At 66.6% G+C, this 112,513-nt stretch carries 106 protein-coding genes, 2 tRNA genes, 1 rRNA gene and 2 pseudogenes (1 of these 111 cut by a window edge); 42 read left to right on the top strand and 69 right to left on the bottom strand.

Annotation, left to right across the window (positions count from 1 at the left end):
- Positions 1–125, top strand: the final stretch of a protein-coding gene (locus ACTCB7_RS08785; RefSeq protein ID WP_463006357.1) for an S-ribosylhomocysteine lyase. It extends 343 nt beyond the left edge of the window; only the last 125 of its 468 coding nucleotides appear in the window; its start codon lies beyond the left edge, outside the window; it ends in the stop codon at positions 123–125.
- A gap of 25 nt (positions 126–150) precedes the next feature.
- A complete protein-coding gene (gene mtnN, locus ACTCB7_RS08780) occupies positions 151–876 on the top strand; it encodes a 5'-methylthioadenosine/S-adenosylhomocysteine nucleosidase (protein WP_224415069.1) in 726 nt (241 codons plus the stop codon).
- A gap of 104 nt (positions 877–980) precedes the next feature.
- Here the strand turns inward: mtnN and cysS are convergent, their stop codons facing one another.
- The gene (cysS, locus tag ACTCB7_RS08775; protein ID WP_463006356.1) at positions 981–2,360 is read right to left on the bottom strand and encodes a cysteine--tRNA ligase; all 1,380 of its coding nucleotides are present in this window, start codon (positions 2,358–2,360) and stop codon (positions 981–983) included.
- 2 nt (positions 2,361–2,362) lie between these two features.
- Positions 2,363–4,042: a glutamine--tRNA ligase/YqeY domain fusion protein gene (locus ACTCB7_RS08770; RefSeq protein ID WP_463006355.1), complete on the bottom strand. Its 1,680-nt coding sequence runs from the start codon at positions 4,040–4,042 to the stop codon at positions 2,363–2,365.
- A gap of 144 nt (positions 4,043–4,186) precedes the next feature.
- Between ACTCB7_RS08770 and ACTCB7_RS08765 the strand changes: the two genes are divergently transcribed.
- Together ACTCB7_RS08765 and ACTCB7_RS08760 are read left to right on the top strand one after the other, a co-directional pair.
- Entirely contained in the window at positions 4,187–4,681 is a 495-nt protein-coding gene (locus tag ACTCB7_RS08765) for a peptidylprolyl isomerase (protein ID WP_463006354.1), read from the top strand.
- A gap of 76 nt (positions 4,682–4,757) precedes the next feature.
- Positions 4,758–5,492 (top strand): UDP-2,3-diacylglucosamine diphosphatase, encoded by a 735-nt coding sequence (locus ACTCB7_RS08760; protein ID WP_463006353.1) that lies wholly within the window; start codon positions 4,758–4,760, stop codon positions 5,490–5,492.
- A gap of 24 nt (positions 5,493–5,516) precedes the next feature.
- On the opposite strand, the pseudogene ACTCB7_RS08755 reads toward ACTCB7_RS08760, so the two are convergent.
- The 3 genes and pseudogenes from ACTCB7_RS08755 to ACTCB7_RS08745 all read right to left on the bottom strand — a co-directional run bounded on the left by ACTCB7_RS08755 (position 5,517) and on the right by ACTCB7_RS08745 (position 10,569).
- Positions 5,517–9,418: pseudogene (locus tag ACTCB7_RS08755) on the bottom strand (AAA family ATPase).
- A 65-nt stretch (positions 9,419–9,483) separates the two neighbouring features.
- Positions 9,484–10,110 (bottom strand): MiaE family protein, encoded by a 627-nt coding sequence (locus ACTCB7_RS08750; RefSeq protein ID WP_463006352.1) that lies wholly within the window; start codon positions 10,108–10,110, stop codon positions 9,484–9,486.
- Between the two features lie 6 nt (positions 10,111–10,116).
- Positions 10,117–10,569, bottom strand: coding sequence for a DUF1289 domain-containing protein (locus ACTCB7_RS08745; RefSeq protein ID WP_463006351.1), 453 nt, complete (start codon positions 10,567–10,569; stop codon positions 10,117–10,119).
- 267 nt (positions 10,570–10,836) lie between these two features.
- Here ACTCB7_RS08745 and acnB point away from each other — a divergent pair, with 267 nt between their 5' ends.
- The 4 genes from acnB (at position 10,837) to ACTCB7_RS08725 (ending at position 16,573) form a co-directional block, all read left to right on the top strand.
- Positions 10,837–13,440 (top strand): bifunctional aconitate hydratase 2/2-methylisocitrate dehydratase, encoded by a 2,604-nt coding sequence (gene acnB / locus ACTCB7_RS08740; protein ID WP_463006401.1) that lies wholly within the window; start codon positions 10,837–10,839, stop codon positions 13,438–13,440.
- A gap of 279 nt (positions 13,441–13,719) precedes the next feature.
- Positions 13,720–14,322: a porin family protein gene (locus tag ACTCB7_RS08735; RefSeq protein ID WP_463006350.1), complete on the top strand. Its 603-nt coding sequence runs from the start codon at positions 13,720–13,722 to the stop codon at positions 14,320–14,322.
- Positions 14,323–14,459: 137 nt separating this feature from the next.
- Positions 14,460–14,948, top strand: a complete 489-nt coding sequence (gene rraA / locus ACTCB7_RS08730) for a ribonuclease E activity regulator RraA (RefSeq protein ID WP_463006349.1) — start codon at positions 14,460–14,462, stop codon at positions 14,946–14,948.
- 53 nt (positions 14,949–15,001) lie between these two features.
- The gene (locus ACTCB7_RS08725; RefSeq protein ID WP_463006348.1) at positions 15,002–16,573 is read left to right on the top strand and encodes a glycerophosphodiester phosphodiesterase; all 1,572 of its coding nucleotides are present in this window, start codon (positions 15,002–15,004) and stop codon (positions 16,571–16,573) included.
- 205 nt (positions 16,574–16,778) lie between these two features.
- On the opposite strand, the gene ppsA is transcribed toward ACTCB7_RS08725, so the two are convergent.
- Positions 16,779–19,151, bottom strand: coding sequence for a phosphoenolpyruvate synthase (gene ppsA / locus ACTCB7_RS08720; protein WP_224415079.1), 2,373 nt, complete (start codon positions 19,149–19,151; stop codon positions 16,779–16,781).
- A gap of 240 nt (positions 19,152–19,391) precedes the next feature.
- Between ppsA and ppsR the strand changes: the two genes are divergently transcribed.
- On the top strand, positions 19,392–20,225 hold the full coding sequence (gene ppsR / locus ACTCB7_RS08715; protein WP_163649386.1) for a posphoenolpyruvate synthetase regulatory kinase/phosphorylase PpsR: 834 nt from the start codon (positions 19,392–19,394) through the stop codon (positions 20,223–20,225).
- On the opposite strand, the gene ACTCB7_RS08710 is transcribed toward ppsR, so the two are convergent.
- The 6 genes from ACTCB7_RS08710 to ACTCB7_RS08685 form a co-directional block, all read right to left on the bottom strand.
- The gene (locus ACTCB7_RS08710) at positions 20,212–21,594 is read right to left on the bottom strand and encodes an MATE family efflux transporter (protein ID WP_463006347.1); all 1,383 of its coding nucleotides are present in this window, start codon (positions 21,592–21,594) and stop codon (positions 20,212–20,214) included. The two genes, ppsR and ACTCB7_RS08710, sit on opposite strands and share 14 nt — an antisense overlap.
- Positions 21,595–21,666: 72 nt before the next feature.
- Entirely contained in the window at positions 21,667–22,239 is a 573-nt protein-coding gene (locus ACTCB7_RS08705; protein WP_463006346.1) for a DJ-1 family glyoxalase III, read from the bottom strand.
- A 60-nt stretch (positions 22,240–22,299) separates the two neighbouring features.
- Positions 22,300–22,695, bottom strand: coding sequence for a rhodanese-like domain-containing protein (locus ACTCB7_RS08700; protein ID WP_463006345.1), 396 nt, complete (start codon positions 22,693–22,695; stop codon positions 22,300–22,302).
- Positions 22,692–23,594, bottom strand: a complete 903-nt coding sequence (mmsB, locus tag ACTCB7_RS08695) for a 3-hydroxyisobutyrate dehydrogenase (protein WP_463006344.1) — start codon at positions 23,592–23,594, stop codon at positions 22,692–22,694. The genes ACTCB7_RS08700 and mmsB overlap by 4 nt, the downstream gene beginning before the upstream one ends.
- 186 nt (positions 23,595–23,780) lie before the next feature.
- Positions 23,781–24,881 carry an enoyl-CoA hydratase/isomerase family protein gene (locus ACTCB7_RS08690; protein ID WP_463006343.1) on the bottom strand — a complete coding sequence of 367 codons (1,101 nt, stop codon included), beginning with the start codon at positions 24,879–24,881 and terminating at the stop codon, positions 23,781–23,783.
- A gap of 39 nt (positions 24,882–24,920) precedes the next feature.
- Entirely contained in the window at positions 24,921–26,087 is a 1,167-nt protein-coding gene (locus ACTCB7_RS08685) for an acyl-CoA dehydrogenase family protein (protein WP_463006342.1), read from the bottom strand.
- Positions 26,088–26,248: 161 nt separating this feature from the next.
- Here ACTCB7_RS08685 and ACTCB7_RS08680 point away from each other — a divergent pair, with 161 nt between their 5' ends.
- Together ACTCB7_RS08680 and ACTCB7_RS08675 are read left to right on the top strand one after the other, a co-directional pair.
- A complete protein-coding gene (locus ACTCB7_RS08680; protein WP_463006341.1) occupies positions 26,249–26,683 on the top strand; it encodes a MerR family transcriptional regulator in 435 nt (144 codons plus the stop codon).
- A 43-nt stretch (positions 26,684–26,726) separates the two neighbouring features.
- On the top strand, positions 26,727–28,439 hold the full coding sequence (locus ACTCB7_RS08675) for an AMP-binding protein (RefSeq protein WP_463006340.1): 1,713 nt from the start codon (positions 26,727–26,729) through the stop codon (positions 28,437–28,439).
- A 42-nt stretch (positions 28,440–28,481) separates the two neighbouring features.
- Here ACTCB7_RS08675 and ACTCB7_RS08670 read toward each other — a convergent pair whose 3' ends face one another.
- From ACTCB7_RS08670 to ACTCB7_RS08650, 5 genes are all read right to left on the bottom strand, one after another.
- On the bottom strand, positions 28,482–29,060 hold the full coding sequence (locus ACTCB7_RS08670) for a hypoxanthine-guanine phosphoribosyltransferase (protein ID WP_163649377.1): 579 nt from the start codon (positions 29,058–29,060) through the stop codon (positions 28,482–28,484).
- Positions 29,053–30,288, bottom strand: coding sequence for a mechanosensitive ion channel family protein (locus ACTCB7_RS08665; protein WP_224421013.1), 1,236 nt, complete (start codon positions 30,286–30,288; stop codon positions 29,053–29,055). The genes ACTCB7_RS08670 and ACTCB7_RS08665 overlap by 8 nt, the downstream gene beginning before the upstream one ends.
- 1 nt (position 30,289) lies before the next feature.
- Entirely contained in the window at positions 30,290–31,324 is a 1,035-nt protein-coding gene (gene nagZ / locus ACTCB7_RS08660) for a beta-N-acetylhexosaminidase (protein WP_463006339.1), read from the bottom strand.
- 71 nt (positions 31,325–31,395) lie between these two features.
- On the bottom strand, positions 31,396–31,914 hold the full coding sequence (locus ACTCB7_RS08655) for a L,D-transpeptidase family protein (protein WP_463006400.1): 519 nt from the start codon (positions 31,912–31,914) through the stop codon (positions 31,396–31,398).
- 2 nt (positions 31,915–31,916) lie between these two features.
- The gene (locus tag ACTCB7_RS08650) at positions 31,917–32,576 is read right to left on the bottom strand and encodes a TetR/AcrR family transcriptional regulator (RefSeq protein WP_463006338.1); all 660 of its coding nucleotides are present in this window, start codon (positions 32,574–32,576) and stop codon (positions 31,917–31,919) included.
- Positions 32,577–32,772: 196 nt separating this feature from the next.
- On the opposite strand from ACTCB7_RS08650, the gene lexA reads away from it, so the two are divergent.
- Both lexA and dinB read left to right on the top strand, forming a co-directional pair.
- Positions 32,773–33,414: a transcriptional repressor LexA gene (gene lexA / locus ACTCB7_RS08645; RefSeq protein WP_463006337.1), complete on the top strand. Its 642-nt coding sequence runs from the start codon at positions 32,773–32,775 to the stop codon at positions 33,412–33,414.
- A gap of 16 nt (positions 33,415–33,430) precedes the next feature.
- On the top strand, positions 33,431–34,477 hold the full coding sequence (gene dinB / locus ACTCB7_RS08640; RefSeq protein WP_463006336.1) for a DNA polymerase IV: 1,047 nt from the start codon (positions 33,431–33,433) through the stop codon (positions 34,475–34,477).
- Positions 34,478–34,482: 5 nt separating this feature from the next.
- Here the strand turns inward: dinB and purU are convergent, their stop codons facing one another.
- On the bottom strand, positions 34,483–35,334 hold the full coding sequence (gene purU / locus ACTCB7_RS08635) for a formyltetrahydrofolate deformylase (RefSeq protein ID WP_463006335.1): 852 nt from the start codon (positions 35,332–35,334) through the stop codon (positions 34,483–34,485).
- Between the two features lie 222 nt (positions 35,335–35,556).
- Here purU and ACTCB7_RS08630 point away from each other — a divergent pair, with 222 nt between their 5' ends.
- Entirely contained in the window at positions 35,557–37,140 is a 1,584-nt protein-coding gene (locus ACTCB7_RS08630; RefSeq protein ID WP_463006399.1) for a ribonuclease J, read from the top strand.
- Positions 37,141–37,297: 157 nt separating this feature from the next.
- Here ACTCB7_RS08630 and ACTCB7_RS08625 read toward each other — a convergent pair whose 3' ends face one another.
- From ACTCB7_RS08625 to ACTCB7_RS08575, 11 genes are all read right to left on the bottom strand, one after another.
- Entirely contained in the window at positions 37,298–37,591 is a 294-nt protein-coding gene (locus ACTCB7_RS08625; RefSeq protein ID WP_463006334.1) for an H-NS family histone-like protein, read from the bottom strand.
- 165 nt (positions 37,592–37,756) lie between these two features.
- Complete coding sequence (gene moaA, locus ACTCB7_RS08620) at positions 37,757–38,749, bottom strand: GTP 3',8-cyclase MoaA (RefSeq protein ID WP_463006333.1); 993 nt, start codon at positions 38,747–38,749, stop codon at positions 37,757–37,759.
- Positions 38,746–39,198, bottom strand: a complete 453-nt coding sequence (moaE, locus tag ACTCB7_RS08615) for a molybdopterin synthase catalytic subunit MoaE (RefSeq protein ID WP_463006332.1) — start codon at positions 39,196–39,198, stop codon at positions 38,746–38,748. The genes moaA and moaE overlap by 4 nt, the downstream gene beginning before the upstream one ends.
- 2 nt (positions 39,199–39,200) lie before the next feature.
- A complete protein-coding gene (moaC, locus tag ACTCB7_RS08610) occupies positions 39,201–40,007 on the bottom strand; it encodes a cyclic pyranopterin monophosphate synthase MoaC (RefSeq protein WP_463006331.1) in 807 nt (268 codons plus the stop codon).
- A 161-nt stretch (positions 40,008–40,168) separates the two neighbouring features.
- Positions 40,169–41,413 carry a uracil-xanthine permease family protein gene (locus ACTCB7_RS08605; RefSeq protein WP_463006330.1) on the bottom strand — a complete coding sequence of 415 codons (1,245 nt, stop codon included), beginning with the start codon at positions 41,411–41,413 and terminating at the stop codon, positions 40,169–40,171.
- Positions 41,414–41,555: 142 nt separating this feature from the next.
- Positions 41,556–42,185 (bottom strand): uracil phosphoribosyltransferase, encoded by a 630-nt coding sequence (gene upp / locus ACTCB7_RS08600; protein WP_463006329.1) that lies wholly within the window; start codon positions 42,183–42,185, stop codon positions 41,556–41,558.
- Between the two features lie 122 nt (positions 42,186–42,307).
- Positions 42,308–43,000: a uracil-DNA glycosylase gene (gene ung, locus ACTCB7_RS08595; protein WP_463006328.1), complete on the bottom strand. Its 693-nt coding sequence runs from the start codon at positions 42,998–43,000 to the stop codon at positions 42,308–42,310.
- A 28-nt stretch (positions 43,001–43,028) separates the two neighbouring features.
- Complete coding sequence (gene gpt, locus ACTCB7_RS08590; protein ID WP_463006327.1) at positions 43,029–43,529, bottom strand: xanthine phosphoribosyltransferase; 501 nt, start codon at positions 43,527–43,529, stop codon at positions 43,029–43,031.
- Between the two features lie 86 nt (positions 43,530–43,615).
- Complete coding sequence (locus ACTCB7_RS08585; RefSeq protein ID WP_163649361.1) at positions 43,616–44,164, bottom strand: adenine phosphoribosyltransferase; 549 nt, start codon at positions 44,162–44,164, stop codon at positions 43,616–43,618.
- Entirely contained in the window at positions 44,164–45,477 is a 1,314-nt protein-coding gene (locus ACTCB7_RS08580; protein ID WP_463006326.1) for an NCS2 family permease, read from the bottom strand. Before ACTCB7_RS08580 ends, ACTCB7_RS08585 begins: the two co-directional genes overlap by 1 nt.
- 190 nt (positions 45,478–45,667) lie before the next feature.
- Complete coding sequence (locus ACTCB7_RS08575; RefSeq protein WP_463006325.1) at positions 45,668–46,282, bottom strand: riboflavin synthase subunit alpha; 615 nt, start codon at positions 46,280–46,282, stop codon at positions 45,668–45,670.
- Between the two features lie 403 nt (positions 46,283–46,685).
- Here ACTCB7_RS08575 and ACTCB7_RS08570 point away from each other — a divergent pair, with 403 nt between their 5' ends.
- From ACTCB7_RS08570 to ACTCB7_RS08550, 5 genes are all read left to right on the top strand, one after another.
- On the top strand, positions 46,686–47,729 hold the full coding sequence (locus tag ACTCB7_RS08570; RefSeq protein WP_463006324.1) for a methionine ABC transporter ATP-binding protein: 1,044 nt from the start codon (positions 46,686–46,688) through the stop codon (positions 47,727–47,729).
- Positions 47,710–48,363, top strand: coding sequence for a methionine ABC transporter permease (locus ACTCB7_RS08565; protein ID WP_463006323.1), 654 nt, complete (start codon positions 47,710–47,712; stop codon positions 48,361–48,363). Before ACTCB7_RS08570 ends, ACTCB7_RS08565 begins: the two co-directional genes overlap by 20 nt.
- Positions 48,364–48,521: 158 nt before the next feature.
- Positions 48,522–49,268, top strand: coding sequence for a MetQ/NlpA family ABC transporter substrate-binding protein (locus tag ACTCB7_RS08560; RefSeq protein ID WP_463006398.1), 747 nt, complete (start codon positions 48,522–48,524; stop codon positions 49,266–49,268).
- 75 nt (positions 49,269–49,343) lie between these two features.
- The gene (locus ACTCB7_RS08555) at positions 49,344–49,808 is read left to right on the top strand and encodes a GAF domain-containing protein (RefSeq protein WP_463006322.1); all 465 of its coding nucleotides are present in this window, start codon (positions 49,344–49,346) and stop codon (positions 49,806–49,808) included.
- Between the two features lie 256 nt (positions 49,809–50,064).
- A complete protein-coding gene (locus ACTCB7_RS08550) occupies positions 50,065–51,018 on the top strand; it encodes an alpha/beta hydrolase (protein WP_463006321.1) in 954 nt (317 codons plus the stop codon).
- A 53-nt stretch (positions 51,019–51,071) separates the two neighbouring features.
- Here the strand turns inward: ACTCB7_RS08550 and ACTCB7_RS08545 are convergent.
- The 3 genes from ACTCB7_RS08545 to glpK form a co-directional block, all read right to left on the bottom strand.
- A tRNA-Val gene (locus ACTCB7_RS08545) sits at positions 51,072–51,148 on the bottom strand.
- Between the two features lie 41 nt (positions 51,149–51,189).
- Positions 51,190–51,266, bottom strand: a tRNA-Val gene (locus tag ACTCB7_RS08540).
- Positions 51,267–51,390: 124 nt separating this feature from the next.
- A complete protein-coding gene (glpK, locus tag ACTCB7_RS08535) occupies positions 51,391–52,884 on the bottom strand; it encodes a glycerol kinase GlpK (RefSeq protein WP_463006320.1) in 1,494 nt (497 codons plus the stop codon).
- Positions 52,885–53,092: 208 nt separating this feature from the next.
- Between glpK and ACTCB7_RS08530 the strand changes: the two genes are divergently transcribed.
- The 3 genes from ACTCB7_RS08530 (at position 53,093) to ACTCB7_RS08520 (ending at position 56,705) form a co-directional block, all read left to right on the top strand.
- Positions 53,093–53,899, top strand: a complete 807-nt coding sequence (locus ACTCB7_RS08530; protein WP_463006319.1) for a DeoR/GlpR family transcriptional regulator — start codon at positions 53,093–53,095, stop codon at positions 53,897–53,899.
- Positions 53,900–54,035: 136 nt separating this feature from the next.
- On the top strand, positions 54,036–55,547 hold the full coding sequence (gene glpD, locus ACTCB7_RS08525) for a glycerol-3-phosphate dehydrogenase (protein WP_463006318.1): 1,512 nt from the start codon (positions 54,036–54,038) through the stop codon (positions 55,545–55,547).
- Positions 55,548–55,634: 87 nt separating this feature from the next.
- Entirely contained in the window at positions 55,635–56,705 is a 1,071-nt protein-coding gene (locus tag ACTCB7_RS08520; protein WP_463006317.1) for an endonuclease/exonuclease/phosphatase family protein, read from the top strand.
- 70 nt (positions 56,706–56,775) lie between these two features.
- Here the strand turns inward: ACTCB7_RS08520 and ACTCB7_RS08515 are convergent, their stop codons facing one another.
- Positions 56,776–58,155, bottom strand: coding sequence for a class II fumarate hydratase (locus tag ACTCB7_RS08515; protein ID WP_463006316.1), 1,380 nt, complete (start codon positions 58,153–58,155; stop codon positions 56,776–56,778).
- Between the two features lie 186 nt (positions 58,156–58,341).
- On the opposite strand from ACTCB7_RS08515, the gene ACTCB7_RS08510 reads away from it, so the two are divergent.
- Entirely contained in the window at positions 58,342–58,761 is a 420-nt protein-coding gene (locus ACTCB7_RS08510; protein WP_163649349.1) for a secondary thiamine-phosphate synthase enzyme YjbQ, read from the top strand.
- 3 nt (positions 58,762–58,764) lie between these two features.
- On the opposite strand, the gene hda is transcribed toward ACTCB7_RS08510, so the two are convergent.
- Both hda and ACTCB7_RS08500 read right to left on the bottom strand, forming a co-directional pair.
- Entirely contained in the window at positions 58,765–59,466 is a 702-nt protein-coding gene (gene hda / locus ACTCB7_RS08505; RefSeq protein WP_463006315.1) for a DnaA regulatory inactivator Hda, read from the bottom strand.
- Positions 59,463–60,542: an AI-2E family transporter gene (locus ACTCB7_RS08500; RefSeq protein ID WP_163649347.1), complete on the bottom strand. Its 1,080-nt coding sequence runs from the start codon at positions 60,540–60,542 to the stop codon at positions 59,463–59,465. Before ACTCB7_RS08500 ends, hda begins: the two co-directional genes overlap by 4 nt.
- A gap of 111 nt (positions 60,543–60,653) precedes the next feature.
- Between ACTCB7_RS08500 and purM the strand changes: the two genes are divergently transcribed.
- The gene (gene purM / locus ACTCB7_RS08495; RefSeq protein WP_224420993.1) at positions 60,654–61,730 is read left to right on the top strand and encodes a phosphoribosylformylglycinamidine cyclo-ligase; all 1,077 of its coding nucleotides are present in this window, start codon (positions 60,654–60,656) and stop codon (positions 61,728–61,730) included.
- A complete protein-coding gene (gene purN / locus ACTCB7_RS08490; RefSeq protein ID WP_463006314.1) occupies positions 61,727–62,464 on the top strand; it encodes a phosphoribosylglycinamide formyltransferase in 738 nt (245 codons plus the stop codon). The genes purM and purN overlap by 4 nt, the downstream gene beginning before the upstream one ends.
- A gap of 235 nt (positions 62,465–62,699) precedes the next feature.
- Here purN and dcd read toward each other — a convergent pair whose 3' ends face one another.
- From dcd to ACTCB7_RS08460, 6 genes are all read right to left on the bottom strand, one after another.
- Complete coding sequence (gene dcd, locus ACTCB7_RS08485; RefSeq protein ID WP_463006313.1) at positions 62,700–63,266, bottom strand: dCTP deaminase; 567 nt, start codon at positions 63,264–63,266, stop codon at positions 62,700–62,702.
- 285 nt (positions 63,267–63,551) lie between these two features.
- Positions 63,552–64,355 (bottom strand): iron-sulfur cluster carrier protein ApbC, encoded by an 804-nt coding sequence (gene apbC / locus ACTCB7_RS08480; protein ID WP_463006312.1) that lies wholly within the window; start codon positions 64,353–64,355, stop codon positions 63,552–63,554.
- A 103-nt stretch (positions 64,356–64,458) separates the two neighbouring features.
- The gene (locus tag ACTCB7_RS08475) at positions 64,459–65,646 is read right to left on the bottom strand and encodes a M24 family metallopeptidase (RefSeq protein ID WP_463006311.1); all 1,188 of its coding nucleotides are present in this window, start codon (positions 65,644–65,646) and stop codon (positions 64,459–64,461) included.
- 162 nt (positions 65,647–65,808) lie between these two features.
- Entirely contained in the window at positions 65,809–67,122 is a 1,314-nt protein-coding gene (locus ACTCB7_RS08470) for a hypothetical protein (protein ID WP_463006310.1), read from the bottom strand.
- Positions 67,123–67,290: 168 nt separating this feature from the next.
- Positions 67,291–67,704: an alternative ribosome rescue aminoacyl-tRNA hydrolase ArfB gene (arfB, locus tag ACTCB7_RS08465; RefSeq protein WP_463006309.1), complete on the bottom strand. Its 414-nt coding sequence runs from the start codon at positions 67,702–67,704 to the stop codon at positions 67,291–67,293.
- A 69-nt stretch (positions 67,705–67,773) separates the two neighbouring features.
- Positions 67,774–68,136 (bottom strand): HopJ type III effector protein, encoded by a 363-nt coding sequence (locus ACTCB7_RS08460; RefSeq protein ID WP_463006308.1) that lies wholly within the window; start codon positions 68,134–68,136, stop codon positions 67,774–67,776.
- Between the two features lie 178 nt (positions 68,137–68,314).
- Between ACTCB7_RS08460 and ACTCB7_RS08455 the strand changes: the two genes are divergently transcribed.
- Positions 68,315–69,187: a YihY/virulence factor BrkB family protein gene (locus ACTCB7_RS08455; protein ID WP_463006307.1), complete on the top strand. Its 873-nt coding sequence runs from the start codon at positions 68,315–68,317 to the stop codon at positions 69,185–69,187.
- A gap of 6 nt (positions 69,188–69,193) precedes the next feature.
- Here the strand turns inward: ACTCB7_RS08455 and ACTCB7_RS08450 are convergent, their stop codons facing one another.
- Positions 69,194–69,667 carry a tellurite resistance TerB family protein gene (locus ACTCB7_RS08450; protein WP_224415113.1) on the bottom strand — a complete coding sequence of 158 codons (474 nt, stop codon included), beginning with the start codon at positions 69,665–69,667 and terminating at the stop codon, positions 69,194–69,196.
- Between the two features lie 157 nt (positions 69,668–69,824).
- Here ACTCB7_RS08450 and ACTCB7_RS08445 point away from each other — a divergent pair, with 157 nt between their 5' ends.
- The 7 genes from ACTCB7_RS08445 to nth all read left to right on the top strand — a co-directional run bounded on the left by ACTCB7_RS08445 (position 69,825) and on the right by nth (position 77,489).
- Entirely contained in the window at positions 69,825–70,445 is a 621-nt protein-coding gene (locus tag ACTCB7_RS08445; RefSeq protein WP_163649337.1) for a rhomboid family intramembrane serine protease, read from the top strand.
- A 135-nt stretch (positions 70,446–70,580) separates the two neighbouring features.
- Positions 70,581–71,477 carry a CHASE4 domain-containing protein gene (locus tag ACTCB7_RS08440; RefSeq protein WP_463006306.1) on the top strand — a complete coding sequence of 299 codons (897 nt, stop codon included), beginning with the start codon at positions 70,581–70,583 and terminating at the stop codon, positions 71,475–71,477.
- Positions 71,438–72,166 carry a GGDEF domain-containing protein gene (locus ACTCB7_RS08435; RefSeq protein WP_463006305.1) on the top strand — a complete coding sequence of 243 codons (729 nt, stop codon included), beginning with the start codon at positions 71,438–71,440 and terminating at the stop codon, positions 72,164–72,166. The genes ACTCB7_RS08440 and ACTCB7_RS08435 overlap by 40 nt, the downstream gene beginning before the upstream one ends.
- Positions 72,167–72,267: 101 nt before the next feature.
- Entirely contained in the window at positions 72,268–73,740 is a 1,473-nt protein-coding gene (gene thiI / locus ACTCB7_RS08430; protein ID WP_463006304.1) for a tRNA uracil 4-sulfurtransferase ThiI, read from the top strand.
- A gap of 110 nt (positions 73,741–73,850) precedes the next feature.
- Positions 73,851–75,893 (top strand): methionine--tRNA ligase, encoded by a 2,043-nt coding sequence (gene metG / locus ACTCB7_RS08425; protein WP_463006303.1) that lies wholly within the window; start codon positions 73,851–73,853, stop codon positions 75,891–75,893.
- 7 nt (positions 75,894–75,900) lie between these two features.
- The gene (locus tag ACTCB7_RS08420) at positions 75,901–76,854 is read left to right on the top strand and encodes an RnfABCDGE type electron transport complex subunit B (protein ID WP_463006302.1); all 954 of its coding nucleotides are present in this window, start codon (positions 75,901–75,903) and stop codon (positions 76,852–76,854) included.
- Positions 76,851–77,489: an endonuclease III gene (gene nth / locus ACTCB7_RS08415; RefSeq protein ID WP_463006301.1), complete on the top strand. Its 639-nt coding sequence runs from the start codon at positions 76,851–76,853 to the stop codon at positions 77,487–77,489. Before ACTCB7_RS08420 ends, nth begins: the two co-directional genes overlap by 4 nt.
- Positions 77,490–77,517: 28 nt before the next feature.
- On the opposite strand, the gene ACTCB7_RS08410 is transcribed toward nth, so the two are convergent.
- The 6 genes from ACTCB7_RS08410 to ACTCB7_RS08385 form a co-directional block, all read right to left on the bottom strand.
- Positions 77,518–77,811 carry a chaperone modulator CbpM gene (locus ACTCB7_RS08410; RefSeq protein WP_224415116.1) on the bottom strand — a complete coding sequence of 98 codons (294 nt, stop codon included), beginning with the start codon at positions 77,809–77,811 and terminating at the stop codon, positions 77,518–77,520.
- Positions 77,812–77,813: 2 nt separating this feature from the next.
- A complete protein-coding gene (locus ACTCB7_RS08405; RefSeq protein ID WP_463006300.1) occupies positions 77,814–78,758 on the bottom strand; it encodes a DnaJ C-terminal domain-containing protein in 945 nt (314 codons plus the stop codon).
- A gap of 85 nt (positions 78,759–78,843) precedes the next feature.
- Entirely contained in the window at positions 78,844–79,914 is a 1,071-nt protein-coding gene (locus ACTCB7_RS08400; RefSeq protein WP_463006299.1) for a tRNA-queuosine alpha-mannosyltransferase domain-containing protein, read from the bottom strand.
- Positions 79,915–79,992: 78 nt separating this feature from the next.
- Positions 79,993–80,658, bottom strand: coding sequence for a glutathione S-transferase family protein (locus ACTCB7_RS08395; protein ID WP_163649328.1), 666 nt, complete (start codon positions 80,656–80,658; stop codon positions 79,993–79,995).
- A 137-nt stretch (positions 80,659–80,795) separates the two neighbouring features.
- Positions 80,796–81,089, bottom strand: a complete 294-nt coding sequence (locus tag ACTCB7_RS08390; protein ID WP_224415118.1) for an HlyU family transcriptional regulator — start codon at positions 81,087–81,089, stop codon at positions 80,796–80,798.
- Between the two features lie 51 nt (positions 81,090–81,140).
- Positions 81,141–82,361, bottom strand: a complete 1,221-nt coding sequence (locus ACTCB7_RS08385) for an argininosuccinate synthase (RefSeq protein WP_163649326.1) — start codon at positions 82,359–82,361, stop codon at positions 81,141–81,143.
- A 200-nt stretch (positions 82,362–82,561) separates the two neighbouring features.
- On the opposite strand from ACTCB7_RS08385, the gene rnt reads away from it, so the two are divergent.
- Positions 82,562–83,224 carry a ribonuclease T gene (gene rnt / locus ACTCB7_RS08380; protein WP_163649325.1) on the top strand — a complete coding sequence of 221 codons (663 nt, stop codon included), beginning with the start codon at positions 82,562–82,564 and terminating at the stop codon, positions 83,222–83,224.
- 88 nt (positions 83,225–83,312) lie between these two features.
- Here rnt and ACTCB7_RS08375 read toward each other — a convergent pair whose 3' ends face one another.
- Positions 83,313–83,657, bottom strand: a complete 345-nt coding sequence (locus tag ACTCB7_RS08375; RefSeq protein ID WP_163649324.1) for a Grx4 family monothiol glutaredoxin — start codon at positions 83,655–83,657, stop codon at positions 83,313–83,315.
- 428 nt (positions 83,658–84,085) lie between these two features.
- On the opposite strand from ACTCB7_RS08375, the gene argF reads away from it, so the two are divergent.
- The 4 genes from argF (at position 84,086) to ACTCB7_RS08355 (ending at position 87,387) form a co-directional block, all read left to right on the top strand.
- Positions 84,086–85,003: an ornithine carbamoyltransferase gene (argF, locus tag ACTCB7_RS08370; protein ID WP_463006298.1), complete on the top strand. Its 918-nt coding sequence runs from the start codon at positions 84,086–84,088 to the stop codon at positions 85,001–85,003.
- A gap of 187 nt (positions 85,004–85,190) precedes the next feature.
- Positions 85,191–85,406, top strand: coding sequence for a DUF2188 domain-containing protein (locus ACTCB7_RS08365; protein ID WP_463006297.1), 216 nt, complete (start codon positions 85,191–85,193; stop codon positions 85,404–85,406).
- A 738-nt stretch (positions 85,407–86,144) separates the two neighbouring features.
- Positions 86,145–86,528: a hypothetical protein gene (locus ACTCB7_RS08360; protein ID WP_463006296.1), complete on the top strand. Its 384-nt coding sequence runs from the start codon at positions 86,145–86,147 to the stop codon at positions 86,526–86,528.
- Positions 86,529–86,583: 55 nt separating this feature from the next.
- Complete coding sequence (locus tag ACTCB7_RS08355) at positions 86,584–87,387, top strand: DUF1206 domain-containing protein (protein ID WP_463006295.1); 804 nt, start codon at positions 86,584–86,586, stop codon at positions 87,385–87,387.
- A gap of 51 nt (positions 87,388–87,438) precedes the next feature.
- Here the strand turns inward: ACTCB7_RS08355 and ACTCB7_RS08350 are convergent, their stop codons facing one another.
- From ACTCB7_RS08350 to ACTCB7_RS08285, 14 genes are all read right to left on the bottom strand, one after another.
- Complete coding sequence (locus ACTCB7_RS08350) at positions 87,439–88,044, bottom strand: HupE/UreJ family protein (protein WP_463006294.1); 606 nt, start codon at positions 88,042–88,044, stop codon at positions 87,439–87,441.
- 28 nt (positions 88,045–88,072) lie between these two features.
- A complete protein-coding gene (ureG, locus tag ACTCB7_RS08345) occupies positions 88,073–88,762 on the bottom strand; it encodes an urease accessory protein UreG (RefSeq protein ID WP_463006293.1) in 690 nt (229 codons plus the stop codon).
- Between the two features lie 27 nt (positions 88,763–88,789).
- Positions 88,790–89,476, bottom strand: coding sequence for an urease accessory protein UreF (locus ACTCB7_RS08340; RefSeq protein ID WP_463006397.1), 687 nt, complete (start codon positions 89,474–89,476; stop codon positions 88,790–88,792).
- Positions 89,466–89,993, bottom strand: a complete 528-nt coding sequence (ureE, locus tag ACTCB7_RS08335) for an urease accessory protein UreE (RefSeq protein WP_463006292.1) — start codon at positions 89,991–89,993, stop codon at positions 89,466–89,468. The genes ACTCB7_RS08340 and ureE overlap by 11 nt, the downstream gene beginning before the upstream one ends.
- Before the next feature lie 52 nt (positions 89,994–90,045).
- A complete protein-coding gene (ureC, locus tag ACTCB7_RS08330; protein ID WP_463006291.1) occupies positions 90,046–91,749 on the bottom strand; it encodes an urease subunit alpha in 1,704 nt (567 codons plus the stop codon).
- Complete coding sequence (locus ACTCB7_RS08325; protein ID WP_463006290.1) at positions 91,746–92,069, bottom strand: urease subunit beta; 324 nt, start codon at positions 92,067–92,069, stop codon at positions 91,746–91,748. The genes ureC and ACTCB7_RS08325 overlap by 4 nt, the downstream gene beginning before the upstream one ends.
- Before the next feature lie 10 nt (positions 92,070–92,079).
- Positions 92,080–92,382 carry an urease subunit gamma gene (locus tag ACTCB7_RS08320; RefSeq protein WP_463006289.1) on the bottom strand — a complete coding sequence of 101 codons (303 nt, stop codon included), beginning with the start codon at positions 92,380–92,382 and terminating at the stop codon, positions 92,080–92,082.
- Positions 92,383–92,433: 51 nt separating this feature from the next.
- A complete protein-coding gene (locus ACTCB7_RS08315) occupies positions 92,434–93,342 on the bottom strand; it encodes an urease accessory protein UreD (protein ID WP_463006288.1) in 909 nt (302 codons plus the stop codon).
- The gene (gene urtE / locus ACTCB7_RS08310; RefSeq protein WP_463006287.1) at positions 93,339–94,037 is read right to left on the bottom strand and encodes an urea ABC transporter ATP-binding subunit UrtE; all 699 of its coding nucleotides are present in this window, start codon (positions 94,035–94,037) and stop codon (positions 93,339–93,341) included. Before urtE ends, ACTCB7_RS08315 begins: the two co-directional genes overlap by 4 nt.
- The gene (urtD, locus tag ACTCB7_RS08305) at positions 94,037–94,861 is read right to left on the bottom strand and encodes an urea ABC transporter ATP-binding protein UrtD (protein ID WP_463006286.1); all 825 of its coding nucleotides are present in this window, start codon (positions 94,859–94,861) and stop codon (positions 94,037–94,039) included. Before urtD ends, urtE begins: the two co-directional genes overlap by 1 nt.
- Entirely contained in the window at positions 94,858–95,985 is a 1,128-nt protein-coding gene (gene urtC / locus ACTCB7_RS08300) for an urea ABC transporter permease subunit UrtC (RefSeq protein ID WP_463006285.1), read from the bottom strand. The genes urtD and urtC overlap by 4 nt, the downstream gene beginning before the upstream one ends.
- A 3-nt stretch (positions 95,986–95,988) precedes the next feature.
- The gene (gene urtB / locus ACTCB7_RS08295; protein ID WP_463006396.1) at positions 95,989–97,602 is read right to left on the bottom strand and encodes an urea ABC transporter permease subunit UrtB; all 1,614 of its coding nucleotides are present in this window, start codon (positions 97,600–97,602) and stop codon (positions 95,989–95,991) included.
- Positions 97,603–97,732: 130 nt separating this feature from the next.
- A complete protein-coding gene (urtA, locus tag ACTCB7_RS08290) occupies positions 97,733–99,025 on the bottom strand; it encodes an urea ABC transporter substrate-binding protein (RefSeq protein ID WP_463006284.1) in 1,293 nt (430 codons plus the stop codon).
- A 299-nt stretch (positions 99,026–99,324) separates the two neighbouring features.
- Positions 99,325–101,148, bottom strand: a complete 1,824-nt coding sequence (locus ACTCB7_RS08285; protein ID WP_463006283.1) for an acyl-CoA dehydrogenase C-terminal domain-containing protein — start codon at positions 101,146–101,148, stop codon at positions 99,325–99,327.
- Positions 101,149–101,480: 332 nt separating this feature from the next.
- On the opposite strand from ACTCB7_RS08285, the pseudogene ACTCB7_RS08280 reads away from it, so the two are divergent.
- Positions 101,481–103,146 (top strand): annotated as a pseudogene (locus ACTCB7_RS08280) (BCCT family transporter).
- A 109-nt stretch (positions 103,147–103,255) separates the two neighbouring features.
- On the opposite strand, the gene ACTCB7_RS08275 reads toward ACTCB7_RS08280, so the two are convergent.
- The 5 genes from ACTCB7_RS08275 to maiA form a co-directional block, all read right to left on the bottom strand.
- A complete protein-coding gene (locus ACTCB7_RS08275; RefSeq protein WP_463006282.1) occupies positions 103,256–103,990 on the bottom strand; it encodes a 3'-5' exonuclease in 735 nt (244 codons plus the stop codon).
- Positions 103,987–105,897 (bottom strand): DUF294 nucleotidyltransferase-like domain-containing protein, encoded by a 1,911-nt coding sequence (locus ACTCB7_RS08270; RefSeq protein WP_463006281.1) that lies wholly within the window; start codon positions 105,895–105,897, stop codon positions 103,987–103,989. Before ACTCB7_RS08270 ends, ACTCB7_RS08275 begins: the two co-directional genes overlap by 4 nt.
- Before the next feature lie 72 nt (positions 105,898–105,969).
- Positions 105,970–106,839, bottom strand: a complete 870-nt coding sequence (cobA, locus tag ACTCB7_RS08265) for a uroporphyrinogen-III C-methyltransferase (RefSeq protein ID WP_463006280.1) — start codon at positions 106,837–106,839, stop codon at positions 105,970–105,972.
- 182 nt (positions 106,840–107,021) lie between these two features.
- Complete coding sequence (locus tag ACTCB7_RS08260; protein WP_463006279.1) at positions 107,022–108,482, bottom strand: sodium-dependent transporter; 1,461 nt, start codon at positions 108,480–108,482, stop codon at positions 107,022–107,024.
- A 166-nt stretch (positions 108,483–108,648) separates the two neighbouring features.
- Positions 108,649–109,311, bottom strand: a complete 663-nt coding sequence (gene maiA / locus ACTCB7_RS08255) for a maleylacetoacetate isomerase (protein WP_463006278.1) — start codon at positions 109,309–109,311, stop codon at positions 108,649–108,651.
- A 236-nt stretch (positions 109,312–109,547) separates the two neighbouring features.
- Between maiA and ACTCB7_RS08250 the strand changes: the two genes are divergently transcribed.
- From ACTCB7_RS08250 to ACTCB7_RS08240, 3 genes are read left to right on the top strand one after another with little or no spacing between them, the layout of a single operon-like run.
- The gene (locus ACTCB7_RS08250) at positions 109,548–110,021 is read left to right on the top strand and encodes a MarR family winged helix-turn-helix transcriptional regulator (protein ID WP_463006277.1); all 474 of its coding nucleotides are present in this window, start codon (positions 109,548–109,550) and stop codon (positions 110,019–110,021) included.
- Positions 110,022–110,054: 33 nt separating this feature from the next.
- Positions 110,055–110,711 (top strand): potassium channel family protein, encoded by a 657-nt coding sequence (locus ACTCB7_RS08245; protein ID WP_463006276.1) that lies wholly within the window; start codon positions 110,055–110,057, stop codon positions 110,709–110,711.
- A gap of 10 nt (positions 110,712–110,721) precedes the next feature.
- On the top strand, positions 110,722–112,086 hold the full coding sequence (locus tag ACTCB7_RS08240) for a TrkH family potassium uptake protein (RefSeq protein ID WP_463006275.1): 1,365 nt from the start codon (positions 110,722–110,724) through the stop codon (positions 112,084–112,086).
- A gap of 334 nt (positions 112,087–112,420) precedes the next feature.
- Here ACTCB7_RS08240 and rrf read toward each other — a convergent pair.
- A 5S ribosomal RNA gene (gene rrf, locus ACTCB7_RS08235) occupies positions 112,421–112,513 on the bottom strand; the annotation flags it as partial.

The raw sequence follows: 112,513 nt of genomic DNA, 5'->3' as shown, positions 1-112,513 counted from the left end.
AGGAAGTGCCGGCCTGCACCGAGATGCAGTGCGGCTGGGCCGCCAGTCACAGCCTGGAAGGCGCCCAGGCGCTGGCCCGGGATTTTCTCGCCAAGCGCGATGAATGGCACCAGGTCTTCGCCTGAGCCCACACGGAGGACGATTCGCCCCATGCGCAAGATCGGCATCATCGGTGCCATGGAGGAAGAGGTCGCCCTGCTGGCCTCCCGCCTGGAGAACCGCCGGACCCGCCACCACGTCGGTTCGACCTTCCACACCGGGCGCCTGAACGGCGTCGAGGTGGTCATCCTGCAGTCCGGCATCGGCAAGGTGAACGCGGCCATCGGCACGACGCTCATGCTCGACATGTATCACCCCGAGGCCATCATCAACACCGGTTCCGCCGGCGGCTTCGGCACCGGGCTGGACGTAGGCGACGTGGTGATCTCGACCGAGGTGCGCCACCACGACGTGGATGCCGTGGTCTTCGGCTACGAGCACGGCCAGGTGCCGCAGATGCCGGCCGCCTACCTGCCCGACGACCGCCTGGTGTGCGTGGCCCGCGAGTGCATCGAGAGCCTCGGCCACCTGCGCGTCCACGAGGGCCTGATCGCCACCGGCGATGCCTTCATGGCCTGCCCCGATGCCGTCCAGCGCACTCGCGAGCGGTTCCCGACGATGCTCGCCGCCGAGATGGAAGCCGCCGCGATCGCCCAGACCTGCCATCTCTACGGCTGCCCCTTCGTGGTGATCCGCGCCCTCTCGGACATCGCCGGCAAGGACTCCAACCTGTCCTTCACGGCCTTCATCGACCAGGCGGCCCGCCACTCCGCCGAGATGGTCGAGGCCATGGTGACGCGGCTGGGCACACCGCAGGCGACGCCTCAGGAAGCCTGACCTCCCGCCCCGCCGAGCGGCGGGCTGAAAACCGGCCATGAAAACGCCGCACCCAGGAGGTGCGGCGTTTTCGTTTCCACCATGCTGACGAACGTCGTGCCGAATCAGCGCTCCAGTACCCAGGAGGTGCCTTCCCGGGAATCCTTGAGCACGATACCCAGCGCGGCCAGTTCATCGCGGATGCGATCGGCCTCGGCAAAATCCCGGGCCTTCTTGGCGGCCGCCCGCGCGGCAATCCGCGCCTCGATCTCCGCCTCGGCCAGCGGCAGCGCGCGCCCGCCCTGGAGAAACGCCGCCGGCGCCTGCTCGAGCAGACCCAGCACCTGGCCCAGGCGCTTGAGCTCGAAGGCCAGCGCCGCGGCGCGCCCGGCATCCTCGGCCTTGGCCCGATTGAGTGCGCGGGCCAGCTCGAAGAGCACCGACAGCGCCTCGGGGGTGTTGAAGTCGTCGTCCATCGCCGCGGTGAAACGCTCGGCGTAACCGGCATCGACCTCGCCGGCCACCGGCTCGACGCCGTCGAGCGCATTGTAGAAGCGCTCCAGCGAGCGCCGCGCGTCGTCGAGCGCATCCGGGGCATAGTTGATCGGGCTGCGATAGTGGCTCGACACCAGCAGGTAGCGCACCACCTCGGGGTCATGCTCGGCCAGCACATCGCGGATGGTGAAGAAGTTGCCCAGCGACTTGGACATCTTCTGCTGATCGACCCGCACCGCGCCGGCATGCATCCAGGTGTTCACGTAGCGCTGCCCCGTGGCCGCCTCGCTCTGGGCGATCTCGTTCTCGTGGTGCGGGAACGTCAGGTCCGGACCGCCGCCGTGAATGTCGAACGTCTCGCCCAGGCAGCAGGTGGACATCGCCGAGCACTCGATGTGCCAGCCCGGACGCCCCTCGCCCCACGGCGATGGCCAGCTCGTCTCGCCCGGCTTGGCCGCCTTCCACAGCACGAAGTCGAGCGGGTCCTCCTTGTGGGTGTCGACTTCCACCCGCGCCCCGGAGCGCATCTCGTCCAGGTCGCGGTTGTTGAGCCTGCCGTAATCGGCGAAGCGCCGCACCCGGTAGTAGACATCGCCGTTGTCGGCCCGATAGGCGTAGCCCTTGTCGATCAGCGTGGCGATCATCGCCTGGATGTCGTCGATGTGCGCCGTGGCACGCGGCTCGAGGTCCGGGCGCAGCACGCCGAGCCGCGCCTCGTCCTCGTGCATCGCCGCGATCATCCGCTCGGTCAGCGCGGCAATGGGCTCGCCGTTTTCCTCGGCGCGCCGGAGGATCTTGTCGTCGATGTCGGTGATGTTGCGGACATAGGTCACCTCGAAGCCGCGCGAGCGCAGGTAGCGGGTGATCACGTCGAACGCCACCATGACCCGGGCATGGCCGATGTGACAGTAGTCGTAGACGGTAATCCCGCAGACATACATGCGGATCCTGCCCGGCTCGATCGGAACGAAGGTTTCCTTGGTGCGAGTCAGGGTATTGTAGATCTGCATGCTCAGCCCTTCTTCTGGATCTTGGCCCAGGTATCCTTGAGACCGACGATGCGGTTGAAGACGCGCTGCCCCTCGGCGGCGGCATGGCGATCCGCACAGAAATAGCCCACCCGTTCGAACTGATAGCGGGCCTCCGGCTCCACCTCGGCCAGGCTCGGCTCGGCGTAGCCCTGCACCACCGTCAGCGAATCGCGGTTGAGGTGCTCGAGGAAATCGACGTCCCGATCACGGTCGGGTGCCTCGACCTGGAACAGGTTGTCGTAGAGGCGCACCTCGACCGGCACGGCGTGCGCCGCGCTGACCCAGTGGATCACACCCTTGACCTTGCGCCCTTCCGGATTCCTGCCGAGGGTATCGAAATCCACCGAACAGCGCAGCTCCTCGATCTCGCCGGCCGCGTTCTTGATCACCTCGTCGCAACGGATCACGTAGGCGTTGCGCAGGCGCACCTCCTTGCCCGGCGCCAGGCGGAAGAACTTCTTGGGCGGCTCCTCCATGAAGTCGTCGGCGTCGATCCAGATCTCGCGGGTGAACGGCAGGCGACGCACGCCCATGTCGTCACGTGCCGGATGGCCCGCCACCTCGAAGGCTTCGTCATGGTCCTCGGGGACGTTGGTCAGCACCACCTTGAGCGGCTTGAGCACGCACATCGCCCGCGGCGCGTTGTCCTCGAGATCGGAACGAATCGCGTGGTAGAGCATGGCGATGTCGACCATGCCGCCCTCGGCCCGGGTGACGCCGATCATCTCGCAGAACTTGCGGATCGAGGCCGGCGTGTAACCGCGCCGACGCATGCCGGAGATCGTCGGCATGCGCGGGTCGTCCCAGCCGTCGACCACGCCCTCGTCGACCAGCAGCTTGAGCTTGCGCTTGGAAGTCACGGTGTAGTTCAGGTTGAGGCGCGCAAACTCGATCTGGCGCGGCCGCGCCGGAACCGGCAGGTTGTTCAGGAACCACTCGTAGAGCGGGCGATGGTCCTCGAACTCCAGGGTGCAGATCGAGTGGGTGACTCCCTCGATAGCATCGGACTGGCCGTGGGTGAAGTCGTAGGACGGATAGATCTTCCACTTGTCGCCGGTCTGGTGGTGGGACGCATGGCGAATCCGGTAGAGGATCGGGTCGCGCAGATTGATGTTCGGCGAGGCCATGTCGATCCTGGCGCGCAACACCTTCTCACCCTCCGCGAACTCGCCCCGGCGCATGCGCTCGAGTAGGTCGAGGTTCTCTTCCGGCGCACGGTCGCGATACGGGCTCGGCCGGCCCGGCTCGGTCAGCGTGCCGCGATACTCGCGGATCTCGTCCGGCGAGAGGTCATCGACGTAGGCCTTGCCCTCGCGCACCAGGTGCTGCGCCCAGGCATACAGCTGATCGAAGTAGTCGGAGGCATAGCGCACCTTGCCCGCCCAGTGAAAGCCCAGCCATTCCACGTCGGCCTTGATGGCGTCGATGTAGGCCTGCTCCTCCTTGGCCGGGTTGGTATCGTCGAAACGCAGGTGACAGTCCCCGCCAAACTGCTCGGCCAGCCCGAAGTTCAGGCAGATCGACTTGGCATGGCCGATGTGCAGAAAGCCATTGGGCTCCGGCGGAAACCGGGTGACCACGGTATCGACCTTGCCCGCTTCGACCTCCTCGCGAATCTGGTTGCGGATGAAGTTCGGGGCGCTGCTGCTCTCGTTGGTCATGGGACGTCGGGGAACCTCTTGATGATCGGGTATCGCAGACGGCCAAGCCTAGCGGCTTCGCCTGTCGCTGGAAAGCGGCTATTATAGCGTGACGCTCGCGCGCTACGCCAAGGCGCCCCCACCCAGACAGTCCGGAAGGATTCCATGATCGTTCTGCATACCAACTACGGCGAAATCCACCTGCAACTCGACCATGAAAAGGCCCCCGCGACGGCGGCCAATTTCGAGCAGTACGTGCGTGACGGCCATTACGATGACACCCTGTTCCACCGCGTAATCGACGGCTTCATGGTCCAGGGCGGCGGCTTCGATACCCAGTTCGAACAGAAGCCGACCCGCGCGCCGATCGACAACGAGGCCGACAACGGCCTGAAGAACCGCAAGGGCACCGTGGCCATGGCCCGCACCCAGGACCCGCACTCCGCCACCGCGCAGTTCTTCATCAACGTCGCCGACAACGACTTCCTCGACCACCGCGGCAAGTCTCTGCAGGGCTGGGGCTACTGCGTGTTCGGCGAAGTGATCGCCGGCATGGACGTGGTCGAGAAGATCAAGGGCGTGCCCACCACGCGCCGCGGCATGCACGCCGACGTGCCGGCCGAGGACGTGGTTCTCGAGCGCGCCGAGATCCGCGACTGACACCATCCCCTCGACGCCCGCCGGCCGTCGCCGGCGGGCGTCGCCGTTTCACTCACCCACCGATGCGCCCCCTGCCATGACCACGCTGCTGATTTCCGATTTGCACCTGCACCCCGGCGCTCCCGAGATTGCCGACGGCTTCCTGCGCTATCTGGACGGACCGGCCCGCCAGGCCGAGCACCTGTACCTGCTGGGCGACATCTTCGAAGCCTGGATCGGTGACGACTACCGGGGCGAATTCGAGACGGGCATTCTCGACGCCCTGCGCCGCCTGAGCGACGCCGGCACGGCCCTGTACTTCATGCACGGCAACCGGGATTTCCTGATCGGCAACGGCTTCGCCGAGGCGACCGGCGCCACCCTGCTGAGCGACCCGAGCGTCGTCGAGCTGGGTGGCGAGCGCGTATTGCTGATGCACGGCGACAGCCTCTGTACCCGCGACGAAGCCTATATGGCGTTTCGCGCCAAGGCACGCGACCCGCAGTGGCAGGCCCAGATCCTGGCGCTGCCGGTCGAGCAGCGCCTCGCCCTGGCCCGCGACCTGCGCCGCCAGTCCGGCGAAGCCAACTCCAACAAGGCCGAGGACATCATGGATGTCACCCCGAGCGAGGTGGAACGCGTAATGGCCGAGCATGGCGTGCGCACCTTGATTCACGGCCACACTCACCGCCCTGCCGTGCATGAACTCAGCGTCGACGGCCAGCCGGCACGCCGCATCGTGCTGGGTGACTGGCAGCCGAACCGCGGCTGGGACGTTCGTGTCGACGCCGACTCGGAGCCCCGACTGCGCGACTTCCCGCTCACCGATTGACGACACCCGGGCGACGAGTGCGCTTCAGGGAGCGCAGGTCGCCGAACTGGACAGCGACTGATCGAGCAGCGTTCGCCAGCGCAGCAGCACCGGTGCATCGGTCTGGGTCACCTCGCCCAGCAACTGGCGCAGCGCATCTTCGGCCTGCTCGTCCCCCGGTGCCACCACATCGAGCCACAGCTCCAGCGCATAGAGCTGATGATGGGGGTTCTCGTGCTCCCGCGCCTGTTCGATCGCCTGCTCCACCAGACCGCGAACCATCTCGGGCGAGCGCCCCAGCCGGTGATGGACCCGTGCCAGATGCACGCAGAGCTCCGGCACGAAGAGCGAGCCGCGCTCGCGGGCCATCATCAGGCACTGATCCAGGTAATCCTCGGCGCGCGCCAGCTCGCCGAGGGCCATGCAGGCATCGATGTACCACAGCATGGGGCGCTGGTGGCGGTCGCGCCCGACCAGTTCGGTGAACTCGTCCAGCCCGGCCTCGATCATTGCCAGCCCCGCGCGGTCTCCGGTCAGCGCGCGGTGCCAGCCCAGTGCACACTGCGCCGTCATGTGCCAGAGGTGCAGGTCGGGGGTACGGGTCAGCTCGAAGGCTCGCTCGGCACGCGCCCCGGCAAGGTGCACATGCCCCAGCTGCCGATACAACGCCGCCGCGCTCATCAGCGCCAGCGCCAGCGAGCCGGGATGGTTGAGCGTCTCGGCCAGACGCACCGCCGCTTCGACCTGCTGCTCGGCACGCCGGTAATCACCGCGCAGGCACAGTGCCCAGCCCTGATAGCAGGCCGCCGCCACTTGCGGATGATCCGAGAACGGCAGCCACTCCAGCATCATCGGCTGATGAAGCGGGTCGATCTCCTCGAGATGATCCAGCGCCTGACGCACACGTCCCGCCCAGTATTCACAATGAGCCCGCGCATAGGCTGCCAGGCGCCGATAACGCGGGTCGGGCAACTGCTCGGCCAGCGCCGCCATTCCCGAGGCCAGGGAAAAGGCATCCGCCTGCGCGAAACGCTGACTACAGCCCACCCACAGCCCCCACTTGACCAGAAACCGCTGCACCAGCTCGGTTTCCTCGTCGGCCCCCTGGGTGCATTCGAGCAGCTCGCGTGCCTTGACGAAGCTCTCGTGCGCCGTGGGCGAACCGTGCCCTTCCAACGCAAAGGCGGCCTGACCGCGTACCGTCAGCAGGCTGATCTCCCGCTCCACCTGCCCCTCGATCTGGCGCAGGCTCGCCAGACCGAGATCGGCCATGTGAAGCGCCGTGCGATTGGCGCTGACTCGCAGCGCCTCGCGGGCGGCCAGCTCGAAGTAACGGGCACCTCGGGCGTAGTGGCCGCTGCGCCGCAGATGCGTGGCGAAATCCCCCGGGTGACGGCTGATCCACATCGGGAAGCGCTCCTCGATCAGGCCGACCACCTGCTGGTGAATGCGCGTGCGGATATCCCGCGGGCAGGACAGATAGGCCGCTTCCTGCAGCAAGGGATGGGTGAACTGATATTCATATTCGCTGTGAGCGTCACAGCGCTCGATAATCTCGAGACGCTGCATGTGAACGAGCGCCTGTTTCAGGCGTTCCGGATCGAGCTCGCTGCATTCGCGCAGGAAATCGAGCCGGAACTGGCGACCGAGCACCGCCGCCACATGCGTCACATGGCGGTCGTTGTCGAGCTGGTCGATGCGGCTGGCCAGCAGCCCGAGCAGGCCATGGGGCAGCTCGTCGACCTGGATACTGCGCCCTTCGCGTCGGTCCATGTCGAGACGCCGGCAGATTTCCTGAAGGTAGAGCGGCACGCCGTCGCAGCGTTCGATCAACTGGCCGCGCAGGCGCGGACTGAGATGCAGGCGGTAGCGCCGGGCCAGCTGCGAGAGCAGCCGCGATGACTGCATGGCGTCGAGCTTGTCGAGCAGCAGTTGCTGGTCCCAGTGCAGGCGCACCGGCAACGGATCGCGCCCGTGATGGCTGGCTACCAGCAGAAAGGCCGTGTTGATCGGTAACCGCGCCTGCAGACCGGCCAGCAGCTTGAGGGACGGCTCGTCGATCCACTGCAAATCGTCGACCAGCAGCACCAGCGGCTTGCGAGCGGCGGTACGCTCGATCATGCGATGCAGCACACCGACCAGCAGGTCGACCGCTTCACCGCTCTGGGCGGCAGCCAGCGAGTCATCGGCTTCGGCCAGCCCCAGGGCCTGCTGCAGCAGTTGCCAGGATGCCGACGACTGCAGCAGCGCCTCGTCGCCCTGCTCGCTCAGCAGCTCGGCCAGGCCGGCCTCGTCGAGGTGCTCGCCGCAATGCCAGCGCAGCATCAGCCGCGCCAGCCCGAACGGTTCCTGCATCGACATGCGCGTGGTCGATTGCCAGCACAGCGCCACGTCCTCGCTTTGCACCAGCTGCCGAAAGCTCACCATCAACGCCGACTTGCCCATGCCCGACGCGCCCTGCACCAGCAGGCTCTGGCGCAACCCCAGCCCGGCTCGAGCCAGGGCATCGCGCAGCTTGCGCAGGGCACTCTCGCGACCGATCAGGCTCGGCGGCACCGCGCTGCGCCCCCCCTCGTTGACACCCAGCACCAGGGCACGCAACCGCACCTTGCCGTCGCTGGCCAGCAGGCGGGTCGACAATCGCGGCTGAAGATCCAGCGCCGGGGGCATGTGCTGGCTGGCCTCCTGGGAGATCACCAGTTCGCTGCCCTCGGCGGCACTCATCAGCTCCAGGGAACGCGCTGCGTCACCTGCCCCAGCGGGTCGACCAGCTGGCGCTCCGGCAGATAGAGCACCCGGCCGCTGTCCAGTCCGGCAGCCAGATCGAAGCGCGGCATGTCGCCACGCCCGCTCCAGAGTCTCGCCGCCTCTTCCGGCAGGGCCCGGCGGCAGTGCTCATAGAGCGCCACCAGCTCCGCCAGCTGATGGGCCGGCCCGTGGGTACCGAAGCAGGCCAGACCGAGCCCGCCGGTGGCTCCCGGCAGCCAGAACCCGCCGAGATGGTGACACTGGCGCTCCAGCCAGCGCAGCAGCTCGATCTGCAGCGACAGGCAGGCCCGAGCCTCGCCACGCTCGTCCCACTCGCCCCGCAGACGCAGGCGAATGGCCATCACGGAGAGCTGGCGGTGCTCGATCTCGTCATCGCTCAGTGGCTGGCTGTCCGCCGCCAGGGTTCGCGAGTAGGCACCGCGCGGGGTTACCGGCAGGGTTTCGCCACGGCCGTCCGACCAGTAGCGCGCCAGCTGAAGGATGCTCGGTTCGGGCTGCTGACCGGACAGGGCCAGCAACTGGAGGTAGGCGTTGTACTCCTCGTGGGCGGCGGCGGACTGGCGCTGGTCGATCAGCTGGCGGATCAGGCGCTCGTGAAACGGCGCATAGCCGGAAAAGCGACTGACCAGGGTGCGCAGCAGGGCATCGGGCAGCGCCTCGCCGCCCTCCAGCACCTGCTCGGCATAGCTCAACACCCGTTGACGCCACTCGCCACGCATGCGCACCAGCCAGCGTTGATATTCCGCACATTGAGCGAGTTGCAGATCCTCGACGAGGTCGCCACGATAGACGGCCAGTACCTGCTCAAGGCCCGCCACGTCCGGCACGCGTTCGAGCAGCGTCTCGAGCTGCTTGAGGTCGAAGCACCAGTTGTCGGGCAGCGCGAAGGCGATGGTCTGGCGCGACACCTCGAGCGTGCGCTCGGCCTCCTCGCCCAGGCTCTGGCGCAGGCAATGCAGCGCGTGGCGCAGGTTGGTACGACCGGAGGACAGCCCCTGGTCGGGCCACAGCAACTCGGCCAGCGCTGCCCGGTTGACCGGCTGTTCCATCAGCAGCAGATAGACCAGCAGCGCCTTGACCTTGTCGTAACTGAACTGGGTGAGCGTATCCTCGCCCAGGGTGAGCGAGAAGTGACCGAACAGCGTCAACTGCGTGTTGCCGGAAGAAGACCGTGCCATTGTTATCAGTTCCTGCGTTGTTCGTCAGCGAGGGCGAGTACGCCACCCGGACCGCGGCACGCGTGTCAGGCCGCCGCCGGCAGGCCGCTGTGAAAGCGGAAGGTGGCATCGGGCGATTCGATCAGTTCCCGCTCGCGTTCGGCGAAGAAGGCGATGCGCGTATCGATGGACGATGCCGAGAAGCGCCTGGCCAACATCAGGTAGTCCTCATAATGCCGCCCTTCCGACTTAACCAGAGTGCGATAGAACTTGGCAAGCTCCGCGTCCAGATGCGGAATGAGCGCGGCGAAGCGCTCGCAGGAGCGTGCCTCGATGAAGGCCCCCACAATGAGTATATCGACCAGCCGTTCGGGATCTTCAGCGCATACATGCCGGCGCAGTCCCTCGGCGTAGCGTGATGCCGCGATATGCCGGTACTCGACGCCGCGCGATTCCATCAGCCTGACCACCTGTTCGAAGTGCAGCAACTCCTCGCGGGCCAGTTGCGACATCTTGGTCAGCAGCAACGGCCGGTCGACGTAGCGATACATCAGGCTCATCGCGGTGGACGCCGCCTTCTTCTCGCACTGGGCGTGATCGATCAGCAGCAGCGCCTGATTGGCCAGCGCGGCCTCGATCCAGGCATCGGGCGTGGTACACGGCAAAAAGGCCAGCAGTTCGGGGGACAGCAGGGTTTCACGAGTATCGGGCATGGGGGTTCACGTCATGGATTCATCGGAGTCACCGGCGTCCCGGCAGGCTTCGGCACGCGCCAGCAGCATCGTCGCGATCGCCTCGTGAAGCTGCACCGGCGACATGCCGGCACCCGCCTCCCGGGGCTCGAGCCCATAGCGGCGAATATCGCGCATGCGCTCGCGGCCCACTCGCAGCAGTTCCACCGCTCGCGACAGCGCCGGCTGATCGGCACGAAAGCGGATACCGTGCCGCTCGAGCTGGGCCTGCAGCCGATCGGCATCCGTAACCCGCAGGTAGTGGCCGGCCACCGCCACGCGCCAGCCGTCCAGACGCTGCATCACCGCTTCGCGGGTGGCGTGATCGTAGCCGAACCAGTCACGGATCTCATGATCGCTGCGCTGACAGCCGCGGCAGACACTGTCGCCGACGGTGGTGGAACACAGCCCCACACAAGGGGAAACGATTCGTCGACTCATGGGACCTCCCGGTGAAGCGCCCATGGTAACGCGCCGGGCGCCGGCCGACGAGACGGCCACGCCAGTTGCCTCGCGTTGAAGCCCACGGCGTACGACCAAAATCGTGCGCCCCCGTCACACCCTTGCCTTAACATTGTCGACAGTTTCGCGTAGAATGCGCTCGGCTCTGAACAGAGCATCAGAAGGCAGGATTTGTGCGATTTTCAGCGATGTTCGCTGCCATTTTCTGCACCTACTGGATTCCGAAAATCGATGAGGGTCCCCAACGTGCTTGAAGCCTACCGTCAACATGTCGAGGAACGCGCTGCCGAGGGCGTACCGCCGAAGCCGCTGACCGCCGAGCAGACCGCCGAACTGGTCGAACTGCTCAAGAACCCGCCGGCCGGCGAGGAGCAGTTTCTGCTCGAGTTGATCACCGACCGCGTTCCGCCCGGTGTCGACGAAGCCGCCTACGTCAAGGCCGGCTTCCTGACCGCCATCGCCAAGGGCGACGCCGAATCACCGCTGATCGACAAGGTGCACGCGGTCAAGCTGCTGGGGACCATGCAGGGCGGCTACAACATCGCCACCCTGGTCGAGCTGCTCGACGACGAGAGCCTCGCCAGGGAGGCCGGCGAACAGCTCAAGCACACCCTGCTGATGTTCGATGCCTTCCATGACGTCGCCGAACGCGCCAAGGCCGGCAACAGCGTCGCCCAGGGCGTGCTGCAGTCCTGGGCCGACGCCGAGTGGTTCCTGGCCAAGCCGGCACTGGCCGAGAAGATCACCCTGGCGGTGTTCAAGGTGCCCGGCGAGACCAACACCGACGACCTCTCTCCGGCACCGGATGCCTGGTCGCGCCCGGATATCCCGCTGCACGCCAACGCCATGCTCAAGAACCCGCGCGACGGCATCGAGCCGGAAGTGCCGGGCAACAAGGGCCCGCTGGCACAGATCAATGAGGTCAAGAGCCAGGGCTACCCGGTCGCCTACGTCGGCGACGTGGTGGGCACCGGCTCCTCGCGCAAGTCCGCCACCAATTCGGTACTGTGGTTCTTCGGCGACGACATCCCCCACGTACCCAACAAGCGCGCCGGCGGTTTCGTCTTCGGCGGCAAGATCGCGCCGATCTTCTTCAACACCATGGAAGACGCCGGCGCCCTGCCCATCGAGATGGACGTCGAGAAGCTCGACATGGGCGACCTCATCGACGTCTACCCCTACGAGGGCAAGGTCTGCAAGCACGGCACCGACGAGGTGCTGAGCACCTTCGAGCTCAAGACCCGGGTGATCCTCGATGAAGTCCGCGCCGGCGGCCGCATCCCGCTGATCATCGGTCGCGGCCTGACCGAGAAGGCCCGCAACGAGCTGGGCCTGGAGCCCTCCGACGTCTTCAAGAAGCCGGAACAGCCGGCCGACAACGGCAAGGGCTTCACCCTGGCGCAGAAGATGGTCGGCAAGGCCTGCGGCATGGATGGCGTGCGCCCGGGCATGTACTGCGAGCCGAAGATGACCACCGTGGGCTCCCAGGACACCACCGGCCCGATGACCCGCGACGAGCTCAAGGATCTGGCCTGCCTGGGCTTCCAGGCCGACCTGGTGATGCAGTCCTTCTGCCACACCAGCGCCTACCCGAAGCCGGTCGACGTGGAGACCCACCACACCCTCCCCGACTTCATCATGAACCGCGGCGGCGTCTCGCTGCGCCCGGGCGACGGCATCATCCACAGCTGGCTGAACCGCATGCTGCTGCCCGACACCGTGGGTACCGGCGGCGATTCGCACACCCGCTTCCCGATGGGCATATCCTTCCCCGCGGGCTCCGGCCTGGTGGCCTTTGCCGCCGCGACCGGCGTGATGCCGCTGGACATGCCGGAATCCGTGCTGGTGCGCTTCAAGGGCAAGCGTCAGCCCGGCGTCACCCTGCGTGACCTGGTCCACGCCATCCCCTACTACGCCATCCAGCAGGGCCTGTTGACCGTCGAGAAGTCCGGCAAGAAGAACGCCTTCTCCGGTCGCGTGCTGGAGATCGAAGGTCTCGAGGACCTCACCGTCGAGCAGGCCTTCGAGCTATCCGACGCGTCCGCCGAACGCTCCGCGGCCGGCTGCACCATCACGCTCTCCGAGGACAGTGTCAGCGAGTACCTGACGTCCAACATCACCCTGCTCAAGTGGATGATCGATCAGGGCTACGGTGACCGCCGCACGCTGGAACGCCGCATCGAGGGCATGGAGGAATGGCTCGCCAACCCCAGCCTGATGCGCGCCGACAAGGACGCCGAGTACGCCGAGGTGATCGAAATCGACCTCGACCAGCTCGACCAGCCGGTGCTGTGCGCGCCGAACGATCCGGACGATGCCCGCCTGCTTTCCGACGTGGCGGGTGAGTCCATCGACGAGGTGTTCATCGGCTCGTGCATGACCAACATCGGTCACTTCCGCGCCGCCGGCAAGCTGCTCGAGAAGCAGCCCGCGGGCAGCCTGAAGACCAAGCTGTGGCTGGCCCCGCCGACCAAGATGGACCAGCACCAGCTGACCGAAGAAGGCTACTACGGCATCTACGGTCGCGCCGGCGCGCGCATGGAGATGCCGGGCTGCTCGCTGTGCATGGGTAACCAGGCCCGGGTGGCCGCCAAGAGCACGGTGGTCTCCACCTCGACCCGCAACTTCCCCAATCGCCTTGGCGACGGCGCCGATGTCTACCTGGCCTCCGCCGAGCTGGCCGCCGTGGCCGCTGTGGAAGGTCGCCTGCCGAGTGTCGATGAATATCGTCGCTACATGAGCGAGTTCGATGCCATGGCCGGCGAGATCTACCGCTACATGAACTTCCATGAGATCGAGGAGTTCCAGAAGGCCGCCTCCAACGTGATTCCCCTCGCCGAGGAAGCCTGACCCTTCGATTCCGATGCTCGCAACATCGTCAATCGATGACCGAAGCGCCCCGCCCCAGGCGGGGCGCTTTTTATTACAAAAAACAACACACATTTACCTCCACCGCCTTGAGGGGCGAACACTGTTCGACCTAGATTCAAGACGTCGCGAGCCCCCGCAACAACGCGTTCGCGATTCGGCAGGACGCCGACATGCACCCAATGAGAGGCCGATGCCACGGCCCTTGTGCATGCCGACTTTCATTCGCTTCGGCGAAGGAACCATTCAAGGAGAACCCTCATGAACATCAAGACACTGCTGTCTGCTTCCGTCGCCACTGCGACTCTGGTTGCCACCGCGCCCTCCGCCTGGGCCATCGACGGTGCCAAGGGCCTGTATCTGGGTGTCGGAACCGGTTTCAGCTCCCTCAAGAACGACGAAAGCGAGGTCGGCGACTTCATCGAGTCGGGCAGCGAGAGTTTCGATCTCGACAATGACGACAACGTCTTCAAGGGGTTTGTCGGCTACGAGTTCACCCCCTATTTCGCCACCGAAATCTTCTATGCGGACCTGGGCCGAACACGCCTGGAAGGCAATTCCGGTGCCAATACCGACCTGGAATCGGATGCCTACGGCGTAAGTGCCGTCGGCCAGCTGCCGATCACCCCCTGGTTCACGGCCTTCGCCAAGGCCGGGCTGGCCAAGTGGGAAACCGACGTCGACGGCAACCTCGGCAATGCCAGCGTCAACCTGAAGGATCAGGACGGCACCGATCCGGTCTATGGGGTGGGCGCCCAGTTCAATTTCGCGCCGTTCCTGATCCGTGCCGAATACGAACGATACGATTTCGACAGCGACTACCAGATCGACACCTTCACGGCCTCCGCCGGCTGGCGTTTCTGATCCGAGGCTCGCCTCGGACACCACCGTTTGCAACGACGCCGGGCCCGAGCCCGGCGTTTTCCTCTCGACTCTACCGCCCCGGCCGCGTCGATTCTGTGGCACCCTGTCGATTCAACACTTCGACATGGAGACGCGCCATGCCCCCTATCGTCACCCCCGATATCTGCGACGCTCATCCCGACGTCCGGGTGCTCGATCCCATATTCGTCAATCTCGGCGGACGCGAAGCCTTCTCGGGGCCGGTGCGCACCGTCAAGTGCTTCGAGGACAATTCGCGCGTCAAGGAAGCCGTCGCCGAGCCCGGCGAGGGCAGCGTTCTCGTCGTCGATGCCGGTGGCTCGCTGCGCTGCGCGCTGCTCGGCGACCGGCTGGCCGACCAGGCGGCGCGCAACGGCTGGGCGGGCGTCGTTCTCTACGGCTGCATCCGCGATGTCGACGTGCTGGCCGATGTCGACCTGGGGGTTCAGGCGCTGGGCGTCCATCCCCGACGCAGCAACAAGCACGGCGAAGGCCAGCGCGACCTGCCCGTCACCTTCGCGGGCGTCACCCTGAACCCGGGCGACTGGCTCTACGCCGACAACAACGGCATCGTGGTGGCCGACGCCCGCCTGCCGGTCGACGGCTGACGCGCAATCGCCGGCCCTGTCGGGCACTGCGACCGACATGCTAGCGTGGGGGCATGCCTGACTCACCGGCCACGACACTCGCTCCGCATGCCCTCGGCGTTGCGGCATTGCGCTCGCTGCGCGAGCACTGGCGGCCGCTGGTCGCCTATCAGTTGTTCTTCACCCTGCTCTCGGCCACGCTGCTGCTGCCTGCCAGCGCCAGCACCCTGGCCGCTCTGCTTCGCGAGCTCGGCCGTCCACCGCTGACCGGGGCCCAGCTGCTCGACGTCGCCTTCACGCCATGGGGCGCACTCTGGCTGCTGGCCGTCATCGCCTTGAGCGGCCTGCTGCTGGCCCTGCAACAGGCCGGCATGCTGCTGGTGGTGACCCGGCCGGGGGGGCATCGCTATCGACAGGCGCTCGAAGCGCTCTGGAGCGTCTGCCGACGCCTGCCCGGCATTGCCGGGCTGACCCTGCTGCAGACCTCGGCACAGCTGGCGATCGCCGTGGCCCCGCTGCTGCTTCTGGAAGCCCTGTATGGCTGGTTATTGGGCGGCATGGAAAGCTATGTGGTGCTGCAGACTCGCCCCGCTGCACTGGGCTGGCTGCCCGAGCGAACCACCTGGCTGATCCCGGCCATGCTCGCCTACCTGACGCTCTACGGCCTGCTGACCCTGGCGGCGACGTTCATCGGGGTAGCCGTCAACAGTCTGGTGACAGGATGTCTTTACCTGCGCCTGGCCCACCGCCAACCCCGGCCACCCTCGCCCACCCGCCGCGACCATCCGGCCTGGGTGGCCTGGGGCGCCGAGGCACTGGTCCTGCTGGTCGCAGCCGGACAGGCCTTCACCGAGCTCAACCGCTTCACCCTGCAGGACACGGTCACCATCACCGCCCATCGGGGAAGCTCGATCGAGGCGCCGGAGAACACCCTGGCCGCCTTCGAACGCGCCATCGCTGACGGCGCCGACTACATCGAGTTCGATGCTCGCCTATCCGCGGACGGCCAGGTGGTGATCTCGCACGACGACAGCCTACGGCGCCTGCTCGGCCGTGACGAGCGCATCAGCGAACTCGCCTGGCCGGCGCTGCGGGAGATCGACGTGGGCAGCTGGTTCGGCCCGGCCTACCGCGGGGAGCACATTCCCCGGCTCGAGTCGGTCCTGCGCCTGACCCGCAACCGAATCCGGCTGTATATCGAGCTCAAGCCCACCGGCGACAACGCCGCCGCACTGGTGGACGCCGTCCTCGCCCGGCTGCCCCGCGAACGTCGCGACCAGGTGGTGATCGCCTCGCTGTCGCCGGCGGTCATCCGCGAGGTGGAGCGCCGCGCCCCGCAGCTGCACACCACCCTGTTCGCCCAGTTCATGGTCCGCGGCGGGCTGGCTCTGGGCGATATCGACGCCCTGGGGCTACGCCATGCGCGTATCGACGCCGCCACCGTCGCCGCCACCCACGGTCGGGGCTATGCCCTGCACGCCTGGACGGTCAACGACCGCCGGCAGATGGCGCGGCTGATCGACCTGGGCGTGGACAACATCATCACCGACCGACCGGCGCAGCTGGCCGAGTTGCTGGCCGAGCGTGCCACCCTGAGCGACGGGGAGCTGCTGCTGCTAAAGCTGCGCAGCTGGCTGCACGCCTGATCGGGCATTTTCAAAAAGTCTGCGCTCGGCAATACTGCGTTGAAATTAAACTCAAAATGCTCATTTACATCTGTAAACTGCGCTTTTTCGCTCAATTTCGCCTTGTCTTGCCTTCGCTCGCCATTTTTGAAAAACACCCTCTACTCTCGATAAAAAGCCCGGCCTCTCGCGAGACCGGGCAGGGGGAAGTATTCCGTTGAGAGACTCAGCCGAGGGTTTCGCCCGCCAGCATGAACCAGGTCTCGAGCACCGCGTCCGGGTTCAGCGACACCGAGTCGATGCCCTGCTCCATCAGCCACTTGGCCAGTTCGGGATGGTCCGACGGTCCCTGGCCGCAGATACCCACGTACTTGCCCTGGGCCTTGCAGGCCTGGATGGCCATGCTGAGCAGCTTCTTGACGGCCGGATTCCGCTCGTCAAACAGGTGGGCGACGATGCCGGAGTCGCGATCCAGCCCCAGCGTCAGCTGCGTGAGGTCGTTGGAACCGATCGAGAAGCCGTCGAAATGCTCGAGGAATTCGTCGGCCAGCAGGGCGTTGGCCGGCAGCTCGCACATCATGATGACCTTGAGGCCGTTGTCACCGCGCTTGAGGCCATTGGCGCTCATCAGCTCGACCACTTCTCGGCCTTCGTCCGGCGTGCGCACGAACGGCACCATGACCTCGACGTTGTCCAGCCCCATCTCGTCGCGTACGCGCTTGAGCGCCCGACACTCCAGCTCGAAGCAGGGCCGGAAGGCCTCGGAAATGTAGCGCGAGGCGCCGCGGAAGCCGAGCATCGGGTTTTCCTCGCCCGGCTCATAGAGCTTGCCGCCGATCAGGTTCTCGTACTCGTTGGACTTGAAGTCCGACATGCGCACGATCACCCGCTTGGGATAGAACGACGCCGCCAGGGTCGAGATGCCCTCGACCAGCTTGTCGACGTAGAAGGACACGGGATCATCGTAACCGGCGGTGCGCACGTCGATGATCTGCTGGAGATCCGTGGGCAGCTTGGCATAGTCGAGCAGTGCCTTGGGGTGCACGCCGATCATGCGGTTGATGATGAACTCCAGGCGCGCCAGGCCGACACCGGCGTTGGGCAGCCCGGCGAAGGCGAAGGCACGGTCGGGGTTGCCGACGTTCATCATGATCTTGAACGGCAGGTCCGGCATGCTGTCGACGCTGGTGGTCTGGCAGTCGAACTCCAGCAGCCCGTCATAGACGTGACCGGTATCGCCCTCGGCGCAGGACACGGTGACTTCACGGCCGTCCTCGAGCACCTCGGTGGCATCGCCGCAGCCGACCACTGCCGGGATGCCCAGCTCACGGGCGATGATCGCCGCGTGGCAGGTACGCCCGCCACGGTTGGTGACGATCGCCGAGGCCCGCTTCATCACCGGCTCCCAGTCGGGGTCGGTCATGTCGGTGACCAGCACGTCGCCGGGGTGAATCTTGTCCATCTGCTCGGTGGATTCGACCACCTTCACCGCGCCGCGGCCGATACGCTGGCCGATGGCACGCCCGTTGACCAGTTGGCGCCCCTTCTCCTTGAGCTGGAAGCGCTCGAGCTTGCCGCCCTCCTGGTTGGAGACCACCGTCTCGGGACGTGCCTGGACGATGTAGAGCTTGCCGTCGTCGCCGTCGCGGGCCCACTCGATGTCCATCGGGCGGCCGTAGTGCTGCTCGATGATCACCGCCTGACGGGCCAGCGCCATGACGTCGTCATCGTCGATGCAGAAGCGCGCGCGATCCGTCGGCGAGACGTCGACGGTCTGCACCGACTTGCCCGCCGAGGCCTCGTCGGTGTAGGTCATCTTGATCAGCTTGGAGCCCAGGGTGCGGCGCAGCACGGCCGGGCGGCCCGCGGCCAGGGTCGGCTTGTGGACGTAGAACTCGTCGGGGTTCACCGCGCCCTGCACCACGGTCTCGCCCAGGCCCCAGGAACCGGTGACGAACACCGCGTCGCGATAGCCCGACTCGGTGTCGAGGGTGAACATCACGCCCGCCGCCCCGGTCTCGGAACGCACCATCTTCTGGATGCCCGCGGACAGCGCGACCTGGGCATGATCGAAACCGCGATGCACGCGGTAGGAGATGGCCCGGTCGTTGAACAGCGAGGCGAACACCTCGTGCACGGCACGCTTGACGTTGTCGAAGCCTTCGATGTTGAGGAAGGTCTCCTGCTGGCCGGCAAACGAGGCGTCCGGCAGGTCCTCGGCGGTCGCCGAGGAGCGCACTGCGACCTTGAGATTGGCGTGGCGCGATTCCAGCTCGCGATAGGCTTCACGCAACGCGGCCTCGAACTCCGGGGGCAGCGGTGTGTCGATGACCCACTGGCGGATCTCGCGTCCCACTCGGGTCAGCTCGGCCACGTCATCGACGTCCAGCCGCGCCAGCGCGGTGTTGATGCGCTCGTTGAGCCCCTCGTGAGCGAGGAACTGACGGTAGGCATGTGCCGTGGTGGCGAAGCCGCCCGGCACGGTGACGCCGGCATCGGCCAGATTGGAGATCATTTCGCCCAACGACGCATTCTTGCCGCCGACACGATCGACGTCATCCATGCCCAGGCGATCGAACCATTCGATGTACTGTTCCAAGGGGTCCCCCTTTTATCCAATGCGGTGTCGGCGCCGGACACGCCTGCTGGCAATCGGGGAACAAGGTAACAAGCCACCGCCCTATTAGCCATTAGTCTAATAGCGAAGTCACTGGAGTATTTTTACAACATTCGTCGATTGTCGGCATTTCCTGTAGTCGGCTGCCGGACACCCTCGCCATGGCTTGTCGCTGCCACCCCGAACCGGGACAATGCGACAAACCCTCGCGAGAGTTCCCGCATGTCCCGCACCGCGTTCTTCATCTCCGACGGCACCGGCATCACCGCCGAGACCCTGGGCCGCAGCCTGCTGGCGCAGTTCGAAAGCCTGGAGATCCGGATGGTCACCAAGCCGTACATCGACTCCACGGAAAAGGCCCAGCAACTGGCCGACGTGATTCAGGCCACCGCGGCACGCGACGGCGAAACGCCGATCATCATCGACACCATCGTCGACCAGACGATCCGCGAGATCATCAGTCAGGCGCCGGGCTTCAAGGTAGACGTCTTCACCACCTTCCTCGCCCCCCTCGAGGAGGAGCTGAAGGTGCACTCGTCCTACTCGGTGGGACGCACGCACTCCATCGGCCAGGACGAGGTCTACATGCATCGCATCGACTCGGTGCACTTCGCCCTGGACAACGACGATGGCGCCCGGGTCAGCCAGTACGATACCGCCGACGTCATCCTGGTGGGCGTGTCACGCTGCGGCAAGACGCCCACCTCGCTCTACCTGGCGCTGCAGTTCGGCATCCGCGCGGCCAACTATCCGCTGACCGAGGACGACCTCGACGAGGACGGCAACCTGAAGATGCCCCGCGCCCTGGCGCCGCACCGCCACAAGCTGTTCGGCCTGACCATCGATCCGCGCCGCCTGGCGGCCATCCGCACCGAACGGCGCCCCAACAGCCGCTACTGCTCCATCGACCAGTGCCTGCAGGAAGTCCAGCAGGCCGAGGCGCTCTATCGGCGCTTCCACATCCCCTACATCGACACCACCCGCTTCTCGATCGAGGAAATCTCCACCCGGCTGATCGCCGAGACCGGCCTGCAGCGCCGCTTCAGCCCGCGCTGAGGCGACCGGTCCGTGCCCCGAAGCGCCGGGCGAGATGCCGGCGCATTCGCCAGGCCGAGAGCATCGCCATCAGCAGGTTCGCCCCCAGCATGCCGGCGAAGATGCCCACCGGCCCGGCGAGGCGTCCCCCCAGCCAGGCCAGCGGCACGGTCAGCACGAACAGCCGCACGACCGACAGCACCAGGGCGTGGCGCGGGCGATGCAGGGCATTGAACGAGGAATTGGTGAGGATCACCACGCCCTGGGCGCCCAGCCCCAGCGGCACGAGCCAGAGATACCAGCGCAGCGTCTCCGCCACCTCGGGGCCCTCGGCGTAACCGGCGATCAGCCAGGGCGCCAGCCCCTGCAGCACGCCCCACACGAGCAGCTGCCAGGCCAGCACGAAGCCGAAGCAGCCGAAGATCGCCCGCCGGACCCGATCAGGCCGATCGGCACCGTGATTCTGGCTGACGAACGGCGACAGGGTCATCGACAGCGTCAGCACCACCAGCTGGGCGATGGCCTCGACCCGGGAGCCCACGCCGAAGGCCGCGACCGCCGTGTTGCCCTGCCCGGCCACGATGCGTGTCAGAAGCCCCATGGCGATCGGCGTGAACACGCTGGTCACCGCCGCCGGCAGCGCGATCTTGCCCAGCTCCCGCCAGGAGTCGAGCAGCCCGGCGAGCCGCCAGCCCTTCCAGTCCAGGCTGGTGCGCAATACCGGCAGAAACAATAGCCCCAGGGTCATCACGCCCCAGCTGATCAGTGTCGCCAGGGCCGCGCCTCGCACGCCCATCGCCGGCAGGGGGCCGGCGCCGAAGATCAGCAGCGGGTCCAGCAGGGCATTGAGCAGCGCCGCCGCGGCCATCATCAGCCCCGGCACCAGGGTGTTGCCCTGCGCCCGGAGCACGCTGTTCAGTACCCGCGGGGCGATCAGCAGCCCCGCGCCCCAGTACCAGACACCCATGTAGGCGTCGATGAACGGCATCAGCCCACGATCAGCCCCCAGGAACCGGAACAACGGTTCGAGCGTGGCCAGCCCCGTGGCCGTCACCAGGGCGCCGACGACCACCGCCAGCAGCAGGGCATCCGTGGCGCGACGCCGCAGCAGGGCGTGTTCGCCCTGCCCCAGGCGCCGTGCCACCACCGCGGAGGTACCGATGCCGAGACCGATCGCCAGGCTGATCGCGGTAAAGGTCACCGGAAACGTGAAGGCCACCGCCGCCAGGGGCTGCGTACCCAGTCCGGCGATGAACCAGGTATCCACCAGGTTGAACAGCATCATCGCCACCATGCCGAGCATCACCGGCAGCGACTTGCGCGCCAGTGTCGCGGCGATGGGGCCATGCAGAAAGGGAGAAGCGGCAGGCGAGCGAGTCGATGGGGGCATGCGGGCGTCCCGGGCAGACAAAGGGGCTCATTCTGCCCAAGGCTGCCGCGCAACCCAAGCGTGAGACAGAGCTCAGAACCCCATCACATCGGTCAGCAGGCCCTCGGCAATGCGCCGCTCGGTGGTCTCGTCCACCAGTATCCTGACCAAGTGCAGGGCGAAGGCCATCGCCGTGGCCGGCCCCTGGCTGGTCACCAGCTTGCCGTCCTCCACCACCGGCTGGCGGGAGAGATGACCGCCGGCCTCGACCAGCGCGGCCTGAAAGGCGGGATAGCCGGTCACCACGTAGCCCTGGACCAGATCCAGCGGCGCCAGCACCACGCCCGGTGCGGCACAGAGCGCACCGATCCAGCCATCCTCGCGTCGCTGACGATGCAGTCGCTCGGCAAGATCGAGCGAGTCGCGCAGGTGCTCCGCGCCCGGCATGCCGCCGGGCAGCACGATCATCTCGAAGCCCCGTTCCGGGCCGACCTCCGCCAGGCACGTATCGGCGACCAGCCGCGTCCCGCGCGCCAGGGTCACCGTCGGCTGCGACATGACCGAGGCGACCGTGACCTGCACATCCGCACGCCGCAGCACATCGATCAGCGTGACGGTTTCGATATCCTCGCTGCCGTCGGCGACGGGCAACAGCACCTGAGTCATATTCAACCTCCCGAAGTACGCGGACTGCGTCCGTTCAGCATAGAAGCCCCTGCCGCCGCATCAATCCTCTCGCGAGACAGGCCCCTGCGCCTCGCACCAGGCGCTGAAACCGCCGCCGATATGGCAGACCGGTCCGAACCCCATGCGCTGCAACTGCTGCGTGGCCAGCGCCGAACGCTGCCCCTTGGCACAGAACAGCACGAAGCGATCCGGACGCGCGAAGGCGGCCTGGTGATAGGGCGAGGCCGGGTCCACCCAGAATTCGAGCAGCCCGCGCGGGGCATGCAGCGCGCCGGGGATACCGCCCTCGCGCTGCAGCTCGCGCACGTCGCGAATGTCGACGAAGGTCACGCCCGGCTGACCGTGCAGGGCCAGCGCCTGAGCCGGCGTGAGTGTCTCGATTTCCCGCTCGGCCTCGGCCACCAGCTCGGCCGCGCCCTTGATCAAGTTCGTCATGAGGTGTCACCGCCACGATAGAAGCGCTGGATGCTGGAGAAGTCCAGCCGCCCGTTGCCCCCGCCGGCGTGCAGGGCGTAGAGATTGCGCGCCTGGGCCCCCATGGGGATCGGCGAGCGGGAGGTGAGCGCCAGCGAGGTCGCCAGCCCCAGGTCCTTGCTCATCAGATCGACCAGGAAGCCGCCCTGATAGTCATTGGAGGCCGGCGCCTGGGGCATCACCCCCGGCCAGGGGTTGTAGACATTGAGCGCCCAGTTACCGCCACTGCTCTGCTTCATGATCTCGGATAGCACCGCCGGGTCCAGGCCATTCTCGACCCCCAGCGCCAGCGCCTCGGCGGTGCCGCTCATGAGAATGCCCAGCAGCATGTTATTGCAGATCTTGGCCACCTGCCCCGCCCCGCTGTCGCCGGCATGAAAGACGTTGCGTCCCATGGCCTCCAGCATCGGCCTGGCGGTGTTGAAGCCCGCCTCGCTGCCGCCGACGATGAACGTCAGGGTGCCCGCCCGGGCGCCACCCACGCCGCCCGACACCGGTGCGTCCAGGCAGGTCAGGCCGCGACGGGCGGCGGCACCGGCCACCTCTCGCGCGTCCTCCGGGGCGATGGTGGAGGCATCGATGATCAGCGGCTGCCCGCTCAGCGCCTCCAGCAGCCCGGGCTGGTCGTCGCCGCCCAGATACAGCGATTTCACATGAGCACCGGCCGGCAGCATCGAGATCACCACGTCGGCACCGTCCGCCGCGTCCCGCGCCGAGCCCGCGGGCGTAGCGCCCTCGGCGGCCAGGGCCTGCATGGCCCCCTCCACGAGGTCGAAGACGCGGACGCGGTAACCGGCCTTGACCAGATTGGCGGCCATCGGCGCGCCCATGTTACCCAGACCGATGAAGGCGATTTGCATGGCTTGCTCCTTGAATTGTCGTTGTCGTGGAACCTGGAACGGTACGCCAGGTGGGCTCTTCCGACGACAAGCCTCGCGGGGGCGCTGTAAACCCCTCCCTGGGCGCTACCTTTGCCATCCATGGCAAAGGACCCCCGCTTTGCCTTGTCCCCGGCGCCCACTATTGCAGGGGATTGGAAATAAACTCTAAAGGTCCTGCAGAGGGTGCTCCCGGGCCGGCCACAGCGGCGCCAGAAACGCCTCGACGTCGTGGCGCGGCACACTGGCCACGTCACGGTGCGACCAGCGCGGCTGCTTGTCCTTGTCGATCAGCAGCGCGCGAACGCCCTCGGCCAGGTCCGCATGCCGGGCGCACTGCACCGCCAGGTTCAGCTCGTCACGCAGCGCATCGGCCAGGCTCGTGTGGCGGTGGCGCGCCTGCATCTCCCACACCAGATGCGCGGTGATCGGGCAGCCGCCGGCCAGGCGCTCGCGGTTGGCCGTCAGCCAGGGGTCGTCATCCGTGTCCGCCAGGATGCGCTCGACGGCGGTGGCGACATCGGCCACCTGAGTCATCGCCTGTAATCGGTCGAGATGCGCCAGCACGAGGCTTTCCGGGGCCGTCTCGCGAGCCTCGAAGCGGGCCAGCACCTTCGTCACCGCATCCGCAGGGTGTGTCAGATCCGCCGCCTGCAAGGCGGCCAGCACGTCCTCCTGCTGGTCGCCGGGGATACACCGATCGGCCAGCCCCAGCAGCAGCGCATCACGAGCGTTGAGCTGGGCTCCGGTCAGCCCCAGGTAGCGGCCGATACCGCTGGGCATGCGGTTGAAGAACCAGCTCGCCCCCACGTCGGGATAGAGGCCGATGGTGATTTCCGGCATGGCCAGGCGCGAGGCCTCGGTGACCACGCGCTCACCCGCCCCGGCCAGCAGCCCCAGGCCACCGCCCATGACGATGCCGTCGCCCCAGGCGATCAGGGGCTTGGTGAAGGTATGCAAGCGGTGGTCGAGCCGATACTCGGCAGTGAAATAGGTGGTGGCAAAGGCGGCACCCCGCTCGACATCGGTCATCGCGCGATACAGTGCTACCACATCCCCACCGGCGCAGAACGCCTTGCCACCAGCGCCGTCGAGCCACACCGCGGCGATGCCGGGATCCTGCTCCCAGGCCGCCAGGCGGGCCGTGAGTGTCTCGATCATCGCCAGGGACAGGGCGTTGAGCGAGCGCGGGGCGTTGAGCGTCGCGCGGCCGATGCGTGCGCCGTCGCGGCCGGCGAGTTCGGTGAAGCGAACGAGCGGTTCGGTCATGAAACGGCAGTCTCCCGTGCAGCGTGCGTGTATCCTGCGTTATATCAGGTTTTCGAGGGCATCGGGTTCGAACAGCCGTCGAGCCACGATCACGCGCATGATTTCATTGGTTCCTTCGAGGATCTGGTGGACCCGAGTATCACGCACCAGCCGCTCGAGCGGATACTCCTTGATGTAGCCATAACCGCCATGCAACTGCAGTGCTTCATTGCACACGTTGAAGCCGATATCCGTCGCCAGTCGCTTGGCCATGGCGCAGTGCGCACTGGCCGCGGGGTCGTCGTGGTCGAGCCGCCAGGCGGCATGACGCACCATCAGGCGCGCGCTCACAAGCTCGGTGGCCATGTCGGCGAAGCGGAACTGCAGGGCCTGGAACGCCGCCAGCTCACGACCGAACTGACGTCGCTGATGCAGGTAGTCCCGCGCCAGGGTCAGCGCCAGTTGTGCGGCCCCGAGCGAGCAGCTGGCAATATTCAACCGCCCACCATCCAGGCCCTTCATGGCCAGCTTGAAACCCTCGCCCTCCTCGCCCAGCCGCTGCCCGGCCGGTACCCGCACGCCATCGAAGCTGACCAGACGGGTCGGCTGGCTCTTCCAGCCCATCTTGTCCTCGTTCTTGCCGTAATGAACCCCCGCGGCGTCCGCCGGCACCAGAAAGGCGGAAATGCCGGCCGCACCGCTGTCGGGCGCGCCCGTGCGGGCCATCACCACCAGAGCGTCCGTGGATCCGGCGCCCGAGATGAACATCTTGCTGCCGTCGATCACGTAGTCGTCACCCTCGCGCACCGCACGGGTACGCAGACTGGCGGCGTCCGAGCCGGCACCGGGTTCGGTCAGGCAGTAGGAAGCCAGCTGCCGCCCGCTGACCAGCGCCGGCATCCAGGCCTCGCGCACGGCCTCGCTGCCCCACTTCGCCACCATCCAGGCCGCCATGTTGTGAATGGTCAGATAGGCGGTGGTCGACACACAGCCCTGGGCGAGCTGCTCGAAGATCAGTGACGCCTCGAGGCGCGACAATCCCAGCCCGCCCTGCGCCTCGTCGACATAGAGCGCGAGAAAGCCGGCCTCGCCGGCACGCTGGATCACCTCCACCGGAAAGTGCGCGGCGGCATCCCACTCGGCGGCATGCGGGGCCAGTTCCACCCGGGCAAAATCCGCCGCTGCCTGCTGCAGGGCACGCTGGTCGTCACTCAGGGCAAAATCCACGGCAGCCTCCGGAATCGTGCGGGTGTCTCAGGCAAAATTAGCATTCCCCGGCGACCCGGCAAGGTGACACTTGGTCTACTTTACGTAAACGTCAAGCTCGCCTAGCCTTGGCTCCGGGTGCCTGACAATCGCGTCATCACCCCAAGCATGAGGATAGTCCGATGTCCGAGACCCTTTCCCCGACGGCGTCCCGCGAACGCCGGACCTACTCGATCGGCGAGCTGGCCCGGCGCTTCGAGGTCACGCCGCGCACCATCCGCTTCTACGAGCAGGAAGGTCTGCTGGAACCGGAACGGCGCGGGCAGACCCGCGTCTATCACGAGAAGGACCGGGTGCGCCTGGCACTGACGCTGCGAGGCAAGCGACTGGGCTTTTCCCTCGCGGAAATTCGCGAGGTCATCCAGCTCTACGACCATGCACCGGATGGCGACGAACGCCAGCTGCGCCGGATGCTGGACATCCTCGCCGAGAAGCGCCGGGGGCTCGAGCGCCAGCTCGAGGACATCCACGCCCTGCAGAACGAACTCGATGACGTCGAGGATCGCTGTCGCGACTCGCTCGACGCCCTGCTGGCACGCCACTCGCGCGACACCTGACATCCGATTCCCCTTCGCCACAACAACAAGCAGGAATCCAACGATGACACCCCACACCGATACCGCGAGCGCCACGGCGCCGACGCCGCGCTACAGCTACGTCAGCGGCATCAGCCACCAGCCGCTGAAGGGCGAGACCATCGGCGACTGCTTCGACGCCATCGTCGACAGTCATCCCGAACGAGACGCGCTGATCAGCCGCCACCAGCGCCAGCGCTATACCTGGCGCGAGCTTCAGGACATCGTCGACCGTACCGCCCGCGCCTACATGGCGATCGGCGTGGAAAAGGGCGACCGGGTGGGCATCTGGGCCACCAACCGCAGCGAATGGGCCATCACCCAGTTCGCCACGGCGAAGATCGGCGCCATTCTGGTCAACATCAACCCCAGCTACCGTACCCACGAGCTGGAGTACGCCCTGCGCCAGTCCGGCACATCGACCCTGGTGCTGCAGGGCGCCTTCAAGACCTCGCGCTACGCCGACATGATCGCCGAGCTGGTCCCGCAGCTCAGCAAGGCCGGCACGCCCCTTACCAGCGAGCGACTGCCCGCGCTCAAGCGGGTGATCTGCCTCGACGAGGACTGGGCCCTGCCCGGCATGCTGACCTGGGACGGCCTCCTCTCCCGCGCCGATGCCGTCAGCGCGGCGGCGCTGGCCGAGCGTCAGGCGATACTGCAGTTCGACGAGCCGATCAACATTCAGTACACCTCCGGCACCACCGGCGCGCCCAAGGGGGCCACCCTCTCCCACCACAATATTCTCAACAACGGCTACTTCGTCGCCGAGCGCATCGGCCTCACCGATGCGGACCGCATGGTCATCCCGGTGCCGCTCTATCACTGCTTCGGCATGGTGATGGGCAACCTGGGCTGCATGACCCACGGCGCGGCGATGATCTATCCGAGCGAAGGTTTCGACCCGCTGGCGACGCTGACCGCCGTCGCCGAGGAGCGCGCCACGGCCCTGTACGGCGTGCCGACCATGTTCATCGCCGAGCTCGAGCACCCCGAGTTTCCCACCTTCGACCTGAGCTCGTTGCGTACCGGCATCATGGCAGGCTCCATCTGCCCCATCGAGGTCATGCGCCAGGTCATCGACAAGCTGCACATGAAGGAAGTCAGCATCTGCTACGGCATGACCGAAACCAGCCCCGTCAGCCTGCAGACCCAGACCGACGCCCCGCTCGACAAGCGGGTCACCACGGTGGGCACCATCCATCCGCATCAGGAGGTCAAGCTGGTCGACCCGGCGACCGGACGCATCGTCCCCCGCGGCGAGCGCGGCGAACTCTGCACCCGCGGTTACAGCGTGATGCTGGGTTACTGGGAAAATCCGGAAGCCACCGCGAAGTCGATCGACGCCGCCGGCTGGATGCACACCGGCGATCTGGCACAGATGGACGACGAGGGCTATGTCGCGATCACCGGACGCATCAAGGACATGATCATTCGCGGTGGCGAGAACATCTATCCGCGCGAGATCGAGGATTTCCTCTATACCCATCCGGCCATTTCCGATGTACAGGTCATCGGGGTGCCCGACGAGAAGTACGGCGAGGAAGTGATGGCCTGGGTCAAGTTGATCGAGGGCGAAAGCCTCGATGAAGAGGGGCTCAGGGTGTTCTGCAAGGGGCGCATCGCCCACTACAAGATTCCGCGCTACGTGAAGTTCGTCGACGTCTTCCCGATGACGGTGACCGGCAAGATTCAGAAGTACAAGATGCGCGAGGTAGCGAGCCAGGAGCTGGGACTCTAGAGGGGAAGGCCCGCTCGGCAGAAAGCCAGGCGGGCCATCGCCTCACATCCCCTTGGGTGCGAAGATGCCCGGCGCGTTGCGCCAGTAGCCCTTGTAGTCCATGCCGAAGCCGAACACGTAACGGTCCTCGACCTCGAGGCCACAATAATCCGCCTTGAGCCCCGGCACGGCCTTGCGATCGTGGCGCTTGTCCACCAGCACGGCCGTGGACACGCTGGCCGCCTGCGCCTCGCGGCAATACTCGAGAATCGCCGCCAGGGTGGCGCCTTCGTCGAGGATGTCGTCGACGATCACCACATGACGGCCGGCCATGGGAATCTCCGGCGACACCCGCCAGAACAGCTCACCGCCCCGGGTACGCCCGCGGTAGCGCGTGGCATGCAGATAATCCACCTCGAGCGGGAAGCCCAACCGCGTCAGCAGGTGGCCGGTGGTAATCAGGCCGCCGTTCATCACGCAGTAGAAGACCGGCAGCTTGTCGCCCAGACGCTCGGTCATGGCCTCGGCCATGCGATCCAGCGCCGCCTCGACCTCGCTCTGACTGATCAGGCAATCGGCATTGTCCATGATCTCGCGCATGGAGTGCAGGGAGTCGTGGTGTTGGGTATCGAGTTCAGACATCGGAATCCTGGTCAGTGTCTCTGTCTTGGGAATCGCGGCGGGGAGGCGTGCCCCGGCGCGAGGAAGGCGGCGACGAGGGCGACTCGTCATGATGCCGGGTCGCCGAGGCTTCGCGGGCCGGCACCGGGGTCTCGGCGCGCGGCCCGGCGACATGCAGTTCACGGGCGGGAATCGCCACGACCGCGCCTGCCTCGGTGGCGATGTCGGCGCAGCGCAGCAGCACCGCTTCCTGAATGGCCTGATGCGTCGCCCAGTCGGTGGTCCGGGTGTAGGCATGAATCAGGATGTCCAGGTTGGACTCGCCGAAATGCTGAAAATAGGCCATGCACAGGTCATCGCTCTCGATGTCGTCGTGCTGCTCGAGGTACTCGCGAATGCGCCGGGTCACTGACGCCACCTTGTCGAGGTCGGCGTAACGCAGGCCGATTCGCTCCTTGATGCGCCGGTTGTGCATGCGTGATGGATTCACCACCACCATCGAGCCGAACATCATGTTGGGCACGTACAACGGGCGGGTGTCGAAACCGCGTATCCGGGTCAGGCGCCAGCCGATATCTTCGACGACGCCCTCGATGTCCCGGTCCGGCGAGCGAATCCAGTCACCCACCTTGAAAGGGTTGTCGAGATGAATCGCCAGCCCGCCGAAGAAGTTGGCCAGCACGTTGCGCGCGGCAAAGCCGACCACCAGCCCGCCGACGCCACCGAAGGCCAGCAGCCCGGACGGCGACATGCCCAGCGCCTGCAGCGCCGCCAGCACCACCAGGGTCAGGATCAGCGCGCCGACCAGCTTGCTGATCGCCGAGGCCATGGACGCATCGAGCGGCCGGGCGGGATGCCGGGGCGGCGGAAACACCAGGCGCCGCTCCACCTCACGGGTCAGGCGGATACCGAACCAGCCGAGCATGACCAGCGTGAACAGCCACAGCGCAGTCGGTGCATGGGCAGCCACCCAGGTCAGAGACAGCCGTTTGCCGACCAGCCCCGTCAGGGCGATCAGTGCCACACCCCAGATGCCCACCCACAGCGGCCGGCGAATCGCCCACAGGGCGACATCATCCCAGCGGCTGCGGGTGCGTGACAGCCACTGGGCCGCACGCCAGATCACCAGCCGCGTGAAGCCGTCGGCCAGCAGCGCCGTGGCGAGTATCACCAGCGGCGTCACCAGCGCGGTCGGCAACGACACATGGCGACTCACCCACTGCTCGAGCGGCGCCAGCACCTCCAGCACGTCAGTCCTCCCGTGGGGCCGGGTCGGTCTCGATCAGCCCTTCCAGCCGGGCATGAATGCGCCGCCAGCGCGACAGGGCCGGCAGCGAGGCCAGGTCGGGGCGCGCCCGACTGTAGCGCAGCCGGGCCGGCCGCTTGGTGGTACGGCCGACACAGGCGTCGAGTACCGCCTGCGCGGCCGGGCGGTCGTTGCAGACCAGCACCATGTCGCAGCCGGCTCCCAGTGCCTCGCGGGCCCGCTCGGCGGGACCGCCGGCCACGTGCGCGCCGGCCATCGACAGGTCGTCGGAGAAGATCGTGCCCTTGAAGCCCAGATCCTCGCGCAGCATGCCCAGCCAGCTCGGCGAGAAGCCCGCCGGACGGGCATCGAAGGCCGGGTAGACTACATGGGCGGGCATGATCCCTTCCAGGCGCCCGGCCAGCGACGCGAAGGGGATCAGGTCATGCTCGCGCAGTGCCTGCAGCGAACGCGGGTCTTCGGGCAGCTCGTGATGCGAATCGGCGGCGACCCCGCCATGGCCGGGAAAGTGCTTGCCCACGGCCACCATGCCGGCCTCGTGCAGCCCGTCGACGAAAGCCCCCGCCATGGCCGCCACCGCATGGGGATCGCGGGAGAAACTGCGGTCGCCGATCACGCTGGACACCCCGGCATCGACATCGAGCACCGGCGCGAACGTCAGATCCAGCCCGCACGCCGCCATCTCCAGACCGATCAGCCAGCCCGCATCGTGGCAGAACTGCCGCGCCCGCTCCGGGTCGTCAACATAGCAGCGTCCCAGCCGGCCCATCGACGGCAGCCGGGTGACGCCCTCACACAACCGCTGCACGCGCCCGCCCTCCTGGTCGATGGCCAGCAGCAGATCGCCACGCAGGCGACGGATCGCGTCGCACAGCCTGCGCACCTGGGCGGCATCGACGATATTGCGCGCAAAGAGGATGACGCCCCCGACCTCGGGACGTTGCAGCAGCTCGCGCTCCTCGCGCGTCAGGGTGGTGCCTTCGAGATCCAGCATCACCGGACCGATGGGTTGGGTCATAAGCGATGTCCTTGCCCGTGAAGGGGGCCGATTCTAGACCAATGGCGTAGTCGACGACAGCGTATCCGTGTTCACGCGTGCAGCCAGACCGGCGTACCGGGCGGCGCCAGCTCGCCCAGCCTCAGCAGGGTCGCGTCACGCAGCCGGATGCAGCCGTGCGAGGCGGGATACCCCATCGGCTCGCTTTCCGGCGTGCCGTGCAGGTAAATATAGCGGCGCTGGGAATCGACGCTGCCGCCGCGATTGAGGCCCCGCTCGAGACCGCAGAGCCAGAAGATGCGTGTCAGGATCCAGTCACGCTCGGGATGCTCGGCGGCCAGGGCCGATGAGTACACCTCGCCGGTAGGCCGACGGCCGCGGAACACGCAGCCCACCGGCTGGCCGTCGCCGATCACCGCGCGTATATAGTGCCAGCCCAGCGGCGTCCCCCCGCTGCCCTCGGCCTGGCCGGCCCCGGCAGCGGCCGTGGAGACGGCGTGCGCTTCCAGACACTCGCGGCCGCACCAGACGTTGAGCGCCTGACGCGCCACATCGACCTCCAGCCACACCCCGTCTTCCGGCGGCAGGGTTTCCAGTCGCGGCGTGGCCAGGCTCATACCGCCACCGCCTGCGGCGGCTCGGGAAGCGGCGCATTCATGCCGGCCACCACCACCGGGCGCAGGCGACGAATCAGGTCGCGTACGCTGACATGCTCCCCGTAGTCCTTCTCGGCGATGTCGCGCAGCGCGTCCAGCCCCGACAGCGTGAAGATCACCGTGCCCAGCATGAAATGCAGGCGCCAGAAGCGTTCGGCATCCGGCAGCTCCGGCGTGGCCCGGCGCACCAGTTCGGTGAAGCGGGTGAAGACGCTGCCGTAGTGCTGCTGAATATAGCCGCGCAGGTGCCCCTGGGCCTGGGTGTAGGCCAGCCCCAGCAGCCGCATGAAGACCTTGAGACTGTTGCGCTCGGCGGGCACTTCCAGCACCGTCCGCGCCATGCTCTCCAGCAACACTTCGAGCGGGATCGGGCGGCCATCGTACTCCCGCTCGAGCGCGTCCAGGGTTGCATGGAAACGCTCGGTGAAGGGATCCAGGTAACGTGCGAACACGGCCTGGATCAGCGCCTTCTTGGAGCCGAAATGGTAGTTCACGGCCGCGAGATTGACCTTGGCCTTGCTGGTGATGGTGCGCAACGACGTCTCGGCAAAGCCGCGCTCGGCGAACAGCACTTCGGCGGTGTTGAGAATGCGAGTCACCGTGTCGGTCTGAGCCATGCTATATCCCTGCCTGCTGATAAACGGCTGTTTGAAACGTTATTGGAATTCTACTCGGCTTACCAAAAGACAACAATCCGTGGCGTTTCAAACACGCTCGCGCGGCCCCGCGCCTCACCGCTCGCAATTACTGGATACAATGCCATGCTGTATACTTAGCCACATACTCACATCGCCAGCGACCAGCGGAGGCCGCATGACCCGCTCTCTCACCCCGCGCCAGCAGAATGTCTATGACTTCATCGTCAAGACCATGAACGAGCTGGGTTATCCGCCGACCCGCGCCGAGATCGCCCGGGCGTTGGGCTTTCGCTCGCCCAACGCCGCCGAGGAACACCTTCGCGCGCTGAAGCGCAAGGGCGTGATCCGCATGATTCCGGGCACGTCGCGCGGCATTCGCCTGCCGCCACAGGAGGCGGAAGCCGCCCCCGACGGCGAGCCGGGCCTGCCCGTCATCGGCGAAGTCGCCGCCGGCAGCCCGATCCTCGCGGCCGCCCACATCGACCGCTACTGTCCGCTGTCCCCCGACTTCTTCTCGCCCCGCGCCGACTACCTGCTGCGCGTGCGCGGCCTGTCGATGCGCGACGTGGGAATCCTCGAGGGCGATCTGCTCGCGGTACACCGCACCAATCGCGTTCGCGACGGCCAGATCGTGGTCGCCCGGCTGGAGGATGACGTTACCGTCAAGCGCTTCCAACGCCGGGGTCATCACGTGACCCTGCTGCCCGAGAACACCGATTTCGACCCGATCGAACTCGACCTGCGCCAGGACTCTCTGGAAATCGAAGGCATCGGCGTCGGCGTCATCCGTGGCGGCAACGGCCAGGCGCTCAACTGAGTCGCGAGCCCCGCGCATGCGCAAGATCCTGCATGCCGACTGCGACTGCTTCTATGCCGCGATCGAGATGCGCGACAATCCCGCGCTGCGCGACATCCCGCTGGCGATCGGCGGCACGGCGGCCCAGCGCGGCGTCATCGCCACCTGCAACTATCCGGCGCGCGCCTTCGGCATCCACTCGGCGATGCCCACGGCACGTGCCCTGCGGCTGTGCCCGGACCTGACCCTGCTGCCACCGGACTTTCCCCGCTACCGCGAGGTGTCCGAACGCATTCAGGCGATCTTCCGCGAGCTGACGCCACGAATCGAGCCACTTTCGCTCGACGAGGCCTATCTCGACGTCAGCGAGGTCCGTCGTTTCCGGGGCAGCGCCACCTGGATGGCCCGCTGGCTCAAGGAGGAAACGCGCCGGCGCACCGGCATCACGCTCTCGGTGGGCGTGGCGCCCAGCAAGTTTCTCGCCAAGATCGCCAGTGACTGGGACAAGCCCGACGGCCTGACAGTCATCCCCCCGGAGGCCGTCGAGAACTTCATCACCGAGCTTCCGGTGGACCGGCTTCACGGCGTGGGGCCGGCCACCGCGGCCCGGCTGGCGGCGCTGAACATCGCGACCTGCGCCGACCTGCGGAGCTGGTCGCGGGAGGCGCTCGTCGACCACTTCGGCAAGTTCGGCCAGCGGCTTCACGAGCTAGCCCGTGGCATTGACGACCGACCGGTAAAGACCGAACGCGAGCGCAAGTCGATCAGCGCCGAGACCACCTTCCATCAGGACCTGCCGGACCTCGCGGCCTGCCGGGCGGCCCTGCCTCCACTGATCGAGCGGCTACGGGCACGCCTGGCACGTCACGGCGATCCGGCGATCAAGGGCAGCTTCATCAAGGTCCGTTTCGATGACTTCACGCTGACCACCCTCGAGGCCGCCGGCGCCCAGATGGACACCGAGCATTTCGCGACACTGCTCGAGGCGGCCTGGCAGCGCGGCGCCCGCCCGGTGCGTCTGCTGGGGGTCGGGGCACGGCTGCGGCCGGCGGAGGATGCCCGCCAGCTGCTGCTGTTCTCCTGACTGAATCAGGCGAACACGACGGTCTTGTTGCCGTGGATCAGCACCCGGTCTTCCAGGTGCCAGCGCAGTCCGCGGGCCAGCACGGCCTTCTCGATGTCACGCCCGAAGCGCACCAGATCCTGTGCGGTATGGCAGTGTGAAATGCGGTGCACGTCCTGCTCGATGATGGGGCCGGCATCCAGCTCCTGGGTGACATAGTGACAGGTCGCGCCGATCAACTTGACGCCACGCTCGTAGGCCTGATGATACGGTCGCGCGCCGGCGAACGAGGGCAGGAAGCTGTGATGGATGTTGATGACCCGGCCGGCGTAGCGTTCACACAGCGACGGCGGAAGGATCTGCATGTAGCGCGCCAGCACCACGGCATCGGCTTGTGCCGCCTCGATGCGCTGCTGGGTCTCCTCGAAGGCGTCCGTCTTGTCGGTGGCCGGCACCGGGACATGGTGGAAGTCGATGCCGTGCCACTCGACGAGATCGCGCAGGTCCTCGTGATTGGAAATCACACAGGGAATCTCGCAGTCGAGTTCGTCGGCCTTCCAGCGATAGAGCAGATCCACCAGGCAGTGCGAGGCGCGGGACACCATCAGCACGATACGCTTGCGACGCTGCGAGTCATGGAACGCCCAGTCCATGGAAAACGCCTCGGCGATCGGCGCAAAGGTGGCCCGAAGCGCGTCGGCGTCCACGGCCGATTCGAAGCGAATCTCGTAGCGCATGAAGAAACGCCCGGTAGCCAGATCCGAGTGCTGGTTGGCCTCGGTGATGGAGCCCCCCTGGGCGGCGATGAAATTGGAAACCCGAGCAACGATCCCGACCTGGTCGGGACAGGAAACGACAAGACGATACGAATGAGCCATGAAAGGTCCGCTGTGTCCGCAAGGAAAGGCACTGAAGGCCAACTATTCTAACGAAATCGCGGCCCTGCGCTAACGCGCGTTGTGAGCCCCCGGAACCATCCCGTATAGTGGGGTCCCCATGACAATGCCGTGTCGATGATGTTGCACTCTCGCGTCCAGATCCGCCCCCGCCGCAAGCCACCGCTGTCCTTCCTGCCCCTGGGCGGCAGCGGGGAGATCGGCATGAACCTCAACCTCTACGGCTATCGACACGACTGGCTGGCCATCGATTGCGGCATGATGATCCGCCAGGACCTGCCCGGCGGCCCGCTCCAGGTGCCGGACATCGAGCGCCTTCCCGAGCAGGGCATCCGCCCGCGGGCGCTGTTCATCACCCATGGTCACGAGGACCATATCGGTGCCGCGGCCTGGCTGTGGCCGCACTGGGGCTGCGATATCTATGCCACCCCGCTGGCCGCCGGCCTGCTGCGTGCCAAGTTCGCCGAACGCGGCCTGCCCGACACCGCGATCCGGGTGGTCGCGCCGGGCGAGGCGCTGGGGTGCGGCGCCTTCACGCTGCGCTATCTGCCGTTGACGCACTCGATTCCCGAAAGCTGTTCCCTGCTGGTCACCACGCCCCACCATCGGGTGCTGCATACCGGCGACTGGAAGCTCGACCCCGAACCACTGATCGGCAAGCCGGTGGACCCCGAGCTCTATCGCGCCATCGCGCCCGTCGATCTGGTCGTCGGTGACTCCACCAATGCCTGCGTCCCCGGCACCTCGCGCAGCGAAGGCGAGGTCGCCCGGGCGCTGGAGGGTACGGTCGCCGCATGCGAAGGCCGGGTGATCGTTTCCTGCTTCGCCAGCAACCTGGCTCGCATCCTGGCACTGGGCCACGCCGCACAGCGCTGCGGCCGGCGCGTCGCCCTGATGGGACGCTCGATGCAGCGCATGGTCAGCGTGGCCCGCGGCCTCGGCTATCTGGACGACTTTCCGCCCCTGGTGCCGATCCGCGACGTCGGCTACCTGCCCGCCGATGAAGTGATGATCATCGCCACCGGTAGCCAGGGCGAGCCAAGAGCGGCACTGTCGCGGCTCGCCCGGGGCAGCCACCCCGATCTCGCCCTGCAGACCGACGACACGGTGATCTTCTCGGCCAAGGCCATTCCCGGCAACGAACGCCTGATCGAGCGCCTGCAGGCGGCGCTCACCCGTCTCGGCGTGCGCATCCTGGAAGAAAGCTGCCACCCCGAGCTGCATGCTTCCGGGCATCCCGCGCAGGCGGAATTACGCACGCTCTACGAGTGGATCCGCCCCCGCCACCTGCTGCCGGTACACGGCGAACATCGCCATCAGGAAGCACACCGGCAACTGGCTCGCGAGCTGGGTATCGACGCACCACTGGTGCCCGGCAACGGCGACTGGATTCGTCTGGATGCCGACGGCCTCGCCGTGGAACGCCGCTTGCCCCTGACCCCGCGTATCGTTCATGAAGACAACGTGCGTGACCTGGCAGGGCTGGAGAATCATCCCCGTGCCCGCCATGAACGGGAAGGTGACTTCGCCCTGCTGCTGCCGGTGACGCTTACCGGCTCGGGATGGCAGCGCGTGGGCCGTCTGCTGCTGGATTACACCGGCCCTTCGCCTCTGGACGACACCGCCTTCGCCGACTGGCTCGATGACACCCTGACCCGGCTGGATGCCGAGACACCGGCCGCCCTGCGCGCCCAGCTCCAGGGTCCATTGCATCAATGGCTGGCCGACCACCTGCGGCGCCCCCCCACCCTTCATCTGCAGATCTCGGCGGCGGAAGCCCTTCAGTAGCACGCCCGAGGCCGCATTTCGGCGACCGAAAACCGGCAGCAAGCCATGAAAAAAGCGGGCGATTTTTCGCCCGCTTCGAGGTCTCTTCCACCGGGAAACCCGGCCCGGGTCGAGAGGTCAGGCTGCTACCAAGACCCCTCGCCCCGCCCGTTTCGGCTCAGCTACCGGCCTGCTTGTTCTTCGGCGGTCGACCGCGGCGCCGCCGCGGCTGTTCGCCGACCAGATCATCGAGTGACAACCCGGCATCATTGATCGCCTCGCGAATCTCCTCGAGCTTGCGTGCCTTGACCGACTCTTCTTCCTGACGGCGACGCTCTTCTTCCTGCTTCTGCTCAATGACCTCGTTGATCACTTCGGCCAGTTTGTTGAGTTGTTCCATGCTCAACTGACGCGCGGCGGCCCGCGCCACATTCTTGTTGCGAGCGATCTTTTCCAGGGACTCGGCTGACATCGTCCTCCTCCATACCAGGCTGTGAAATACCGAAAACGGCATGAGTCTGTAAAAAGTATATGGTCGGCGGGGGAATTGGCAAGAAAAGTCGACGCCGACGCCGGGGAAAACTCACGGCATCGGCGCGTTCATCCAGGCAGGAATGACAGCGGCACGTCGGAGTGACTAGCCGCCCGTCATGTTCATGAAGCGAACGATCTGTACGTCGCCGTCGGTCGAGAAATGATGACGTTCGGGCTTGAGCGGCATCGCATCGATGATGCGCTGCTTGAGGGGTTCGATCTCGCCGGGGTGACGCCGCAGTACCTCGCGCAGATCCACCGAATGCTCGTTGCCGAGGCACAGCAAAAGACGCCCTTCCGCCGTGACGCGAACCCGATTGCAGGTATCACAGAAATTATGGCTGTGAGGCGAAATGAAACCGATGCGGACCGGGCTGTCGGGCATCATGAAATAACGGGACGGCCCCAGCGTCGTCTCGGTGGTCGGTGTCAGGGAATAGGCCGTTTCGATCCAGCGCTGCACCTCATCGCTGGAACAGTAGGTCTCCCCCCGCGAGTGATCCGAGACATCCCCCAGCGGCATCTCCTCGATGAAGCTGATGTCCAGACTCTCGCGACGTGCGAAGTTGACCAGATCCAGTACTTCATCGTCGTTGCGGCCGCGCAGGATGACCGCGTTGAGCTTGATGCGTTCGAAACCGGCATCCTGGGCGGCGTGAATGCCGTCGATAACCCGCTGCAGATCCCCGGTACGGGTCAGGCGCCGGAAGCGCTCGGGGTCGAGGGAGTCCAGGCTGATATTGAGCCGATTCATCCCGCCTGCATGCAATGCCCCGGCATGCTTGCCCAGCCCGGCACCATTGGTGGTCATGGCGAAATCGGTCAGACCGTCGAGATTGCCGATATCCGCCACCAGCTTTTCAATACCGCGCCTGACCAGCGGTTCGCCCCCGGTCAGGCGGATCTTTTCGACCCCCAGCTCGGTAAAGGCACGGGCTACCAGAGCCAGTTCCTCGAGCGTCAGCACCTGCGAACGGGGCAGGAACGTCATGTCCTCGCTCATGCAGTAGACACAGCGGAAGTCGCAGCGATCGGTGACCGAAAGCCTGACGTAACGCACCGTGCGCTGAAAATTGTCGACCAGCTGTTGCGTCATGAAGCCTCCCAGCGACGGGCCGCATCGTGATCCGTGGTCCGCTCGGCGACCCAGTAGTCGCCCTCGGCGGTATGCTCCTTCTTCCAGAACGGCGCCCGGGTCTTCAGATAATCCATGATGAAGTGGCAGGCCTCGAACGCCGCCAGCCGATGGGCACTGGCCACCGCCACCAGCACGATCGGATCGCCCGGTGCCAGCCGGCCGACACGATGGATCAGGCGCACGCCGTTCAATGGCCATCGGGACTCGGCCTCGGCGACGATGTCGGCCAGTGCCTTCTCGGTCATGCCGGGGTAATGCTCCAGCGTCAGCGCCGACACCTCGGGGCGCTCGTTGAAGTCGCGTACCAGCCCCGTGAAGCACACCACCGCGCCGATGTCCCGGCGCTGTGCGGTCAATGCCGCCTGTTCGGCGCCGGCATCGAAGGGCGCCGTCTGGACCCGAATCATGTTCAGCCTCCCGTTACCGGCGGAAAGAATGCCACTTCATCCCCGTCGGTCAGTTGTGCCTGCTCGCCGCTCATCACCTGATTGACGGCACACAGCACGCGCTGCTCGCCCAGCAGCGCGAAACGCGCATCCCGCGCCGTCAGCGCGGCCTTGAGTCCGGCAACGTCATTGGACGGCAACTCGTCGACGAGCACCTCGACCTCTCCCACACCGAGCCGTTCGCGCAGCTCGGCCAGGCACTTGACCTGAATGCACGGCTGCGCCGGGCGCGACATCATGCCGATGCCGTTGCCGGCGGCCTCGGCGGCGACCAGCGGCGTCGGTGCCGCTTCGTCATCAGGACGCCGGTAATCCCCGGACTTGCCGCCACGCTTGCTTTCCAGGCGGACATCGCCGATCACCATATCCTTGTCGACCGCCTTGCACATGTCATAGAGCGTCAGACACGCCACGGAGGTCGCGGTCAGGGCTTCCATCTCCACGCCGGTGCGTCCGGCGAGGCGGCACAGCGTCCGCACCTCGACGCAGCCGGCCGCCGCATCCAGCCGAAAGTCGATGCTGACCTTGGTCAGCGCCAGGGCATGACACAGCGGAATCAGCTCATGGGTGCGCTTGGCGGCCTGAATGCCGGCAATCCGCGCCGTGGCCAGCACGTCGCCCTTGGGCATGCCGCCCGCCTCGAGTCGGGCCAGGGTCGCGGCCTGCATGTAAATACGCCCGCTGGCCACCGCTTCGCGCTGGCTGACGGGCTTGTCACCGACGTCGACCATGTGGGCCTCGCCGCGGGCGTTGAGATGGGTCAGGCTCATGTCAGCTCACCGAAGAATTGAAAGATCGGGGTCTCGTTTCCCGACCACCACCCGACCGGCAGTGCTGCCGATTGGACGGTGGCCGGCGGAAACAGGACGTCATACCGCATGATGCCGCCTTGCCCCCGCCGGCGGCAATGCGCGGCAACGTCTCGCGTGCCTCAGGACTCTTCTTCCCTGGCCGGCGGCAGCAGCAGGTTGAGGACGATGCCGACCAGCGCCGAGAGACTCACGCCCTGCAGCGAGAACTCGCCGCTGCCGATCTGCATGCCGCCGATGCCGAACACCAGGATCAGCGAGACGATGACCAGGTTGCGCGAGGCGGTCAGTGCCTGCCCGGCACGCACCAGTGTATTCATGCCGACCACTGCGATGGAGCCGAACAGCAGCGTCATGATGCCGCCCATCACCGGCGCCGGAATGCTCTGCAGCAGGGCGCCGAGCTTGGCGACGAAGGCCAGCACGATCGCCACACAGGCGGCCACGATCATCACCCGCGGGTTGAAGTTGCGTGTCAGCGTCACCGCGCCGGTCACCTCGGAATAGGTGGTGTTGGGCGGACCACCGAACAGGGCCGCGGTGGAGGTCGCCAGGCCGTCGCCCAGCAGTGTGCGATGCAGCCCCGGCTTGACCAGGTAGTCGCGCCGGGTCACCGAGCCAATGGCGATCATGTCGCCGATGTGCTCCACCGCCGGAGCGATGGCCACGGGCAGCATGAACAGCACGGCGGACAGGTTGAAGGTGGGCGCGACGAAGGAGGGCATCTCCAGCCAGGACGCGGCCTTGACCTGGCTGAGGTCGACCACGCCCATGCCCAGCGACAGCAGATAACCGACCAGGATACCGCCCATGATCGGAATCAGGCGCAACAGGCCGCGGCCGAAGACAGCCAGTACCAGCGTCACCAGCAGGCTGATCATGGACAGGGTGATGGCCTGGCCGTAGGCGATGTGCTCGCTGTTCTTACCGGTCGCCATGTCCACCGCTACCGGCGCCAGCGCCAGCCCGATGACCATGATCACCGGTCCGACGACGACCGGCGGCAACAGCCGGTGCAGCCAGCCGGTGCCCTTGAGGCGAATCGCCTGCGAGATCGCCACATAGACCAGCCCCGAGGCGAACAGCCCGCCCAGCGTTGCCGGAATGCCGTAGCTGGCGACCGAGCCCTGGATCGGCGCGATGAAGGCGAATGACGAGGCCAGGAAAACCGGCACGCTCTGGCGGGTCACGGAATGAAAGACCAGAGTGCCGGCACCGGCGGTGAACAGCGCCACGCTGGGGTCCAGCCCGGTCAGCAGGGGCACCAGCACCAGCGCACCGAAGGCCACGAACAGCATCTGCGCACCGGTCACCAGCGTGCGCAGGGGAGAATCGGCGCGAGGCGCCGTGGTTACCGTATCAGTCATTGCAAATCATGCTCCGGTTGTTGTCGGACCGCTCTCTCCAGGGGAGCGGCTAAGCGGCCGGGCTCCCTCCGCAGGCCGCGCGAAAAAACGCCCCAGACGTCAGGGACCCCGGGGCGATAGCGTGACGGCTGTGGAGGGCCGGTCAGCGCGTGCCGAAGATCTTGTCGCCTGCATCGCCCAGACCGGGCACGATATAGCCGTTCTCGTCGAGCCGCTCGTCGATGGACGCGGTGTAGATCTCGACATCCGGATGGGCCTGCTGCACGCGCTGGATGCCTTCCGGCGCCGCCACCAGCACGATCACCTTGATCAGCGGGCAGCCCCGCGCCTTGAGCATGTCCAGGGTGGCGACCATCGAACCGCCGGTGGCCAGCATCGGGTCGATGACGATCGCCAGCCGTTCGTCCAGATCGTTGGTGAACTTCTCGAAGTAGGGCACCGGCTCGAGGGTTTCCTCGTTGCGGTAGAGCCCGACGACACTGATGCGGGCACTGGGAATCAGGTCGGTCACCCCGTCCAGCATACCCAGACCAGCGCGCAGGATCGGCACGATGGTGACCTTCTTGCCCTTGAGCTGCTCGACGTCGATCGGCTGGCCGCTCCAGCCCTGAATGGTCTGCGGCTCCAGCTCGAGATCCTGGGTGGCCTCGTAGGTCAGCAGCTTGGCGACCTCGCCGGCCAGCTCACGGAAGCTCTTGGTGCTGATGTCGGCGGTGCGCATCAGGCCAAGCTTGTGCTTGACCAGCGGATGTTGGATGGCATGAACGCTCATGGCGGGGTCCCTTGCGAGGCAAATTGGGCGGATCGGGACCCGGGGCCCCGAAAAATCGCGCGCCATTCTAGCGCGCCGGGGCCGACGGGTTAAGTCAAACCCGCCGACCGTCCGTCAACGCCTCACGCCGGCACCTCGACCGGCAGCTGCCAGTCGATGGGTGAACGCCCCCGCTCGGCCAGAAAGGCATTGGCGCGGGAAAAGTGTCGCTGACCGAAAAAGCCGCGATGGGCCGACAGCGGCGACGGATGCGGAGCATGCAGCACCAGGTGCCGGTCGCGATCGACGAAGGCGGCCTTCTTCTGGGCGTAGCTGCCCCACAGCAGGAACACCACGCCGTCGCACTGCTCGTTGACGACCTGGATCGCCCGGTCGGTGAAGGTTTCCCAGCCCTGGTTGCGATGGGCGCCGGCGTTGCCGCGCTCGACGGTCAGCACGCTGTTGAGCAGCAGCACGCCCTGCTCGGCCCAGCGCTCGAGAAAGCCGTGATTGACCGGTGTGGTGCCGACGTCGGCCGCCAGCTCCTTGTAGATATTCTGCAGGGAGGGCGGCACGGGCACGCCCGGGCGCACCGAGAAGCACAGACCGTGAGCCTGGCCGGGGCCGTGGTACGGATCCTGGCCGAGCACCACGACCTTCACCCGGTCCAGCGGCGTGAGATCGAAGGCCCGGAACCAGTTCGAAGAATGCGGGTAGATGACCTTGCGCGCCGCCTTCTCGCGGGCCAGGAAGTCACGCAGGGCCTGCATGTACGGTGCGGTGAATTCACCCCCCAGATGGCGGGCCCAGCTGTCGGGCAAGGGAATCTGCGTCATCGTCTGCCTCGTCTGTGTCGCCGGCGACTCAGTCGCTGCGCCCGTCGGCCGGCTGGCGCATCTGCTCGACCAGCGGCTCGACATAGGCGACACCCATGTCCCAGGGGAACTGGATCCAGCAGTCCTGGGCAACCTCGGTCAGGTACTGGTCGACCAGCGGGCGCCCTTCCGGCTTGGCATAGACGGTCACGAAGTGCGCCCTGGGCAGCATGTCGCGCACCGCCCGGGCCGTCCGGCCGGTATCGACCAGGTCATCGACCAGTAGCCAGCCGGCACCGTCATGATCGACGCCCTTGACCACCTCCAGCTCGCTCTGGTCCATGTGGTCGTAACTCTTGATGCACACCGTATCGATCAGGCGCACGTCGAGTTCTCGGGCGATCAGCGCCGCCGGGATCAGGCCGCCACGGGTGATGGCGACGATACCCTTGAAGTCACGCTCGATGAGCTTGTGGCACAGCGCACGCACGTCGCGATGCAGCTGGTCCCAGGACACCGTGAACTGCTGATGGTAACGATCGGCTGACATAGAGGAAGCTACCTGTGAAAGGAAACGCGCCGCCACCGGCTCGCCGAGGCGGCAAGACAGTGGCGGCGCGAGGTCAGGAGGCGACGTCAGTCGCTCTCGAGAAAGGAACACACCGCGAAGACGCCGTGGCCGGCCTCGCGAATCTTCTGCGAACCACCCAGCTCGGGCAGATCGATGATGGTGGCGGTCTCGACCACTTGCCCGCCGCTACGCTGAATCAGCTTGGCGGCGGCCAGCATGGTACCGCCGGTGGCGATCAGGTCATCCATGATCAGGATGCGATCGCCTTCGCGGAAGGCATCGGAATGCAGCTCCACGGTGGATTCGCCGTACTCGAGGGTGTAGGTCTCGCTGATGGTGCGGAACGGCAGCTTGCCCTTCTTGCGCACCGGCACGAAACTGCAGCCCAGCTCATAGGCGACCGGCGCACCGATGATGAAACCCCGCGCATCGATCGCGGCGATAGCGTCGAGATCCATCTCCTGATAGCGATGCACGAAGCTGTCGATCAGCTTGCGGAACGCCGCGCTGTTCTGCAGTACGGGCGTGATATCACGAAAGTTGACCCCCGGCTGCGGCCAGTCGGGCACGGTGCGAATCACGGACTTGATGTAGTCCCCGTAGATACTACTCATCAATGGCCTCCGTCGAGGAACAGGAACTTGGCAATGAACAGCACCGACAACACGACCACGGCCGGGTTGAGATCACGGTGACGCCCGGAGAACAGCTTGATCAGCGCATAGCTGATGAAGCCCAGGGCGATGCCATTGGCAATGGAATAGGTCAGCGGCATGGCCAGGGCGGCGATCAGCACCGGCGCCGCCTCGGTGACGTCGTCCCAGTCGGCATGCGCCAGGCTGCCGCACATCAGCACGGCGACGTAGAGCAGCGCTCCCGCGGTGGCATAGGCGGGGATGGAACCGGCCAGCGGCGCGAAGAACAGGCTGACCAGGAACAGGATGGCAACCACCACCGCGGTCAATCCGGTGCGCCCACCGGCCGCGATGCCCGAGGCACTCTCGATGTAGCTGGTGGTGGACGAGGTGCCCAGCAACGCACCGCTGATGGTGGCCGAACTGTCGGCCATCAACGCCCGATTGAGCCGCGGCAGCTTGCCGTCCTTGTCCAGCAGGCCGCCGCGATGGGCCACGCCGATCAGGGTACCGGCGGTGTCGAACAGATCGACGAACAGGAAGGCGAAGATCACGCTGAGCATGCTGACATCGAGCGCACCGGCGATATCCAGGTGAAAGAGCACCGGTTCGACCGACGGCGGCATCGACACCAGGCCGCCGAACTGATTGTGGCCCAGCAGGATGCCGACCACGGTCACGCCCAGAATGCCGATCATCACCGCGCCGGTGACGCGCAGATAGGACAGTGCGGTGATCACGAAGAAGCCGGCCAGGGTATAGAGCGCCGGCGGCTGGGAGAGATCGCCCAGCGTCAGCAGCGTGGCAGGATGATCGACGATGATGCCGGCGTTTTCCAGGGCGATGATCGCCAGGAACAAGCCGATACCCGCGGCAATGCCCAGCCGCAGCGAGATCGGGATCGAGTTGATGATCCACTCGCGGATACGGAAGATGCTGAGCAGGAAGAAGGTCACCCCGGAGAGGAAGACCGCGCCGAGCGCTACCTCCCAGCTCTTGCCCATGCCCATGACCACGGTGTAGGTGAAAAAGGCGTTGAGCCCCATGCCCGGCGCCAGCGCCACCGGATAGTTGGCCCAGGCCCCCATGATCAGACAGCCGATCGCCGCAGCCAGGCAGGTGGCGACGAACACCGCCCCCTGGTCCATCCCGGCCTGCGAGAGCACGCTGGGGTTGACGAAGATGATGTAGGCCATCGTCAGGAAGGTCGTGATGCCACCGATGACCTCCCGGCGTATCGTGGTATCGTGTTCGTCCAGCTTGAAGTAGTTATTGAGTCGTCGCTTCAGCATTGGCCAGCCCCGCGCTCGCGTCAGGTTCCAGGGATCATGAAAAGCCGCCTATGGTACCCAAAGGGTCACGGCGACGCGAGCCATCCGCGCCGAGGCCAGTCGGGCCACCGGGGCGGCAGCCCTCCCTTTATAAGCAAGTGCCGACGATCGTGCCATCGCCGCCACTAACGCCCCTTCGACGCGACACGACTCAGGCGGGCTGCCGCGCCGCCAGCACCCGCTCCACGGTCTCGACGATCGCCTGGGTCTGCGGGTCGATCTCGATGTTGACCCGGTCGCCCGGCACGCGCTCGCCCAGCGTGGTGCGGGCCAGCGTTTCCGGGATCAGGTTGACGCAGAAGCGCTGCCCCCGGACCTCGCCGATGGTCAGGCTGATACCATCAATACCGATGTAGCCCTTCTCGAACAGGAACCGCTCATAGGGCTGCGGCAGAGTGAACCACAGTCGGCGATTGTTGGGCGCCTCGTCGATCTCGCCGAGCTCGGCCATGGCGATCACGTGCCCCGACATGGCATGCCCGCCGATCTCGTCGCCGAAGCGCGCCGCCCGCTCGACGTTGACGCGGTCGCCGACCGCCAGCTGGCCCAGGTTGGTCAAGCGCAGCGTCTCGCGCATCAGGTCGAAGCTCACCCGCTCGCCGTCGATCGCCGTCACCGTCAGGCAGCAGCCGTTGTGCGCCACCGAGGCGCCGAGCTCGAGTCCCTCGCGCAGTGCAGCCGGCAGGGCCAGCACATGGGTACGGAATTCCTGTGCTTCCTCCACCGCCACCAGTTCCGCGGTCCCCTGAACGATACCCGTGAACATCTTGCGTCTCCCTGAAGTGAAGCGGCCAGTCTAGTGAACGCCACATGGGCGCGTCCACGGCGAGCGCAGCCCCCGCCCGTCATTCACACCGGCCATCCCGCCAAGGATCTTCTCACAGAAGCACCTCCTTACAGCAAGATATCCTGCATGGGACGACCCTGCCTTGCGACATATCCCGAAATCGTTGACGGGTTTCGACCACCCCTATAAAATTTCGCGGATATTCTTCAGGCGCCGATTTGATCCCGGCTTGCGGGCGCCTCCGCCAGAAGCCCTCGGGCTGCTGTGCGGAAAGTGCAGCTAAAAGGGTGTGTCCAGCGTTGATGGCCACCCGACAGGGTGGCCTTTTTTTCGCCCGGCAGCGCCCTCCGCCCGGCAATCGCGCCGCGACACGACCTGGCCCATGATCACTCTCGACAACGTTTCCAAGACCTACGGCACGGGCGAGCAGGCGATTCACGCCCTCAAGCCCGTGCATCTGCACGTCCCGCAAGGCGCCATTCACGGCGTCATCGGCCTGTCCGGCGCCGGCAAGTCGACGCTGATCCGCTGCGTCAACCTGCTCGAGCGCCCCACCACCGGCCGTGTGTTCGTCGACGGCGAGGAACTCACCGCGCTCGATGCCGCCAGCCTGAACCGGGCCCGCCACCGGATGGGCATGATCTTCCAGCATTTCAACCTGCTGTCGTCGCGCACCGTGTTCGCCAATGTCGCCCTTCCCCTGGAGCTGATGGGCGTCGCCAAGCGCGAGATTCGCGAGCGCGTCGAGCCGCTGCTCGAGCTCACCGGCCTGGCCGACAAGCGGGACATGTACCCGGCCCAGCTTTCCGGCGGCCAGAAGCAGCGCGTGGCGATCGCCCGCGCTCTGGCCAGCCGCCCCAAGGTGCTGCTGTGCGACGAGGCCACCTCGGCGCTGGATCCGCAGACGACGCTGTCGATCCTCGAGCTGCTGCAGGACATCAACCGCAAGCTGGGCCTGACCATCCTGCTGATTACCCACGAGATGGAGGTGGTCAAGACCATCTGCCATCGCGTCAGCCTGATCTCCGCCGGCGAACTGGTGGAGGAAGCCGACGTCGGCGACTTCTTCACCGCCCCGCAGACCCGCCTCGGGCGCGAGTTTCTCAACGCCTTCCTCGAGCTCGAGCCGCCACAGGCACTGGTCGACCGCCTCGCCGCCCAGCCCGGCGACGACACCCACCCGGTGGTACGTCTAGCCTTCACCGGCGACTCGGTGTCCACGCCGCTGGTGTCGCGGCTGGCCCGGGATTGCAACATCGACGTCAGCATCCTCGAAGCCAAGGTGGAGTCGATTCAGGACCGCACGCTGGGGCTGATGATCGCCGAACTGATCGGCCCCGCCGACAAGACCCGCGAGGCGCTCGCCTACCTCGAATCCCACGACCTGCAAGTGGAGGTGCTCGGCCATGTCCAGCGCGATGCTTGAACTGATTCTCGAAGCCACGCTCGACACCCTCTACATGGTCGCCGTCTCGGGCCTCATCGCGGCGGCTTTGGGCGTGCCGCTGGGCGTGCTGCTTTATGTCACCCGTCCCGGGCAGATTCTCGCCCAACCGCTGACCAACCGGGTACTGGGCATCGTCACCAACATCGGCCGCTCGATCCCGTTCATCATCCTGATGGTGGCGATCATCCCCTTCACGCGGGCCCTGGTGGGCAGCTCGATCGGTACCAACGCCGCCGCGGTGCCATTGACCATCGCCGCCATTCCGTTTGTCGCCCGGCTGGTCGAGGGGGCGCTGAACGAGGTGCCGCCGGGGCTGGTCGAGGCCGCCCAGTCGATGGGTGCCACACCCTACCAGATCATCACCAAGGTGCTGCTGCCCGAGGCCCGCGGCGGCATCATCACCGGCCTGACCATCACCGTGGTCACCCTGATCAGCTATTCGGCGATGGCTGGCGCCGTGGGCGGCGGCGGCCTCGGCGATCTGGGCATCCGCTACGGCTACAACCGCTTCAATCCCACCATCATGCTGATCACCGTGGTCATCCTGGTGGTGCTGGTACAGGGCTTTCAGATGCTCGGCGACTACCTGGTCCGCCGGAGCGACCACAAGTAAGCCTATTGGATTAATAACAGAAAAGAATTATAAATACCGCGTTTATGCCTTATAATTCGCACATGACGCGCGGAACGAGCGCGCAAATCGAGACAAGGAGCGCAACCATGAAGCATGCAATCGCCAAGGCGCTGGGCGCCACCCTGCTGGGCCTGGGCATGATCGGCAGCGTCCAGGCCGCCGACGACCACATCAAGGTCGGCACCGTGGCCGGTCCGGAAACCGATGTCATGAAGGTCGCCAAGCAGATCGCCAAGGACAAGTACGGCCTCGACGTGGAGATCGTCGAGTTCACCGACTACGTCACGCCCAACGCCGCCCTGGCCGACGGCAGTCTGGATGCCAACGCCTATCAGCACGAGCCGTACATGAAGTCGATGGTTCGCGATCGCGGCTACAAGTTCGCCATCGCCGGGCGCACCTTCGTCTACCCGATCGGCGCCTACTCCGACAAGTATGACAGCATCGACGCACTGCCCGATGGCGCCACCATCGCGCTGCCCAACGACCCGTCGAACGAGGGCCGGGCGTTGATCCTGATGCACAACAAGGGCCTGCTCACGCTCAACGACCCGAACAACCTCGAGGCGACACCGATCGACATCGCCGAGAACCCGCATGACTTCGAGTTCCGCGAGATCGAGGCCGCCCAGCTGCCCCGCGTGCTGCCGGACGTCGACATGGCGTTCATCAACAACACCTTCGCCCAGCCCGCCGGCCTGAGCCTGGATGACGCCCTGATCAAGGAAGGCCCGGAGTCGCCCTACGTCAACCTGATCGTGGTGCGCGAAGGCGACCAGGACCGCGAGGCGATCCAGGAGCTGGTCGACGCCTATCACAGCCAGGCGGTGATCGACAAGGCCGACGAGCTGTTCAAGGGCGGCGCGGTGCCCGGCTGGAAATAAGTCCACCGCTCGTCACGCACGCACCGTTTTCTCGGGCCGGCCTTGCCGGCCCGAGTCATTTCCAAGGAGCCTTCCATGACCGACTACGCCCTGCTCGAGCGTCAGCTCGCAGCCCTGCTCGACACCCGCGACTGGCTGACCAACGCCGCCCAGACCTGCGCCTTCGTGATGCAGGAGGTCGGCGAGCTGAACTGGGCCGGTTTCTACCTGCACCGTCGCCCGATGACCCTGGTGCTCGGCCCCTTCCAGGGCAAGCCGGCCTGCAACCCGATTCCCTTCGACAAGGGGGTGTGCGGCGCCGCAGCCCGCAGCCACGCGACCCAGCGCGTCGATGACGTGCATGCCGTGGCCGATCATATCGCCTGCGATGCCGCCTCACGCTCCGAACTGGTGGTGCCCATCATCGTCGACGGCCGGCTGTGGGGCGTGCTGGATCTCGACAGTCCGAGCCCGGCCCGTTTCAGCGCCGCCGACCAGGCCGGCATCGAACGGCTGGTCGACACGTTCGTGGCGGCCAGCGATCTACCGCGCCTGGATTGATTTCGCCGGTCTATCGCGGCGCTGTGTGCCGAGCGGCACCTGAGGACAGTTCAAAGAGGGAGTTCTCGCCAGGGGCGGCCGAGGTAGCGCCCATGGAAGGGTCCACAGCGCTCCCTCGACGACCTGTCGCCGGCAGCTCGCCGAGTGCGCCAAGCCAGCATTCCCCCCTCCTCGCCCGACCGATTGCCCGAATCGGCCGGACCCGCCATGCTGAACCCGGACCATCACGCCACTTTCCGACTCCCGGGGAACAGCCATGACGACCACCTCGCCCGGCGCGAACCATGAAGGCCTGGACGCCGTGCTCGCCCACTTCGAGCGCCTCAAGAGCCTGAACACGGCCAGCGGCAATGACCTGACCGTCAAGCGGCGGCTGCTCGAGAGCTACTTTGCCGCCGACCCGAGCATTCTGACGATTCGCTGTCGCGTCGAGCCGCTGCTGATCCCGGCCCGCGACGGCCGGGTCATCGCCGCCGAACGCCTGTGCCCGGACGAGCCACCGGGCACCGCCGGGCGCTATCTGCTCTATGTGCACGGCGGCAGCTGGATGGCCGGCAGCGCGGCGAGTCATCGCCCGCTGGCTGCCCGACTCGCCCAGGCCTGCCGCGCCGAGGTCATCAGCATCGACTACCGGCTGGCACCGGAACATCCGTTCCCGGCCGGCCTCGAGGACTGCCTCGATGCCTGGGCATGGCTGGCCGACGAACACGGCGACGCACCCCTGCTGATCGCCGGTGACAGTGCCGGCGGCAACCTGGTGCTGGCCTGCCTGAATGAACTCGGCGCAACGGGGCAACGACGCCCTGACGCGGCCATCGCCTTCTCGCCGGCCACCGACCTGAGCTGGGAAAGCGATTCGCTGCACCGCAAGGCCGACGTCGAGCCGATCCTCGACCCCGCGCTGTTGCCGCTGATCACGCAGCTCTATCTGGGCGAGCCGCCCGCGGCCTCGGTCAGCGACCCTCGCGTCTCGCCACTCGAGGGCGACCTGAGCAACCTGCCGCCGACACTGATCCAGTGCGGCGAGGCGGAAGTGCTGCTCGATGACAGCCGTCGCTATGCCGAGCAGGCCAGCCAGAGCGGCAGCCCGGTAAAGCTGAGCCTGTGGCCCGACATGCCGCATGTCTTCGTGGGATTCGCGCCGCGCCTGACCGCGGCCCGGCAGGCGCTGACGGAGATCACGCGCTTCGTCGACAGGCACCTGCCATGAATCAGACGAACGCGAAAACGCCCGACTCCTGAGGGAATCGGGCGTTCGAAATCTGGTAGGACCGAGCGGATTTGAACCGCTGACCTCCACGATGTCAACGTGGCGCTCTAACCAACTGAGCTACGGTCCTGCAAACGCAGTTTCACACGACATTGCCACTCGAAAGCGGCTTGGTAGGACCGAGCGGATTTGAACCGCTGACCTCCACGATGTCAACGTGGCGCTCTAACCAACTGAGCTACGGTCCTGCCGACTTGCCGGTTCGTGTGCCCCGACAACGGAAGCGTATTCTACGGATAGCGCCGAAAAATGCAAGCCCGTCTCGATGAAAAAATGCAGCCCAACTCAAACGCTTGGGCGTCCTCACCGGCGTCAGCCCGCCTCGCCGCTCTTGACCCGCGCCACGGCATCCAGCCATCCGCGATAGAGCCGCTCGCGCTGTGCTTCCGGCATCGTCGGCTGAAAACGGCGCTCGCCGTGCCACAGCCGTGCAATATCATCGAGCCCCTGATACCAGCCGACCTGCAGGCCGGCGAGGTAGGCCGCACCCAGCGCCGTGGTCTCGAGCACATGCGGACGCTCCACCGTCACGCCGAGCATGTCGGCCAGAAACTGCATCATCCAGTCGTTGCCCACCATGCCGCCATCCACGCGCAGCGTGTCGCCGGTCGTGGCGATATCGGCGCTCATGCACGCCTGCAGATCACGGGTCTGATAGCAGACCGACTGTAGCCCCGCGGCGACGATCTCGCCGATGCCGGTATCACGGGTCAGGCCGAGGATCGCACCGCGCGCCCCGGGGTCCCAGTGCGGCGCGCCGAGCCCGGTGAACGCCGGCACCAGATAAACGCCGTGCTCGGCCCGCGCGGCACGCGCCAGCGTCTCGGAATCGGCTGCCTCGCGAAGCAGACCCAGGCCGTCGCGCAGCCACTGGATCGCCGCGCCGGCGACGAAGATGCTGCCCTCCATCGCATAGGTCGTCTTGCCCTCGAGCCGATAGGCCACGGTGGTCAACAGCTGGTTGCGCGACACCGCCGGCGTATCGCCGGTATTGAGAACCATGAAACAGCCGGTACCGTAGGTGCTCTTGGCCATGCCCGGCGAGAAGCAGGCCTGGCCGACCAGCGCCGCCTGCTGGTCACCGGCCACGCCAGCGATGGGGATCGGCGCGCCCAGCACCGTCGGGTCGACACTGCCGAAGTCGGCGCTGCAGTCACGCACCTCGGGAAGCAACGCGCGCGGGATGTCGAACAGCGCCAGCAGGTCATCGTCCCACTGCTGAGTGTGAATGTTGAACAGCGCCGTGCGCGAAGCGTTGGTGGCGTCGGTGGCGTGCACACGGCCGCCGGTCAGCCGCCAGAGCAGAAAACTGTCGATGGTACCGAAGGCCAGTTCGCCGCGCTCGGCACGCTCGCGCAGTCCGTCGATGCTGTCGAGCAGCCAGGCCAGCTTGGTCGCCGAGAAGTAAGGATCGATCAGCAGGCCGGTGCGCTCGCGAATCCGCGCATCGTGCCCCTGTTCTTTCAGCGTCTGGCACAGGGAGGCGGTGCGCCGGTCCTGCCAGACGATCGCCGGATAGACAGGGCGACCGCTGTCACGCTCCCAGACCAGTGTGGTCTCGCGCTGATTGGTCAGCCCCACCGCTACCACATCACCGGCCTGGAGGCTGGCATCAGCCAGCACCTGACGGCAGGTCCGATGCACCGACTGCCAGATCGCCTCGGGATCATGCTCGACCCAGCCATCCCGGGGAAACGACTGCGGGAACGCCTCCTGAGCCACGCCATGAACCTGCCCGTGGCGATCGAACAGTATGGCCCGGGAACTGGTCGTCCCCTGGTCGATGGCAAGGATGCAGGATGCCATGATGCACAACTCCTTCTGACGATGAACGGACCCGATGACAACGGATGGACAAGCACCGATGTTCGCTTCCCACCACCGGACACACCACTAGACTTTCGCAAGAGAACATTCACGTTCCTCTCTCGCCATGCCGCACACCTGATACCATAGCGTCTGACGAGCCGGCCCGCGGCGCCGACTCCCGCCCATCTTGCCGACAGCGATTACCATGACCCAGCAGCAACGCCACGACGCCATCGTCGCCCTGGTCAGGCGCCAGGGATATGCCTCCATCGAGCAGCTCACCCGGGACTTCGGCGTCACCCCCCAGACCATTCGGCGCGACCTCAACGCCCTGGCCGACGACGGGCTGATCCGGCGCGTCCACGGTGGCGCCGGGCTCGAGTCCAGCACCGTCAACACTGCCTACCAGACCCGCAAGACGCTCAATCTGGACGCCAAGCGGCGCATCGCCGCCCTGCTGGCCAGCCACGTCCCCGATCATGCCTCGCTGTTCATCAACATCGGCACCAGCAACGAGATCGTCGCCGAGGCCCTGCTCGCGCATCACGGCCTCGAGGTGATCACCAACAACCTCAACGTGGCCGCCATCCTGCAGCACAAGGAAGACTTCAACGTGATCGTCGCCGGCGGCCAGGTGCGCTCCCGCGACGGCGGCATCATCGGCGAGGCAACCATCGACTTCATCAACCAGTTCAAGGTGGACTTCGGCATCATCGGCATCAGCGGCATCGACGATGACGGCTCGCTGCTGGAATTCGACTACCAGGAGGTGCGCGTCGCCCAGGCGATCATCCACAATTCCCGCCAGGTCTACCTGACCGCCGATCATTCCAAGTTCCGCCGCAACGCCGTGGTTCGACAGGGCAACATCGCCCAGATCGACGCCCTGTTCACCGACCGACAGCCACCCGAGAGCATCCTGACGCTGATGGAGGCCCACGACGTCAGCCTCTACCTGGCCGACGCTGGCACCACTCCCCACCGAAATACACCCGCCCCGCTGCACGCCTGATCCGCATCGCCGCCCGGAAGAAACCGGGCAGCACGAGCGCGCACCTTGATGTTCGTTTTCGATTAGACTATTTTCGTTTTCGAAACAAACAAGCACTCTGTCTTTCATCAACGAACGCAATCAGCGGAGTCCACGCATGGGCAGCACGTCATCCCTCCCTCTCTACGACCTGTTCGTCGTCGGCGGCGGCATCAACGGCACGGGCATCGCCAACGATGCCGCCGGACGCGGCCTGCGGGTCGCCCTGTGCGAGCAGGGGGATCTGGCCCAGGCGACCTCCTCGGCCAGCAGCAAGCTCATCCATGGCGGGCTGCGCTACCTCGAGCACCGCGAGTTTCGCCTGGTGCGCGAGGCTCTGCGCGAACGCGAGATCCTGCTCGGCAAGGCACCGCACATCATCTGGCCGCTGCGCTTCATCCTGCCCCACCGCCCTCACCTGCGGCCCGCCTGGCTGCTGCGTACCGGGCTGTTTCTCTACGACCATCTCGGCCATCGCGACAGCCTGCCGGCCTCGCGCTCGCTGCGCTTCGACGCCACCAGCCCCCTGCAGCCACACATCACCCGTGGCTTCGAATATTCCGATTGCTGGGTGGATGACGCCCGGCTGGTTGTGCTCAACGCCCTGCAGGCCCGCGAGAACGGCGCCGACATTCACGTGCGCACGCGCTGCGTGTCAGCCCGCGAGGTCGACGGTCACTGGCAGCTCACACTGGAAGACAGCCGCGACGGTCGCCGCAGCGAATGCCGGGCAAGAACCCTGGTCAACGCCGCCGGCCCCTGGGTGGAAAGCTTCCTGCGCCAGCGCACCGAGCACCGGCCGCGCTACGGCATCCGCATGATCCAGGGAAGCCATCTCATCGTGCCGCGCCTGAACACCGACGAACGCGCCTACATCCTGCAGAACCGGGACGGACGCATCGTCTTCGTGCTGCCCTACGAACAGGACTTCAGCCTGGTCGGCACCACCGACGTACGCTATCGCGGCGACCCGGCGACGGTCACGGTCGGCGAAGCGGAGATCGACTACCTGCTGGAGGTCGTCAATGCGCACTTCTCGCGCACACTCGACCGTGACGACATCGTGGCTCACTTCTCGGGCGTGCGGCCGCTGTGTGATGACGAGTCCGCCGACCCATCGGCCATGACCCGGGACTACACCCTGGACCTGGACGAGTCCGGCGCCCCCCTGCTGTCGGTCTACGGCGGCAAGATCACCACCTATCGCAAGCTGGCCGAAGCCGCCCTGAGTAGCTTGGCGCCGCATCTACCCCAGGCCGGGCGCTCCTGGACCGCCGAGACACCGCTGCCCGGCGGTGACTTCGACGCTCCGGAGGCCTTTCAGGCCCGCCTGCTGCACGACTACCCGTTTCTCGGCGAGGCACGCGCCTGGCGCTTCACCCGCAGCTACGGCACGCTGTGCCGGCGCTTCCTCGACGGCTGCACCAGCGAGGCCGACCTTGGCGAGCATTTCGGCGCCGGGCTCACCGCCTGCGAAGTGGACTACCTTGTGGATCAGGAATGGGCTGTCGACGCCGATGACCTGCTGCGGCGTCGCAGCAAGCTCTACCTGCGCCTGAACGCCGCCCAGCGCGAGCGCCTGGCGGAATATCTGCGCGAACGTAGTCAGCCCCGCATGCCCATCACCTGACGGCTCGTGCCGATGCGGCGTTCATGTTATTGATGGAGACTCAATCACGTCACGCCTAGAGGGCGTGGCCCGTCCCGGGAACTCGTCATGATCGATATCGGCCTGGCCGTCGCCGCAGCGCTGCTGGTGCTGTCAACCCTTATGCCCCTGCTGCCGCTGCGTGTCTGGTGGGTGCGCGGCTTCGACTTTCCCCGCCTGCAGCTGGCCGGCCTGGCGCTGCTCACGGGAGCGCTGGCGCTGCTCTGGGGCTCCGGCACCTGGCAGGTCGGGGTCGTGCTGGGCTGCCTGCTGGTCATGCTCGTCCAGCTCGCCCATGTGCTGCCCTGGACGCCGCTGTGGCGCAAGCAGGTCATCGATGCCGACGACGACACGGAGCAGGCCCAGCTGACCCTGATGGTCGCCAACGTGCTGACCGACAACCGCAACGCGGACGACCTGACACGTCAGATCCACGCCGAGCAACCGGATCTGGTGTTGACCCTGGAATCCGATGCCTGGTGGGGCGAACAGCTGAGCCGCGCGCTGGACGAGGGCTGGCCTCACAGCGTCAAGATCCCGCTGGACAACCTCTACGGCATGCACCTGTTTTCCCGACGGCCACTGGAGGATGTCGAGGTCAAGTGGCTGATCCAGAGCGACATTCCCTCGATCCACGCCTGGCTGCCGATGCCCTGTGGCACCCGCCTGCGCCTGCATGCCGTGCACCCGCGTCCGCCGGCCCCCGGCGAGAGCGACGACTCCCTGTGGCGAGACGGCGAACTGCTGCTGGTGGGCAAGGGGATTCACCAGCACGAACAGCCCACCCTGCTGTTCGGCGACCTCAACGACGTGGCCTGGTCACGCACCACCCGGCGCTTCTGCCGCATCAGCGGCATGCTCGACCCGCGGCGCGGGCGCGGCATGTTCAGCACCTTCCACGCCAGGTACCCGCTGATGCGCTGGCCGCTCGACCACATCTTCGTCAGCGAGCATTTCACGCTGGCCGATATGCGCCGCCTGGCCCGGTTCGGCTCGGACCATTTCCCGATCATCGCCACCTTCCGCTATCGCCCCGCGCGTGCCGACGAGAACGACACGCCCGAGGCGGACCGGGAAGAGCGTCAGGAGGCCAACGAGACCATCCACGAGGCCCGTCGCGAGGGCGACGGCGAGGCCTGAGGCCAGACGGAGCCCGGCGTGGCGACGCCCGGCGTAGCGACGCCCGGCGTGGCGACGCCGGGCATGGCCCTCACTCGGGCACGCCGCCCCGGGTCAGTCGCGCCGGATCGAGCAGCGTCTCGAGTTCGTCGCGGGACAGGTCGGTCTCCTCCTCGGCGACGTCGATGATCGGCCGTCCGGCCTGATAGGCCTTCTTTGCCACCTGCGCCGCCGCGTCATAGCCGATGACCGAATTGAGCGCCGTCACCAGGATCGGGTTGCGGGACAACGGCGCCTCGATGTTGTCGCGCCGTACATTGAAGGTGGCGATGGCCCGGTCGGCCAGCAGGCGGCTGACGTTGCCGAGCAGGGTGATCGACTCCAGCAGGTTGCGGGCGATCAGCGGCAGCATCACGTTGAGCTGGAAGTTGCCGCTCTGCCCGGCCACGGTGATGGCACTGTCGTTGCCGATCACCTGCGCGGCCACCTGGGCAGCGGATTCGGGAATCACCGGGTTGACCTTGCCCGGCATGATCGAGCTGCCCGGCTGCAGGGCCTCCAGCTCGATCTCGCCGAGCCCCGCCAGCGGCCCGGAGTTCATCCAGCGCAGGTCGTTGGCGATCTTCATCACCGTGCAGGCGTAGGTGCGCAGATGTCCCGAGAGCTCCACCGCGGCGTCCTGCCCGCCCAGGCTGGCGAAGAAGCTGTCGTTGGGGCGCAGCGGCAGATGGGTCTCGGCCGCCAGCCGCTCGGCCACCTTCGCGGCGAACTCGGGGTGAGCATTGATGCCGGTGCCCACGGCCGTGCCCCCCAGGGCCAGGCGCGAGACGCGCCCGAGGCCGTCCTCCAGGCGCTCGATCGCCTGACCGACCTGGCTCGCCCAGCCGCCCAGTTCCTGGCTCATGCGCACCGGCATGGCATCCATCAGGTGCGTGCGGCCGGTCTTGACCACGTCGTCGAGCGCGTCGGCCTTGCGCTCGATGGTCGCCTTCAGATACGTCATGGCCGGCTGCAGGTGCTCCTTGACCGTCAGCGCCGCCGCCAGATGAATCGCCGTCGGCACCACATCGTTGCTCGACTGGCCCATGTTGACGTGATCGTTGGGGCCGACCTCGAGATCGTCCCGCGAGGCGAGGTGGGCGATCACCTCGTTGACGTTCATGTTCGACGAGGTACCGGAGCCGGTCTGGAAGACGTCGATCGGGAACTGGTCGGCATGCTCACCGTCGATCAGCGCCTGGGCGGCCGTATCGATGGCCTCGGCGCGCGCGTCATCGAGCAGCCCCAGTTCACGATTGACGCGGGCGGCGGCCTGCTTGATGCGCGCCACGGCCCGGATGAAGGCCTCCGGCATCGGTTGGCCGCTGACCGGAAAGTTGTTCACGGCGCGCTGGGTCTGGGCGCCGTACAGGGCGCTGGCCGGCACTTCCAGCTCGCCCATGCTGTCGCGCTCGATGCGAGTCTCGCTCATGTCATCCTCCTGATTCATTGCCTGGCATCCTTGGTACAGTGTGGCGATATCCACGGGGTGGACGCCAATCATCCTCCCGAATCGGCAGGATAGCCCGGCGCCATGCCCCGGCCTTCAGGCCGCCATCCGGCCCGCTCATGCCGGGCGACGGCATCACGCACACACCCTACCCCAGGGAGCCCCACCATGTGGCACCAGCAGACCGTGACCCTGCCCGCCCACCCGCGCGGCTTTCACCGCATCACCGATGCCCTCGTCGAGGCCCTGCCCGAGATCGCCGAGCTGCGCGTCGGCCTGCTGCACCTGCAGCTGCTGCACACCTCCGCCTCGCTGACCCTCAACGAGAGCGCCGATCCGGACGTGCGTCATGACATGGCGCTGTTCGCCGACCGCCTGGCCCCGGCGAACCTTTCCGGCCTGAGGCACACGCTGGAAGGCGACGACGACATGCCCGCCCACGTACTGGCCAGCCTGTTCGGCACCCAGCTGACGCTGGCGATTCGCGACGGCCGGCCGGCACTGGGCACCTGGCAGGGAATCTGGCTCGGCGAACATCGCGAGCACGGCGGCGCGCGACGGGTACTGGCGACACTCAACGGCGAGTGAGTCTTACCAGTCGAGGGCCTGCTTGACAAAGGGGATGGTCAGCTTGCGCTGCGCGGACAGCGAGGCGCGGTCGAGCCGCTCGAGGGTGGCGAACAGCTCGTTCAAGTGGCGTGGACCCCGGTGCAGGATGTAGCGCGCCACCTCGTCGGGCAGCTGCATGCCCCGCCCCCGGGCGCGCAGCTGCAGCGCCTCGAGACGCTGGGTATCGTCGAGCCGATGCAGATGGAAGGTCACGCCCCAGGTCAGGCGCGACGCCAGGTCGGGGAGCTGCACGGGCAACTGACGCGGGGCCGCGGCAGCGCCGATGACCAGGCGCTTGCCGGCATCGCGCAGCCGGTTGAAGGCGTGGAACAGGCCCTCTTCCCAGCGCCGGCGCCCGATGACGAGGTCGAGATCGTCGATCGCCAGCAGGTCGAGCCGCTCGATGTCCTCGAGCATGTGCGGCGGAAAGTGCCCAAGATCGTCGAGGGGCAGGTAGAGCGCGCGCTTGTCCCGGGCGCCGGCCTCGTGGCAGGCCGCCTGCAGCAGGTGGCTGCGCCCCGAGCCCTCGCCGCCCCACAGATAGATGAAGGCTTCCCCGTCGTCATCGAGCTGGGCACGCAATCGGCCCACCGGTGCCGCGTTGTCACCCGGCAGGAAGTTGGCGAAGGTTGCATCGTCACGCAGCCCCACGCCCAGTGGCAGCTGCGCCGGCCCCGTGCTCATGCGTCGTCTCCGTTATCCGGCAGGTGTGCACCGGCGTCATATAACTGACTGTTTTTATAGCGTTCGTGCAGATGGCGCAATACTACCATGATCACCGCCGCCACCGGCAGGGCCAGCAGCACCCCGGTGAAACCGAACAGCTGCCCCCCCGCCATCACGGCGAAGATCACCGCCACCGGATGCAGGCCGATCTTGTCGCCGAGCAGCAGCGGCTGGAGCACGACGCCCTCGAGAATCTGGCCTACCGCGAAGATCGCCCCCACGCCCAGCAGGTGGACGAGATCCCCGTACTGGAAGAAGGCCACCAGTGCCGCCACGGCCAGCCCCACGATCACTCCCAGATAAGGGACGATGCTCGCCAGCCCGGCCAGCAGGCCGATCAGCACGCCGAACTGGATGCCCGCCAGCGTCAGCCCCACCGCGTAGACGATGCCGAGGCTCAGCATCACCAGCAGCTGGCCGCGCAGAAAGGCCGACAGTACCTCGTCGCACTCCAGGGCCAGCCGCGTCACCGTCGGCTCCAGCCGCCGCGGCAGCAGATCGCGCACCTGGGCCTTGATGCGGTCCCAGTCGAGCAGCAGGTAGAAGGTCACCACCGGAATCAGCGCCAGGTTGGCGACCCACAGCGCCAGGGCCAGCCCCGAGCGGGACACCCGCGCCAGCAGGCCCGCGGCGAAGGTGCCGGTTTCCTTCCAGTTGGCCATCAGCGCCTGGCGCAGGGACTCGAAGTCGGTACTGAGGTCGATGCCCGAGACCTCGCGCACCCAGGGCAGCACGGTGCCCTGCACCCAGTTGAAGATCGCCGGCAGGGCGTCGATCAGCTGACCGAGCTGCCGGCCGAGCAGCGGTACCATCACCAGCACGGCCAGCCCCAGGGCCAGCGACAGCACCAGGAACACCACGCTCACCGCCAGCCGCCGCGACAGCCCGCGGGCTTCCAGCCAGTCGGTCAGCGGGTCGCCCAGGTAGGCAAGAATCATGCTGATGAAGAACGGCATCAGGATCGGCTCGAGCAGCACCAGCAGCCACAGCACGGCCGCCAGGCCCAGCAGTATCCAGATGTGTTGACGTGTCATGTCTCGTCCTTGCAAGCCGTTGACGGGAACCGCGCCTGCCGATGCACCCCGGCAGGCGCGATGCTACAATGCGCGCGCTTTCACCTCTAGGTCACTTCGACAGGACACGCCATGACCCGCAGCGACGCCGATCCATCACAGCCCCCCTCCCTGAGCTACAAGGACGCCGGCGTGGACATCGATGCCGGCAACGCCCTGGTGGAACGCATCAAGGGAGTCGCCAGGCGCACCCATCGCCCCGAGGTGATGGGCGGCCTGGGCGGCTTCGGCGCCCTGTGCGAGCTGCCCGCCGGCTACCGCCAGCCGGTGCTGGTCACCGGCACCGACGGCGTGGGCACCAAGCTGCGCCTGGCCATGGACCTGGGGCGTCACGACACCATCGGCATCGATCTGGTGGCGATGTGCGTCAACGACCTGGTGGTGGCCGGCGCCGAGCCGCTGCAGTTCCTCGACTACTATGCCACGGGCAAGCTGGATGTCGACATCGCCACCGACGTGGTGAGCGGCATCGGCGAGGGCTGCCTGCAGGCCGGCTGCGCGCTGGTGGGCGGCGAGACCGCCGAGATGCCGGGCATGTACGAGGGCAGCGACTACGATCTGGCCGGCTTCTGCGTCGGCGTGGTCGAGAAGTCCGAGATCCTCGACGGCAGCCGGGTCGGCGAAGGCGACGTGCTGCTCGGCCTGGTCTCTTCCGGGCCGCATTCCAACGGCTACTCGCTGATCCGCAAGATCCTCGAGGTCAGCGACGCCGACCTGCAGGCCGACCTCGACGGCCGGCCGCTGGGCGACGCCCTGCTCGCGCCGACGCGCATCTACGTCAAGCCGCTGCTGTCGCTGATCCGCGAAAGCGGCGTCGCCGTCCATGCCCTGTCGCACATCACCGGCGGCGGCCTGCTCGAGAACCTGCCGCGGGTCCTGCCCGAGACCCTCGCCGCGCGTGTCGACGTCACCGCCTGGCAGCGTCCCGCGGTCTTCGACTGGCTGCAGGAAAAGGGCAACGTCGCCGCGCGCGAGATGTACCGCGTGCTCAACTGCGGCATCGGCATGGTCGTGGTGGTGCCGGCGGCCCAGGCCGAGGCGGCCCGCGCCCATCTGGAGGGCGCCGGCGAGCAGGTCGTCACCCTCGGCGAGATCGTCTCCCGCGAGGGCGACGAGGAACAGGTACGACTGGAGAATCTCGAGGCATGAGCGACGAGTCGACCACCGACACCCTCAACGACTTCACCGCCGAGACGGCCGAGCCACGCCGGGTGGTGGTGCTGATCTCGGGCAACGGCAGCAATCTGCAGGCGCTGATCGACGCCCAGTCCTACGGCGAACTGGGCGGCGAGATCGTCGCGGTCATCTCCAACAAGGCCGACGCCTACGGCCTCAAGCGCGCCCATGACGCCGGCATCGAGGCAGTCGCCCTGCCCCACCGCGAGTACGACAGCCGCGAGGCCTTCGACGGCGCGCTGATCAAGGTGATCGAGCGCCACGAGCCCGACCTGGTGGTGCTGGCCGGCTTCATGCGCATCCTCACCCCGATGTTCGTGCACCGCTTCCATGGCCGCCTGCTCAATATCCACCCCTCGCTGCTGCCCGCCTACCAGGGCCTGAACACCCACGCCCGGGCGCTCGCCGACGGCGTCGAGGAGCACGGCGTCAGCGTGCACTTCGTCACCGAGGAGCTCGACGGCGGCCCGGTGGTGATGCAGGCGGTGCTGAAGCTTCGTCCCGGCGACACCGAGGAGACGATCATCGAGCGCATCCACGCCCGCGAGCACCTGATCTACCCGATCGCCGTGCGCTGGTTTCTCGAGGGGCGCCTCCAGCTCGGTACCGACGGGCCGACGCTCGACGGCGTGCCGCTGCCGCCGCAGGGCATGCGGCTCTCCCACGCGGACGCCGCCGAGGAACTGGACGAGGATATCGAGGAGTAACCGACGCCTCCGCCCGCCCCGAAAGCAACACAGCCCCGCCGGGTAGCCGGCGGGGCTGTGTTGCTTTTGACGCTTCGTTGCTTCAAGCATCCCCAAAAAGCTGGTGATTTGCGTAGCGAGCGATGGCAGGCTGGCTACCGCCGGAGCGCAAAAACCGGAGTGTAGCTTCCTACACGAGGATTTTGAGTACCGCCGGAGGCCAGGATGTCAAGCGCAGCAGCAAATCGACGCTTTTTCAGGTCCGCGGCAGGGTCACGCCTCTCTGCCCCATGTACTTGCCGCCGCGATCCTTGTAGGAGATCGCGCACTCCTCGTCGGACTCGAGGAACAGCATCTGTGCCACGCCCTCGTTGGCATAGATCCGCGCCGGCAGGTTGGTGGTGTTGGAGAACTCGAGCGTCACGTGACCTTCCCACTCGGGCTCGAGCGGCGTGACGTTGACGATGATCCCGCAACGCGCATAGGTCGACTTGCCCAGGCAGATGGTCAGCACGCTGCGCGGAATGCGAAAGTACTCGACGGTCCGGGCCAGCGCGAAGGAGTTGGGCGGAATCACGCAGACATCGCCCTTGATGTCGACGAAGCTCTTCTCGTCGAACCCTTTCGGGTCCACCACCGCCGAATGGATATTGGTGAACACCTTGAACTCGTCGGCACAGCGCACATCGTACCCGTAGCTGGACGTCCCGTAGGAGATCACCCGCTGGCCGTTGACATGGCGAACCTGATCGAACTCGAACGGCTCGATCATGCCTTCCTGCTCGGCCATGCGGCGGATCCACTTGTCGGATTTGATGCTCATCGGGAAGTCCTTGCACTCTCTCGGTCGCCGCGGCCTCACTCATCGAAGCCCGGGCGAAAAAACGGGGCCGTTATCATAACGGCCCCGTCGGCGCGGCGAAAGCCATGCCGTCTCCGCAAGGGTATTACCATTTATGTTGCTACCAGGGGCTGACCCGTCGACAGGTCTGCGAGTGGGCGCTATGAACCCCTCCTTGGGCGCTACCTACGCCATCCATGGCGCAGGACCCCCTCAGCGACCTGTCCCCGGCGCCCCTTGCCGGAAATAATGGCGATTGCCCCAGCCTCAGTCGCCGAAGGAAATGTTCGGCCCTTCCTCGGCCTGACCGGCGATCCCGTCGACCACCGCCGTCGCTACCTGCCGGAAGGTGGCGGTCACCTCGCTGTCGGGCTCGGCCACCACGGTCGGGCGACCGCCGTCGGCCTGCTCACGAATGCCCAGGGTCAGCGGCAGCTGGCCGAGCAGCTTGGTCTCGTACTGCTCGGCGATGCGCTCGCCGCCGCCGGCGCCGAAGATCGGCTCGCTGTGACCGCAGTTCGAGCAGACGTGCAGGCTCATGTTCTCCACCACGCCGAGCACCGGCACGTTGACCTTGCGGAACATCTCGATGCCCTTGCGCGCGTCGAGCAGCGCGATGTCCTGGGGCGTGGTGACGATCACCGCCCCGTCCACCGGTACCTTCTGGGCGAGCGTAAGCTGGATGTCGCCGGTGCCCGGCGGCATGTCGATGAACAGATAGTCGACGTCATCCCATACGGTCTGGTTGAGCAGCTGCTGGAAAGCACCGGCGACCATGGGGCCGCGCCAGACCATCGGTTCGGAGATATCCACCATCAGCGCCATCGACATGGCCTGGATGCCGTGAGCCATGATCGGCTTGAAACTGTTTTCACCGACCACCTCGGGTCGCGTGCCCGGCGCAATTCCCAACATCTGCGCCTGGCTGGGGCCGTAAATATCGGCATCCAGCAGACCTACTCGGTAGCCCTCGGCCGCCATGGCCAGTGCCAGGTTGGCCGTCACCGTGGACTTGCCGACCCCGCCCTTGCCGGAGGCCACGGCAACGATGTGCTTGACTCCCTCGATCACGGTTGACTCCTTGATTGGTTTGCCCGACGCCCTTCGCGGGGCGTCGTGTGGCGCCAGTATAACCCGCGACCACGGGCCATAACCAAGCGCGGTGCTCAACCATTCACGCCATCGACTCAACCGTCAGCGACCAGGGATTGGCGGTCAGGGGCTCGGCGCCATCCGACGTGATACGCACCGTGTCGCTGCAACCGATGCCCCACTGGCCGGGCAGGCGCAAACACAGCGGCAGGTGGAAGACCATGTCGGGCGCGAACTCTCGCTGCTGGCCGCGCGCGATGAACCCCGAGCCCTCGACCCAGGACGGCGGAAACTGCCCACCGACGGTGTAGCCGAAGACCCCGGAAAAGTAGGCGGCATCGCTCAGTGGCGCCAGCGCCCGCTCCGCCGCCCAGGCGGCGCTGTCGAAGGTCTGGCCGGGGCGCATCGCCGAAAGCAGGACGTCATTGATGCGGCGGCAGGTATCGAAGACTTCCTGCATGCGTGCGCTGGGCCGCCCGGCCACGACGGTGCGCATCATGGGGGCGGTGTAGCGGTTCCACGCCGAGCCGAACTCCATGAACACCGGCTCATCGGCGGCGATGGGCCGGCGCCGGTGATTCAGGTGGCCGACGCTACTGCTTACGCCACCGACCACGATGGGCTGCATGCTCATGAACTCGCTGCCGGCCTCGTGCAGGGCCTGCGCGCCCGCCGCGGCGATATCGCTGTCGGTCGCCCCATCCGCCACCGCATCGGCGGCCGCCGCGATCCCGGCACCGGTGATCCGGGCGCTGGCGGCGAGGCAGTCGAGCTCGAGCGGCGACTTGACGATCTTCACCCCGGCAAGCAGCGAGCCGGCATCGGCCAGCGCCATCGTCGGCAAACGCTCTTTCAGGGCCGCCATCACACCCTGGCGCAGGCTGCCCTGCCAGGGATCGACGCCCAGGCGCGCCACGCCCGCCAGACGCTCGGCCAGCGGCTCGATCACCTCGTCGAGATTCTCCCAGCGATAACTGCAGATGTCGTCGACGCGTGTCGTGGTCACGGCCGGACCCACCTCGATCGACGGCACCTGCAGCGTCAGCCGCTCCTGTGTAACCAGCAGCGCCGCATGCACGGAGACCTCGAAGGTGCTGTACCCCGTCAGGTAGAAGATGTCCGCCGGCGCGGTCAGCAGCAGCGCATCCAGCGCCGAGGCCTGCATGGCCTCACGCACGGCCTCGCAGCGGCGCTCGAACTCCGTTTCGGGAAACACGCACTCGCTGCCGGCCAGTGGCTCGAGCTGGCGGCGATATGTCGAATGATCCATCGATACGATCCCATTGCAGCGATATTGGCGCCTTCACTCTAGTCGCCTCGCCGCGGGGCTCGCCAACCTCGCAACGACTTCACGTTCGTGCCTGAAACGCAAAAGGCCGGGGGCATGCCCCGGCCTTTCAGAAAGGGCCCTGCGGCCCCGTTCCTCGCCCGATCAGGCGGTGGTGGTGGACTCGGTGGCACGCGAGTCCGACTGCTTGTCGGACCCGGCATTCGAGGGCTCGTCGCTGCCGTCGGAGGGCTTGTTCGACTCATCCGTCTTGCTCGGCTCGTCAGCCTTTTGCGGGGCATCGGCCTTCTTCGGCGCGTCGGCCTTGTCCGATGTACCGGCCTTGTCCGATGTACCGGCCTTGTCCGATGTACCGGCCTTGTCCGATGTACCGGCCTGGCCCGATGTACCGGCCTGGCCCGATGTACCGGCCTGCTTCGAAGCGGCGGATGCATCCGCCTTGCCGGCCTGGTCCGACGCCGTCTTGTCCGCGCCTGCGGCAGCGGCATCCGGCTTCGCCGTGTCGGCCTGATCCCCCGACTCACTGGGCGCGCCAGCCGCCGCGGCCGTGCCGTTATCGGCATCGACGCTGGCCCCCAGCTTCTTGAGGGTCTCCTGCATGCCGGCGATGGCCGACAGTTCCTGCTGTACCTGCGTCAGGTGCGCCTTGAGCGCGGCCAGGCGCTGGGTACGGGTCTGCAGCTGATCGGTCACGTCCGCGAGACGCTGCTCGGCAGCCTGGACCTGCTTGGTCAGCGTCTCATGACGCTGGCGGGCCTCCGCCACGGCCTGACGCGCCTGGTCGAGATTTTCCTTGGCCTGGGCGGTCTGGCCCTGGAGCTCGGCCAACTCCGATTCACGCGAGGTGATCTGCTTGTCGAGCTGCTTGAGCCGCTCCTGACCGGATTCGACCTTCTTCTGCAGGGTCGCGTGCTGCCCTTCGACCTCCGCGGTCTTTTCCTGAACCTGCTTCAGTTCGCTGCGCGCCTGGTCGAGCGTCTTCTGGGCGGACTTGACCTGACCATCGAGATCCTCGCGCTTGGCCTGGGTCTGCTCGATGCGCGCCTGAAGCGCCTGGATCTGCTGATTGCGAGTATCGAGCTGATCCTGACGCTCGCCCAGTTGCTGCTTGGCGTCATTGATCTGCGTCTGCAGGGCATCGAGTTGCGACTGAGCCTGATTGTTCTGTGTCTGCAGGTCGTCGCGAGCCTTCTGCGCCTGCTCGACACTGTCATAGGCCTTCTCGAAGTCGGCATTGCGCTGCTCCAGCGCCTGCTTGTCCTCGGTCAGCTGATCGATGCGCGTCTGCAGTTCGCTGCGCTTTTCTTCCCAGCTCGACCGCTGCGAACTGGCGCTGGAAGCGACATAGACGGCGGTAATCACCGCGACGACCGCAACGGCGCTGATCACCTGGACCCGGACATCCTTGAACGGGCTGCGGGGCGACTGGTCCGGCTGATTCGAAGAGGGTTCTGCCATGGCTGTCTCCTGACGATCGAAACGGGCCCACCACCATGACCCGATGCTGCCCGCCGAGCAAGACGAAATCCATCATCGGCACCCCGCCACCCTCCGCAGCCACAGAAAAAGTTCCTTGCAATCAGCATCTTGAAAATTCATTGCGACTTTTTGTCTAGTCCGAAAAACTCAGTGCCCGACCTTGCCGCGCAGCGCCTTGCGCTGCCCCTTGCGGGCCTTGGCGTCGAGCCGGCGCCGGCGCGAAGCCCGAGTTGGCTTGGTGGGAACACGCTTCTTGGCGGGCTGCGCGACGCTGCGAATCAGCGTCTGTAGTCGTTCCAGGGCATCCTCGCGGTTCTGTTCCTGAGTGCGATGGCGCTGCGCCTTGATGATCAGCACGCCATCCCGCGTGATCCGCCGATCGCGCAGCGCCAGCAGGCGCTCCTTGTAGCTGTCCGGCAGCGACGAAGCGGGGATGTCGAAGCGCAGATGCACCGCCGAGGCTACCTTATTGACGTTCTGGCCGCCCGCCCCCTGGGCACGGACCGCCTGCAGCTCGATCTCGTCGTCGGGCAGGCTGACCTGCCGGGAAATGTACAGCATGTTGCAGACCTCATGGATGGCGGGAGAGCCGTGGGGAATTCGCCGGCAACGAACGGCCGACGATACCCGTCATGCCTCGGCCGAGATGTCTCGGGGCACCAGCGGCTCGCCCTCGAAGGTGACGCCGGCCCAGCCGACACGCCGGAACTCCCGGATGTTGCGATGGCCGGTGCCCTGCGGATCGCCCAGCACCTCATCACGATAGACCTCGCCAAAGCAATGCAGGGTCTGTTCGACATCGAGGCCATGACGTCGCGCGAAGGCCAGCACCCGGCAGGAGCCGGCATTCTCGCCGGGGCGATTGATGACTTCGCCGTTGCGAAACCCCACCGGGGTGACAAGGTAGTAGCGGTCGATCACCGCCAGGGTGTCGCGGAAGGTCAGGCGCTCGGGCCGATGGCGAAGGGTGTCGAGAAAGGCGTCCAGAGTCATGGTAAAAGGCCGGTAGCGGGAAACGCCCCACTCTACGCAAGTGCGGCAACGCTCACCACCGCGCCCGGCCGAAGCCGCACTCGCCGGTACGGGGCTTGGTGAAGGCCTGGGCTTTGACGGATACTGTCGGCACGCGGCGCGACGACGCCCGAAACGACGACCGCCTGCGGGAGCCGCCATGCCACGTCTGGTCCTCATCCCTCGTCTCTGGCACTTCTCGACCCGAGTCCTGAAAGCCTTCTTCGCCAATCGCGGCATCCTGCTCGCCGGGGGTGTCGGCTACAACGTGCTGCTTTCGACGATTCCGCTGTTCGCCCTGCTGTGCGTGCTGCTGACCCATGTGGTCAGCGAGCAGCGTCTGCTGGGGATCATCGCCATCCAGGCTCAGCATCTGGCGCCGACTCACGCCGACGTCATCCTCGATTCGGTCCGTACCCTGGTGGATTCGCGGGATCTGGTCGGCCTGGTCGGCACCCTGGTACTGCTGTTCTTCAGCTCGTTCGCCTTTCGCATGCTCGAGGACTCGATCGCCCTGATCTTTCACCAGCCCGACAACCCGCACAAGCGGCGCTTCTGGGTCTCGGCGCTGCTGCCCTATGCCTTCATGCTGGTGCTGGGCGCCGGCCTGCTGGCGCTGACCCTGCTGGTCGCCATGGGGGATGCCGTCAACCAGCTGCTGGTGCTGCTGCTGGACGTGGAGCTGCCGTCGGCGCTGTTCGCCAAGGTGACGCTGAACCTGCTGAGCTTCGTCGGCATGTTCGGGCTGTTCAGCGCCATCTACAAGGTCATGCCGGTGGTCCGCATCGCCATGCAGCGCGCGCTGATCGGCGGCTTCGTCGCGGCCCTGCTGTGGGAGCTGGTGCGCCTGGGGCTGGGCTACTACTTCGCCAACCTCTCCTACGTCAACGCCGTCTACGGCTCGCTGGCCACCCTGATCGTGGTGCTGCTGGGCCTGGAGATCGGCGCCATCATCCTGCTGCTGGGCGCCCAGGTGATCGCCGAGCTGGAACGCAGCGCCCGGGCCGGGCGGCACTGGTATCAGGCCCCCTGAGTCGGCCTAGAGTACGGTGATGCCCTGCTCCCGCTGCACCCTCACCTTGGCGTGGATGAAGTCGCTGTGGCGCACGAACAGCAGGTCGGCGAGCTTGCGGATGCGGTGCTCCTCGTGCGCGTCCAGCGACGCATCGGCATAGGCCAGCCGCCACATCAGCTCGACCAGCTCGACCTTGTCCGCGTAGCCGTAGTGCGCGTTGACCAGATGCACGAACTGAAAGTGATCCACGGCCTGCTCGGCCTCGGCACGGGCCAGCGTCATCAGCTCGTCGACCGCCTCGTCGGTCAGGGCGAAACGTGCCTTGAGCATGCCGTGCAGGGCCTCGAGCTCGCTGGCGTCGTCGTGATGGTCGGCCCGCACGATCTCGCACAGCAGGGCCGCCGTGGCCAGCTCCAGCGTCAGCCGATGGCGGCGCGAATCGCTCCCCTCGGGCACGGCCAGGGCACGCTGGAAGAACTGTTGAATCGCCTCGAGCATGATGGGCCTCCGGGTGGCAGATGAGTCGTCACGTCTGTGATTTATGACCCGCATCCCGGCGAGAGGTTGCACGGCAACCGGCCCCGGGTTCGGCAAGCGCGTCGCCGTTGCGGTATCGTCGGACGCTGATATCCCAGCCCCTGCCTCGAGGCCCGGCATGACCGATCTGATGCAAACGCCCGTCACGTTGTCGCTGCTGCTGATCAACGTGGTCTTCAGCCTCTACGTCCTGCAGCGCCGGCCGGCTTGGCTGGTCGCCCTGGCCCTGCGCCCGACGCGCATCCTGCATCACCACGAATACTACCGCCTGCTCACGGCCGGCTTCCTGCACGCCAACGGGGCGCACCTGCTGATCAACATGCTCACGCTGTATTTCTTCGGGCCCGTTCTGGAGCGCTACCTGGGCCCGCTGCGCTATCTGATCCTCTACCTCGGCGCCGACGCCGCCGCGCAGGGGCTGACGCTGCTGCTCCAGCGCGCCAACCCGCACTACATGGCGGTGGGCGCCTCCGGCGCGATTACCGGGCTGGTCTTCGCCTTCTGCCTGTATGCGCCGTTCCAGCCGCTGTACCTGTTCTTCGCCATTCCGATACCCGCCCTGCTGTTCGCGATCGGCTTCGTGGCGCTGTCGATGTACGCCATGCGCCAGCGCCAGCCAGGCCGGCAGGGCGGCCTGGCCCATGAGGCTCACCTGGGCGGCGCCCTGGGCGGCATCGTGATCACCCTGCTCATCGACCCCACGGCATGGGGGCGATTCCTGCAGCAACTGGGCAGCTGAACGTCAGCAATCATCGACCGGCCAGGAAAGTGCTAAATATTCTGTGGGCCTGGCCGATAGCTCGCCAAGGCGTGTAAGCGATCTCCTACACGATCTCGCCCACGCTCTTTCCGTCGCCACAACATCAAGAATGCCATGCCTCGTTTTCTCGCCTCGTTGCGCTATCGCTTCTTCCTGGCCCTGGGCATCACCCTGCTCATGGCCCTGGCGGCCCTGGCCCTGATCGCGAGGCTGCTGGTCCTGCCGGCCCTGCTCGAGGACGAGCGCCTCTATGCCAGCCAGGAGCTGGACCGGATACAAAGGGCCATCGACAATGAACTGGGCCACCTGAGCCTGCTCAACAAGGACTGGGCGGTCTGGGACGACAGCTACGCCTTCCTGCGCGGGCGCTATCCCGACTACCCCAGCAGCAACCTGACCAACGGGCAGCTCTTCGACGATGCCAACCTGCGCCTGGTCGTGTTCCTGGACACCGCCTACCGGCCGTACCGCGTGGCCGGGATCGACCCCGACACCGGCGACTACACGATCTGCACGGCACCCACCGGCGCCTGCCGCTGGGCCGCGCCGCTGGTTGCCTCGATGCAGCGCCATGTCGCCCGGGAGCGCGCCCACACCCGCCATACCTGGCTGCATGCCTGGCCCACGCTGAGCATGGTCAGCGCCTGGCCGGTGCTGAAGAGCGACGGCAGCGGGCCGCCGGCAGGCTGGCTGGCCATGGCGCGCGGCATGAACGCCACCTGGCTCGTTCGCCTGAAAGCCAGCACGGGGATCGCCTTCACGGCGACGCCGGCCAGTGACGCCGCGGATGCCGACCCGCCGCTGCTGGTGCGACGGAGTGACGATGACATGCTCGCCACCCGCCGCCTCGCCGCCTCGCCGCCTCGCCGGCCGGACATGCCATCCAGCTGCAGGCCACCCTGCCCCGGGACGCCTTCCAGACATCCCTCGGCACCTTCCGCTTCGCCCTCTACTGGACCCTGGCGCTGGTCGTGCTCGTGGTGCTGGTGGTGCTGTTGCTGCTCGAGATGATCGTGCTGCGGCCATTGCGCCAGCTGGCGCGACTCACCGACCGGGTACGCTTCGAGGAGGACACCCGGGTGCCGGCCCCCCTGACTCGTCGTCAGGACGAGATCGGCCGGCTCGCCCAGGCCTTCAACCACCTGCTGGCCTTTCAGCGTCGCCGCACGCACTCGCTGGTCCAGCTCTCGCAGCATGACCCGTTGACCGGGCTGGCCAACCGACGGCTGTTCGACCGGCGCCTGGCCCGGGCACTCGACGAAGCCCGCCACGAGGCTCGGCCGGTCGCCATGCTGATGATCGACATCGACCACTTCAAGGCCTACAACGATCACTACGGCCATCCCGCCGGCGATGTCTGCCTCAAGCGGGTCGCCCAGGCCATGCAGGCCAGCCTGGCCGCTCCCGGCTACCTGCTGGCCCGCACCGGCGGCGAGGAATTCTCGATCCTGATGCCCGGCGCGGACCTCGCCACCGCCCGGCAGCAGGCCGAGACGGTCCGCGCCGCCGTCAAGGCACTGGGCATCGAACACGGCACGGCGCCGCACGGCGATGTGGTCACCATCAGTCTCGGCCTCGCCGTATCGACGCCCACCGAGCCCCTGGCCCCCGGGGCCCTCTGTGCCGCCGCCGACGCTGCGCTTTACACGGCCAAGCGGACAGGCCGCAACCGTATTGCGGCAAGCCCGATGCCGGCCTGAGTCAGTGGCACTGCAGGCCCCCGCCGGTGGAGCCACCGCATCAGGCCTGATACCCTGCCCGCCCCGACGACACCGACTGCTCAAAGACCACCGCCACGCCCATGCGCTATCGGATCAAGCTGTTTCCGGAAATCACCATCAAGTCCCGCGCGGTGCGCCAGGAAATGGTGCGCTGCCTGCGCACCAACATCCGCAACGCCTTCGCTCGTCAGGGGCTCGAGGTGCGCGTCGCCGATCACTGGGATGCCCTCGAGGTCCGCCCTCGGCACGATTCCGATGCGGACACGCTGGCACAACTGGAAGATGGGCTGACACGGATTCCCGGCATTCATGAAGTCCAGGCCGTCGAGACCCATCCCTTCACCACCTTCGAGGCCGCCGCCACGCAGGTCGTGCCGCACTGGCGAAACGCCATCGAGGGCCGCCGTTTCCGGGTCAGCGTCAAGCGACGCGGCCGCCATGCCTTCACGTCCGAAGCACTCGAACGCTATCTTGGCGGTGAGATGCTGGCCGCCGCCGAGGGGGCCCGCGTGGACCTGAAGCACCCCGAGGTCGACGTTCGCCTCGAGCTGACCGACGACAAACTGCGCCTGGTCAGCCGCCGCCACCCGGGGCTGGGCGGCTATCCGCTGGGCACCCAGGGACAGGCACTGGCCCTGATCTCCGGCGGCTATGACTCCCCGGTGGCCGCCTGGCGCCTGTTGCGCCGTGGCCTCAAGGTCCACTATCTGTTCTTCAGCCTCGGCGGGCCGGCCCATGAAGCCGCGGTCCGCGAGGTGGTGCATCACATCTGGTCGCGCTACGGCGCCTCGCATCGCGTCAACTTCGTCAGCGTGCCCTTCGAGGGCGTGGTCGACGAGATCCAGCGCCGGGTACCGGCCGGGCTGGCCGGGGTGGCGCTCAAGCGCATGATGCTGCGTGCCGCCAACCGGGTCGCCCGCCGCGCCCGCATTCCGGCGCTGATCACCGGCGACGCCCTGGCCCAGGTATCCAGCCAGAGTCTGGTCAACCTGGGGCTGATCGATGCCGTCAGCGAGCGCCCGGTACTGCGCCCGCTGATCGCCAGCGACAAGCAGACGATCATCGCCGATGCCCGTCATATCGGCACGGCGTCACATGCCGCCGCGCTGCCGGAGTATTGCGGCACCATCGCCCGGCGGCCGCACGTCAAGCCCCGGCCGGCGCAGATCGCCGAGGCCGAGGCCGCCTTCGACGACACCGTGCTCGAGACTGCCATTACCGCGTCCACCCTGACGCCCGTGGATCGCCTGCTCGACACCGTACCCGCACTGCCCGACATTCCGACCGTCGACTCCCGCGCGGCGCTGACCGCCCTGCCCGAGGCCACGGTGATCGACATCCGTCATCCCGACGAGCGCGAGGCCGCGCCTCTCGTGCTGCCGCACGGCGAGGCGCTGGCGATCCCCTTCTTCGAACTGGCCGACCGGGCCCCCGAGCTGCCCGGCGATCGCCGCTACCTGCTCTACTGCGCCCAGGGCATGATGAGCCGCATGCAGGCCATGCACCTGGCCGATCGCGGGCTGACCGGGTTCGGCGTCTACCGGCCCGCGTGAACCGGCCGACGGCTGCCACGGATGCAGCCGTGCGTCAGGCGGGCTACAATCGCCCCCTTGTCCGCGTTCAAGGACGCCATCCCCCTTTCGAATCAGTCACTAGAGCCGCCATGTCGACAACCGCCAACGCCAAGCGCCAGATCCTGGTCACCAGTGCCCTGCCCTATGCCAACGGCTCGATCCACCTGGGCCACCTGCTGGAGTACATCCAGACCGACATCTGGGTGCGCTTCCAGAAGAGCCGCGGCCACGACTGTCACTACGTCTGCGCCGACGATGCCCACGGCACCGCCATCATGCTGCGCGCCGAACAGGAGGGCATCACCTCCCAGGCACTGATCGACCGCGTCAGCGAGGAGCACCAAGCCGACTTCGCGCGTTTCGGGGTGGCCTTCGACAACTACCACTCGACCCATTCCGAGGAAAACCGCTACTTCAGCGAGCTGATCTACACTCGGCTGCGCGACCAGGGCCACATCGCTACCCGCGACATCGAGCAGATGTACGACCCGGTGAAGGGGCTGTTCCTGGCCGACCGCTTCATCAAGGGCACCTGCCCCAGGTGCCATGCCGATGACCAGTACGGCGACAACTGCGAGGCCTGCGGCGCCACCTATACGCCGGCCGAGCTGATCGACCCGGTCTCGGCGATCTCCGGCGCCACGCCGGAAGTCCGCAGCTCGACCCACTACTTCTTCAAGCTGCCTGACTTCGCGGCCTTCCTGCAGGGCTGGATCAACGACGATCACGTCCAGCCGCAGATCCGCAACAAGCTGATGGAGTGGTTCGAGTCCGGCTTCAACGAGTGGGACATCTCCCGCGACGCGCCCTACTTCGGCTTCGAGATCCCCGACGCCCCGGGCAAGTACTTCTATGTCTGGCTCGACGCGCCGATCGGCTACCTGGCCAGCTTCAAGAACCTCTGCGAACGCGAGGGTCTCGACTTCGACGCCTACTGGCGCACGGATTCCGACGCCGAGGTCTACCACTTCATCGGCAAGGACATCGTCTACTTCCATGCGCTGTTCTGGCCGGCCATGCTGCACGGCGCCGGACTGCGCACGCCGACTGCGGTGAACTGCCACGGCTTCGTCACCGTCAACGGCGCCAAGATGTCCAAGTCCCGCGGCACCTTCCTCAAGGCCGCGACCTATGCCGAGCACCTGAACCCCGAGTACCTGCGCTACTACTTCGCCGCCAAGCTCACCGCCGGCGTCGACGACCTGGACCTCAACCTCGAGGACTTCGCCCAGCGCGTCAATTCGGACCTGGTCGGCAAGGTGGTCAACATCGCCAGCCGCTGCGCCGGCTTCGTCAGGAAGCTCGGCGACGGCCGCCTCGCCGCCCGCTGCACCGAACCCGACCTGGTCGAGCGTTTCATGGCCGCTGGCGACGAGATCGCCGGCCACTTCGAGGCTCGCGAATTCGGCCGTGCCATGCGCAAGGTGATGGAACTCGCCGACGAGGCCAACACCTACATCGCCGAGGCCGAGCCCTGGGTGCTGGCCAAGCAGGAAGGCCGCGAGCAGGCGGTCCTCGACATCTGCTCGGTGGGCATCAACCTGTTCCGTCAGCTGATGGTCTATCTGGCCCCGGTGCTGCCGGAAATGGCCGAGGGTGCCCGTGCCTTCCTGAAACTCGACTCCCTGGCCTGGGACACCCGGCAGGAACTGCTGCTCGATCACGAGATCGCCAAGTTCAAGCCGCTGATGACCCGGGTCGAGCGCGACCGCATCGACGCCATGATCGAGGCGTCCAAGGAGGATCTGGTGGAAGAACAGAAGCTCAAGGAAACGCCCAGGGGGCCGCTGGCCGATGCCCCCATCGCCGACGAGATCGCCTTCGACGACTTCGCAAAAGTCGATCTGCGCATCGCGCGCATCGCCAAGGCGGAGTACGTCGAGGGCGCCGACAAGCTGCTCAAGCTCACGCTCGACCTGGGCGGCGAGACGCGCACGGTATTCTCCGGCATCCGCTCGGCCTACGCGCCCGAGGCGCTGGAAGGCCATCTGACGGTGATGGTCGCCAACCTGGCCCCGCGCAAGATGCGCTTCGGCGTCTCCGAGGGCATGGTGCTGGCCGCCGGTGACGGCGAGGGCATCTACCTGCTGGAACCGCATAGCGGCGCCAAGCCGGGCCTGCGCGTCACCTGAGGCCGTCATGACTGCCGCCCGTATCGACGTCATCGATGCCGCCCTGCCGCAGACCCAGTGCGGCAAGTGCGGCCATGACGGCTGCCGCCCCTATGCCGAGGCCATCGTCGCCGGCGAGGCGATCAACAAGTGCCCGCCCGGCGGCGAGCGGACCCTGCACCAGTTGGCCGCGCTCACCGGACAACCGGCGCTGCCGCTGGAGCGCCCGGCCGAATCGCCGCAGGTGGCGGTGATCCGCGAGGACGAGTGCATCGGCTGCACCAAGTGCATCCAGGCCTGCCCGGTGGATGCCATCCTCGGCGCGGCCAAGCGCATGCACACGGTGATCGAGGCCGAGTGCACCGGCTGCGAGCTGTGCGTGGCGCCCTGCCCGGTGGACTGCATCGACATCCTGCCCCACCCGGACTGGGAGGCTGCCGACACGCCGGCCGCGCAGGATGCGTTCCTCGCCCGGCGTGCCGCGCTCGGCCGGCAACGCCACGCGGCCCGCGAGGCACGCCTGGCCCGCGAGGCCGAGACCCGCCGGGCCCGACGCCGCGCATTGCAGGCGCGCAGCACCCCCGCCGAACCGGCGACCACCACGGCCGACGATACTCGACGGCTCAAGACCCAGCGCGTGACCCTGAACGCGGCACTCAAGCGCCTGGAGCGCCAACGCCGCGAGCTCGAGGCCGACACGCCCTCGGCCCGCGAACTGGAAACGCGCATCGCCGACCATCGCGAACAGCTGGCGGCACTCGATCGCCGTCTCGCCGAACAGGCTTCCGCGCCGCAGTCCGCCGATGCTCGTCCGCATCGTCAGCGCATGGCAGTGCGGGCCGCGGAACAGGCCCTGCGTCGCGCCCGCGCCCAGCTCGCCCACGCCGAACGCCAGAACGATGCCGAGGCCATCGCCGGCGCCCGGGCCCAGTGCGAACAGGCCCGGGCCATGCTCGACACCGCCAGGAACGGAACCGCATGAACGCCCAGAAACGCCATGCCATCTTCGCGCGGCTACGCGAGCACAACCCCGAGCCCACCACCGAGCTGAACTGGTCGACGCCGTTCGAGCTGCTCACTGCCGTGCTGCTCTCGGCGCAGGCCACCGACGTGGGTGTCAACAAGGCCTGTGCCCGGCTGTTCCCGGTGGCCAACACGCCGCAGGCGATTCTCGACCTGGGCCTCGACGGCCTGAAGGCGCACATCAAGACCATCGGCCTGTACAACACCAAGGCCGAGAACCTGATGAAGACCTGTCGCCTCCTGATCGACCGGCACGACGGCGAAGTACCGCGAACCCGTGCGGCGCTGGAGGCGCTGCCCGGGGTCGGTCGCAAGACCGCCAACGTGATTCTCAACACCGCCTTCGGCGAGCCGACCATCGCCGTGGACACGCATATCTTCCGGGTCGCCAACCGCACCGGACTCGCCCGTGGCAAGGACGTGGTCGAGGTCGAGCAGAAACTGATGCGCCACGTGCCGACGGAGTTCCGCCAGGACGCCCACCACTGGCTGATCCTGCACGGCCGCTACACCTGCGTGGCGCGCAAGCCGCGCTGCGGCAGCTGCGTGATCGAGGATCTCTGCGAGTATCCGGACAAGACCGAGCCGGCCTGATCGGCCGGATACGGGCACAGGGCCCCGCTCAGCCCCCTCGCAACCGCTCGATCTCGTCCATCAGTTCCAGCGCCAGCGCCGCCCCGGCCAGGTTGACGCCCAGCTCCCGCTGCAGGCGCAGCGCCACGCGCGCCCGGATCAGGTGGCGGCCGGAAAAGTGCCACTGCTGCGGCAGGGACCCGCCGGGCGTCAGGATGCCCTCGTCGACCAGCTCGATGATCGCCTCGGCATGCACCGCGCAGGCGCGGCTGAGATCGGCCAGGGTCAGCGTCTCCTGCTCCTCGAGAATCACGCCGCTCAGGGGTTGCGAACGATCGACCATGCTCATCCTCCCAGCCCGGCACGCGGCTTGAAATCGGCGAAATGGGCCGCCAGGGCCCGGTAGGCGTCGCGGTCCGCGTCGCCGTCGACGGGCGGCTGCACGATCTTCAGCACCACCAGGAAGTCACCCGGGCGCGCCGCGGGCAGACCACGCCCACGAATGCGCAGCCGGGCCCCGTTGCGCGCATTGGCGGGAATCTTCAGTTCCACGCTGCCGGTGGGCGTGGGCACCGTGACCGGCCCGCCCAGCGCCGCCTCCCAGGGCGCCACCGGCAGGTCGAGATAGACGTCGTGCCCGTCCAGGCGATACAGCACATGGGGCCGGAATGCCACTTCCAGGTACAGGTCACCGGCCTTGCCCTGGCCGTGCCCCGGCTCGCCCTGCCCCGCCAGGCGGATGTGCTGCCCGGGGGCGATGCCCCGGGGTACGGTGACGCTGAGCTTGCGCTCGTGCCAGCTGACCCGCCCGTGAGCGTCGTGCTCGGGCAGGCGCAGGGTGATCACATGGGTGGCGCCGTGATAGCTGTCCTCCAGGTCGATCTCGAGCCGGGCGTGGCGATCCTCGCCATGAGCATGGAAACCGCCACGCCGGCCGCCCGGGGCAAAGCCGTGGCCGAACAGGGTCTCGAAGAAGTCGCTGAACCCGGCGGCATCCTGTTCGGTGAAGCCGCCGCCGGAGAATGCGAAACCGGCATCCCAGTCCGGCGGCGGGCGGAACTCCTCGCCCGGCTGCCACTGGCGCCCCAGCTGATCGTAGGCGGCCCGCTTTTCCGGATCCTTGAGCACCTCGTAGGCCTCGCCCAGTTCCTTGAACCGGACCTCGGCATCCGGCTCCTTGCTGACATCGGGGTGATACTTGCGCGCCAGCTTGCGGTAGGCCCGCTTGATCGCCTCCTGGGAGGCGTCCTTCTCCACGCCGAGAACGTGATAGTAGTCCTTGAATTCCATGGCCGCCCTCTGCCCTCGGGACGACCGGAAGGCCCTCCCCGACAGGCAGCATGGCGCGACTTGCCGAGAGACGCCTTGACGCGGATCAAGCCGTGTCCGGTCGCGGGCGCAGCCCCAGGACCTCGCCATAGGCCGAGCGCCAGGCAGGCCATTGCCACTGGCGGGCATCCGGCAGCGGCGGCCGGCTGGCGGGATCGGTCAGCCAGCCACGCAGCCGCGCGACCAGGCTCTCGACATCCCCCAGGTAGCGGCAGGCGTCGGGATAGTAGTCGGGAAAGCACAGCCGGTCGGGCACCAGCGGCAGGCAGCCGCGGGTGACCGCCTCCATGATCGCCAGCCCCTGGAACTCGTGGTCGGTGGTGGACACCACGATATCGGCGGCATCGAGCATGGCCGCATAGTCCGCCGCGGGCTGCTCGCCCCAGCACACGATGCGCTCGCCCAGCCAGGCCCGCGCCGTGTCGAAGACCGCCGGCCGATCCCGGAACTGCTGCCCCATCACCGCCACCTCGAAGTCGATGCCCTCGGCGACGAGCCGCTCGAGCGCGGCGAAGAACGCTTCGGGATTCTTGTCGTATTCCCAGCGATGGTTCCAGACGATGCGACGCCCCCGGCCCGCCGGCCGAACCGCCTGATCGGGCAGCGGCACGGGGAGCACATGGGCATGCGCGGCCAGCCGCGACAGCCACGGCTCGAGCGGCAGCCGGTCCGGCATGCGAGAAAGGAAGTCGCGGGCACCGGCCACCAGGCTGTCGCGGTTGTAGGCACTGTTGAACACCACCACGTCCGCCGCCAATGCCGCATAGAGGTTGACCATCATCGGCTCGGGGCGCAGAACCTGGCGCGAGGAGCGCGGGAAGGCGAACTGGTTCTCGTGGAAGTAGACCACCTTGCGGGCCTGCGCCAGCGACGGACAGAGGCCGACCAAGGTGGCCAGGTCGACCATCGAGGTGGCGACCACGAGGTCGAACGACTGCTCCAGCACCGCGTGATTGGCAAGCCGCCACATCAGCGGGTTGCCTCGCACCCGCCACTGGAAGTGGCGCGGCGGCAGTTCCAGGCGCTGCCAGTCGATTTCCGGGAATGCCTGTTCCAGACCGTCGGCCCAGAAACGGTGGCTGGCGGCGGCATAGGCAGAGAGCAGCAGGGCCTTCACGGGCGAGTCCTCGGCAAATGACCGGCAAGCTACCCGAGCCCGCCGCCGCTTGCAAAGCCGCCGGTCAGCCCGGCCGGATTACAGGGTAAACTCGCCGCCGCGCTCCACGGCTCGCCGATAGGCGGGGCGTGCCTTGAGGCGGCCCAGCCAGTCGCGCAGCGCCGGGCGCTCGCCCAGGCCGCCGCGGGCGTCCCGGGCCAGCGCCGGGAAGCTCATCTGAATGTCGGCCGCACTGAAGGCCTCGCCGGCCAGCCAATCCGATGCCGTCAGGGTCTGTTCCCAGTAGTCCAGATGGGTCCTGATCTGGGGCTCCAGATACCGCGAGGCGACGCCACGGCCCAGCAACCGGCCGAACGGTCGCACCAGCGCCGGCACCGGGGGCTTGCCGAGCCGGGTGAAGACCAGCGACATCACCAGCAGCGGCATGGCGGAGCCCTCGGCATAATGCAGCCAGTAGCGGTACGCGCGGTGCGCCGGGGTCCCCGGCGGCGGCATCAGCCGGCCGTCCGGGTCATGGGCGTCTATCAGGTAGTCGATGATCGCGCCGGACTCGGCCAGCGTCACCTCGCCGTCGACGATCACCGGCGACTTGCCCAGCGGGTGCACCTGCTTGAGCGACGCCGGCGCCAGCAGTGTCTCGGGGTCCCGGGTGTAGGGAACCACCGTGTAGTCGAGCGCGAGCTCCTCGAGCAGCCAGAGCACCCGCTGCGAGCGGGAATTTTCCAGATGGTGCACTTCGAGCATGACAGGGCCTCGCGAGATCGACATGACGGTTCTTGACCCTAGCGCATTGCCACTCGAGCGGATACCACCGGCCGAAAACGCGGCGACCCCGTCTGCGAGGAGGCAGACGGGGTCGTCAATACGGCAAGCCGTGATGATCAGTGGTGCGAGGCGAAGATCTCGTCCCCCAGGTCATCGATGAACCGCTGGGCCTTTTCCAGGGTCAACTCGACGCAGGCCTCCCGGGAGCCGACGGTGTCGGAGCGCTCGAAACGATGCTCGAGCGTCTCGCCCCCCTCGACCGGCTTGCGGATCCAGCCGCTGACCCGATACTGCCCGCCCGCATCCTGCGGGTCGGGCGTGATCAGATAGCTGCGATACTCGGTGGCAGGAATCTCCTCGTCATTGACGTTGCCACTGCGGAACAATCCGTCGATCAGCTTCTTGAGCATGTCGCCTCCTCACGGAGCCTTCCGGGCGCCGGACATCCCGGAAGGACGCTCTCAGTTGGCGCTGCGACCCTTGCCGGCGGCAATCCGCAGGCGCAGCGCGTTGAGCTTGATGAAGCCTTCGGCATCCTTCTGATTATAGGCGCCGGCATCATCCTCGAAGGTGGCGATCGACTCGTCGAACAGCGATTCGTCGGACTTGCGACCCACCACGGTGGCACTGCCCTTGTAGAGCTTCATGCGCACCACGCCGTTGACGTGGGTCTGGGTCTCGTCGATCGCCGCCTGCAGCATCCGGCGTTCCGGGCTCCACCAGTAGCCGTTGTAGATCACTTCGGCGTACTTGGGCATCAGCTCGTCCTTGAGGTGCGCGGCCTCGCGGTCGAGGGTGATCGACTCGATGGCGCGGTGGGCACGCAGCATGATGGTGCCCCCCGGGGTCTCGTAGCAGCCGCGCGACTTCATGCCCACGTAGCGGTTCTCGACGATGTCGAGGCGGCCGATGCCGTTGTCGCCGCCCAGCTGGTTGAGGCGCGACAGCACCTCGTGCGGCGCCAGGCGCTCGCCGTCGATGGCGACGATGTCGCCCTGCTCGAAGGTCAGCTCGATGTAGGTCGGCTGATCCGGGGCCGCCTCGGGCGAGACGCTCCAGCGCCACATGTCCTCCTCGGCCTCGGCCCACGGATCCTCGAGGATGCCGCCCTCGTAGGAGATGTGCAGCAGGTTGGCATCCATGGAGTACGGCGACTTCTTCTTGCTCTTGGAGAAGTCGACCGGAATCTCGTGCTGTTCGCAGTAGGCCATGAGCTTCTCGCGGGAGGTCAGGTCCCATTCGCGCCACGGCGCGATCACCTTGACCCCCGGCTTGAGCGCATAGGCGCCGAGCTCGAAGCGCACCTGATCGTTGCCCTTGCCGGTGGCCCCGTGGGAGATGGCATCGGCGCCGGTCTCGTTGGCGATCTCGATCAGCCGCCTGGCGATCAGCGGCCGGGCGATCGAGGTCCCCAGCAGGTATTCGCCCTCGTAGATGGTGTTGGCGCGGAACATCGGATAGACGTAGTCGCGGACGAACTCCTCGCGCAGGTCCTCGATGTAGATCTCCTTGACTCCCAGCGCCTGGGCCTTGGCCCGCGCCGGCTCGACCTCCTCGCCCTGACCGATGTCCGCGGTGAAGGTCACCACTTCGCAATCGTAGGTTTCCTGCAACCACTTGACGATCACGGAGGTGTCCAGGCCGCCGGAATAGGCGAGGACTACCTTTTTCACATCGGACATCGGGGGCTCCTTCTGATTCTTGCGCTTGGCAACATGGGACGTCGACGGTGACGCGCCGACGCACGACGATTCCGCGATTATAGCGCCCCGGCCGAGTGGCGAACACCGCCGTTGGGGACGCCAACCGTGCAAAATGCTAGACTCTCGCGCTATGCAACGCGGGACGACCGCGGGGAATCGACTCAGGACGGGAGAGAGGCATGACCGAGGCGAACGCCCAAGGGCTGTTGTCCCAGCGTTTTCGAAGTTTCCTGCCGGTGGTGGTGGACCTGGAAACCGGCGGTTTCAACGCCGAGCGTGATGCCATTCTGGAGATCGCCGCGGTCACGCTGACCATGGACGCCCAGGGCAACCTGATGCCGGACGCCACCTACGCCTTTCATGTCGAGCCCTTCGAGGGAGCCAACATCGACCAGGCGGCACTGGACTTCACCGGCATCGACCTCGACAACCCCCTGCGTCGGCGTGTGGCCAAGGCCGAAGCCGACGCCCTGGGCGAGATCTTCCGGCCCGTGCGCAAGGCCATCAAGTCGGAAGGCTGCACGCGGGCCGTGCTGGTGGGCCACAATGCGGCCTTCGATCACGGCTTTCTCAACGCCGCCGTCAATCGCTGCGGCATCAAGCGCAACCCCTTCCATCCCTTTTCGAGCTTCGATACCGCCAGCCTGGCCGGCCTGGTGTACGGCCAGACCGTGCTGGCCCGCGCCTGCCGTGCCGCGGGTATCGACTTCGACAATGCCGCCGCCCACTCGGCGCGCTACGACACGGAGCGCACCGCAGAGCTGTTCTGCGCCATCGTCAACCGCTTCAAGGACCTCGGCGGCTGGGATCTGGCCCAGCGTGAACAGGGCATGGAGGACTGAGGCCAACTCCCGTTCGAAAACACGAACGCCCCGCCATAATGGCGGGGCGTTGCGCATCCGGGCGGCGCCGGAGGGAGCGAATGATCGCTCAGGCGTCGTTCTGCTCGGCACCGGCCTTGGCGGCCGTTTCCTTGATCAGGGTTTCCAGCTCGCCACTCTGGTACATCTCGACGACGATGTCGCAGCCGCCGACCAACTCGCCCTCGACCCACAGCTGCGGAAAGGTCGGCCAGTTGGCGTACTTTGGCAGCTCGGCGCGGATGTCGGGATTGTCGAGGATATTGACGAAGGCGAAGCGCTCGCCACAGGCCATCAGCGCCTGCACGGTCTGGGCGGAGAAGCCGCACTGCGGCAACTGGGGCGTGCCCTTCATGTAGAGCAGGATCGGGTTTTCACGGATCTGCTGCTGGATGTTCTCGAGCGTGGTACTCATCGCGTCTTCCTTGCCGGGGCACCGTCATGTCACGGGTGCCGCGTTGCCGGTGAATGATTGCGTGGCCCCTCATTCTACGCGCGCCGCCGCGCGAAAACAGCCCCATGGCGTCCCGGCCACGACGCTGCGCGACAGGCTGCATTGCGCACCGTCGCGGGTCTGGCTAGGATGATCGTTTTTTCGCGCGGCCGGCTCTCGACTCCGGCCGGGGCGCCGAGGTGCAGACAGACCAGCCCCTCGGCGCCCTTTTCGTTAGGGAAACACTGTATAAATGGCTGCGCGGGAAAATCACTTCGTTGTGCGGTGCGCGGAATCCTCACCTATACCCCATAGGCTCCGGTTCCTGTGCGCCGTACGCCTCGTGCTTTACGCCGCTCGCCGATTTATTCAGCGCTTCCTTAGCGGCTTGCCGATGACAGGAGCTTGCCATGGCCACACGTCACTTTCTGACCCTGCTGGACCTCACCCCGGACGAACTGACTCACCTGATCCGCCGGGCGATCACCATCAAGAACGGCCTGAAGACCCACGGTCCGACCTACACGCCGTTCTCCAACCGCACCCTGGCGATGATCTTCGAGAAATCGTCGACCCGCACCCGGGTGTCGTTCGAGACGGCGATGGCCCAGTTCGGCGGGCACGCCCTGTTCCTGTCCCCGCGTGACACCCAGCTGGGCCGCGGCGAGCCCATCGCCGACACCGCCCGCGTGCTTTCCGAGATGGTCGATGCGGTGATGATCCGCACCTTCTCCCACGCCGGCCTGGAAACCTTCGCCGCCGCCAGCACGGTGCCGGTGATCAACGCCCTGACCGACGACTACCACCCCTGCCAGCTGCTGGCCGACGTGATGACCTGGACCGAATGCCGGGGCTCGGTACGCGGCAAGACCGCCGTGTGGATCGGCGACGGCAACAACATGTGCCACTCGTGGATCAATGCCGCCCGCCAGTTCGACTTCCAGCTGCGCATCTGCTGCCCGGAGGGTTACGACCCCGACCCGGCGATCCTCGCCGCCGCCGGCGAACGCGTCACGATCCTGCGCGACCCGCAACAGGCGGTGGACGGCGCCGACCTGGTGACCACCGACGTCTGGGCCTCGATGGGCCAGGAAGAGGAACAGGCCCGGCGCGAGCAGGCCTTCCGCGGCTTTCAGGTGACCGAAGCCCTGCTCGACCGGGCCGCCGGGGATGCCCTGTTCCTGCACTGCCTGCCCGCGCACCGGGGCGAGGAGATCAGCGAGACGCTGCTCGACGATCCGCGTGCCGTGGTCTGGCAGGAAGCCGGCAACCGGCTTCACGCCCAGAAGGCGCTGCTCGAGTTCCTGCTGCTGGGTCGCGTCGAGTAAACCGCGTGCCTGGTCGGCTTACGCATTTCAACCTTGTGCTGACGATTCGCTACAGACGCGACGGGACACGCCAACCACGCTGAAAACTGCGTATCGGCCAGGGAAGGCAGCGCGCTCCGGGAAAACGGCGTGACGTCCCGGCCGGCACGCGGGGCAGCAATCCCGAAGCCAGCGGAGGAGGCGAACGATGACAGCGGAAGTCCAGGTAGTAGCACACGACGACGAATGGGGCGTCCGCCAGGGCGACACCGAGCACGGCGAGGAACAGTTCTCGAGCCCTGCCGAGGCGATCGCCCACGGGCGGGCCATGGCCGAACGCGACGCCGTCGACCTGGTGATTCACGGCCCGCATGGCACGGTGCGCGAGAAGCCCGGCCGGGAGGATACCGAGCACGGCGACTGAGCCGTCGACCCCGCCCGGCTGCGGCCGGGCGACACGTGCGGCCTGCCCCGTCGCTCCCGGGCGCCACAGGCATCGTCACATGGCCGGAGGCATAAAAAAGGACCGCCAACATGGGCGGTCCAGGTACGCAGGGAACTGAAGGGTCACGAACATTCCGGGACTGGCGGAATGTCGAAGGGGCAAAGCCCCGCAACGACGCCGGTCTCGGGCGTCGCTCATTGCAGCCCCGCCGAGGGCGGGACGCCGCAATTCGGGTGGCATCCTTGCCGGGGAGTCCTTTCCCGAAGCACCTTTCCATGCCCGAAGGCGGTGCCATCTCATCGCAACCTGAGTCACACATCGCAGTGAACGGCAAGGAAGGGAGTGAAGCGCCCGGGGGAGCGCTTGCTGCCTCGCCTTCCCGTTCACCCAATATATTGCCAAAGGCGTGCCAATAAATACTTTAAACCAATTAAATCAATAACTTGAAAAGAAACTCCGAATCCGGCGGCCGACCGGCACGGCCCTGTCGGGCAATGGAGTGTTGCCAAACGACGACTGGCGGACCGTGTACCGGCCAGACGCCCGGCCTCCCCCGAAAAACCCTTTTAAAACAGTCATCTGAAATGTCCCTCGTTGGCGACACTCCGCGGTTTCCCCTTGACGGGGGCTTCGCCCCGCGCTGTCGAACCTGACGACATTCCGCACGAGTTGGACGACACTGGGAGGACCATTGGCAACACACCCGGAGGAGAAGCCATGCCGAGAGAGGATCTGACAGGCCAGGGCGTCTACCGGCTCAGCGACGGCAAGCTGATCAAGCGCTGCAACACGCTCCATGAACTCATCCACACGGGCGAGAGCACCCCGAGCGATGATGCGACCTTTCTCGATCGCGCCGGCTTCACGCCGCTCGAGCAGATCGCGGGTGCCTACACGATCCACGTAGCCAGCCCCGACATCGAGGTGGGCAGTGCCTACCGGGAAGGCGTGGAGGGCATTCGCTACCTGATTCTGGTCACCCCTGATCCGCAGGCGCATTTCTATATCATGGTGGGTGACAGCCTGGCGGAATACCTGGAGATTCTGGAACTGCTGAAACCGCTGGCCTGGCACAAGCGGCAGGCCAGCGCCCCGGAGTGAGTCGCAGGGATCCGGGCGACTCGAGACATCCACCCCGAACAAGCAAGGAGCGCTTGTGAACTTTCATTCTCACGCCCTGATTCTGACGATCAAGATCATTGCCCGCTGCGGCTATATCGCCAAGGGCATCGTCTACCTGATTGTCGGCGGCCTGGCCAGCCTGGCCGCCGCCGACCTGGGCGGCCGCAACGCCGGCACCAAGGAAGCCATCACGCAGCTGGCCACCCAGCCCTTCGGTGGCGTGATGCTCGCCCTGCTGGGCCTCGGCCTGCTGGCCTACGCCCTGTGGCGACTCATCCAGGTACTGCTGGATACCGAGCATCTGGGACATGGGCTACGCGGGCTCGTCACGCGGGCGGGATTTTTGATCAGCGGCGGCATCTATGCCGGTCTGGCACTGTATTGCGCCAACCTGCTGCGCAACGCCGCGACCGGCAACACCTCGACCACCGACCGCACGGCGGAACTGATGAGCCATCCCGGCGGCGTGCTGCTGGTACTGGCGATCGGCATCGGCTTTGCCGGCGTGGGCATTCGCCAGATCTGGCGAGCGGTCAGGCGCTCGTATCTCAAGAACTGGCACATGATCGAGATGAGTGATGCCCAGCAACACCTGGCCGAAGCCGCCACTCGCTGGGGGCTGAGCGCCCGGGGCGTGGTCTTCCTGATCATCGGCGGCTTCCTGGTCGTCGCCGCCATCCAGACCAACCCCAGTCAGGCCCAGGGCCTGGGCGGCGCCTTGAACGTGCTGGCCCGCCAGCCCTTCGGCCCCTGGCTGCTGGGCGTGGTCGCGCTCGGCCTGGTGGCCTATGCGATCTACTGCTTCGTCAATGCGCGTTTTCGCGACGTGACCCCCTGAACGCATCGGGCCCGCAGGAAAGCGGGCCCGATGCTACGCCAGACACTGCCCTCAGCTCATCAGCATGGCGCCACCGGCGCCGGCGATGGCAGCGCCCAGACCGCGTAGCCAACGCTGGTCGTGCCGCGCAAGCCAGCTGCCCAGCAGCCTCCCGCCGGTGGTGATCGACACACTGGCGATCAAGAAGCCCGTGGCATAGAACAGCGCCGAAGCGCCCGGCGCCAGCTCGCTGCCGTGGGCATGGCCGTGCAACAGGATGAAGGCGCTCACCAGCGCCCCGCCGGCCAGCGTCGGCAGCCGTACCAGGCTGGCGGCCAGGATACCGGCCAGCAGCACGCTGGAAGCGATGCCGAATTCGACGCCCATCAGCGGCACGCCGGCCCAGGCGAGGCCGGCACCGGCCAGCATTCCGATGGCGATGAGCACAGGCATGGCCCGGCGCAACCCCGGCCCCTGGCGAACGCTCCACAGCCCGATGGCGAACATCGCCAGCAGATGATCGAGCCCGGTCAGCGGGTGCAGCAAGCCGGCCAGGAAGCTGCCCCCGTGGGTATGCCCCAGGGCGCCGGAGTGAGCAAGTGCCGCAGAACTGGCCAGCAGCGCCGCCGGGGCCAGCAGCCAGCTCAGGTGGCGCGATGAATGAACGTGCGATGACATGTCGAACTCCTTGTCGGATGAAACGGAGTCACTTGGCGGTCGTGGTTTCCGAGCCAGTGATGGCTTCCTCGGCAGGTCGGCGCTCCGGTGGCCGGCAATCCGGCGGCCGGCGCTCCGGCAGCATGCCGCGCTCGAGGATGAAGGCGATGATGGTCTCGAGCCCTACCCCATCGTGCAGGTTGGTGAACACGAACGGCCGCTCGCCGCGCATCGTGCGGGCATCGCGATCCATCACCTCCAGCGAGGCGTGGACATACTCAGCGATATCGATCTTGTTGATGATCAGCAGGTCCGACTTGGTGATGCCGGGCCCCCCCTTGCGCGGGATCTTGTCGCCGGCCGAGACGTCGATCACGTAGAGCGTGAGATCGGAGAGTTCGGGACTGAAGGTCGCCGAGAGGTTGTCGCCACCGGACTCGACCAGGACCAATTCCAGATCGGGATGGCGCGCCTGGAGGTCATCGATCGCCGCGAGGTTCATCGAGGCATCCTCGCGGATTGCGGTATGCGGACAGCCGCCAGTCTCGACACCGAGGATGCGATCTGCCGGCAGCGCCTCGTTATTGAGCAGGAAGTCGGCATCCTCGCGGGTATAGATGTCGTTGGTGACCACCGCGATATCATAATGCTCGCGCAGCGCCAGGCAGATCTGCTTGAGCAGGGCCGTCTTGCCGGAGCCCACCGGGCCGCCGACGCCGACACGCAGGCAATGGGTCATGGCGTTAACTCCTTGTGTGGAAATTTTTCAACTTCGAAACAGTCGTGAGTACTGTGTCTCGTGCAGCGCGCTGGCCAGCGCGAGTCCTGGCAACGCCGGGCCCAGCTCATCGTCTTCCAGGGTGAGCGCGGTCTCGACTGCCTCGGCGAGGCGCGGACGCAGGCGCTCGATGATCCGCTGCGCCGCAGTCTGCCCGAGCGGCAGTGCCTTGCAGGCCACAGCCAGCTGGTTCTCGAGCCAGGCCCAGGCGAAGCCCAGCAGCGTCTCCTCGACGGCCACGCCGCGCTGCTCGGCAGCAGCGGCAAACATCACCACATAGCCCGGCGTCTCGGGCAGCGGTGCCGTCCGAGGCAACAGCTCCAGGTTGCCCAGCAGACGCACCAGCGCCACCCCCAGGCGCCGCTCCTCCTCGAGCAGTTCGGCGGTTTCCCGATTGGCGGCGAACCAGGCGTTCCAGTACGCCAGCGCCTCGCCATCGCCCCGCGACCAGGCGCGTTGGGCACGCGCCAGCACCGGCAGTTCACAGCGTGTCAGGCCATCGTCGAGCACCCCGTCGATCCAGGCCTCGAGCGAGGCCTCGTCGCGGACCCAGTCGAGCTCGAAGGCACTCTCCAGCCCCTGTGACCAGGCGAAGGCACCGATCGGCAATGCGGGGCTGACCAGTTGCAGCAGGCCGACCAGCGCCAGCGGGTCGCGCGGCGCCTCAGTGGGCATGGCCATGCGACCGCTCATGGTCGTGATCTTGGGAATGGCCGTGGCCGTGGCCATGCGAATGCCCGTGAGAATGTCCCCCGAGCGTATAGGCACCGGGCTCGGGATCGAACGGCGCCTCATGATGCTCGATCTGCGCGCCCAGCCGTTGCGCCAGCTCCTCCAGCACGTGATCCGGCGCGAAGCGCACCCAGCCCTGGCGGTCGTCGCCGCCAAGCGCCAGCGTCACGTGCCGGTTGCCCAGGTGATAGGCGAGCCGCGCCAGCGGCAGGCCGGCGTCTACCCGGGCGGTGGCGACCGGTTCGGGAGCGGCGACGATCCGCACGATCTCGCCGCTCTCGGCCCGGAGCCCTTCGCCGTCGCGCAGCACCGGCCCGCGATCCAGAAACAGTCCCAGATCGCGCCCGCCATCACTGGTGGCCCGCAGGCGCCCGCGGATGCGCAGCTCATAGGTCAACGTCAGTGTGTCAATCGCCTCGCTCGCGGCGACGGGGCCCAGACGCTCGATCAGTTTCAGCATGGCGTACTCCAATCGTCGGCCACGGAGTGCGAGTCGCCTCCGTGGCTCGGTGTCAGAACAGGTGGTAGCGCTGCGCCAGCGGCAGCTCGGTGGCCGGCTCGCAGGTCAGCAGTTCGCCGTCGCAGCGCACCTCGTAGGTCTGGGGATCGACCTCGAGCTGCGGGCAGGCGTCGTTCAGCTTCATGTCGCCCTTGCGCACGCCGCGTACGTTCCGGCACGCCGAGAGCCGGCTCGCCAGGCCCAGCCGGTCCTTGAGCCCGGCGTCGATCGAGGCCTGACTGACGAAGCTCAGGCGCGTCGCGCTGGCCGCCTTGCCGAAGGCACCGAACATCGGCCGGTAGTGCACCGGCTGCGGGGTGGGGATCGAGGCGTTGGCATCGCCCATCGGCGCGGCGGCGATCATTCCGCCCTTGACGATCAGTGCTGGCTTGACGCCGAAGAAGGCCGGCGACCAGAGCACCAGGTCGGCGAGCTTGCCGACTTCCACCGAACCGACCTCATGGGCGATGCCGTGGGTGATCGCCGGGTTGATGGTGTACTTGGCGATGTAGCGCCGGGCGCGAAGATTGTCGGCGCCGCGCTCGGCGTCTTCCGGCAGCAGCCCGCGCTGGACCTTCATCTTGTGCGCGGTCTGCCACGTCCGGCAGATCACCTCGCCGACCCGGCCCATGGCCTGGGAGTCCGAGGCGATCATCGAGATCACCCCCAGGTCGTGGAGAATGTCCTCGGCGGCGATGGTCTCGCGACGGATGCGCGAGTCGGCGAAGGCCACGTCTTCCGGGATGTTCGGGTCCAGGTGATGACAGACCATCAGCATGTCGAGATGCTCGTCGATGGTATTCACCGTGTAGGGCCGCGTGGGATTGGTCGACGACGGCAGCACGTAGTCCCTGGAACAGGCGGTGATGATATCCGGCGCGTGACCGCCCCCCGCCCCTTCGGTGTGGTAGGTGTGGATGCCACGCCCCTTGAACGCCGCCAGGGTATCTTCGACGAAGCCCGACTCGTTGAGCGTGTCGGTGTGGATGGCGATCTGCACGTCGTAACGCTCGGCCACGCTCAGGCAGTTGTCGATCGACGCCGGCGTGGTGCCCCAGTCCTCGTGGAGCTTGAGCCCCATGGCGCCGGCCTCGAGCTGGGCTTCCAGCGCCTCGGGCAGGCTGGCGTTGCCCTTGCCCAGCAGACCGATGTTCATGGGCAGTTCGTCGACCGCCTGGAGCATGGCGCCGATGTGCCAGGCCCCCGGCGTGCAGGTGGTGGCGTTCGACCCCGTGGCCGGGCCGGTTCCGCCACCAAGCATGGTGGTCACGCCGCTCATCAGCGCCTCTTCCACCTGCTGGGGGCAGATGAAGTGGATGTGCGCATCGATGCCACCGGCGGTGAGGATCTTGCCCTCGCCGGCGATGATCTCGGTGCCGGGGCCGATGACGATATCGACGTCCGGCTGGGTGTCGGGGTTGCCGGCCTTGCCGATAGCGTCGATGCGCCCACCCTGAATCCCCACGTCGGCCTTGACGATGCCCCACCAATCGAGAATCAGCGCATTGGTGATCACGGTGTCCATCACCGCGTCGTCGTGGCGTTGGCTCTGGCCCATGCCGTCGCGGATCACCTTGCCGCCGCCGAACTTCACCTCGTCGCCGTAATGGGTGTGGTCGGTCTCGACCTCGATCCACAGCTCGGTGTCGCCGAGGCGGACCCGGTCTCCCACGGTCGGGCCGTACATGTCGGCATAGGCCTCCCGGGTGATTTTCATGATGTCGCTCCTTGATCCAGGCTGCCCATGCATTCCCCGCGAAAGCCGTAGACATGCCGACGACCGACGTAGGGAATCAGCGTGACCTCGCGACTTTGGCCAGGCTCGAAGCGAATCGCCGTGCCCGCGGCCACGTCGAGACGATACCCCCGCGCCTTGTCGCGATCGAAGACCAGCGCCGGGTTGGCCTCGGCGAAGTGGTAGTGCGAGCCGATCTGGACCGGCCGGTCGCCGGTATTGGCGACCTCGACGGTGATTCGCTCGCGTCCCGCGCAGAGCTCGATCTCGCCGTCCTTCAACTGATATTCACCGGGAATCATGGCGAGCTCCTTAGACAATCGGGCTATGGACGGTGACCAGTTTGGTACCATCGGGGAACGTCGCCTCGACCTGCACCTCGTCGATCATTTCCGCCACGCCGTCCATCACGTCGTCGCGGGTCAGGATCTCGCGGCCGTAGCTCATCAGCTCGGCGACGCTTCTGCCGTCGCGGGCGCCCTCGAGGATCTCGAAGCTGATCAGGGCCACGGCCTCCGGGTAGTTGAGCTTGAGACCACGATTGCGGCGGCGCTCGGCAAGCTGTGCGGCGGAAAACAGCAGCAGCTTGTCCTTGTCGCGGGGCGTCAGTTCCATGGGAAGCGTTCCTCTCGTCAATAGGCTGGCGTGATTGATTCTGGTGTGTTCTCAGGTGGCCCAGATGCGCGGCGCGTGGGCCTCGCGGCCGACGAGGCGCGGGCGCAGGCACTCCCAGGTGCGCTGGCAGAGCTCCCAGGCGGCGTTGCGGGAATCGCCGAGATAGCGCAGCAGCAGCACGTCGTTGCGCTGGGTCGCCGCCCAGCACACTGACGCGGGCAGCGCCTCGCGCAGGGCCTCGACGGCCGAGCGCGGGTCGTCGAGGCCCACCGCCCACAAGGTGGCCTGTACCGTCGCCCCGCCCTGCCCCCAGCACCCGTGAAAACGCGGATGCTGAGGGTCGAGAGGCTGTCGCTCCAGCCACAACGGCAGACCGTCACGCATCAGGCGAAAGTGCTGCTCGACCCGCCCGCTTTCGAACGGGAGCCGGCTGGCCGGACGGCCCAGGGCCATGATTTCCCACCCCAGGCAGCGGGCGTCACCGGTGAGCTCGATGGTCGTCGACTGGCTGCCGCGCGAGCCGTCGAAGGCCAGCGTCTCCTGCGGCAGCCACTCCAGCATGCCCCCCTCGGCGACCGTCAACCGGGCGTGCTGGCTCCAGCTCACGCCCTGGCTGTCGGCCCGGTAGAGCTTGGCGGCGGCCGGCGTGGTGAGTAGCGCGTGGGCATCGCGAGCGACAGCCACGTCGATGGCCAGCGCGTCCCCGCTTACCAGCCCGCCGGGCGGATGCAGCAGATAGACGTGGCTCGGCGCATTCGCCTCTCGCCCTTCCGGGTAGAAGGGGCGCTGGACCCGCAACGGGCCTTCGTGGCGCGCCCTGACCAGCCGTGTCCCGCGCTTGCCAGCGGCGAAGCCCAGTTCGAGCGAGGCCGCCCAGCGCCGCTCGGCGTCGAAGCGATGCCCCGAGTCGTGATGGGCGACAGCGCGTCCAGCCGGGATGAGATCGGGAAATAGCGTCATACGGTCAGGTGCCGTTTGATCAGGTCGTCGCCGAGTTCGTCGATGGCGCCCTGTGCCACCGGCCGGCCGCGATCGAGAATCACGAAGCGATCGGCGTACTTGCGCACGAAGGGCAGCTTCTGCTCGGCGAGCAGGACGGTCATGCCATCCTCGCGGTTGAGCCGGCGGATCACCTCGCCGATCTCGGCGACGATGTTGGGCTGGATGCCCTCGCCCGGCTCGTCGAGGATCAGCAGCCGCGGCTCGAGCACCAGGGCGCGGCCGATCGCCAGCTGCTGCTGCTGGCCGCCGGAGAGATCGCCGCCACGGCGATGGCGCATCTCCTTCAGCACCGGGAACAGCTCGTAGATGCGAGCCGGGATCACACGTTTGCCGTCGCGGCGCGCGGCCAGCCCGGTGCGCAGGTTCTCCTCCACCGTCAGCAGCGGGAAGATCTGTCGTCCCTGGGGGACGTAGCCGATGCCCAGCCGCGAGCGATCCTCGACACGCCGCCGGGTCAGCGGTATCTCCCCGTCATAGGTGAGCTCGCCGCTGGTCACCGGCACCTCGCCCATCACGCACTTGAGCAGCGTGGTCTTGCCCACGCCATTGCGGCCCATCACGCAGGTGCATTGCCCGCCGGGCACGTCGAGCGAGAGATCCCACAGGGTATGGCTCTCGCCGTAGAACTGGTTGAGGGTATCGATCGCCAGCATCACGCCTCCTCCCCGAGATAGACCTCGACGACCCGAGGGTCGCTTGCGACCTGATCCATGCTGCCCTCGGCCAGCACGCTGCCCTGATGCAGCACCGTGACCTTGCGGGCGATCGAGCGCACGAAGCCCATGTCATGCTCGACCACCACCACCGACTGCTTGCCGGCCAGGCTGGTGAGCAACTCGCCGGTACGTTCCATCTCCTGCTCGGTCATGCCCGCCACCGGCTCGTCGACCAGCAGCAGTCGCGGGCGCTGCATCAGCAGCATGCCGATTTCCAGCCACTGCTTCTGACCGTGGGAAAGGATTCCCGCCGGGCGTCGGCGTGCCGCCTCGAGGCCGATCAGCGAGAGTACCTCGTCGATGCGATCGCGGGCCTCGCCGTCGAGCCGCGCGGTGAGCGTCGACAGGACCCGCTTGTCGGCGCTCATCGCCAGCTCCAGGTTCTCGAACACGCTGAGTGCCTCGAACACCGTGGGCTTCTGGAACTTGCGGCCGATCCCCAGGGTGGCGATCTCGGGCTCGTTCAGGGTCAGCAGGTTGTGCCGGCTGCCGAACCACACCTGCCCCCGGTCGGGCCGCGTCTTGCCGGTGATGATGTCCATCATGGTGGTCTTGCCGGCGCCGTTGGGGCCGATGATGCAGCGCAGCTCGCCGTCGTCGATGGTCAGGTCGAGCGCGTTGATCGCCTTGAAGCCGTCGAAGCTGACGCTGACATCCTCGAGATAGAGGATCGGCCCGTGGCGCACGTCGACCGGCGACTCCCTGGGGATCAGGAAGTCGAAGACCCGGTCGCGGTCGGCCAGTGATTGCAGGATGCTCATGCCATCGCCTCCTTGCCCGTCGTCTCGTCATCATGGCGCGCCCCGCGCCGGCGCCACTGCATCAGGCCCGCCAGGCCACGCGGCAACAGCACCGTGCAGACCACGAACAGCCCGCCCAGGGCGAACAGCCAGGCATCGGGCATCACCCCGGTGAATACCGTCTTGGCATAGTTGACCAGAATCGCCCCGATCACCGCGCCGTAGAGCGTGGCACGGCCGCCCAGCGCCACCCAGACGACGATCTCGATGGAGAACAGCGGCGAGAACTGGCTGGGATTGATGATCCCCACCTGCGGCACGTAGAGCGCCCCGGCGACGCCGGCGAGCATCGCCGAGACGACGAACACGAACAGCTGCACGCGCTCGACCCGGTAGCCGATGAAGCGCACCCGCGCCTCGGCATCGCGGGCGGCCACGCAGACCCGCCCCAGCTTGCTGGCGACGATCGCCCGACACAGCCAGTAGCCGAGGCCCAGCGCCACGCCGGAGGCCAGGAACAGGCCCAGGCGCGTGCCGTCGGCGCTGATCGGAAAGCCCAGCAGTTCCTTGAAGTCGGTGAGGCCGTTGTTGCCGCCGAAGCCCATCTCGTTGCGGAAGAACGCCAGCATCAGCGCGAAGGTCAGCGCCTGGGTGATGATCGACAGATAGACCCCGGTGACCCGCGAGCGGAACGCCAGGAAGCCGAACACCAGCGCCAGCACCCCGGGGGCCAGCAGCACCATCAGGAAGGCGAACCCGGCCATGTCGAAGCCCTGCCAGTACCACGGCAGGTGATCCCAGTTGAGGAACACCATGAAGTCCGGCAGCACCGGGTCGCCGTAGACACCGCGGTCACCGATCTGACGCATCAGGTACATGCCCATGGCATAGCCGCCGAGGGCGAAGAAGGCGCCGTGACCGAGACTCAGGATGCCCAGATAGCCCCACACCAGGTCGACCGCCACGGCGAGCAGCGCATAGCACAGATACTTGCCGAGCAGCGCCACCGTGTAGGTCGAGACATGCAGGGGGTTGGCCACCGGCAGCGCCAGATTGAGCACGCAGACCACCGCCAGGGCCGCGATCAGCACGCCGACGAAGCATTGCGTCGAGCGCTCCGTGGCCGGCTTGAGAAACCAGTTCATGGCTCAGCCCTCCGCCGCGCGGCCCTTCTGCGGGAACAACCCGCGCGGGCGCTTCTGGATGAACAGGATGATGAACACCAGCACGATCACCTTGGCCAGCACCGCGCCGGCCCAGGGCTCGATCACCTGGTTGATCACGCCCAGCGACATGCCGGCGACCAGCGCGCCCCACAGGTTCCCCACGCCGCCGAACACCACCACCATGAAGGAGTCGATGATGTAGTTCTGGCCCAGGTTGGGGCCGACGTTGGTCAGCTGCGACAGCGCCACCCCGGCGAGCCCGGCGACCCCGGAGCCCAGCGCGAAGGTGAGGATGTCGACGCGCGTGGCGTGGATGCCCATGGCACGGGCCATGCTGCGGTTCTGGGTCACCGCGCGGACCTCCAGGCCGAGCCGGGTGCGACGCATCACCAGCACCAGCGCGGCGAACACCACCAGCGCGAAGCCCAGCACGTAGAGCCGGTTGAGGGTCAGCGACAGCGCCTCGTTGACCACCAGCGAGCCGCTCATCCACTCGGGGGTGACCACGGTGCGGTTGAGCGGCGAGATCACCGTGCGCACCAGCTGCTGCAGGATCAGGCTGACGCCGAAGGTGGCGAGCAGCGTTTCCAGCGGCCGGCCCTTGAGGAAGCGGATCACGCTGCGCTCGATGATCACGCCGACCAGCGCCGACACTAGGAAACCGGCGGGGATCGACAGGATCAGCGCCAGCCCGGGCTGGCCGGGCAGCAGCTGCTGCAGCATCCAGGTGGTGTAGGCGCCGAGCATGATCAGTTCGCCGTGAGCCATGTTGATCACGCCCATCACGCCGAAGGTGATCGCCAGGCCGATCGCCGCCAGCACCAGTACCGAGCCCAGGCTGAGGCCGAAATAGAGCGTCTCGGCGGCATGGTTGAGCTTGAGCGTCTGCTCGATGCCGGCCAGCGCCTGCTGCGCCGCCGCGGCGGCCTCGCCGTCGCCCCGGGCCACCTGACCGAGCGCGGCGCGCACGGTGGGGTTGAGGCTGCCGGAGAGCGTGTCGATGGCGGCATCGATCTGGCCGGCGTCGCCCGACTGCAGGCGGTAGAGCGCCAGCGCCTGGGCCAGCTTGGCGCGCACATCCGGGTCGGATTCGGCGTCGAGACGCTCGCTCAGTGGCTCGGCCAGGCTGTCGTCGACCTCGCCGATCAGGCGGTCGGCACTGGCCAGCCGTTCGGCCGGGTCATCGGCGTCGAGGTCGAGGATCGCCATCGCGCTGCGCAGTTGATTGCGCAGTGCGTTGTTGATGGTGATGCGGTCGATGTGGCGCCGCGAGACCTCGCCCAGCGGGGCGTCGTCGACGGCGTCGATGACGGTCCAGTCGCGGCCGCGGTTGTTCGTGACGATCACGAAGCGTCCGTCGTCCTCGAGCCGCTGCAGCTTGCCGTCGAGCAGTGCCTGCAGCCAGATGCGCGTGCGCGGGGCGTGACTGGCGACGAGGTCCTGGATGGCCCGGGACTTGGCGGTATAGGAATCGGCAGCCAGGGCACGCAGTTCGGGCGGCGCCTGCTGCGGGGATGCCGCGTCCTGGGCCTGGGCATTGCCCAGGCCCAGGACGGCGAGGCAGCCGAGCAGCACAAGCGCGGTGATGGTCCGCAAGAGGGTCATGCGGGAATCCTTCGCGTGGCGTGTCGCGGAGCCGGCGACGGCAGCGCCGTGCCGGTTCCGGAGGTTATCGGAGCCGGCCGTGACGCGCACGGCCGGCGACTCGCATGGGCTGACTGGCCGTTTACTCGGCACTGCCGCCGCAGGTCTTCTCGACCACGTTGTAGTTGCCGCACTCCAGCGGCTTGCGCCAGTCGCTGATCAAGTCACGCGAGCCGGGCAGGTAATCGGACCAGGCGTCGCCGGCCACGGTGGAGGGCGTCTGCCAGACCACCGAGAACTGGCCGTTGTCCTGGATCTCGCCGATCATCACCGGCTTGGTGATGTGGTGGTTGGGCATCATCGTCGCGTAGCCACCCGAGAGGTTGGGCACGGTGACGCCGATGATCGCGTCCTTGACCGCGTCGACGTCGGTGGAGCCGGCCTTCTTGACCGCCTGCAGCCACATGTTGAAGCCGATGTAGTGGGCTTCCATCGGATCGTTGGTGACCACGGTGTCATCGTCGTCGTTGTAGGCGATCCAGTTGTCGATGAAGTCGTAGTTGGCGTCGGTATCGACGCTCATGAAGTAGTTCCAGGCCGCCAGATGACCGACCAGCGGCGCAGTGTCGATCCCCGAAAGCTCCTGCTCACCCACCGAGAAGGCCATGACCGGAATGTCGGCGGCGTCGATGCCCTGGTTGGCCAGCTCACGATAGAACGGCACATTGGCATCGCCATTGATCGTCGAGACTACCGCGGTCTTCTTGCCCTGGCTGCCGAACTGCTTGATGTTGGAAACGATGTTCTGCCAGTTGGAGTACCCGAATGGCGTGTAGTCGACCATGATGTCGTCATCGGCGACACCGTGTTCCTTGAGATAGGTCTCGAGAATCTTGTTGGTGGTACGCGGGTAGACGTAGTCGGTGCCCTCGAGTACCCAGCGCTTCACGCCGACGTTGTTCATCAGGTAGTCGACGGCCGGGATCGCCTGCTGGTTGGGGGCGGCGCCGGTATAGAAGATGTTCTCGGAGGACTCCTCGCCCTCGTACTGCACCGGGTAGAACAGCAGGCCGTTGAGCTCCTCGACGACCGGCAGAACCGCCTTGCGCGAGGCGGAGGTCCAGTTGCCGAAGATTACGTCAACCTTGTCCTTGGCGAGCAGCTGACGGGCCTTTTCGGCGAACAGCGGCCAATCGGAGGCCGGATCGACCACCACCGGCTCGAGTTTCTTGCCGAGCAGGCCGCCCTTCTCATTCTGCTGCTGGATCAGCATCAGGAGCTCATCCTTCAGCGTCGACTCGCTGATCGCCATGGTGCCGGAGAGCGAGTGAAGGATACCGACCTTGATGGTGTCTTCCTGAGCCAGGGCAGGAACCGAAATTCCCAGGCCGAGCAGGCCGGCCGCGATCCAGCGATGGGGCTTGGTTGCGTTCACTTGAATCTCCTTGCGCTTATGATTGTTGGTCGTGTCCAGCGGCGAGCGCACTATGGCGGACGCCTTGACATCGCAATTGCAAGGAATGTGCCACTATTTCAAAAAATACTGATCACCCTTTACAAACAGTAGCTTGAATAGCGAAGAAAAGCCCTATCCCGGTATACCGCTCTCGGACCGACACCCGGCAGGCGCCACAATGAAGCAGCCTTGACGGGATCACGCACCACAACAAGGCAGGCTATATAAAAGAGAGGGAAAAATGCCCGCCGGTTGCAGCGGGCGGCGTCTCAAGCGCGTCATTCCTCCGGGTAAAAGGCGTCCTCGGGCAGCGCCATCAGCGTCTCGGCGCCCGCTCCGATCTCGTGCTCCAGCGATGTTACCCGGGGCAACAGGCGCGTCAGGAAGTAGCGCCCCACCGCCAGCTTGGCACGATAGAAGGAATCACCCGAGGGCCCCTGCTGCTGCAGGCCCTGGCGGGCCGTGGTCATCATGCGCCACCACAGCCAGGCATAAACGACATGTCCCAGCAGCGAGAGATAGCCGGTCGCCGCTGCACCCAGCTCGGAAGCATCCTCGCGGGCCCGTTCCAGCAGCCCCGCCGTGGCGCGCTCCAGTCCAGCCACGGCCTCGGTGACGCGCCGGCGTTCATCGGCCAGTTCCGGGTCGCGCTGCGCATCGAGCTCGCTGCGGACGCGCTCGACGAGTCGCGCGACCAGAGCGCCCTGATTGCGGAACAGCTTGCGTCCGACCAGATCCATCGCCTGAATGCCGTTGGTGCCTTCATAGATCATCGCGATACGCGCATCACGCACGTACTGCTCGGCGCCCCACTCCACACAGTAGCCATTGCCGCCATAGAGTTGCTGGGCCTCGACGGTGACGTCGAAGCCCCGATCGGTGAGAAAGGCCTTGGCCACCGGCGTGAGCAGAGCCACCAGGGCCTCGGCGTCTTCGCGCACGGCGGCGTCGGGATGCAGGCGCGCCCGGTCGAGCTGGCCGGCGACGAAGCCCGCGAAGGCGCGCCCGCCCTCGTTCCAGGCGCGGATGTCCAACGCCATGCGGCGCACGTCGGGGTGCACCAGGATCGGATCGGCCGGCTGGTCGGGCTCCGCCGCGCCCTGCGGCGCCCGCCCCTGGCGCCGCTGACGGGCGAAGTCCATGGCGCTCTGGCCGGCGACCTCGCCTAGCCCCAGCCCCTGCAGCCCGATCGACAGCCGCTCGTAGTTCATCATCGTGAACATCGCCGCCAGGCCCTGATGCGGCTCGCCGATCAGCACGCCCTCGGCGGCGTCGAAGTGCATCACGCAGGTCGCGCTGCCCTTGATGCCCATCTTGTGCTCGAGACCGCCACAGCTGACGCCGTTGGCTTCGCCGAGTACACCGTCCGCGCCCACCTGGCGCCTGGGCACCAGAAACAGCGAGATGCCCCGGGTGCCGGGCGGGGCATCGGGCAGCCTGGCGAGCACCAGATGCACGATATTGTCGACCATGTCGTGCTCGCCGCCGGTGATCCAGATCTTGCTGCCGGTGATCGCGTAGCACGCCTGCCCGACGGCGTCCTCCCCCGCCAGGGGCTCGGCGCGCGTGCGGATCAGGCCGAGATCGGTGCCGCAGTGGGGCTCGGTCAGGCACATGGTGCCCAGCCACTCGCCGGCGTACATGCGCGGCAGGTAGACGCGCTTGACCGGCTCGGGGGCGTGATGATCCAGCAGCAGGGTGGCACCGGTGTTGAGCGCCGGGTACAGGGCGAAACCGGTATTGGTGGCGTAGAGCATCTCCTCGAAGGCCACGGTCAACAGCTTGGGCATGCCCTGGCCGCCATGCTCGGGATTGCCGCCCAGGCCGAACCAGCCGCCCTCGGCCAGCGTGCGCCGGGCTTCCTTGAAGCCGTCGGGCGTGGTGACCCGCCCGGCCTCGAAACGACAGCCCTGGGCATCGGCGGGCTGGTTGAGCGGAAACAGCTCGGCGCGGGTCAGACGGGCCGCTTCCTCGAGGATGGCATCGGCCAGATCGGGCGTCAGCTCGCGGGTGGCGGGCATGGCGGCCCACTCGTCACCGGCCTGGAAAACCTCGTTGAGCACGAAGCGCATGTCACGCAGGGGTGCCTGATAGTAGGCCATGAACGGGACTCCAGCAGATTCAAACGGTCGCTTGAATGTAGCGCAGATCGGCCGGCGCCGTCATCTCGACCTTCGCCGGGCGGTGCATCGCGATGTTGCCTCGACGCATCGCCGAACGGCCGGTTTCACCATCTTTGTGCCGCAATTTCTCCCGAAAGGTGGTAGGCAGGGATTTATTGATTCAGGATAATTCCTGACGCTTGCGCGTTCCTGTCGAGTCGCCGCCCCTGCCGGCGAAACACGCTCGAACGACGCATGGGGAACGCAAGGGGAATGTCGAGAGCGGTATCATCCCCGACATTGCATCTCGGACTGAAAAACGGAGACAACCCGTGGCTCAAGACACCAACAGCCAGCCGGAGCCGCCACAGGAAGGCGTGCCAGCCCCTGAAGGCCCGGCCAATCTCATCGATACCGATTACGTGATCGGACAGGACAACATCACCACCAACAAGTTTGGCTTCGATGTCGACCTGCACGGCAAGGTCTTCACGATCTCGTCGCTGTTGATCCTGTTCTTCGTGATCATCACCCTCGCGCTGCCCGACCAGATGGGGCCGATCTTCAACGGTACCCGCCAGTGGCTGACCAGTCACCTGAGCTGGCTCTTCCTGCTGTCCGCCAACATCTTCGTCATCGTCTCGGTGGTGCTGATCTTCACGCCGCTGAGCAAGGTGCGCATCGGCGGAGCTCACGCCAAGCCGGATTTCAGCTACGCCGGCTGGTTCGCGATGCTGTTCGCCGCCGGCATGGGCATCGGCCTGATGTTCTATGGCGTCTCCGAGCCGATGACCCACTTCGGCACCTCGCTGGGCGGCACCACCGTCGAGAACGGCGTGCGTACCGACTGGGCGCCGCTGGGCGCCGCTGGGCGCCGCCCAGGGTGACGAGCAGGGCGCCATCGCACTGGGCATGTCCGCCACCATCTTCCACTGGGGGCTGCATCCGTGGGGCATCTATGCCGTGGTCGCCCTGGCGCTGGCCCTTTTTTCCTACAACAAGGGCCTGCCGCTGACCATGCGCTCGATCTTCTACCCGATCCTGGGTGAGCGCGTCTGGGGCTGGCCGGGCCATCTCATCGACATCCTGGCCGTGTTCGCCACCCTGTTCGGTCTGGCGACCTCACTGGGCATCGGGGCCTCCCAGGCGTCCGCGGGGCTGCACTATCTGTTCGACACGCCCAACAACAACGTGGCGATGGTCGTGCTGATCATGGGCATCACCCTGGTCGCGCTGGGGTCGGTCGTGCTGGGCGTCGACAAGGGCGTCCAGCGCCTCTCGCAGCTCAACATGGTCCTGGCCTTCCTGCTGCTGGCCTTCGTGATCTTCGTCGGCCCCACGCTGATGATCGCCACCGGCTTCTTCGAGAACCTGGGCTCCTACCTGAAGAACCTGCCGGCGCTGTCGAATCCCTTCGGCCGTGAAGACGTCAACTTCGTGCAGGGCTGGACCGCCTTCTACTGGGCCTGGTGGATCTCCTGGTCGCCGTTCGTGGGCATGTTCATCGCTCGCGTCAGCCGCGGCCGCACGGTACGCGAGTTCCTGATCGCCGTGCTGCTGGTGCCCTCGCTGGTCTCCGTGCTGTGGATGACCGCCTTCGGCACCACCGCCATTCACCAGGTCATCGCCAACGGGTTCGAGGGGGTCAAGGATGCTGCCCTGGAGCTGCAGCTGTTCGTCATGCTCGGCCAGCTGCCGCTGACCGGCATCACCTCCTTCATCGGCATCATCCTGGTCATGGTGTTCTTCATCACCTCGTCCGACTCCGGTTCGCTGGTGATCGACTCCATCACCGCCGGCGGCAAGGTCGATGCGCCCAAGCCGCAGCGCATCTTCTGGGCCCTGATCGAGGGCGCGATCGCCATCGCCCTGCTGCTGGGCGGCGGCCTGAGTGCGCTGCAGGCAGCGGTCATCTCCACCGGCCTGCCCTTCACGCTGGTCCTGCTGGCGGCGTGCTACGCCATCATCCAGGGCCTGCGCAGCGAGCCCCGGACCTGACAGCCGAGTCCTTCGCAACGACAACGGCCCGCCTTTCGGCGGGCCGTTTGCGTTTCTGCCGGGCTGAACGGATTTCCTGCCCCGGACTGAGCGGGCCGGGAACGTCCGACTAGCGCCAGAGCTCGCCCACCGGGGTCTCCAGGGTGTGATAGCGGGCCACCTGCGCCTGCAGCAGTTCCGCCGTGGCCAGGGCATCCACCAGGGCATGGTGGCCGGTGTAGGGCGGCAGATGATAGCGCTGGCGACTCTCGTGAAGCCGGATCGAGGCAGCCGGCTGGCCCAGCCAGCGACGCAACCGGGCCCACCAGGATTGACGATGGATGCGGGCTTCCAGCGACATGGTGTCGATCACCGGAAACAGCAGGCTCTCGCCGAGGCGCTCGCGAATCGCCGCGTCCAGGAAGCTGCGCTCGATGCGCCGGTAGTGGACCACCACCAGGCGTCCCGACAGGCACGCCAGCAGCTCATCGAGAATCGCGCTGAGATCGGGAGCGCCGGCCACCTCCGAGTGCGTGATATGGTGAAAGGCGACGGACTCCTCGCTCAGGTTGCGCCGGGGCGACAGCACCCAGTAGCGCCCCTCGCGGACCCGTATCCGCTCCAGGGTGAAGGGCATGACCCCGATGCTGACGATGTCGTGCCGACCGGCGTCCAGGCCGGTGGTTTCCAGATCCAAGGCCGCCAGCGGCACCCGGCCGATCGGCGTGTCGGGAGACAGCGCCTCCACGCCGGCCGAGAAGAAGTTCACCAGACGCGAATCCCGGGCTTCCCGGGCCCGCGAGGCCAGGTAGACATCCCAGTCCGGTCGCGTCTCGCGGCGCCTGAAGAGTCCGCCGGCCCTCATCCGCGGGACCGTTTCGAGGGCATGGGATAGCGGAATCCCAGGAACTTCTGGGCGTGACTGATCACTTCGAAGGCATCCTTGAGATGGTGTCGCTCGCGACTGTCGATGTTTTCCGGCTCGATATTGTTGTCGGGCTCCTCGCCCTGCTCGATATCGTGGGCCTGATGCCGAATGCGCACCATCGAGAGGAACTCGAAGGCGTAGCGCAGCCGCTCGTTGACGCCGTCGGCCAGCAGTCGCGTCTTGGCGATGTCGTCCAGCCGAGCGAAGGTGTTCTGGGCCTTCGAGCCACAGGCCAGGGCATGCACGCGCACCAGATCGGCCAGTGGCGCGGTGCCGCGCCGCTTGAGATTGATGGATTTGCGGTGCTTGCCGTCCTGTTCCATGACGAAGGTACGGAAGAAGCCCAGTGGTGGAGTGCGGCCGAGCGCATTGCGGGCCATCGCCGCGAGGAAGAAGGGCCGCTGTGGTGCGCGTTCGGCAATGAGGTCCTGCAGGGCCTCGACCAGCGGCTCCTCGCCATGTACCGCCGCCAGATCGAAGAAGATCGAACTGTGCAGCAGCCGCTCGGGATTGGGCGCATCCATCCACTCGGTGAAGTAGCGCTTCCAGACCTGCAGGGGCTGGCGCCACCGCGGGTTGGTGGCCATCACGTCGCCCTTGCAGTAGGGGTAGCCACAGGCGGCAAGGCCGTCGCTGACGAACTTGGCCAGGGCCTCGAAGTAGGCGTCGTGCTGCTCGGGGTCGAAGCGGTCGTCGAGCACCAGGGCATTGTCCTGGTCGGCGGTGATGGTCGGCTCGTCACGCGCCATCGACCCCAGCACCATGAAGCAGTAGGGTACCGGCGGCGGGCCCAGCCTGGCTTCGGCGAGCTCGATCAAGCGGTGCGCGAAGCTGCGCCCCACGGTCGCCAGTGCCCGCCCCACCATCTCCGAGTTGGCGCCGTCGGCCACCATCCGGGCAAAGGCGGTGCGCACCTCCTCGGAGAGGTGGGCGAGCTGGTCCACCTCGTTCTGGAGAAAGATGTTGTTGACCAGAAAGAGGCTGCTGTGCGTCTCGTAGCGCACGATATCGGAAAGGTGCAGGACACCGATCGGCTGACGCCGGTGCAGCACGGGCAGGTGGTGCACCTGGTTGCGCAGCATGCTCAGCATCGCCTCGTAGACCGTCTCGTCGGACTGCACCACGATCAGCTGCCGGGACATCGCATCGGTCGCCGGGGCCTGGGGCGTGACTCCCTCGGCCAGCACGCGGGTGCAGAAGTCACGATCGGTGAGAATGCCGCACAGGCGCCAGCCGTGACCATCGCGATCGATGAAGGTATACGGCGAGGCCTTTTCCGCCGGCTCGATGACCAGCACGCAGGTGGTGTTGGCATCCCGCATGCGCTGGGCCGCTTCCTGCAGAGTCACACCGGCCTCGATCATCTCGGCAGGGCGACCGAGCAGCTTGCGCACCCGGGTGGTCATCATGTCGCTGTCGTGACGCTGCTGCTCGACCGTGGCCTTGAGCCGCTGGCCGCCGGTGTCGACGAACTCGGCGAACTCGTCGTCCTGGTCGCAGACCTCCTCGAATACCTCGGCGGGAATGAAGTAGATCAGGGTGTCCTCGATGGCCCGGACCGGATAGCGCACCCGACGATTGCGCAGCAGATCCGAGTAGCCGAAGATGTCGCCCTCCCCCAGCCGATTGAACAGCCGGCCGTTGCGCAGGTACATCTCCACCGCCCCGCTGCGCACGTACCAGAGGGCCTCGATCGGCTGATCCTTGACCAGCAGCTCGGTGCCGGCCTGGAAGTAACGGATTTCGACCGACGCGGCGACCGTGTCGAGCAGATCGTCCGACAGGCTGTCGAAGGGCGCGAACTGCGCCAGGTGATCGCGGATATCCAGCTGCTCGACGTTCATGTCGGCCTCCCGTGACGTGATGGCGTCATTCTCGGAAGCCCGACCGACTCCCGTCAATCCGGAGCGCCGATGTCAGGCACTGTCGGCCTGCGCCCGGGGTGTCGGATGCTTGCCCTCGTCCCAGCCGCGACTGGCGGCACGCTGGGTCTCGAACCAGTCGAGCCGTTCCTGCAGGCCCACGACATGCCCGATCACGATCAGCGTCGGCGGCCGGATGCTGTCACCGTCGAGGCTTGCCGGCAGAACCGCCAGGGAACCGACGTGAACGCGCTGTCGCGCCGTGGTGCCCTGCTCGACCAGCGCCAGAGGCGTGTCCCCGGCAAGGCCGTGAGCCTGCAGTTCCTGCTGAATGACCTCGAGACTGCCCAGTCCCATGTAGAAGACCAGCGTCTGCCCCTCGCGGGCCAGCGCGGGCCAGTCCAGATCGCAGCTGCCGTTCTTGAGATGCCCGGTGACGAAGCGCACCGACTGGGCGTGATCCCGGTGGGTCAGGGGAATGCCGGCATAGGCCGCGCAACCCGAGGCCGCGGTGATGCCGGGCACCACCTCGAAGTCGACTCCCGCCTGGGCCAGGCTTTCCAGCTCCTCGCCGCCGCGGCCGAAGATGAAGGGGTCCCCGCCCTTGAGACGAACCACACGCCTGCCACAGCGCGCCCAGTCGACCAGGGCCCGGTTGATTCCCGACTGGGGGACGCTGTGCGAGGAGCGCGCCTTGCCGACATAAAGCCGCTGTGTGTGGGGCGGGATCAACGCGAGAATCTCGTCGCTCACCAGGCGGTCGTGCAGCACCACATCAGCTGTCTGCAACCGCTTGAGCGCCTTGATCGTCAGCAGTTCGGGATCTCCCGGTCCGGCACCGACCAGACAGACCTGCCCACGCGGGAAATCGCGCAAAGCCGCGAGGCGAGCGGGATTCGAGACAGCATCGTCGGTCGGAAACATGGCGCACCCTGTTATAACAAAAACGCAAAAAGACTCTATATCTTATACGTAAAAATAATGAACAAGGGCGCCGGGTACCAGTAACGTCTAGTTGCCAGCATATAACTCGATCGTTGGAATGCAAGACGCCTCCGGCGAATGCTCGCCGGAGGCGTCCAGTCAGGCTGCCCGACGGAGCGGGATCAGCCGGCCAGCTGCTTACGCAAACGCGGGCTGAGTAATTCGCCGATAACGGTGAGCACAACCAGCGCCGCTATCAGCCAGGGCCACTGGCTGCTCATGTCGAGCGTCATCACGCCCAGGGCGTCGATGAAGATGACCACGATGCCCAGCGGGCTGACGTAGCGGATCATGAACAGCCACAGGGCGTGCTGCGCGGGGCTCAGGCCCAGCTCGGAGCGGAAGATGTCGTTGCGGAGCACGAAGCCGGCCAGAATGGCCATGCCCAGACCGCCCAGCGGCATCATCCAGCGCGAGGTCAGGTAGTCCAGCCAGCCGAAGAAGTTCTTGCCGGCGAACGTCCAGTCCGCACCGACGTTGAACGACAGCATGGCCAGCGTGCTGACGATCCACAGCACGATGCCGGTTCCCCAGGCCGCCTTGACACGGGAGATCCCCTTGCTCTCGTTGAGCCAGGCCACGGTGGCCTCGATCATCGAGATCGCCGAAGTCAGCGCGGCCATGGTCAGCATGATGAAGAAGATGGCTTCCAGCAGGGTGCCCAGCGGCATCTGCTCGAAGGCCAGCGGCAGGCTCATGAAGATCAGCCCCGGGCCACTGGCCGGATCCAGGCCGTTGGCGAAGATCACCGGGAAGATCGCCAGACCGGCCATCAGCGCCACCAGCGTATCGCAGATCGCCACGGTGAAGGTGGTGCGGGCGATGGACTTGCCGTCAGGCAGGTAGGAACCGTAGGTCAGGATCGCACCCGACGCGAGAGACAGGGTGAAGAAGGCGTGCCCCATGGCTGCCAGCAGGCCGGCGCTGGAGAGCTTGCCGATCTCGAAGCCGAACAGAAAATCGAGCGCCTGACCGAAGCCACCGGAGAACATGGCGTAAACGATCATGATACCCAGCATGATCACCATGCCCGGCATCATCCAGCGAACGCTCTTCTCGATGCCTTCCTGGACGCCCTTGCCGACGATCAGCATGGTGACCACCGTCACCAGCGTGCTCCAGAAGCCGAGGTTCCACGGGTTGGCATTGTTGGCGCCGAAGATCGCTGCCATGCCGTCCACCGTGTCGGCGCTGAGACCGCCGGTCACGGTCTTCCACAGGTAGGAAACCGACCAGCCGGCCACCACCACGTAGAAGGAAAGAATCATGAAGCCGCAGAGCATCGCCATCCAGCCGATCAGCGACCAACCCGAGCCCTGGCCGGACTCCCGGGCCACGCGGCGAATGGCGTCGATCGGGCTGCCACGACCGCGACGACCATAGCCGATCTCGACCATCATGATGGGAATGCCGATCGCCGCGATACACAGCAGGTAGACCAGCACGAAGGCCCCGCCCCCGTATTCCCCGGTCATGTAGGGGAACTTCCAGATATTGCCTAACCCCACCGCAGAGCCGGTCGCGGCAAGCACGAACCCCCAGCGACCCATCCAGAGATTTTGCGGTTTTTCTCTTGTCGTCATAACACACACCTTGAAGGTTTTATTGTTGTGCCAAAGGCCGCCCACAGGGTTTGGCAAACAAGGCTGCGATTGTAGCGTCAACCCGTCCGCTTGCACCATCGCCGCGCTTTGTTCTGCCGTACCTTGAGCATTTTGCAGCAAAAAGCACTGCGTTTACCGAAATCGTTCATGCCGGGATGGCATCGGGCTGCGCCTCGGGCGCGGCCCGGCGGAACGCCTCGAGTTCGCGGGAGCGGGCGTCCAGCGCGACCAGTGCCGGATAGTCATCGAGCGGACAGTCGAAACGCCGCGCGTTGTAGAGTTGTGGCACCAGGCACAACTCCACCAATCCGGGCCGCTCGCCCAGCGAGAACGGGGTCGACCATTCGGTCACCCGAGCCTCGAGCGCCGCCAGCCCTTCCGCGACCCAGTGACGGTACCAGCGCAGCTTGTCCGGCTCATCGATGCCCAGTTCGTGCGTCAAATACCGCAGCACACGCAGGTTGTCGAGAGGATGAACCTCGCAGGCAATGACCTGGGCCAGGGCGCGGCTGCGAGCGCGGGCCGCCGGTTCCGGGGGCAACAGTCGAGGTCCGGGGCGAGTCTCGTCCAGATACTCGACGATCGCCATCGATTGCGTCAGGCAGGTGCCGTCGCTGTCAATGAACAGCGGCACCAGCCCCTCGGGATTGCGCCGTCGGTATTCGGGGGTGTGCTGCTCGCCCCCGGCACGCACCAGGTGCACGCTGCGGTGCTCGACCTCGACCTGCTTGAGATTGAGTGCGATCCGAACGCGATAGGCGGCGCTCGAACGCCAGTAGCCATACAGTATGGGAGGCGATTCCGACATCGCGATCTCCTCGGCCGGTCACTGAAGGGGTCGACCGTTGCCGACCCGGCATAAAGTTTCATTTGAAACCATATGCGCAACGCCCCAGTCGCTCAAGGGCCACTCGCTCGCCCTTAGTCGTAGCCGCTTCACAAAGCTGTCAACTTTTCCGTACAGCGAGGCGCCCCTGCCACGCCCGGCGAGGCGCGATTATACTCGGGGCACCATTCACGTCATGGCACATCAGGAGTCCGCGCTTGCCCTCGACCACTGCCGCCCCCCGCGCCGAACTCGATCTCAAGGTGTTTCTGCCCTACCGACTGTCCAACCTGGCCGAACGCATCAGCCAGGCGCTGTCCTCGATCTATGCCGAGCAGTATGACCTGACCATCGCGCAGTGGCGCATTCTGGCCTGGCTTCAGCAGGCCCAGCCGCTGACCGCCAAGCGCATCTGCGAACTGACGGCCATGGACAAGGCCCGAGTGTCTCGGGCGGTCTCGCAACTGCTGGCGCGTGAACTCATCGCTCGCCAGCGCGACGACGACGATCAGCGTACCCTGTGGCTGACACTGAGCGAGGCGGGGCATGACCTGCTCGACCTGGCCATTCCACGGGCCCTGGCCTGGGAGCACTCGCTGGTGGCCGCCCTGAGCGAGGCGGAGTATCGTGACTTGTTCCGGTTGCTGGACAAGATCGAGGCCGGACTCGCCTCGGAGGCGAAGCGCGACTAGCCCGCATCCACCGTCTTTTTACAAGGAGGTTTCATGGCTCACCAGTTCGCGCTCCTGGGTCTGGGCTACTTCGGCGTCACCGTCGCCCAGGAGCTGCGCCGCCAGCGCAATGACGTGCTGGGCGTCGATCATGACGAGGACCGCGTCAACGCCATGGCGGATCTGCTGAGCCACGCGGTGGTGGCCGACGTCACCAACGAGAAGGCACTGGCCGAACTTTCGCTGGGTGATTATGACGCCGTGGTGATCGACGTCGACGACAATATCGAAGCCAGCATGATCTGCACGCTGCTGGTCAAGGAGCAGGGCGCCCGGGAGATCTGGGTCAAGGCGCATTCCGATACCCACTATCGGCTGCTCAAGCACATTGGTGCCGACCATATTGTCTACCCCGAATACGACACCGGCCTACGCGTCGCGGAAAGCCTGCACTACCGCGCCATGGTCGACTTCATCCAGCTCGGCGACCGGCAGTTCATCGTCGAGCTGCAGGCGACCGACAAGCTCAGCGAGCGTTGCCCCAGCGTAGCCGACCTGGCTCTCGACGAGAGCGACCTGGCCCTTATCGCCATCAAACGCGGGACCGAAGTGATCCGGGACCCGGACGGCGACACGTCACTGCAAGGCGATGACCACCTGGTGCTGATCGGGGATCTCGACGCCCTCCGCGAACTGGGCAAGAAGCTGTGATCTTCAAGCCATGAACTACCGCCAGCGCATCGTACGTCCGCTTCGCTACCTGCCTCACGGGCGTGTGATTCGACTCTCGCCGCCGGAAATTCTGCTGTTCGGCTTCGCGCTGCTCAGTGGGTTCGGCACTTTGCTGCTGTGGCTGCCGATCTCGGCCACGGTGCCCCTGAACTGGCATGAAGCCCTGTTCACGGCGACCTCTGCCGTCACGGTAACCGGGCTGTCGGTGACCCAGACCGCCGACCTGACCCTGTTCGGCCAGTGGGTGGTCCTGTGCCTCATTCAGGTCGGCGGGCTGGGCTTCATGACCTTCGCCGCACTGACACTGGTCCTGATGGGCATGCGGCTACCCCTCTACCAGCGCAATCTGGTCAAGGAGAGCCTGAATCACACCTCGTTCAGCGAATTGATGACGCTGGTCCGCCTGGTGGTGGTCTTCGCCCTCGTCGCCGAGGCGACCGGTACGCTGCTACTGGCCCTGAGCTGGGTCCCGCGATTCGGCTGGTCCCATGGCCTGTGGGTCAGCCTGTTCCATGCCGTCTCGGCCTTCAACAACGCCGGGTTTTCGATCTGGCCGGACAGCCTCACCAGCTTCGTCGCCAGCCCGCTGGTCAATCTGGTGATCTCGGGCCTTTTCATCGTCGGCGGGCTGGGATTTGCGGTCATTGCTGAACTGCTCGAGTGGCGCCGAACTCGCCGGCTGACACTCCATGCCCGCATCGTGCTGCAGGCCACGTTCTGGCTCTCTCTGATCGGCATGCTCGCGGTACTGGCGCTGGAGTGGCGTAACCCCGCAACACTAGGTGGGCTCGACAGCATCGGCGCAAAGCTGCAGGCGGCCTGGTTTCAGGCCGTCACGCCACGCACTGCCGGCTTCAATACCCTGGATACCGGCTCGCTGACCGACCCGACGGCGCTGTTGACCATGTTGCTGATGTTCATCGGCGCCGGTTCGGGGTCCACAGCCAGTGGCATCAAGGTCACGACTTTCGTGGTACTGCTGCTGGTGGCACGGGCCTTCATTCGCGGCAATTCACAACCGGTGGCCTTCAACCGCTCGATTCCCCAGGAAACCGTCATCAAGGCCGTGGCGGTGGCACTGGCGGGTATGCTGCTGATATTTACCTGTCTTTTCCTACTGACCGTGACGGAGCCCGGAAAGTCTTTTCTCGATCTGGCCTTCGAAAGCGTTTCCGCCTTCGGCACCGTCGGTCTATCGCGGGGCGTGACCCCCGACATGAGCGCCGGCGGCCAACTGACGCTCATTGTGACCATGCTACTGGGACGCGTCGGCCCCTTGTCACTGGGATATCTCATGTCCACGCAACGCGACAAGGGGCTGCGCTACGCCCGCGGTTCCGTGCAGATTGGCTGACGCCCCAGGGGCACACGAAAATCAAGAAGAAGCCCCGCATGGCGGGGCTCTAAAGGGACTCAAGCCGGAGCTTTCGGACATGGCACTGAAAGCCCTGATCCAGACAGATCACTTCCAGCCTGCCTCACGGTGGGCTGTCTCACCATAGGAGAACCGCGCTACTGCCCGTAGGAAATGAGCGACAGCCCGACGCCCTGCATCGGCGCGCCCGATAGGCCTGTTGCAAGATGTCACTTCGACCTTGAAATCAGCAAGCGGGAAGAAAGCCGGCCACTTTTCCCGGCCCCCAAACGCAAAAACCCCGGCCTGTGGGCCGGGGTTCTGCGGTATAGATGCCTGACGATGACCTACTCTCGCATGGAGAAGCTCCACACTACCATCGGCGCTAAGCGGTTTCACTGCTGAGTTCGGCATGGGATCAGGTGGG

The organism is Modicisalibacter sp. (assembly GCF_055145905.1).
This window is presented reverse-complemented; position numbering and strand designations above follow the sequence as displayed.

Coding starts and splice junctions, on each gene's coding strand:
- mtnN (WP_224415069.1), top strand. CDS start 151: ATGCGCAAGATCGGCATCATCGGTGCCATGGAGGAAGAGGTCGCCCTG.
- cysS (WP_463006356.1), bottom strand. CDS start 2,360: ATGCAGATCTACAATACCCTGACTCGCACCAAGGAAACCTTCGTTCCG.
- ACTCB7_RS08770 (WP_463006355.1), bottom strand. CDS start 4,042: ATGACCAACGAGAGCAGCAGCGCCCCGAACTTCATCCGCAACCAGATT.
- ACTCB7_RS08765 (WP_463006354.1), top strand. CDS start 4,187: ATGATCGTTCTGCATACCAACTACGGCGAAATCCACCTGCAACTCGAC.
- ACTCB7_RS08760 (WP_463006353.1), top strand. CDS start 4,758: ATGACCACGCTGCTGATTTCCGATTTGCACCTGCACCCCGGCGCTCCC.
- ACTCB7_RS08750 (WP_463006352.1), bottom strand. CDS start 10,110: ATGCCCGATACTCGTGAAACCCTGCTGTCCCCCGAACTGCTGGCCTTT.
- ACTCB7_RS08745 (WP_463006351.1), bottom strand. CDS start 10,569: ATGAGTCGACGAATCGTTTCCCCTTGTGTGGGGCTGTGTTCCACCACC.
- ACTCB7_RS08735 (WP_463006350.1), top strand. CDS start 13,720: ATGAACATCAAGACACTGCTGTCTGCTTCCGTCGCCACTGCGACTCTG.
- rraA (WP_463006349.1), top strand. CDS start 14,460: ATGCCCCCTATCGTCACCCCCGATATCTGCGACGCTCATCCCGACGTC.
- ACTCB7_RS08725 (WP_463006348.1), top strand. CDS start 15,002: ATGCCTGACTCACCGGCCACGACACTCGCTCCGCATGCCCTCGGCGTT.
- ppsR (WP_163649386.1), top strand. CDS start 19,392: ATGTCCCGCACCGCGTTCTTCATCTCCGACGGCACCGGCATCACCGCC.
- ACTCB7_RS08710 (WP_463006347.1), bottom strand. CDS start 21,594: ATGCCCCCATCGACTCGCTCGCCTGCCGCTTCTCCCTTTCTGCATGGC.
- ACTCB7_RS08705 (WP_463006346.1), bottom strand. CDS start 22,239: ATGACTCAGGTGCTGTTGCCCGTCGCCGACGGCAGCGAGGATATCGAA.
- ACTCB7_RS08700 (WP_463006345.1), bottom strand. CDS start 22,695: ATGACGAACTTGATCAAGGGCGCGGCCGAGCTGGTGGCCGAGGCCGAG.
- mmsB (WP_463006344.1), bottom strand. CDS start 23,594: ATGCAAATCGCCTTCATCGGTCTGGGTAACATGGGCGCGCCGATGGCC.
- ACTCB7_RS08690 (WP_463006343.1), bottom strand. CDS start 24,881: ATGACCGAACCGCTCGTTCGCTTCACCGAACTCGCCGGCCGCGACGGC.
- ACTCB7_RS08680 (WP_463006341.1), top strand. CDS start 26,249: ATGTCCGAGACCCTTTCCCCGACGGCGTCCCGCGAACGCCGGACCTAC.
- ACTCB7_RS08675 (WP_463006340.1), top strand. CDS start 26,727: ATGACACCCCACACCGATACCGCGAGCGCCACGGCGCCGACGCCGCGC.
- ACTCB7_RS08670 (WP_163649377.1), bottom strand. CDS start 29,060: ATGTCTGAACTCGATACCCAACACCACGACTCCCTGCACTCCATGCGC.
- nagZ (WP_463006339.1), bottom strand. CDS start 31,324: ATGACCCAACCCATCGGTCCGGTGATGCTGGATCTCGAAGGCACCACC.
- ACTCB7_RS08650 (WP_463006338.1), bottom strand. CDS start 32,576: ATGGCTCAGACCGACACGGTGACTCGCATTCTCAACACCGCCGAAGTG.
- lexA (WP_463006337.1), top strand. CDS start 32,773: ATGACCCGCTCTCTCACCCCGCGCCAGCAGAATGTCTATGACTTCATC.
- dinB (WP_463006336.1), top strand. CDS start 33,431: ATGCGCAAGATCCTGCATGCCGACTGCGACTGCTTCTATGCCGCGATC.
- purU (WP_463006335.1), bottom strand. CDS start 35,334: ATGGCTCATTCGTATCGTCTTGTCGTTTCCTGTCCCGACCAGGTCGGG.
- ACTCB7_RS08630 (WP_463006399.1), top strand. CDS start 35,557: ATGAACCTCAACCTCTACGGCTATCGACACGACTGGCTGGCCATCGAT.
- ACTCB7_RS08625 (WP_463006334.1), bottom strand. CDS start 37,591: ATGTCAGCCGAGTCCCTGGAAAAGATCGCTCGCAACAAGAATGTGGCG.
- moaA (WP_463006333.1), bottom strand. CDS start 38,749: ATGACGCAACAGCTGGTCGACAATTTTCAGCGCACGGTGCGTTACGTC.
- moaE (WP_463006332.1), bottom strand. CDS start 39,198: ATGATTCGGGTCCAGACGGCGCCCTTCGATGCCGGCGCCGAACAGGCG.
- moaC (WP_463006331.1), bottom strand. CDS start 40,007: ATGAGCCTGACCCATCTCAACGCCCGCGGCGAGGCCCACATGGTCGAC.
- ACTCB7_RS08605 (WP_463006330.1), bottom strand. CDS start 41,413: ATGACTGATACGGTAACCACGGCGCCTCGCGCCGATTCTCCCCTGCGC.
- upp (WP_463006329.1), bottom strand. CDS start 42,185: ATGAGCGTTCATGCCATCCAACATCCGCTGGTCAAGCACAAGCTTGGC.
- ung (WP_463006328.1), bottom strand. CDS start 43,000: ATGACGCAGATTCCCTTGCCCGACAGCTGGGCCCGCCATCTGGGGGGT.
- gpt (WP_463006327.1), bottom strand. CDS start 43,529: ATGTCAGCCGATCGTTACCATCAGCAGTTCACGGTGTCCTGGGACCAG.
- ACTCB7_RS08585 (WP_163649361.1), bottom strand. CDS start 44,164: ATGAGTAGTATCTACGGGGACTACATCAAGTCCGTGATTCGCACCGTG.
- ACTCB7_RS08580 (WP_463006326.1), bottom strand. CDS start 45,477: ATGCTGAAGCGACGACTCAATAACTACTTCAAGCTGGACGAACACGAT.
- ACTCB7_RS08575 (WP_463006325.1), bottom strand. CDS start 46,282: ATGTTCACGGGTATCGTTCAGGGGACCGCGGAACTGGTGGCGGTGGAG.
- ACTCB7_RS08570 (WP_463006324.1), top strand. CDS start 46,686: ATGATCACTCTCGACAACGTTTCCAAGACCTACGGCACGGGCGAGCAG.
- ACTCB7_RS08565 (WP_463006323.1), top strand. CDS start 47,710: ATGTCCAGCGCGATGCTTGAACTGATTCTCGAAGCCACGCTCGACACC.
- ACTCB7_RS08560 (WP_463006398.1), top strand. CDS start 48,522: ATGATCGGCAGCGTCCAGGCCGCCGACGACCACATCAAGGTCGGCACC.
- ACTCB7_RS08555 (WP_463006322.1), top strand. CDS start 49,344: ATGACCGACTACGCCCTGCTCGAGCGTCAGCTCGCAGCCCTGCTCGAC.
- ACTCB7_RS08550 (WP_463006321.1), top strand. CDS start 50,065: ATGACGACCACCTCGCCCGGCGCGAACCATGAAGGCCTGGACGCCGTG.
- glpK (WP_463006320.1), bottom strand. CDS start 52,884: ATGGCATCCTGCATCCTTGCCATCGACCAGGGGACGACCAGTTCCCGG.
- ACTCB7_RS08530 (WP_463006319.1), top strand. CDS start 53,093: ATGACCCAGCAGCAACGCCACGACGCCATCGTCGCCCTGGTCAGGCGC.
- glpD (WP_463006318.1), top strand. CDS start 54,036: ATGGGCAGCACGTCATCCCTCCCTCTCTACGACCTGTTCGTCGTCGGC.
- ACTCB7_RS08520 (WP_463006317.1), top strand. CDS start 55,635: ATGATCGATATCGGCCTGGCCGTCGCCGCAGCGCTGCTGGTGCTGTCA.
- ACTCB7_RS08515 (WP_463006316.1), bottom strand. CDS start 58,155: ATGAGCGAGACTCGCATCGAGCGCGACAGCATGGGCGAGCTGGAAGTG.
- ACTCB7_RS08510 (WP_163649349.1), top strand. CDS start 58,342: ATGTGGCACCAGCAGACCGTGACCCTGCCCGCCCACCCGCGCGGCTTT.
- hda (WP_463006315.1), bottom strand. CDS start 59,466: ATGAGCACGGGGCCGGCGCAGCTGCCACTGGGCGTGGGGCTGCGTGAC.
- ACTCB7_RS08500 (WP_163649347.1), bottom strand. CDS start 60,542: ATGACACGTCAACACATCTGGATACTGCTGGGCCTGGCGGCCGTGCTG.
- purM (WP_224420993.1), top strand. CDS start 60,654: ATGACCCGCAGCGACGCCGATCCATCACAGCCCCCCTCCCTGAGCTAC.
- purN (WP_463006314.1), top strand. CDS start 61,727: ATGAGCGACGAGTCGACCACCGACACCCTCAACGACTTCACCGCCGAG.
- dcd (WP_463006313.1), bottom strand. CDS start 63,266: ATGAGCATCAAATCCGACAAGTGGATCCGCCGCATGGCCGAGCAGGAA.
- ACTCB7_RS08475 (WP_463006311.1), bottom strand. CDS start 65,646: ATGGATCATTCGACATATCGCCGCCAGCTCGAGCCACTGGCCGGCAGC.
- ACTCB7_RS08470 (WP_463006310.1), bottom strand. CDS start 67,122: ATGGCAGAACCCTCTTCGAATCAGCCGGACCAGTCGCCCCGCAGCCCG.
- arfB (WP_463006309.1), bottom strand. CDS start 67,704: ATGCTGTACATTTCCCGGCAGGTCAGCCTGCCCGACGACGAGATCGAG.
- ACTCB7_RS08460 (WP_463006308.1), bottom strand. CDS start 68,136: ATGACTCTGGACGCCTTTCTCGACACCCTTCGCCATCGGCCCGAGCGC.
- ACTCB7_RS08455 (WP_463006307.1), top strand. CDS start 68,315: ATGCCACGTCTGGTCCTCATCCCTCGTCTCTGGCACTTCTCGACCCGA.
- ACTCB7_RS08450 (WP_224415113.1), bottom strand. CDS start 69,667: ATGCTCGAGGCGATTCAACAGTTCTTCCAGCGTGCCCTGGCCGTGCCC.
- ACTCB7_RS08445 (WP_163649337.1), top strand. CDS start 69,825: ATGACCGATCTGATGCAAACGCCCGTCACGTTGTCGCTGCTGCTGATC.
- ACTCB7_RS08440 (WP_463006306.1), top strand. CDS start 70,581: ATGCCTCGTTTTCTCGCCTCGTTGCGCTATCGCTTCTTCCTGGCCCTG.
- thiI (WP_463006304.1), top strand. CDS start 72,268: ATGCGCTATCGGATCAAGCTGTTTCCGGAAATCACCATCAAGTCCCGC.
- metG (WP_463006303.1), top strand. CDS start 73,851: ATGTCGACAACCGCCAACGCCAAGCGCCAGATCCTGGTCACCAGTGCC.
- ACTCB7_RS08420 (WP_463006302.1), top strand. CDS start 75,901: ATGACTGCCGCCCGTATCGACGTCATCGATGCCGCCCTGCCGCAGACC.
- nth (WP_463006301.1), top strand. CDS start 76,851: ATGAACGCCCAGAAACGCCATGCCATCTTCGCGCGGCTACGCGAGCAC.
- ACTCB7_RS08410 (WP_224415116.1), bottom strand. CDS start 77,811: ATGGTCGATCGTTCGCAACCCCTGAGCGGCGTGATTCTCGAGGAGCAG.
- ACTCB7_RS08405 (WP_463006300.1), bottom strand. CDS start 78,758: ATGGAATTCAAGGACTACTATCACGTTCTCGGCGTGGAGAAGGACGCC.
- ACTCB7_RS08395 (WP_163649328.1), bottom strand. CDS start 80,658: ATGCTCGAAGTGCACCATCTGGAAAATTCCCGCTCGCAGCGGGTGCTC.
- ACTCB7_RS08390 (WP_224415118.1), bottom strand. CDS start 81,089: ATGCTCAAGAAGCTGATCGACGGATTGTTCCGCAGTGGCAACGTCAAT.
- ACTCB7_RS08385 (WP_163649326.1), bottom strand. CDS start 82,361: ATGTCCGATGTGAAAAAGGTAGTCCTCGCCTATTCCGGCGGCCTGGAC.
- rnt (WP_163649325.1), top strand. CDS start 82,562: ATGACCGAGGCGAACGCCCAAGGGCTGTTGTCCCAGCGTTTTCGAAGT.
- ACTCB7_RS08375 (WP_163649324.1), bottom strand. CDS start 83,657: ATGAGTACCACGCTCGAGAACATCCAGCAGCAGATCCGTGAAAACCCG.
- argF (WP_463006298.1), top strand. CDS start 84,086: ATGGCCACACGTCACTTTCTGACCCTGCTGGACCTCACCCCGGACGAA.
- ACTCB7_RS08365 (WP_463006297.1), top strand. CDS start 85,191: ATGACAGCGGAAGTCCAGGTAGTAGCACACGACGACGAATGGGGCGTC.
- ACTCB7_RS08360 (WP_463006296.1), top strand. CDS start 86,145: ATGCCGAGAGAGGATCTGACAGGCCAGGGCGTCTACCGGCTCAGCGAC.
- ACTCB7_RS08350 (WP_463006294.1), bottom strand. CDS start 88,044: ATGTCATCGCACGTTCATTCATCGCGCCACCTGAGCTGGCTGCTGGCC.
- ureG (WP_463006293.1), bottom strand. CDS start 88,762: ATGACCCATTGCCTGCGTGTCGGCGTCGGCGGCCCGGTGGGCTCCGGC.
- ACTCB7_RS08340 (WP_463006397.1), bottom strand. CDS start 89,476: ATGCCCACTGAGGCGCCGCGCGACCCGCTGGCGCTGGTCGGCCTGCTG.
- ureE (WP_463006292.1), bottom strand. CDS start 89,993: ATGCTGAAACTGATCGAGCGTCTGGGCCCCGTCGCCGCGAGCGAGGCG.
- ureC (WP_463006291.1), bottom strand. CDS start 91,749: ATGAAAATCACCCGGGAGGCCTATGCCGACATGTACGGCCCGACCGTG.
- ACTCB7_RS08325 (WP_463006290.1), bottom strand. CDS start 92,069: ATGATTCCCGGTGAATATCAGTTGAAGGACGGCGAGATCGAGCTCTGC.
- ACTCB7_RS08320 (WP_463006289.1), bottom strand. CDS start 92,382: ATGGAACTGACGCCCCGCGACAAGGACAAGCTGCTGCTGTTTTCCGCC.
- ACTCB7_RS08315 (WP_463006288.1), bottom strand. CDS start 93,342: ATGACGCTATTTCCCGATCTCATCCCGGCTGGACGCGCTGTCGCCCAT.
- urtE (WP_463006287.1), bottom strand. CDS start 94,037: ATGCTGGCGATCGATACCCTCAACCAGTTCTACGGCGAGAGCCATACC.
- urtD (WP_463006286.1), bottom strand. CDS start 94,861: ATGAGCATCCTGCAATCACTGGCCGACCGCGACCGGGTCTTCGACTTC.
- urtC (WP_463006285.1), bottom strand. CDS start 95,985: ATGAACTGGTTTCTCAAGCCGGCCACGGAGCGCTCGACGCAATGCTTC.
- ACTCB7_RS08285 (WP_463006283.1), bottom strand. CDS start 101,148: ATGGCCTACTATCAGGCACCCCTGCGTGACATGCGCTTCGTGCTCAAC.
- ACTCB7_RS08275 (WP_463006282.1), bottom strand. CDS start 103,990: ATGAGGGCCGGCGGACTCTTCAGGCGCCGCGAGACGCGACCGGACTGG.
- ACTCB7_RS08270 (WP_463006281.1), bottom strand. CDS start 105,897: ATGAACGTCGAGCAGCTGGATATCCGCGATCACCTGGCGCAGTTCGCG.
- cobA (WP_463006280.1), bottom strand. CDS start 106,839: ATGTTTCCGACCGACGATGCTGTCTCGAATCCCGCTCGCCTCGCGGCT.
- ACTCB7_RS08260 (WP_463006279.1), bottom strand. CDS start 108,482: ATGACGACAAGAGAAAAACCGCAAAATCTCTGGATGGGTCGCTGGGGG.
- maiA (WP_463006278.1), bottom strand. CDS start 109,311: ATGTCGGAATCGCCTCCCATACTGTATGGCTACTGGCGTTCGAGCGCC.
- ACTCB7_RS08245 (WP_463006276.1), top strand. CDS start 110,055: ATGGCTCACCAGTTCGCGCTCCTGGGTCTGGGCTACTTCGGCGTCACC.
- ACTCB7_RS08240 (WP_463006275.1), top strand. CDS start 110,722: ATGAACTACCGCCAGCGCATCGTACGTCCGCTTCGCTACCTGCCTCAC.